The following is a 115343-nucleotide window of genomic DNA, read 5'->3' on the forward strand; positions in this document are numbered from 1 at the left end:
CATATGCCTGATTGCAATTACGTCGCCATGCTCGGTTTCCAGCACTGCAGGTTTCTTTTTTATGGCACCAACCGCCAAAATAGCTACCTGAGGTTGGTTAATAATTGGCGTACCCATTACATTTCCAAAACTACCTACATTGGTTAGCGTAAAGGTTCCACCTTGCGTTTCATCAGGCTTTAATTTAGAATTTCTCGCTCTCGTAGCTAAATCATTAACCGCTTTTGTTAATCCAACCAAATTTAATTGATCGGCATTTCTTATTACAGGAACAATTAGATTTCCACTTGGTAAAGCAGCAGCCATACCAATATTGATATCACGTTTCTTGATAATCTGTGTGCCATTAACTGAAACGTTGATCATCGGAAAATCTTTTATCGCTTTGGCAACTGCCTCTACAAATATTGGAGTAAACGTGATTTTTTCATTTTCACGTTTTTCGAAACTGTTTTTCACTTTATTGCGCCATAAAACCATATTGGTTACATCGGCTTCAACAAAAGAGGTTACATGCGGAGAGGTGGCTTTACTCATTACCATATGATCGGCAATCAACTTACGCATCCTATCCATTTCTATAATTTCATCCCCACCGCTAACAGATGTGGTAGATGGTTTACTGGCAACAGCAGGTTGTGCCGTATGCTGAACATTTGGTTTAGGCTCGCTTGCTTTTTCAACCGGAGGTGGCGGGGCCAAAATAACGGTTTGTGCTTTAATTACGCTTCCACCATTTCTGTTAGCAATATAATTCAATAAATCATCCTTATTTAACCGTCCATCAGCACCAGACCCTTTAATGGCATCTAATTCAGCCAGCGAAATATTTTCCTGAGCAGCAATACTTTTAACAAGAGGGGAATAAAAGCGATCAGACGAGCTGAAATCAGCTGCTGTAGCTTTATTTTCTGATGGAAGCTGCTCAATACCGGGAATAGCTTCAATTTTTTCTTCTATGGCAGGTATTTCAGCAACAGGCATTTCAACAGGAGGATGATCTCCACCTTCCGTTTCAATAATGGCAATTACATCGCCAACCTGGGCAACTTCATCTTCCGCAAACAACTGTTTTACCAATGTTCCGACAACCGGAGAAGGAACTTCAGAATCTACTTTATCAGTAGCGATTTCCAGAATGGTATCATCTAATTCAATAGAATCACCTGGTTGTTTTACCCATTTAATCACCGTTGCTTCCGCAACACTTTCACCCATTTTTGGTAACAATAGTTCGTATTGAGCCATATTAAATTACAGTATTTTATATTGGTAACGCTACAAAAATACAGTTTTTATTCTTTCTAAACTGTTTCTTTAAGGAGATTTAATAGCATGGCTAATGCCGACGCTGCAGAACGCTCAATGTTTTGAATACGTTTGTTACTGAAATTAAACACCTTAGCTACAGTTTTGTGTTTTGAAGAAATAGCAATCCATACTGTACCAACTGGTTTGTCTTCTGTTCCACCATCCGGCCCCGCAATGCCACTAACCGCAATAGCATAATCTGTTTTGAAATGTTTAATGGCGCCTTCGGCCATTTCCGTTACGGTTTGTTCGCTTACTGCCCCAAAAGTATTTAATGTACTTTCTTTTACACCAAGAATAGATTCTTTAAGTTCGTATGCGTATGCCACTGCCCCGCCCCAATAAACCGAAGAACAACCAGGGTGTTGCGTAATTAAATGTGCAATGTATCCACCAGTACAGCTTTCCGCTGTCGATAAAGTTAGTCCTTTACTTTTCATTAGGTCCAGAATCGCTTTTTCCAAGGGAATATCTTCATCAGTTACGACAAACTTATTCACTTTTGAAATGATCTGTTTGGCATAAACCTCAACTTCTTTCTTTAATTCTACTTCATTATTGCCTTTGGCCGACAAACGTAAACGTACTTGTCCTAATTTTGGCAGATAGGCCAATTTGATATGTGCCGGTAAGCTATCTTCGATTTCCTCAATCTCTTTGGCCAGAAATGATTCGCCTATATTTGCTGTGAGTATGGTTTTGTGAACAATAAAGGGCAATTTAAACCTGCTCGTAATTCTGAGAAGGATTTCGTCATCCATCAGGTACATCATCTCGTAAGGCACGCCCGGCATCGATACAAAAATGGTGTCATTTTTTTCAAACCACATGCACGGAGCAGTACCATTTTTGTTTACAATAACCTCACACCCATCAGGAACATCAGCTTGCTGAATATTGATATCTAATAGCGGACGCTTGTATTTTTCGAAAATCTGACGAACCATTTCCAATGCAGCTGCATCGTTACGGAAACCCATATTAAAATACTTTGCCAAAGTTTTCTTGGTAATATCATCTTTGGTTGGGCCCAGTCCACCCGTAATTAAAACAATATCTGCCCGTTTTTCGGCAAGTGCCAGGGCTTCAATAATATGTTGCTCATCATCAGAAACTGAGGTAATCTGCTTAACGGAAACGCCAATTAAATTTAATTGTTTAGCCATCCAGGCAGAATTGGTATCAATGATTTGGCCAATGAGAATTTCATCACCAATGGTAATAATTTCGGCTAGCATAAATTTATCGGTATGTGCTGTAAAAACCTTGTCTCTTGCTCAATTTTAAATCCTGCAATATCGATGCCTTAACTTTTATCGTAACAGAATAACTTTTGTATGCACCATACGGAACCCAGTTTACACTCATATCCCAGCAATGTAAATCGCGATAAATAGCTAAATTCATTGGAGTTAAGCCATTGTTCTTAAAATCGTAACCTGAGTTAAAAGTAACTTTCCACTTTGGTGTTAAGTTAACATCGCCATTAAAGTTTAGTGTATTCGAAATTGTACTGTTGTTTCCATCATTCGAAAATTGAAAACTGTAAGAGAACGAAAAATTCCATGGAATGTTAAAATCAACAAATGCATTCGGATCACGACTTATAGCCGCCAATTGTTCAGACTGTATATCAGTCAATCCTTTTTTGTTGGCCGCCTCTCCTAATTTATCGTTAGCCTCGTTCTTACGCTTTAATGCTTCCGGATTTAAACTATAATCGAATGAGAAACCAAAATTGGTTAAGCGTGGCAGGAATTTATTCTTCTGGAAAAATAAGCGGTCTTCTCTTATTTTAATGGTTTGACCATTAACCGTTGTGTCTTTTAAAGCGTATGGATCTAAGGTTCCATTATAGTTGATTCCCAGTTTATCGGTAAACTGCGATCGGCCACTAAAACCAATGGTAGATAATTTATAAGATGGGGCCAAGAAATTATATGAACCGCTAAAACTCAAACCCTGAATTATCGGGATCTTTTTTGAACCTGTTCCGGTTGTATCGTTTTTGTTCCTCACCTTTAATTCTACCGTATTATCTAATCCGAAACCAATGGATGCATTGGGGCCACCAAAAGAGCCTGGCTGTGCCATACCATCAAAAATGGAATATTTTAAAGGTTGCCCATTAGCATAAATTTGATTACCATGCTGATCTATTGCTGGTCTAAAAGGCCCTGCCCCTGCTTTGGTAAAATCCGGAGAATAAGAAAAGGAAACATTTGGCGTCATTACATGTCTTAACGCCTGAATTTTACCAGCTGGATTAAAATCTCTTCTTCCATAAATTTTAGTCGACATACTGGTTGACAAGCTATAACTACCTGCCCTTTTAAAACCGCTAATAGTGTCTTCTCTAAAGGAATAGGTGTTGTCTGCGAATTGTGTATATCTTCTGTTTACACTTTGAAAATTCCATACCTCGTTATAAGTACCACCCAAGCTAAAGTTAAGATATTTTAAAGCTGTGAAAGACATATTAACGGGTATACTGTGTGAAAAACCACTTCTTAAGCGTTTCAAACCATCATTTTGAAAAAGCAAACTATCGAAAGTATCAATTCGATTGGTTCCTTGTAAACTGTAACCTACTGTAATTTTTTGATACCATTTTTGCTCTCCCACAGCATTTTTGGGGCTAAATGGGTTAAATGTAGGCACGTTGAATGTCATTTCGGGTAATCTAAGCGATATGGCTCTTGTGCTTAAAGTCTGATCACTTGATGCAGCCAAAGAGAAATTCATACCGTTAGAATAAGCCTTAGCATAACTAATACTGCTACTTGTTGAGTTAGTGGCAATGGTGTTAATATCATAAGTAGTACCCGCTGCAGTATTTTTATAGTATCCTTTTCTTCCTGTTGATACCAATCTTACACTGGCACTGAATGTAGTACCTGGATTGGCATTGGCATTTTGGCTATGGCTCCAGTTAATGCTAAAGTTTTTGGTCGGGTTTTTAAAAGCTTCAGTACCCTCTAAACCATCTTTAAAACTAGAGTAGGCTAAGTTAATATTACCGTTATATTTATATCTTTTGGTATAATTACTCAGTACACTTGCTTCATAAGAGCCATTGGTATAAATAGAACCTAATAGTTTAGCATCCCAATAATCGTTTAATCCGAGATAATAACCACCATTTTGCAAGAAAAAACCCCTCGTTGCATCTTCACCTGGTGTAGGCAAAATTACGCCCGATGTTCGTTTATTTGGTTTAGGAAAAAATGCAAATGGTAATCCTAAGAAAGTAGGGATATCTTCAATAATCATGTAAACTGGCCCGGTAATAATCTGTTTCTCCGTTACCACCCCTTTAGAAATCATTAACCCAAAATGCGGATGTGGAAGATTACAGGTACTGTACATTACATTTTTAATGTGCAGCTCATCATCTATTTGCTTTTTACTCTGGCCGCCTGAAAAGAAACCTCCTTCTTGCTCAGAAAAAACGCCATATACTTTGGCCCGGGTTGTTTCTGAATTGTAAAAAATAGAATCTGCTATGGCAGTACCTTCGGCACCAGATTTAAAGATTGGTTTCCCTGTATATCTACCGGTTTTCGGGTCTTTAACACCGCGGGCAAAAATAGAATTTTGCTTTTTGTCGTATTTAATATAAGCCGCATCTAGCTCAAAATCACCATATACAACCCTAGCATTTCCGTATAAATAAACAATGCTTTTATCGGCACTCATTTTTACCGAATCCTCTGCTTTGTATTCTACTTTCTGGTCGATACTACTGTTATTTTTACCCGTCTTTTTAATTGTATCCTTTTTGGTTGTGTCTTGCTTGATGATTTGTTGCAATGAAAAACGAGAAAATGCGTTAGCTTTACCAACAACAAGTGTTAATAAAATGACAGATATTAGTAAAATAGAGCTCTTAAGAAGTTTCAAATTCGTATTTGAATGTTATTTTTGCACAAATGTTTAATCAAAAACGTTCAAAATTAGTGAAAAATATACCATTGATGTATCTTAAATCCATTTTAACAGTTATTATTTATTTAGTATTATCAAACACTATTGATAATCAAGCATTTGCACAAGAATATAAAATTAAAACAATTGTAATCGATGCTGGCCATGGTGGTAAAGATGGTGCAACCCACGGTGTATATTCTAAGGAAAAAGATGTAGCACTTAAAACGGCTTTAAACCTTGGCCGGGCGCTTCAAGATAGTCTGAAAGATATCAAAGTTATTTATACTCGGGAGTCGGATGTATTTATTCCATTATACGAGCGTATTAATATTGCAAATAATGCAAAGGCCGATTTATTTATTTCCATTCACTTAAACGATATGCCAGTTCGGGTATCAAGAGTAGTAGATTATTACAAAAAAGTAAGAGGCAGAAAAGTACCTGTTTACAGAACGGTTACATCTAAAAGTACTTCAACACGAGGAACAGAAACCTTTGTATCGGGAACAGGTCGTTTAGGTGAACAAGATGAGGTGATTAAAAGAGAGAATGCATCTATGTTCTTGGAAGAGAACTATCAGAAAAACTATGAAGGATTTATCGCGAATACGCCTGAGAGCGACATTATGTTATCGTTAATGAAACAAACCAACAGAGATAGGAGTTTAAAGTTTGCTTCAATGCTTCAACAAGAATATGTTAACGCTGGCCGTATTAACAGAGGTGTGCAAGAAAAAAGCCTTGCGGTACTGGCTCGTGCTGCTATGCCTGCCGTGTTAACTGAAATAGGTTTTGTGAGTAATCCAGAAGAAGAAGACTACATGAACTCTCCTGAAGGACAAAATGAGATTGTTAATGGAATTATTAAAGCAATTAAAAATTATAAACGCATAGCTGAAACATCATTTTAACATCCCTTATGTATGAAGGTTAAACTTCTGATCACAATACTTTTATTTTCATTGCTAGTTGCCGAAAAAGCACCTGCGCAAGGTTATAAGATCAAAACTATTGTTATAGATCCTGGTCACGGTGGCAGAAAACCCGGTGCCTCTGGTCTTTTTTCGAAAGAAAAAGACGTTTCGTTAAAAATTGCATTAAAGTTAGGCGCATTGTTAAAAGAGGAAATGCCCAATATTAAAATAATTTTTACCCGTAAAACGGATATTGATGTTGATTTATACAGGAGGGCAGAAATAGCGAACGAAGCCAATGCAGATCTTTTCATATCGGTACACTGCAATTCGATGCCGCCTGGTAATAAACACATTAAAGGGGTAGAGACATTAGTTGCAGGCTCACATCGGTTAAAAGAACAAGACGCTGCCATTCGTGAAAATGCCGATATTAAATTGGAAAAAAATTACAAAAGCAAGTACGATGGGTATGATCCAAGCGATCCAAGTAGTTTTATCCTTTTATCACTTTTAAAAAATACCTTTAGAGACAAAAGCATTAAATTTGCCAAATTAATACAGAACAGCTATATCAGCAGAGATGAGCGATTAAGCCGTGGTGTTAAAGAACAGGGTGTTTTGGTACTGCAGCGCTGCGGTATGCCCGCCGTTTTAACAGAAGTGGGCTTTATCTCGAATGCAGAGGAAGAAAAATATATTAATTCGCAAAATGGACAGAATGAGATCGCCAATTCTATTTTGGAAGCAATAAAAACATACAAAAAAAATATTGAGGTTAAATAAGTGGCATTATAAATGATAGTTATTTTAACTTTGAAAAAAATATAAAACAGATACCAAACAAATAGTGCAAACTTTGTGTATTTAAAGTTTAGCACAAAAAGTTAATTACGCTCAAACAAGTGAGGAAAGGATGCTTTAGCGCTTGTAGCCATTAAATAAAAACACTCATGAAGATTAAGAACGAAACCAAAGTAGGTATTTTAGCTGCATTTGCCATTGCTTTATTAATAATTGGATATAATTTTTTAAAAGGGAATTCCATTTTCTCTAATGAAACCACATTATATGCAAAATATACCAGGGTTGATGGTTTAACAGTATCGAAACCTATCCTAATTAATGGTTATCAGATTGGCAGGGTGGCCAAATTGGAGTTACAGACAGACGGCAGCATTATTGCGACCTTAAGCGTAAACAGCAAGTATGAAATTCCTGTAAACAGTATTGCCCGCTTAGAAGGCACTGATCTCTTGGGTAGCAAAGCCATTGTAATGTCGTTAGGTAACTCTAAAAAAATGGCTGAAGATGGTTACACCTTAAATGCTAATGTAGAAAAAGGCTTAATGGAACAGGTGCAGCCGGTTCAAAAGAAAGCTGAATTAATTATCGGTAAAATGGATTCTATTTTGAGTAGTGTGAATTCTATCCTGAATCCGAACTTTCAGAAAAACGTTGATAAGAGCTTTAACAGTATAGCCGGCACATTGGCCTCATTAGAAACAACCTCTAAAAAAGTTGATGGTTTAGTAGGTTCAGAAAGTGCTCGTATTGCAGCAATCTTCAAAAATGTTGAAGGCATTACTGCTAACTTAAATAACAACAATCAAAAAATTAGCGATATTTTAACCAATATCAATACGGTTACCGATAAGTTTGCTGCTGCCAACTTTAAACAGACTTTAGATAACGCAAACAACGCCATTGCTAATTTACAAAGCGTAATTTCGGGAATTAAAGATGGAAAAGGAAGTTTAGGATTATTATTAAACGACGATAAAATGTATCAGAATTTAAATAATGCTTCAAAAAACCTGGATGCGTTAATGATCGATTTAAAAGCTAATCCTAAACGTTATGTACACTTCTCTGTATTCGGCGGTGGCAATAAAAAAGACAAGTAATTTAATTTTTATAAATCTGAAAGCCTTGCAGTTTTAAATTGCAGGGCTTTTCTTTTATAATTCTATATGCTTTTTTTTATCGCAGAACTACGCAGCACCGAAAATTGATTAATTTAATTCCTTTGTCATCCTGAATTAAACTAGAAAAATCGAATAATCCGATAAGCGCAGGGCGATGAGTCGCACACACTATCTCCGTGTAAAGCTATGCCTTCCTCTGTGAGCTTGTGATTAAAAATATACCTTAAAATTACAGCAGGAAAGTTCTTCCTTCTACAGCCAATTCTGTATGCTCAAAAACAGATTGAGCTTCTTCCAAAAGCATTTGTAAGGTTTTATAACGTGAAGAAAAATGGCCAATGAGTAATTTCTTTGCTCCGGTAATTTTCGCTATCTCTCCTGCCTGTAAAGCAGTTGTGTGATGTGTTTCTTTAGCTCTATCCAATAAATCGTGCATAAAGGTAGATTCATGATATAAGGTATCACAATCTTTTATGGTAGCAAAGTAACTTTCATCGAACAAGGTATCAGAACAATAGGCATAAGAGCGTGGTGCATCTGCGGCTATGGTATAATCTTCACTGCGCAAAATCTCGCCATTGGGCAGCTCTACATCAATCCCTTTTTTTAGGGCTGTATAATAAGCCATAGGTACTTCATCAGCTTTTTCTTTTATCAGTTTGCGCTGACGTTTCTTTTGCTGGAAGATAAAGCCTGTAGTGGGAATACGGTGATTTAAAATAATTGTCTTAACTGTTAAATCACTGTTCTCGAATATCTGTGTAGACTGATCAGCTTCGATTGGAAAAAACTCAATTGGGTACCTCAACACAGTATCAGAATATTTGAACTGAATCTCTAAAATTTCTAATAAAGGTTTAGGGCCGAATATCTGTATGGGTTTTAACCTACCGTTTAAATGCAAACTGGATAGCAATCCGATTAAACCGAAGTAATGATCGCCATGTAAATGGCTGATAAAAATATAATCGATACGGGCTGCTTTAAGGTTGAACTTGGCTAATTGCTGTTGTGTACCCTCACCACAATCGATCAGGTAATATTTCTCATTACAATTTAAAAGCTGTGCCGAAGGATTCCTGTTAAATACAGGAGTTGCAGAACTGCTTCCTAAAATTGTAACTTCAAATTTCATCATGATAAAATATAAAAAGCCTCGTAGATTTTTAGAAACTACGAGGCTGGAATGTTATTTAAATATTTTGTTATTTAGCGCCTCTAAACTCTTTTTCCAACTCATCCATAAAGATAAAATCAGTAGCTTCTTCTATGGTATTAACAAACGTAACAGATTGAAATATGTTTGATAATTCGATAATGGATGCCAACTCATCATTAATTCCGGTTACAATAAATAACCCTCCTGCCGATTTGCAAAGCCTGTCGCCAACCAATAAGCAGCTTAAATCCTGCGCATCACTGCACTCAGTAACATGACTTAAATCAACAATTATATTTTGAAATCCCTCTGCATTGAGCAAATAAAACTCTGATTTCAAACCTGGAGCATTATCGTTTGTAAACTTATGTTCTTCTAACTTTAAGGTTACATATTTATCGTGTTTATCTACTGAAAATTTCATCTCTCTAATCTTTATTTTACTAATGTATAAATTTCTTTCGAATTTAAAGTGTTTCTAATGCCTTTAAAACATTAGTTTCAATGCGGCTAGAAATTGCATCAGCATCAGCTTTTATAAAGGCCTCTCCTACTATTTTTTCGTAAAGCTCGATGTAACGTTCTGAAATCGAATTTACAATTTCAGGTGTCATTTCTGGAACAACCTGTCCGTCTTTTCCCTGAAAACCATTTTCAATTAACCATTTCCTTACAAACTCTTTTGATAGTTGTTTTTGTGGCTCACCTGCATTTTGGCGTTCCTGATATCCATCAGCATAAAAATAACGTGAAGAATCTGGGGTATGAATTTCGTCGATTAAATAGATTACGCCATCGGCTGAGCCAAATTCGTATTTCGTATCCACCAGGATCAATCCGCTTTTTGCTGCAATCTCAGTTCCACGTTGGTATAGCGCGTAAGTGTATTCTTCTAATTTTTCATAATCGTTTATAGAAACAATACCTTTTGCTAAAATATCTTCTTTTGAAATGTCTTCATCATGCCCTACAGAGGCTTTGGTGGTTGGGGTAATAATAGGTTGAGGTAGTTTATCGTTTTCTTTCAGCCCATCAGGCAAAGAAACTCCGCAAACAGAACGCTTACCGCTGCTATACTCGCGCCAGGCATGGCCGGCTAAATAACCTCTGATAACCATTTCTACTTTAAATGGCTCACAGATACGGCCAATGGTAACCATTGGATCTGGAACGTCTAAAACCCAGTTAGGAACGATATCTTGAGTAGCTGCCAAAAATTTAGCCGCAATTTGGTTCAACACCTGTCCCTTAAAAGGAATAGCTTCAGGCAATACCACATCAAAAGCAGAAATACGGTCAGATACCACCATTACCATAAACTGGTTGGCTATAGTGTATACATCGCGGACTTTACCCTTGTAAAAATTACTTTGATTCGGGAAATTGAAATGAGTTTCTTTTAGTGCTTTCATGAGGGCATAAAAATAGGAAAAAAGTTGGGAAGTCAGAAAGTCTTTAGTCCATAGTCCATAGTCCATTTAGACTCAAGACTATAGACTACCGACTCAGGACTCAACTATTGAATATCGCCGTAAGCTTTCAAGATATCTTTCACCAATTTATGTCTTACAACGTCTTCACCGCTTAAGTAAATAATATCGATTCCTTTAATATCTTCTAAAATCCTTAATCCGTTAAATAATCCCGACATCTGTTTTTTAGGCAAATCAATCTGTGTAACATCTCCAGTAACGATAAATTTAGCCGTTGGCCCCATGCGGGTTAAAAACATCTTTAACTGCATATCTGTGGCATTTTGGGCTTCATCTAAAATCACGAAACAATTATCTAAGGTACGTCCGCGCATAAATGCCAAAGGTGCAATTTCTATTGTACGGTTTTCGATGTAGAATTTCAATTTCTCAGCAGGGATCATATCGTCCAATGCATCGTATAGCGGGCGTAAATATGGATCGATTTTTTCCTTTAAATCGCCTGGTAAGAAACCGAGGTTCTCCCCTGCTTCAACTGCCGGTCGGGTTAAAATAATCCGTTTAATTTCTTTGTTCTTTAATGCTCTAACTGCTAGCGCTACAGCGGTATAAGTTTTTCCGGTCCCGGCTGGACCAATGGCAAATAGAATGTCGTTTTTAGCAATACTGCTCACCATTTTGCGCTGATTGGCAGTTCTTGCCTTTACCAATAAACCGTTAGTCCCAAAAACAATTACCTCTCCACCGCCTCCGGTAGGTTGTTCCACATCTTTTTTTGCAACGCCAGTCGCCTTTGCTCCCAGTATAGATTCGACATCGTTATTGGTAAGTGAGCTATATTTTTCGAGGTGTGCAATAAGCTGGTTAAACTTATCCTCAAAAGTCTTAAGTTCCTGTTCATCACCGAGAACCTTAATGTCACTACCTCTCGCTACCAGTTTCAACTTCGCGAAAGCACCTTTAATCATTTCGTAATTCTCGTTATTCGGCCCCCAAAAGTGAGCAGGATTTACGGTATCCAGAGTTAATTTTAATTCGTTCAAACTGTAGTATTTTAAAAAGTTATCGGGGTATATTAATTAAAATTTGAATATTTGCAGACGCTTAGGCCTGTACACAAGAATAAGCAATAATAATGAATTTTTAATGGGGATAATTACTTTAACAACAGATTTAGGTTCAAAAGATTTTTACCAGAGTGCCCTTAAAGGTAGTCTATTGAGTCTTATGCCTAATGTTAATTTAGTTGATATTACCCACGAGGTTCCATCATTCAATATTTCGTACGCGGCCTTTGTTCTAAAAAACGCTTATCCTTACTTTCCAAAGAATACCGTGCATTTAATTGGTATCGATTCTGTTTATAGCGAAAACACCAAATACATTGCTATAAAGCATCGTGATCACTTTTTTGTTGGGGCTGATAACGGTATTTTCTCCCTTCTTTTTGATGATATCCCTGAAGATGTGGTAGAGCTGAATATTATGCAGGATTTAAAATACTTACACTTCCCCCTGGTTGATATTTTTGTTAAAGCAGCAACGCACCTGGCTAAAGGTGGCAAACTGAAAGATATTGGTTTACCCGTATCAGAAATTGAGCAGAAGATGCTTTTACACCCTGTAATCGAACGGGATGTGATTCGTGGAAGTGTGGTATATATTGATACTTTTTGCAATGTAATTACCAATATAACCAAAGACCTTTTTACCAAAATACAGAAAAACAGGGATTTTACTTTACACTTTAGAAAAAGTGAAACCATTACCCAACTGAGCTGGCACTATAACGAAGTGCAGGAAGGTGAAAAACTTTGCCTGTTCGGCATTAGTAACCATCTGGAAATTGCCATTAATAAAGGCAAAGCAAGTGGTTTATTAGGTTTGCACTTAGGTGATATTGTGCGGGTAGAGTTTCATCCTTAGAAAGGTAAAAGACTAAAGCGAAAAGATTTAAGGAGGAAAAACCATCATTTCCGCAGCATTCCAAAGGAACCCTTTCGGAGGAGAAATCTATTGCCGAGAACTTATTTTTAGATAGATCTCTCCGTTCCGCTTCGATTCGGCTGAAATGACGAATATTTTTGACACTTTGCATTACCCATGAACCAGTAAAACAACTTCCATCCTTTTCACGTTTATATCATCATGAAGAACTATTTTTACCTGCTCCCGATTATTTTGTTGGCCTTTCAAACTTATGCGCAGCAAGATAGCGCCGCCTATGCTGCGCAACGTGTTAAGATAAATTCATTGCTTGCAGAAAGAAGCACCAAATTTGGCCAGTATGATGAAAGTTTAAATCAGCGAACTGGGATATTTGGCTGGCAAACCAAACGTGACATTAAAAATTCCAATGAAATTCTTCGTCAGGTGGTTTTAACGGATAATAACATTTTCAAAGAACTGAAAGTATTAATGGATTATAAAGATTTGCAGAACCAGCAGAAAGTAGCCGTGGCAAACAATTCGCAACAACGTATTGAGGCTTATATGGGTACCATTAAAAAACTTCAGGACCAAAATGCGCAGCTTAAAGAAGATTTAGATAAAGAGAATAAAGGAAGTTTATCAACCTACATCATCATATTTCTGATTTTAATAATGGGGGGTGGATTTTATTTCTTTAATAAAAAACTACAGCAATATGAGAAAAGGCGTGTTTAAAATCCTAGCAAAGATAAACAAGGCCATTTTGCCTAGTTTGTACAAAAAAGATCCAAATAAGCTCACTACTTTTCAGAAGGCGATATTGGCTTACCGTTATTGGGTGTTAACAAATGCGTTAGATTAAAATGTAAAGACCAATCAATCGATTGGTCTTTACACTAAATTCGTCGTGCTTAATTTATTTCACAGATAGAAATAGTGCTTTCAATTGCCTTGTTGCTACTTCGCGGTCGGCATCTATCTAGAGTGGAAGCCCCTGAAACAAGTTCAGGGGTGACGACCTTATTTTATTTCTTAAAATGCTCGATAATCAGCGTTGCCAATTCTGTACCAATACGTTCTTGTGCTTCGTTGGTTGAAGCTCCAATATGTGGTGTTAGGGAGATTTTAGGATGTGTTAAAATTTCTGCCAATGGTGTTGGTTCGTTATCGAAAACGTCTAAGCCGGCGAAAGAAACTTTGCCAGAATTTAAAGCTTCAATTAAAGCTGGTTCATCAATTGTACCACCGCGAGAACAGTTTACAATACCTACCCCGTTTTTCATCTTAGCAAACTCTTCTGCACCTAAAATCGGTTTGTCGGCAAATGGAGTGTGTAAACTAAAGAAATCACTTCCTGTAATTACTTCGTCTAATGTAACCGTTTTAATTGGAATACTTACAGATTTTCCACCTTGGAATTCTAAAGTAATTTCAGATTCTGATGGATATAAATCGTAAGCCAAAACATTCATCCCCAAGCCTAAAGCTACTTTAGCGGTAGCACGACCAATGCGACCAAAACCAATAATACCAATGGTTTTACCACTTAATTCAGTTCCTTTAGCATACGCTTTTTTAAGGTTATTGAACTGGGTTGAACCTTCTACAGGCATTTTACGGTTAGCATCCTGTAAAAATCTGATACCTGTAAATAGGTGAGAAAATACCAATTCAGCAACTGATAATGAAGAGGCAGCTGGAGTATTTACAACTGCAATCCCTTGGCTACGTGCATACTCCACGTCGATATTATCCATACCTACGCCACCCCTACCAATTAATTTGATATTTGGAACGGCATCAATTAATTCTTTTCTAACTTTTGTTGCACTACGAACAGTAATGGCATCATAGTTTTTTAAGGCTTCGGCTAACTGATCTTGCGGAATGGTTTCTGTATCAACCTGGAAACCCGCTTTTTCTAATAATTCTTTTCCGATCGGGTCAATCCCATCGTTTGCTAATATTTTAATCATTGTATGTATGATTGCACAGATTTACTTGATTAAACAATCGCAGTATTCATCTGTGGTTAAAATTTAAATTAATTTACTTTTGCTTGTTGTTCTTCAAATGATTGCATTGCATCTATTAACGCATGAACACTTGTAATTGGCAGGGCATTATACATTGAAGCACGGAAACCGCCTACACTTCTATGACCTTTAATACCCACAATACCTTGTTCTTCTGCATACTTTAGAAATGGTTTTTCCAATTCTGCATTTTCCATTACGAAACAAACATTCATTCTAGAGCGGTCTTCAATTGCACAGGTTCCTTTAAACAACGAATTACGGTCTATTTCTCTGTAAAGTGCTTCAGCTTTTTGTTTATTTTCTTTTTCAATTTCAGCAACTCCACCTTTCGATTTTAACCAGCGAAGATTTAACAAAGCAACGTATATAGAGAAAACCGGAGGGGTATTGTACATCGAATCATTATCAATATGCGATTGATAGTTCAACATTGATGGAATTTTGCGGTCAATTTTGCCTAAAACTTCATTCTTAACAATAGCGATGGTTAAACCAGCAGGGCCAACATTTTTTTGCGCTCCGGCATAAATTAAATCAAATTTTGAAACATCGATTACGCGGCTCATAATATCAGAAGACATATCGCAAACAACTGGTACGTTTGTTTTAGGTACTTCGAAAAGCTCCGTTCCATAAATAGTATTGTTTGAAGTATAATGAAAATAAGCACTATCGGCTGGGATTTCAAAATCCTTTGGAATAAAAGTATAGTTTGCATCTTTTGAAGAAGCAACCACATTTACATTACCTATAAATTTAGCTTCTTTTAAAGCTTTGGTTGCCCATACGCCAGAATCTAAATAACTCGCTGTTTGTCCATCGCCCAATAAGTTCATCGGAACCATTGCAAACTGTAAACTTGCACCACCTTGTAAAAATAAAACGGAATAACCCGACGGCACATTTAATAATTCTTTTACCAATTTATCAGCTTCAGCAACAACTGCCTCAAATTCGGTTGTTCTGTGCGAAATTTCTAAAATTGATAATCCATCGTTAAAATCTAAAACAGCCTGAGCTGCTTGTTTAAACACTTCTTGAGGTAAAATACAAGGGCCTGCGCCAAAATTATGCTTCATCTTATTATATAATGTTTTATGGGCGTAAATGTAAAATTTTTAAAGCAGTTATGCCCATAAAATCGTTACTTAAAAAATTAAATTTTGTTAAAAATCTCGACAAAATTGAGCGTTTTGTTGCAGTTTTTGCAAAAGAATTCATTAATCAGAAAGACAAAAAGATAAAGACTGTTTTGCCAAACCTATCAGATTTTAAAAACCTGATAGGTTTAGTAGTTTAAGGCTTATTTTTCAACTTCACAATCAACTTCAGGTTAAACTGCCTGCCTGTTAAATAATTTGGAATGGCATACTGAACATTATCTACATCTTTTAGCCATAAATATGAAACCGTGTTGTCAATATTCAGCATATTAAAAACCTCAAAAAACAGAATAACCGAACTGAAATTCCTGTCCAGAAACTTAGGTTTACGTAGTGCGGCATCATCAAGAAAATCTTTAGAGAAACCAATATCTACACGTTTGTACGATGGAATAAAAAATTTATCCAAATACCTTGGTGTTTGTGATGGACCAATTGGCAAACGCGAACCATAAAGAGCATTAAGGTGTACTTTATAGGTAGGACTATTCAACAGCCTATCCTGAAAAAATATGGAAAAATTTAAGCGCTGATCTGTTGGCCGTTTTAAATAACCAGGATAAACTGTAGTTCCATTTTGAACATAACTATCATCAATAATATCTTCATTAGCATGCATTACCGACATTCTGAAATAAGAAACCAGATCTTTAACAAACTCGCCACCAATACTAAAATCAGCACCGTAAGCGTAACCACGCGATACTTCATTCGCCAGGTATTTAATCCTCAGATTATCAATTTTATAAGGAATTAATCGATCCGAATATTTAAAGTAAGCTTCCGAAGTAAATTTCAGTCTTGTTCCGAAGGCATCAAATGCATATTCATAGCCTAAGGAAGTATTGTAAGAACTTTGTGCTTTCTGATTGATATTTAACACACCCGAAAAATCGCGAATGGTTCTGTAGGAAGGAGGTTGTTTATAAACACCCGCAGAAAATCTTAAAATTTTATTGTTCGAATTGGGCCGGTAAGCAATTAAAATCCTTGGACTGATTAACAATTGCCTGCTTAGCGAACTGTAAGTAGCACGTGCCCCCAACTGCAACTCAGCGGAACCGGAAAGCGAGTAACTATCCTGGATGTAAGCACTATAATTTTTAATATCAAGGTTATTCTTAACGTTAATTACATTCTGTAAAGTGATATTTTTCGACTTGTTTGGCAAAATATATCCTGCCGAATCGGTATAGTTGTATTCATTCAACTGATCATTGTACTTAGACTGGTCGAATTTCAGTCCCCATGAAAAAACATGACTGTTAAAATTCTGATCGACCTTTATTTCTGAAGCAAAAACCTGGGTATTTAAACTATTCCGCCCATAATTATAGTAACTGCCAATGCCTCTGTTTTTATTGATTACACCAAAATTTTCACCCGAAAAAGCATTATCCACTTCAGCGAAAATATAACTTCCATTGATATCGAAACGTTCTCTTTCAATGGTATTGAAGTAGCTGTTGATCAACTTGATAACCAGATTAGGTTTAGGAGAGTAGGTAGCTGTAACGGCGCTTCCTAATGTTCGGTAATCATCTATCTCCTGACCGGTATAATCAACGTTAAGCCTTAAGGTAGTACTTAAAGTTCCAAATTGGGTTTCTCTGTTGGTTGGTACCAATTTAAACTGGCCAAGATTAAAACTACCGAGGAAACTCACATTGAATTTAGGTGAAAAATCATATTGGTAGAGCAATTGTGCATCAGCAAAATTCGGGCTGTAACTTCCTTTTTCGTCCTGCTTAATTAGTACATTCGAATTGTTTTTATACCGCAACCCGGTTAACAGAAAACTGTTTTTGAATATCTTTTTTGTACTTAATGACGTGTTTAAAAGACTGGTACTAAAAATAGTTTGATTACTATCCGGCTTATCATACCTGATATCTAAAATCGAAGAAAGTTTGTCACCATATTTTGCTTCAAAGCCACCTGCAGAGAATTTTGCTTTACTCACTAGATCTGAATTGATAAAGCTTAGCCCCTCCTGTTGTCCGTTGCGGATTAATACTGGCCGGTTAATTTCTACATCGTTTATATAAATCAGATTTTCATCAAAGTTACCTCCCCGAACACTATACTGGGCACTTAATTCATTATTTGTAGATACACCAGGAAGGGTTTTAAGCATGCTTTCAAAATTGCCAGAAACCAATGGCATTGATGAAACATCGGCAATATTAATAGTTGTGGTGTTACTTAGTTGATTCTGTTTATTGGTAATGTTAACCTGCTCTAATTCATTGATATTGGCTATTAAATTTACCTGTTTAATAATTCGAGCTCCCGAGCGTTCATTAAACTTTATAGTTTGAGGTTGATAGCCCAAAAGCAAATATTTAATACTAAATGTTTTCGATTTTGAATAAATGGTATATACGCCAAATTCATCAGTAACTGTTGATTGCGCTTGTCCGAGAACCGTAACGGTAACCTGAGATAATGGCAACTTTTCATCGCTATAAACTATTCCTGAAACCCTAACTAAAGGCTGAGCGATAGCAAAACCGCAGCCAGCAATTAAAAGGAAAAGGATTAACCGAAATTTGAGCATTTTTTAGTATCAAGACAAATGTATCAGGCATTAAGACTGTATCCGCCTTATCCTAAAAACAATTTAGCAATAAAACATTTAACAATTAAATATTTATAGTGCTAGCTGTCAGGCTTTTCATTTTGGAAATAGTTTCTGTTGGATTATCAGTCGCAAAAATTGCATTTCCAGCTACAAAAGCATTGGCACCTGCTGCTACTAATGTAGCAATATTTTGCAAACCGACACCACCATCAATCTCGACAATTAAGTTTTCGTTTACCCCTTGAATTAAGGTCTTTAGATCCTTTATTTTCTTGTAGGTATTGTGAATAAAAGTCTGCCCGCCGAAACCTGGATTAACGGACATAATAAGTACCAGATCAAGATCTTCTATTATATCCTGCAACAAGGTTACTGGCGTATGCGGATTTAAGGCTACACCCGCTTTACAACCAGATGCTTTAATTAACTGAATAGTTCTATGCAGGTGTGTACAGGCTTCGTAGTGTACGGTAATCCTATCCGCACCTGCCTTGGCAAAATCCTCGATATATTTATCCGGATCAACAATCATTAAATGAACATCTAAAGGTTTGGTTGCATATTTTTTAACTGCTGCCATAACCGGAAAACCAAAAGATATATTGGGTACAAAAACACCATCCATCACATCAACATGGAACCAGTCGGCCTCGCTCTGGTTAATCATTTCAATATCGCGCTGTAAATTGCCAAAATCGGCCGAAAGTATAGATGGGGCTATGATGTATTTCATTTAATTATCTTTTAGTCTTTTAATTTCAAATTCCGCTATTAATTTTTAAAATAACGGTTATCACCCTGAATTCATTTCAGGGGGCTTAATAGCAGGAAAGATGCTGAAATAAATTCAGCATGACGCTACGATGCAAGTTACAAAAGATGTATGAATCTTTTTAGTTAGAAACTATCGAGTTATTGAATATTTAAAAAAAATAATAAAAACTAAAAACAACAAAAGAAAGATACTTTTTTTCATATCTGAGGAGCGATTTAGAACTTGAATAAAGCTAAGAAAACGTTTCATATTAAACAAAAAACCCTTCCAGTAAACTGAAAGGGTTTTGCTATTGAGATGCTGAAACAAGTTCAACATAACGTTTATCTATTTAAGCTTTTGGTGCAGCTGGTTTTTCTGGTCTAGGTAATAAAACTTTACGAGAAAGTTTCATTTTACCTTGTTTATCGATGTCTAACAACTTAACTTCGATTTTATCACCTTCTTTCAATACGCCATCCATGGTTTCTAAACGCTCCCATGAAATTTCAGAGATGTGCAATAAACCATCTTTACCTGGCATTACCTCAACAAATGCACCGAATGGCATAATTGATTTTACTTTACCTTGGTAAATTTCACCAATTTCTGGTTTAGCAACGATATTACGGATACGGGTAACCGCTGCATCGATTGCTGCTTTGTTATCGGCGAACACTTCTACAATACCTTTACCATCAACTTCTTCTATAGAGATTGAAGCACCGGTTTCGCGTTGCATTTCCTGAATAATTTTACCTCCAGGGCCAATAATTGCACCAATAAATTCTTTATCAATAGTTAAAGAAACAATACGAGGAGCATGTGGTTTGTAATCTTCGTTAGGTGTGCTGATGGTTTTCTTCATCTCGTTTAAGATATGTAAACGACCATCTTTAGCCTGTAACAAAGCTTTGGTTAATACTTCGTAAGATAAACCATTAATTTTTAAATCCATCTGGCAAGCAACAATACCATTTTCTGTACCGGTTACTTTAAAGTCCATATCACCTAAATGATCTTCATCACCTAAAATATCAGAAAGGATAGCATATTTACCGGTTTTCTCATCGGTAATTAAACCCATTGCAATACCTGAAACCGGAGCTTTGATTTTAATACCGGCATCCATAAGTGCCAATGTACCCGCACAAACAGTTGCCATTGATGATGAACCATTTGATTCTAAAATATCAGAAACCACGCGGATAGTATAAGGATTTGCCTCGCCCTGTGGCAATACTTTTTTCAACGAACGCTGAGCTAAGTTACCATGACCAATTTCGCGACGGCCAGCGCCTCTGTTCGGTCTAACCTCACCAGTTGAAAAACCTGGGAAATTATAGTGCAATAAGAATTTCTGGTAACCATTAAAGAAAGCTCCATCAATCATTTGCTCATCATCTTTGCTACCTAAAGTAACTGAAGTTAATGATTGAGTTTCGCCACGTGTAAATACAGCCGAACCGTGAGCAGCCGGCAAATAACCAACTTCACTCCAGATAGGACGGATTTCTGTAGTTTGACGACCATCTAAACGGATACCTTCATCTAACAATAAATTTCTGATGGCATCGTACTGAACATCATGGTAGTAATGTTTAGCCATTGCCTTGGTTAAATCTGCAGTATCTTCTGGCATTGCTTCGAAGAATTCGTTAATGATTGCTGTAAAACCTTCTTTACGGACATCTTTATTACCACCGGCTTTAGCCACGGCATAAACTTTATCATAAGTATCAGCGTAAACCTTTGCTTTTAAATCAGCATCGTGATCTTCGTGGCTGTATTCGCGTTTTACAGTTTTACCTGTTGCTTCGGTTAATTCAACCTGAACAGCACATTGAACTTTAATTGCATCATGTGCAAATTTTAAAGCTTCAACCATTTCATCTTCCTGAATTTCATCACACTCACCTTCTACCATACAGATATCGTTAGCAGAACCGGCAACCATAAATTCAAGTGTAGCACGTTCTAAATCGCTGGCAAATGGGTTGATTACCAATTTACCGTCAATTTTAGCTACACGCACTTCAGAAATCGGACCGTTGAAAGGAATATCAGAAACTGATAATGCAGCCGATGCTGCTAAACCTGCCAAACAATCTGGCATGATATTTTTATCAGCAGAGATTAAAGAAATCATCACCTGTGTATCAGAGTGATAATCAGAAGGGAACTGCGGGCGTAAAGCTCTATCTACCAAACGTGAAATTAATACCTCGTAATCAGATAATCTTGCTTCACGACGTAAAAAGCCTCCTGGGATACGGCCTGTAGCCGCGTATTTCTCCTGATAATCAACCGATAAAGGTAAAAAATCAGTACCTGGTTTAGCCCCAACAGTAGATACAACTGTTGCTAACAACATGGTATCGCCCATTTTTACTACCACGGAACCATCAGCTTGTTTAGCCAGTTTACCAGTTTCAATTTCTACAATTCTGCCATCGCCCAAATCGAACGATTTTTTTATTACATTCATTTAATTAGAATTATGGTGTGTTTTCCTCTTTCTACACACCGTTGTTTATATATGTTTTTGTTTTTGCAAACGAAGATAGGATTAAAAAAGCCTATCATAACAAATCCCGTTAAAAAAATTAACAGGAAAGTAAAAAGCCACTCCCGTAAGAATGGCTTTCGCTGATAAAATTCGCTTATTTTTGTTTAATGATATCACGAAGCGATAAAGCTTTGATGATAGCACGATAGCGCTCAATATCTTTTTTGTACAGGTAAGCCAAAATACCGCGGCGTTTACCTACCAATTTTTGAAGTGACAACTGAGTAGAAAAATCCTTACGGTTTTTCTTTAAGTGTTCTGTTAAGTGCGCAATACGGTATGTAAATAACGCTACTTGACCTTCTGCAGAACCAGTGTTGGTTTCTACTTCGCCGTGTTGTTTAAAGATTTCGGCTTTCTTTTCTGGACTTAAATACATTTCTTGAATAATATTAAAGCAATAAAAATTAATTAATTGTGGCGCAAAGATAAGGTTTTTCTGATTATAAACAAACGATGATACAGATAATTTTCAGGCTTTAATATCTTGATTATTAACGTAAATATTAATAGTATTAAAAAATCAATCCTGAAGTTTTTCTACTTTTAGAACCTGGATATAATTAATTTAAGAAAATGCAGAAACCAAAGGTTAATAAAGAACCCCGATTATCATTAAACACTCTAGTTGGTGTGTGTGCCATTGTAACGAGTATTTGCGCAATTATTATAACATTGTACCAAACCAGATTGCAGCGAATCCAGCAATATGCATCAGTAAAACCGTTATTAATGAGCTATTCAAATAGTTTTTCTGAAAATAAAAATTCTAACAACCAAACTTATCATTACGAACTGGTAGTTACAAATCAAGGTTTGGGACCAGCAATTGTATCTGATTATGCATTTTATTATAAATCAAAATCTTATCAAAACATAGCCCAAATCCTTAAACAAATCAAAACCGAACACAAATTGGATTCAACTAAAACGGTAATACTTACCAATCTATGGAAAAATGAGGTCTTGCCAGTTGGTGAAAAATTAAGCTTGATAAAAATAGAGGATGAACGGCTTGGGCCTTTGGTCGAAAAGTATGGTATTAAAATAATGGTTCAATATAAATCGCTTTATGGAGAAGAATGGCGTTTTATCAGTAATGATAAAGCTGGGCCACGGAAAATTGATTAAATTTTAATTTATCATTTTTAAAAAGCAAATTCAGTCTTACATCGTTTGCTACCTCTCGTCTCCGCAGCAATCTTTTTGTCAATGTCAGTCTGAGCCTGTCGAAGACCTGGATCAAAAGTATTTCCGCTAAGTCCGGTTTAAGAACAACAACGTTGCAATTAACTTAATTTCTTTTATTAACGCGCTCTAATTCTAAAACATCCAATTGATCTTTAGGTCTGTTTGTTGCCCTCTTATTGTCTAAAAGGTGGTTATAATGAAGAAATCTAGCTTTAATTCCATTTATTTCATCAATTGTAGCCATTTCAAAATACTCATTAAATTTCTGTTTATCCAAGCCGGGGATATCGGTCATTAGATCGGCATACATGCCATCATCCATTAAGACTTCGCAATAGCCTGCCATAATTGGAACGTCTAACAACATATCGTACCGGCCGTACCCCATTTTATCTAAAGCGTAAATAAGGTTTTGCCTGTTCTCTTTTGTGTCTTTTAAATAGATGTCTAAATCGCCTGTAGTACGGTTGTAACCATATCGGTTAACGGCAAAGCCGCCAACAATTAGATAATTGACGTTAAAATGCTCAAATGTTTCTAATAACAAAAGCATTTCAGGATTTTCTTTATCAAAAGACATAAACCAATTAAATTGATGGCTTACGGATTACAAGCCCTTTGCCTTGCGGAGATTTTAGTGGCTTGCCGCCATTCATGGTAACCGAAATATTATTAAGCTGCAGAACACTAAAAAAACGCTGCTCAGGGGTGCGACTCAAATAAATAGCATCACGTTCCTCAACAATTGTTTCGCGTGGAGTATTTATATCATATATTTTAAGTTTTCCCATTTCATGTCAAAAATACGAAAAATAGACGATATATCTTTACATCAATACATCTTTATATAAAGATATCAAAAGCTTACTTTTGCACAAAACATTTACCCTTGGAAAAGAATCAATATAGCATTTTCGAAAGTGAGTTACGCGTCCGCCCGGATGATATAGACATGTTTAACCATGTACATAACAGCAAATACTTGGATTATGTACTGGCAGCACGTTATGAGCAGATGGAAAAATTCTACGGCATGCCTTGGGAGCATTTTACCAAACAAGGGCTTGGCTGGGTTGTAAGCCATGTTGACATTAACTTTAAACGCCCATTGTTGATGAATGACTTAATGCTGATTAGGACTGGTATTTTAACCATGAACGATAAAGGCTGTTCAGTTCAGTTCGAAATTATTAACCAGAAAACCAGAAAAGTTGCTTCAGATGGTGTTTTTGATTACGTATTGATTGATTTAACTACTGGCCGTGGAACAAAGGTTTCAGAAGAAATGATTAAAGCCTATAGTATATAGAAAGTGATTACACCAATTAAAGATGTTATAAATCCGAGGGTTCCGTGCCTCCGTAGCAGAAAAAATCACAAAAACTAATCACTTTCACAAAAAGAAGTCATCTAAATTTGACAGTTCAAAATTTTATCTATCTTTGGTTTATCAAAAAGAACAGAGCCATGATAGTATCTGCAATCCGTTTGAGGTTCTAAATAACCGAGGATTCCCTTCCCTTTCAATTTTTAGATATGTACGCTTAAAGGCGTATCATTGGTTTATATCCTTACACTTTATTTTATTATATGTCACAGTCAACAAAGACGCAGGGCAAACTGTCGTCTTTTTTCGATATCCTCGTCCAATCTTTAAAAGGTCATGAGGTTGATTTAACTTCAATTAGTATCAAACGCGCAATTATTTTATTGGCCATTCCAATGATGCTGGAAATGGCTATGGAATCGGTTTTCGCCTTAGTCGATCTGTATTTTGTAGGGCACTTGAAAAATAGTAGTCACGCCATACAGACCGTTGGTTTAACAGAATCTGTGTTAACCATTATTTACTCATTGGCCATCGGCTTGAGTATGGCCGCGACAGCGGTGGTTGCCCGCAGAATTGGAGAAAAAAACCCAGAAGCGGCATCAAAAGCCGGTATGCAGACGATTATAATTGCGATTTTCGTAAACGTTATCATCAGCATACTGGGCTTCATTTACGCCAAAGATATTCTATTACTAATGGGAGCTTCAACTGAAACTGCTGATCAAGGTGTGGCATTCGTTCGTATTATGATGGGCGGAAGCATCATTATTGTACTGTTATTCTTAATTAACGGAATTTTTAGGGGTGCAGGTAACGCAGCAATCGCCATGCGAAGTTTATGGATCGCCAATATTGCTAACATTATCCTCTGCCCTATTTTTATCAATGGTTTAGGTCCAATACCAGCTTTTGGTTTAACAGGTGCTGCAATTGCAACCACAATTGGTCGTGGTTTGGGTGTTTCGTATCAGGTTTATAATCTGTTCAGTGGTAAAAACATATTAAAAATACGCATTAGCCACTTTTTGCCTGATTTTGCCCAGATTAAAGCTATCGTTAAGATTGCCGCTCCAGCTATCTTTCAATTCGTAATTGCAAGTTGTAGCTGGGTATTTTTAGCAGAACTGGTGGCCACTACAGGTGGTGATACAGGATCGGCGGGTTACCAAACTGCACTACGGCTGATGATGTTTTTTATGTTACCCGCCTGGGGTTTAAGCAATGCGGCAGCTACACTGGTTGGCCAGAATTTGGGTGCAGGTCATATAGATCGTGCTGAAAAATCGGTTTTCCAGACCCTCAAGTATATCATTATTTTCATGGCAGTAGTAAGTGTGTTGTTCTTAACCTGTGGACATTTGTTCGCTGCTTTCTTTACTTCAGATGAAAAAGTAATTGCCATTGCAAGCCAAGCTTTGAAAATTTTAAGCATCGGTTTTGTTATTTATGGGGCCGCAATGGTATTCAGTAGTGCATTTAACGGTGCTGGTGATACCTGGACACCTACAAAAATTAATGTTTTTGCATTTTGGCTGTTTCAGATTCCACTGGCTTACTTTTTAGCAAAATATTTAGAAATGGGGCCAACAGGTGTTTTTATTGCCATCCCGACGGCAGAAGCCGGTATTGCAGTAGCGGCATTTATTCTGTTCAAAAAAGGAAAATGGAAGAAAACAATGGTTTAATTTTTTTACACAGATAAATAAGGACGGGTTCTTGTTTATCTGTGTAAATTTTAAGCATCAGGCTATAAAACCTTTCAAAAGCATTACTGCTGTTGGTTAAATAAACCTGATTGGAACGAACACGAAATGCAATGGAGTAAAGTGCAAAGCAGGACAGCGGTAACCGAAAAGCAACAGTTCTAGCTTTTCAAAACACTAAAAAATTGGCTCGATACGCTTTATACTTTCCCCTTACATTTTCCATTAAAAAGCATATCTTTGCGCAAAGATGAAGCATATACGTAATTTTTGCATTATTGCACATATTGACCATGGTAAAAGTACCCTGGCTGATAGGTTATTAGAATATACAGCGACGATTTCGCAGCGTGAAGCGCAGGCGCAATTGCTCGATAACATGGATTTAGAGCGTGAGAGAGGCATAACGATTAAAAGTCATGCCATACAAATGAACTATAAGGTTGGTGATATTGAATACAATTTCAACCTGATTGATACACCAGGGCACGTGGATTTCTCGTACGAGGTTTCTCGTTCTATTGCGGCCTGCGAAGGCGCATTACTCATTGTAGATGCTTCGCAAGGCATTCAGGCCCAAACCATTTCCAACTTATATTTGGCTTTGGAGCACGACCTTGAAATTATTCCGATTTTAAATAAAATGGATTTACCTGGGGCTATGCCTGAGGAAGTTAAAGACCAGATTATTGATTTAATAGGTTGTAAACGCGAAGATATTATTCCAGCTTCAGGTAAAACAGGAATGGGTATTCCTGATATTATCCAGGCTATAGTTGACCGTGTGCCAGCTCCTGTTGGTGATCCGGAAGCACCTTTGCAAGCATTGATTTTCGATTCTGTTTTTAACTCATTCAGAGGGATTATTGCTTATTACAAAGTGGTAAACGGCGAGATTAAAAAAGGTGATAAAGTAAAGTTTATTAACACAGGTAAAGAATATCTGGCCGATGAGGTTGGTATTCTGAAGCTAGATATGTCGCCACGTAATGTGGTTAAAACGGGCGATGTAGGTTATATTATTTCCGGTATTAAAGAGGCCAGAGAGGTAAAAGTTGGAGATACAATTACCACCGTGGCCAGGCCTTCGTTGGATGCCATTCAAGGTTTTGAAGAGGTTAAACCAATGGTTTTTGCAGGTATTTACCCCGTAGATACTGATGAATTTGAAGAATTACGTGAGGCGATGCACAAGTTGCAACTGAACGATGCTTCTATCGTTTTCGAACCAGAAAGTTCTGCGGCACTTGGCTTTGGTTTCCGTTGCGGTTTCTTAGGGATGTTGCATATGGAAATTATCCAGGAGCGTTTGGAGCGCGAATTCGATATGACCGTAATTACGACTGTTCCCAACGTATCGTATATTGCATACACCACCAAAGGCGACGAGATTACAGTAAACAATCCTTCAGATTTACCAGATCCCAGTAAATTGGATTCGGTTGAAGAACCTTATATCAAAGCGAATATTATTACCAAAGCTGAATTTGTTGGCCCGGTAATGTCGCTCTGTATCCAGAAACGTGGTATTATTGTAAACCAATCCTATCTAACTTCAGACCGTGTTGAACTGGTTTTCGAAATGCCAATGGGCGAAATTGTATTCGATTTTTATGATAAACTGAAAACAATTTCTAAAGGTTATGCCTCTTTCGATTATCACCAAACAGGTTACCGTAAATCGGATTTAGTGCGTTTAGATATGTTGCTGAATGATGAGCCTGTAGATGCTTTATCTTCATTGATCCATAGAAGCAATGCTTACGATTTCGGAAAGAAAATCTGCGAGAAATTAAGAGAACTGATCCCTCGTCAACAATTCGAGATTAAAATACAAGCCTCAATCGGTGCTAAAGTTATTGCCCGCGAAACACTTAGTGCTTTACGTAAAGATGTAACGGCTAAATGTTATGGTGGTGATATTTCCCGTAAACGTAAGTTATTGGAAAAACAGAAAAAAGGTAAAAAACGTATGCGTCAGGTGGGTAATGTAGAAATCCCGCAGACAGCCTTTATGGCGGTTTTGAAACTAGATTAAAATTAGAATCAAGATTTAAGTATCAAGTAGCAAGATAATTTGCAAATCTTGATACTAAATACTTGCTACTTGATACTTTGAAAAATGAAATTATTAGACGGTAAATACGTATCCGAAAAAGTTAAAATTCAGATTGCAGAAGAAGCTGCCGAATTTTTGAATAAAACAGGTCGCAAGCCACACCTAGTAGCCATTTTAGTTGGTAACGATGGCGGAAGCGAAACCTATGTGGCCAGTAAGATGAAAAACTGCGAAAAAGTTGGTTTTAAATCATCGCTACATAGATATGACAACTCTGTAACTGAAGCTGAGCTATTGGCAAAAATTGAAGAAATTAATCAGGATGGTGATGTGGATGGATTAATTGTTCAATTACCCCTGCCTAAACACATTGATCCGGAGAAAGTAACCGAAAAAATCGATTATCGTAAAGATGTAGATGGTTTCCACCCGGTAAATTTAGGCAGGATGATGCGTAACCTACCTTGCTTTATCCCTGCAACGCCCTATGGTATTTTATTAATGTTACAGGAGTACGGTATAGACACTACAGGAATGCACTGTGTTGTTGTTGGTCGTAGTAACATCGTGGGCAGCCCAATGAGTATTTTAATGGCCCGTAATGCAAATCCAGGTAATTGTACCGTTACACTTACCCATTCGCGTACCAAAGATTTAAAAGAACAGGTTCTCCAAGCTGATATTGTGATTGCAGCCATTGGTAAAAAGAATTTTGTTACGGCTGACATGGTAAAACCTGGGGCCATTATTATTGATGTAGGTATTAACCGCGAAACTTCTGCTGAAACCAAATCAGGCTTTAAGTTATATGGTGATGTAGATTTCGAAAAGGTAGCACCTAAGGCTTCTTATATTACGCCTGTTCCTGGTGGTGTGGGTTTAATGACTATTGTAGGTTTATTGAAAAATACATTGGCATCGGCTAGGAAAGAGATATATTCTTAAGCCTAAAGTTATAAGACTAAGCAGAAAAAGCGGTTCATTTTTGGATCGCTTTTTTTATTTAAAGGAAAGGCCGTTGGTGGCGAGCATATACCCCGCTTACAATGGGCAATTTGCTTTGCCAATGAACGAATGAATTAGTAAACCTAAACACATCAGTGTTTATCCTTTTTATCTTTGGTTAAAAATCAACTCCACAATTTACTCCACCAACTTTCTTCAAAACCAATGTACAGGCCATCTTCACGTAATTCAGTTGGGTAAATGTTGATGTAATCGCCCTGCCCTTCTGCGCCCCTTCCAGTAGTTAAACTGTATTCATATCGATGGATTGGGCAAACCAGATTCCCGTTTTTACACCAGCCACCACTAAAATGGCCACCAGCATGCGGACAATGCGATTGAGTTGCGGTAATTTTATTATCATTATTGATCAGACAGAGCTGTTTTCCTGCCACTTCAATCGTTTTAATCGTATCAGGGCGAGGGATTTGATTATTATTTAGTGCCTTAAACCACTTCATTCTGCTAAAATACAGCAAATAAATATCACTCTTATTTCATCTTTCTATTAAATTTCAAAAGAGGAACAGCATCACCATATTTTTTTAGGATATTTGCATCCTCAAAAATGAAACAAGAAATACCAGAAGACGGCACATTACTTCCTTTAATGGAAGAATTTTACACTATACAGGGCGAAGGATTTAATACTGGTAAAGCAGCATATTTCATCCGTTTAGGGGGCTGCGATGTAGGCTGCCATTGGTGCGATGTTAAAGAAAGTTGGGATGCAGAAATGCATCCACTTACCCCTTCTGATGTCATTGTAGAAAATGCCGATAAATTTCCAGGTAGGGCTGTTGTAATTACTGGTGGTGAACCCTTGATTTATAATCTGGATTATTTAACTAATAAGTTAAAAGAAAGAGGTATCCTTACCTTTATCGAAACCTCTGGTGCCTATCCACTTTCTGGAAATTGGGACTGGATCTGTCTGTCGCCAAAGAAATTTAAAGCACCCAGGCCAGATATTACGCCATTTGCACACGAATTAAAGGTTATAGTTTTTAACAAAAGTGATTTTAAATGGGCTGAAGAATATGCCGCAATGGTATCTCCAACCTGTAAACTATATCTTCAACCAGAATGGTCTAAGTCAAAAGAAATTACACCATTAATTATTGAGTATGTAATGGCTAACCCTAAATGGGAGATTTCTTTGCAAACACACAAATTTTTAAATATTCCTTAAATTAGTTTACATTAGCTTTGATAACCAAATGTTAATGTATGAGGTTTTTCCTATTCTTATTTTTTAGTTTATTCAGTTTTTATGTGTTTGCTCAGGGTTCGAACAATAAAAAAGCACAAAACTTTTTCGAAAAAGCAAATCCATTCATTCAAAAGCAAGACTATACCTCAGCAGAACAGGCTTTAAAAAGTGCTGTTGAAGCCGATCCATTATTTCAAAATGCTTATATACTGCTTGCTGGTGTCTACAAAGCGCAAAAGAAATATCAGGATGCCAGAACAGCTTACGAGAAAGCAATATTAATTAATAAAGTGCTAGCTCCTGAAGCAATTTATAGTCTCGGAGAAACAGAATTTGCTACACAGGATTATTTAAAAGCAAAACAGCATTTTAGTGATTTTTTGATACAAGATTCTTCATCTGATCAAGCAAGAAGAGCTAAAAAATACCTTTTAGATTGCGATTTTGCTGCCATTGCAATAAGTAAACCTGTAAAATATAGTCCAACAAATTTAGGCGAAGGCGTAAATACAACAGATGCTGAGTACTTTCCTGCAATAACTGCTGATGGAGAAACTTTGGTTTTTACCCGTCAAGTAAATGGCAATGAAGACTTTTGGTCGGCCCAGTTAAAAAACAATGTGTGGGGTCTTGCCACGCCGTTATCAAGCAAGATAAACACCGCCAGGTTTAATGAGGGTGCGCAAACCATTTCTCCTGACGGTAAGTACCTATTTTTTACTGGATGCAACCGCCCTGATGGTTTGGGCAGATGCGATATTTATGTTTCTCACCGGGAAGGAAAAGATTGGGGTGAGCCCTATAATATTGGAGAGCCCGTTAATTCAGAATTCTGGGAATCGCAACCCGCAATAAGCCCCGATGGACGGACATTATATTTTATCAGTAACAGACCTGGCGGATCAGGTGGTTACGATATATGGAAAAGCACCATTACTGATGATGCTAAATGGGGACCTGCCATTAATCTGGGGCCAGATATAAATACCGCTTTTGACGAGAATACGCCTTTTTTGCATGCAGATGGCAAAACACTGTATTTTTCTTCTAATGGTTGGCCAGGTTTTGGGAATAAAGATATTTATTACAGCAGACAGGGAAATGATGGCAAATGGCAAAAACCAATCAATATTGGCTATCCCATTAACTCTTTTGAAGACGAAAGCGGTTTAGTAGTAAGTGCTGATGGCAATTCAGGATTATTTTCATCAAATTTAAAAGGTGGTTATGGCATGCAGGATATTTACAGTTTTGGTATACCCGAATCAGCAAAACCATCAAAAGTTTCTTATGTAAAGGGCATCGTAAAGGATAAAGACACCAAAAGGACAATCGAAAGCAACGTACAGGTAATAGATTTGAAAACCAATAAAACTGTTTTTGATGATTATACCGATCCAGAAACCGGCCAGTTTTTAGCGGTAATGCCTGTTGGAAGTAATTATTTATTTAACGTAAATGCCGAAGGTTACCTGTTTTACTCTGAAAACTTCGAGCTCAAAGCGGGAGATATTAATAAACCTTACCAGATTGAAGTTTACATCGAAAAAATAAAGCAAGGTGGCAATGTAACCCTGAGAAATATTTTCTTCGATACCAATAAGTTTAATCTTTTACCTGCCTCTATCCGTGAACTGGATCTGCTAATCGATTTTTTGCATCAAAATGAAAATATACAGATTGAGATTCAGGGGCATACCGATAATGTTGGCGATGACAAATTGAATGAAAAGTTATCTTTCAATCGGGCCAATGCCGTTTATGAATATCTGGTTAAAAACAGTATAGATGCAAAAAGGCTTACTTTTAAAGGTTTTGGAGCTAGCAAACCTATTGCCGATAATAAAACTGAAATAGGAAGAAAAAATAACCGCAGAACGTCGTTTGTGATTACGAAGGTTTAATTTTTCTTGTGGTCCGCTCTATCCTGAACTTGTTTCAGAATCCTCAGCTATGTTATAAAAGAGGTAGTATCACGTGTCGTAATTCATATCGATTTTGTCATGTTGAGCATATGGAACGTCTTTTAGATATTTAAAAGAGCTCCATTCGACAAGCTCTCCGTTGGAGTCCTTTGGACAGAATGACAATTTTATTGCAGCAATTCGGAAATCAGATCTTTTCTATGGAGCAATGTTTTCGTGTAACTCCCTATAAACAAACCATTAACAAAATAATTTTCAAAATGCTCAACCAATTTATACTTTTATAACATGGATAACGCAAAACCACTACCCGATCTATCAGCAGAAGAACAACGTGTTTTAGGCGCATTAATAGAAAAAAGCCGCACTACGCCCGATTATTACCCAATGACTTTAAATAGTTTAACGGCTGCATGTAACCAAAAAAGTTCGAGAAATCCTGTAGTAAATTACAACGAGGAAACCATAACTTTAACGCTAAACCAACTTAAAATAAAAGGTTTAATTTCAACTGCTACAGGCGGATCAAGCCGCGCAACTAAATACAAACATAATCTGGCTATTGTTTATCCTTTATTGCCTTCAGAGTTAGCTATTATCTGTCTTTTACTTTTACGCGGACCGTTAACACCCGGCGAAATTAATAGTAACTCGGGAAGACTATATGAGTTTGAAAGTATAGAAGAGGTTTTGGAGCAGCTTCAAAAATTATCAGATGAAGAGCCTGCCTTTGTAAAACAGCTGGCAAAGAAAGCTGGTCAGAAGGAAGCTCGTTTTGTTCATCTTTTAGGCGAACAGGCCGAAACCACTTCAGAACCTGAAACCGAAACGATGAGTACACCCCAATTTGATCCTAGCGAACTGGAAAACAGAATAGAGAAGCTAGAACTGGAAATTGAAGAATTAAAAGAACTGGTTAATTTATTGATGGATAAATAGGTTTATTTGTTTCAACCCATCAGCATAATTCAAAGCAATTGTCAGTCTGAGCTTAGCCGAAGCTCTTTACAAATTAAATCTTCTGTGCTTCTGTGTCTCCGTGGCAAAAAAATATTAGGATCTTAGCGAGACGCCAAGACCAGTTATAGGGATCGTGGTTACTGGTGTAGCTTTTCAGGCGGTCGCCATTCTCAAGCAGGTGGGAATCTTAAAGCTTATTGCATTACGATTCTCAATCAATCAGATAACGCCCATCACAAGCATGCTAAAACAAAAAAAGTGCCTGGCGATTAACCAAGCACTATCCAATACGGCCGGTAAAACCTAATTAAGCCTCATACTTTTTAAAAATAGTACTCGCGGTATGCCCACCAAAACCAAACGTGTTGTTTAAAACATAATTGATCTCTTTTTTAATACTTTCTCCTAACACAAAATTTAATCCTTTTGGAATGTTTTCGTCCAGATTTTTAGTGTTAATGGTAGGTGGAATTATATTATCCCTGATTGATAAAATACTGATTAAACTCTCAACAGCACCAGCAGCACCCAATAAATGACCTGTCATAGATTTTGTTGCACCAATTATCACTGGCAAGCCTTTAAAAACAGTATTAATTGCCTGTAACTCACTTAAATCACCCAATCCAGTCGAAGTGGCGTGTGCGTTAATATAATCGATTTTATCCGCAGTAACCCCTGCATCTTTTAATGCTTTTGTCATCCCTAAAGCTGCACCAACCCCATCAGGAGGCGTTCCGGTTAGGTGATATGCGTCAGCTGCCATCCCACCGCCAATAATCTCGGCATAAATATGTGCACCGCGCGCTAAAGCATGCCCCAAATCTTCTAAAACCAATGCACCTGCACCCTCGCTCATCACAAAACCATCTCTGTCAGCATCAAAAGGCTTAGAAGCACCCTGAGGATCATCATTGTTTTTTGATAAAGCCTGAGCCGCATTAAAGCCGCCTACAGATGATTTGGTGAGCGCTGCTTCAGAACCACCAGCAATCATTATACTTGCTTTGCCTAAACGAATGGTATCAAAAGCATTAATAATGGCAGTATTAGACGATGCACAAGCTGATACAGTACAATAATTCGGGCCACGTAATTTATGGCGGATCGAAATGGCCCCTGCGGCGATATCAACAATCATTTTCGGGATAAAAAACGGACTAAACCTAGGTGTACCATCACCTGCATGAAATTCTTCCAGTTGCGCTTCGAAAGTACCGATACCACCGTTCCCTGTTGCCCAGATTACACCAACTTCAGCCAATTCATTATCGCTCATAGTGCTAAAATCCAAGCCCGAATCTTTTATCGCCTGATCGCTTGAACCAATGGCGTATTGGGTAAACAGATCAAACTTTTTAATTTCTTTTTTATCAAGATATGCTTCAGGATTAAAATCCTTTACTTCGCCTGCAAAATGAGTTTTAAATTTACTCGAATCAAATTTTGTAATGAGACCAATACCACTTTTTCCAGCTAATATCTGTTGCCAAAAATGCTCAACAGTATTACCCAGTGGTGTTATTGCACCTAAACCTGTTACTACTACTCTTTTCATTTTATTGTTTTTTAGTCAATCCCCCTGGATAAAAATCAACTGTTAATTATCCAAAAGGCATTTTAATATAGCAGGAACAGCTACAAAGGTCCTATCGTTTCATTAAGGTTGATGTAAACCCAGGATTTACACTTAACGCCGCGAAAGTAACAATTCCTATATTGAAAACCATCATCTAAATGGAAACAACAATTTCTTTTGCTTTCCTGTTATATCATTTTAATGCTCAACAGAATCAATCCAGGCCTTTCTATTTGCATTCATTGCATTTAAAGCATCAACCGGCGACTGTCTGAACAATTCGTAAATCTTTGCCGTATCGCCCACCCTGATTTCAAATTCATCATTAGTTAGAGCAGCTAAGAGCTCATCGGCCACAACCGAAGGTTTAATCCCGTTATGTCCACCAATTTCTTTCGAAAACTCAGTATCAACTAATGGCGGCATCAATTCAAAAACTTTAACCGTTGTTTCTTCTAAACTTAACCTTAACGAAGTGCTGTAAGAATGTAATGCTGCTTTACTGGCCGCATAAGTTGGTAAAGTAATCCCAGGTACATAAGCAACAATAGAGGAAACGTTTACGATAGCTGAGGCTTCCTGCTGTTTTAGTACAGGTAATAGCTTTTGGTTAATTCTGATGATAGACAGGTAATTGGTTAACATTTCATCCTCTGCGTAAGCAAAAGCATCCTGGTTTGGATCGGCCAAGTTGTAGAGTAATGCTCTCCCGGCGTTATTGATCACGATGTTCAATTGAGGAAATTCGGCTTTGATGCGACTGACCAATTGATCTACATCGTCAGCTTTGCTCACATCAGAAAGAATAGTGGTTACATTTTGTAATGATGCAGCAGCTGCATCCAGCCTTTCCTGGTTTCTGCCAGTAATAATTACATGGTTATCCAAAGCGGTTAATTGTTTTGCAATTTCTAAACCGATACCAGCTGTTCCGCCAATCAATAAAACGGTATTTTGTGAAGTTTTCATTTTATATTTTTTAAAATTTTAAGATTAAACAGGTGCTCACCGCGTGAGCATAAACGGTATTATTTTCATCAAGTAATTGTGCTTCCACTAAGGCTGTACGGCCTCCAAGATTGATCACTTTACCAATAGTTTTTAATTTCCCAGTTTGAATGGTAACGGCTTTCAGGAAATTTACCTTAAGCTCTAAAGTGGTATATCCTTTTCCCGCTTGTAATAGTGAGTGCACAGAACAGCCCATAGCTGAATCTAAAATAGCTGTGATTACTCCGCCATGTACGGTACCGATCGGATTGTAATGAAATTCCTGAGGGATGAATTCGAAAACTACATTACCCTTTTCGATTATACTTACACTAAAATCTAAAGTATGCAACAATGGTGGCAAAGGAAATTTATGATCGCTCATGGCCTTCAGATAATCGATACCATCCATTTGCATGGCTTCCTTTGCTCCTTTAATAGGGTCTTCCCAACTTATTGTTCTGGTTCTTTCCATAATAAAATACCAATCGGTATATTTTTGTTTAAAATTTTTTAGCCGAGACTATTGATATATTTTTTTAACGAATCCATAATCAAATTCCAGTGTGCAGGTTTTGCAGTAAGCCTCGAAATCATAATTGCACCCTCTATTATGGCAATAATAGTTAGTGCAACCTGTTCTGGATTGTGTTCTGTATTGATTTCTTTGGCAGAAATACCTGTTTCAACCAGTTTAGCAATTTTATTTTTCCAGCCTAAAACTGCTTTCAAAACTTTTTCCCGCAATTCCGGATGGGTGTCATCAGCATCAACTGCAGTATTTAAAACAGGGCAACCTCCTTCTGCTACCGTACCGTCGATAAATTTTTGGTAAATATTGATGTACACAAAAAGCTTATCCTTTACGCTGACTTGTTTGTTCATTTCAGCATCTATCCTCGATGAAACATTTTTCAGGTTATAATCAAAAGCCGCCAGTGCCACTTCATCTTTATTGGTGAAGTTGCCGTAAATACTCCCTTTGGTTAAACCCGTAGCAGCAGTAATATCATTTAAAGAGGTACCCGTATAACCTTTCATATTAAAAATGGGTGCGGTTTTCTCTACAATGAAATTTCTCGTTTTTTCTGCCTTGGTCATGTTCTTTTAAATTGACGATACAAATATATACCAATCGGTATATTTAATACAAATATTTTTATCATCGAAATCTCCTTTTAATTACAGTAATTTAATTTACGTTTGAATTTTGTAACTTTGATTCATGAACAAACCAGAAACAATTGAAGATTTTTACCAGAACAAATTCAAGTTCTTGCCAGATAACCTGCAGAATGGTGTAGGCCATTTTAACGTTTTTAAACTGGAAGATTGTTTAAGGGATGATCATAAACCAATGAGTTATAACCGCAGAGATTATTACAAAATCTGCCTTACCCGCGGCCATAACGTTTACCACTATGCAGACAAGAGCATTGAGATTAACGGTACAGCTTTAATCTTTTTCAATCCGCTTGTACCTTATACCTGGGAACTGGCTAGCGGCAAACAAAGTGAGGTGACGGGTTATTTCTGTATTTTTACAGAAGCTTTTTTTACCGGAAAGATCCGCGGAAACATTAGCGATTTGCCAATGTTTACCCATGGAGGAAAACCCGCATACATTTTGAATGAACAACAGGATAAGCAAATAGAAGCTATTTTTTCAAAAATGTTTGAGGAAATTAATACCGACTACATCTATAAATACGATCTGCTCCGCAATTACATTACAGAAATCACACATTTTGCACTAAAAACAGAGCCATCAGAAAATTTATTCAAACATACTGATGCCAATACCAGGATTACTTCTGTTTTTACAGAATTACTGGAGCGGCAGTTCCCAATCGAAACCACTACCCAAAGGTTTACCATGCGCTCAGCAAAAGATTATGCTGCGCAACTTTCGGTGCATGTAAACCACTTAAACCGTGCAATTAAAGAAACCACTGGCAAAACCACTACACATTATATTACTGAGCGTTTATTAAGCGAAGCTAAAGCTTTACTCAAGCATACCGACTGGAATATATCAGAAATAGGTTATTGCCTCGGTTTTGAAGAGCCTACTCATTTTAATAACTTTTTTAAAAAACTGACCAACCACACCCCTACTTCTTACCGAATTGTTTGAATTTCGTAATCATCAGTTTGATTAACGTAATAAATCGAATTCATCTGCGCTGTAATTTTGTCTTAACAAAAAGAAAAAAACTATGGGCAAGAAAAAAGTTTGGTTTATTACCGGAGCTTCAAAGGGCTTAGGATTAAGTTTAGTTCATCAGTTATTAAATGCTGGCCAATATGTTGCGGCCACATCAAGAAATATCAATGAACTTAAAAAAGCAGTAAATAATGATAGCGTAAAATTCCTTCCACTGGCCGTTAATCTGGCCGACGAACAAAGCGTCGAGGATGCGATAAAGACGACTATAACTAAATTCGAAAGAATCGATGTAGTCATCAATAATGCAGGTTACGGAATTGGAGGCAGTATCGAAGAACTTAGCGATGTAGAAACCCGCAACAGTTTTGATGTTAACGTTTTCGGAACATTGAATGTCATCAGAAAAGCTTCACCTTATTTAAGGGCACAACGAGCGGGGCATATCATCAACATTGCATCAATTGCAGGTATTGCAGGCGCAACTGGCTGGGCAGTATATGCAGCGGCAAAATCAGCTGTGATAGCATTATCTGAAGTATCGGCAGAAGACCTAAAAGAATTTGGCATAAAAGTAACTGTTGTGGCTCCTGGCGCATTCAGAACCAGTTTCTTAACCCCTGACTCATTGATTTTGGCAGCCAATCCAATTGCTGAATACGAAGAAGTACGGGCAATACACAGCAAATACCTAAAAATGGACGGTCAGCAGATAGGCGACCCCGAGAAAGCTGCTGCTGCTATGATCTCACTGGCAAGTATGCCCAATCCACCCCTTCATTTACTTTTAGGGAACGACGCTTTTCAAAGAGCAAACAACAAGTTAGAATCGCTACAGAAGGAATTTAGAGACTGGAAAGCCATTACGATTTCAACAGATTTCGACGAAAATTAATTCAATAGACAAAAACATCATGGAAAATCAAAAAGTATGGTTTGTAACAGGTGCATCAAAAGGCCTGGGACTAACATTAGTAAAAACATTATTAAACAACGGTGTTAACGTTGCTGCAACTTCAAGAAACCTAAACGATTTAATAAACGCAGTTGGCGAACACAAAAACTTTTTACCGCTAGCGGTTGATCTGATCGATGAAAGCAGCGTAGAAGCAGCAGTTAGTCAAACGATCAGCAAATTTGGTCAGTTAGATGTTGTGGTAAACAATGCTGGTTATGGCATGCTGGGTGCTTTAGAAGAATTAAGCGATAAAGAATCTCGTCAAAATTTCGATGTGAACGTTTTTGGTTCATTAAATGTAATCAGAAAGGTACTTCCTCAATTACGGAAACAACAATCAGGGCACATTTTCAATATTTCTTCAATCGGTGGCTTTTCAGGCAACTTCCCTGGTTTCGGAATTTATTGCGCTACTAAATTTGCGGTGGTTGGCTTTACCGAATCATTGGCGGCTGAAGTAAAATCGATGGGAATCAAAGCAACTGTTGTAGAACCAGGTTATTTTAGGACAGCATTTCTTACAGAAGGTTCATTGGCGGTACCGAGTAACCCAATTGATGCTTATAAAGAAGTACGCGACTCGCAAGCAGTGCACCAAAACGACATCAATAACCAACAGCCAGGCGATCCGGCCAAAGCAGTTGAGGTGATTATTGAAGCTTCGAAAAGTGAAAACCCACCGCTTCATTTATTCTTAGGCCCTGATGCTTATCAGGTGGCGGATGGAAAAATTGCGGATGTACAAAGGGATATGGCCAATTGGAAATATCTGGCAACTGCCACCAATTTTGATGAGGTAGGCGCATAGTATCCAAGATGGTCATCATTGCGAGAAGGCTTTTTCAGCCGACGAAGCAATCTTACAACGATCGCTACCAGCGTGTGCTTTAAGATTGCTTCGTGCCTCGCAATGACGACTTTTCTACTGATCTACACTTTAAAATATCTACTTCTAAACCATTGCGCCAGGTTAACCAGTGCAATTAATGCTGGCACTTCAACCAATGGACCGATTACACCAGCGAATGCCTGCCCTGAATGGATACCGAATACACCTATAGCCACAGCAATAGCCAATTCGAAGTTATTACCAGTTGCTGTAAACGCAATAGCGGTACTTTTACCATAATCTGCACCGAAATATCTGCCCGCAAAAAAACTGATCACAAACATGATCACGAAATAAATCACCAAGGGTAATGCAATTCGCAATACGTCCATCGGAATCTGTACCATTAATTCTCCTTTCAAACTGAACATTACTACAATGGTAAACAACAAAGCAATTAAGGTTATAGGAGAAATCATCGGTACAAAAGTGGAATGAAACCACTCTTCGCCTTTCCACTTGATCAGTACTTTTTGACTTAAAATACCGAGTACAAACGGAATTCCCAGATAAATCCCTACGCTTTTTGCAATTTCTGCAATGGAAATAGATACAGAAAGGCCTTTTAAACCAAAAACGGGTGGTAAAACCGTGATAAAAAAATAGGCGAATACACTGTAAAGCAATACCTGAAAAATACTGTTCAGGGCAATTAAACCAGCAGTATATTCTCGGTTTCCATTGGCAAGCTCATTCCATACCACCACCATGGCAATACACCTGGCGAGGCCGATCATAATTAAGCCGACCATATATTCAGGATAATCATGTAAAAATGCAATAGCCAGGAAAAACATCAGGATTGGACCGATGATCCAGTTTAAAACGAGCGAAGTACTTAATATTTTTACATTTTTAAATACTTCGCCTAAATTCTGGTATTTAACTTTTGCTAAAGGCGGATACATCATCAGGATCAATCCGATGGCCAGAGGAATGTTTGTACTCCCGCTCGAAAATGAATTGATTAATACCGCTGATGAAGGGAACAAAAAGCCCAATCCAATACCAAATAACATGGCCAAGAAAATCCACAGCGTTAAATAACGATCTAAAAAGCTTAGATGTTTTCTTTGAGCTGCCGGTGCACAAACATTTGCTGACATATTAACCTTTTAAGTTTTTGTTCACAAAATCTTCCATGTAAATCTTCACCAGATCTCTTGTATTTCTAAATTCGGCCATGATTTCCTCATCGGTACCCACAGCTTTTGCAGGATCTGGAAAGCTATGGTGCAGTTTTATAGCCTGCGTTGGAAAATATGGGCAACTTTCTTTCGCGTGGTCGCAAACGGTAATCACATAATCGAAAGGTACATCGAAATACTCCTCGATATGGTTAGAGGTTTGACCTGAAATATCGATTCCATCTTCTGCCATTACTTTTATCGCCCTTGGATTAACGCCATGAACTTCGATACCAGCACTGTAAATTTTGGCCTTGTTTTGGGCGAAATGTTTCAAATAACCTTCTGCCAGTTGACTTCTGCAACTATTTCCGGTGCATAACACCAATACATTTTTCATTTTTATAATTTTTAAATGATTAACAACAGCCACTTTCAGGGCTACAACTATTCTGTCCAACTGCCAGATTAACCAGTTTTACTTTTGTTTTTTCGGGCTGGGCAGGTGCACAACATTCTTCACCTGTTTCGGTAGTGCCACAGCTTCCGCCACGGTTAATCGCTTTACATTGGGTAGCATCGGGTGTTAGATCCAAAATCAGGTTCTCCCCGTCAATTTTAAATTCACCTGGAAACATCTGCCTCGTATCAAACACTGAATTACCGAATTCAATTTTCACAATTCCATTGGGATTTAAAGGGAGTTTGCTTTCTACCAGATTGATAATGGATAGTGCTTTTTTCACCTGCATGGCCCTACCCGCTTCTTGTTCGGTAGGTTCCCATAACTGCAGGATAATCTCTGTCCAGGCATTCATCACCCCTCCACAATCTACCGAAACAATCGGCGCCTGTTTAATTTCGGTAATGTGATAATTAGCGTTTACCCATTTGCCCGGAGCATATTGAAACTGTAACACCAATTCTGGATGTTGCTGAAGCTCAGCCTTAAAGCTGCTCCATACGGTTGAAGATGTATTAATCATAATATTGCAATTTAACGATTGATTTAAATAAAAAATTTTAACAGCAGTTTTGCTCGCCTTTATAAGAGGCAAAGAAATGGCCCAACTGTGTTTGTAATAATTTCCAGGTTTTAGGTTCTATACAATAGCAAATACTTACACCCTCTATAGTACCTTGTATAATACCCGCGTTTTTAAGTTCTTTTAAATGCTGAGAAATAGTTGCCTGAGCTAAGCCGAGCTCCTCAACCAAATCGCCACAGATACAGGTATTCGATTTAAGAATACGCTGAAGAATCGCAATCCGCGCAGGATGAGCCATCGCTTTTAATAATGCAGCCATCTGGTTCTGTTCTTCAGTGAAGATTTCTGTTTTGGTGAGTCCCATAATTTTATATCGCAATATTACGATATATAAGCTGGTAATCAAAATTTATTTTAATTATCGTGTTCCATCCAACTACAGAATTGAATATTTTATTTACTATGAGTATGTTTATAAATAAAGATTAAGCAAAATAGATTATGTGGAAATTTTACGCAATACTCTCTGCCCTGTTTGCCGCTGCAACGGCTATTTTAGCCAAAGTTGGACTAAAAGGCGTTAATGGAAATATAGCAACTGCTATACGAACAGTTGTTATTCTATTTATTGTCTGGGGCATTGTTTTGGCGAGCGGAGAAATTTCTCAAATTAAAACATTGAGCAAAAACAACCTTATTTTTTTAGGTTTATCGGGTTTGGCAACCGGTTTATCATGGATTTTCTATTTTAAAGCACTCGAAACGGGAAATGTTTCTAAAGTTGCTCCGATTGATAAATTAAGTGTGGCCATTGCTATGGGCTTGGCCTTTTTGATCTTAAAGGAACCGATAGATGCTAAAACATTAATTGGTGGTGGGTTAATTGTTGCAGGAAGTTTGGTGATTTTGCTTTGAAGATTTGGTGTGTATTTTTAGCCACTGAGGCATGAAAACAGCCCCTTAAAGATTTTCCAATAGAATGATCATCATCTCCTGGAACGCAGTGGAATGGAGAGATCTATCTCGAGATAGATTTTGCTTCGCAGCGCCTTCGGGTTTTCGACTACGTTGCACTTCGCTCGAAATGACGACATTCGAAAGGTAAACAAAAAAACCGTCGACTAAAAATAGCCGACGGCTTAATTTGTACAGGATGAGAAAAATTACTTCTTAGGTTTTGCGCTCATGTAAAAGGTTAGCTTTCCACCATTTGTGATATCAGCATGCTTGATTTTATGATCGGTAATTTCTTTACCGTTCAATAAAACTTTCTCTACATAAACATTTTTATCGCTTTGTTTAATGGCCTCAACGGTAAAGGTTTTACCATTTTCTAAGTTAATTACAGCATTATTAACCAACGGACTACCTAACGAATATACATCAGAACCCGGTGCTACCGGGTAAAAACCTAATGAAGAAAACATGTACCAGGCACTCATCTGTCCGCAGTCATCATTTCCACCCAAGCCATCGGCAGTTGGTTTATATTGCATGTTTAAGATGTGGCGAATCTGTGCCTGTGTTTTCCATGGCTGATCTGTCCAATTGTAAAGATAAGCAATATGATGTGCCGGCTCGTTTCCGTGTACATAACCACCAATAATACCTTCGCGGGTAATATCTTCAGTGTGTGCAAAAAACTCGTCAGGTAAATGCATGGTAAACAAAGTATCTAAGCGGGTTGCAAATTTCTTTTTGCCACCCATCATTTCAATCAGCGAAGTCGGGTCCTGCGGCACAAAGAAACTGTAATTCCAGCTGTTACCTTCAATAAAACCTTGCCCTTCGGTATCTTTTGGATCGAATTGTTTTTTAAAGGTTCCATCAGCCAATTTCGGACGCATAAAACCCGTAGCGCTGTCGTAGTTATTTTTCCAGTTGTTAGAACGTTTGATAAATTCATCGTAAACATCCATACGGTTTAATTTCTTCGCCAATTGAGCAATCGACCAGTCATCGTAAGAATATTCTAAATTGTTGGAAACCGAAATTCCAGATTTTTCTGCCGGGATATAACCTTTATCTATATAATAACCAATTCCCTCATAATCGCGGTGTTTTGCTGTTGCAATACAGGCATCTAATGCTTTATTGGCATCGCCATTGTAAGTACCTTTTATAATCGCATCAGAAATTACAGAAACACTATGATAACCACTCATGCACCAGTTATCATTAGCATAGTGCGACCAGATCGGCAACATGTGCAAGCTACTTTGATCATAATGCGCCAACATCGATTTTACCATATCGTTACTACGGCTTGGCTGCGTAATATTAAAGAATGGATGTAAGGCCCGGTAAGTATCCCAGAGTGAGAAAGTGGTGTAATTGGTAAAGTCATTCGCTTTATGTATACCCTGATCTAAGCCTTTATACTCTCCGTTAATATCGGTATAGATGGTTGGATTGATAAAAGCGTGATATAAAGCGGTGTAAAAATTGATTTTATTATCATTAGAAGTAGTTACCTGTATTTTATTCAATTCTTTATTCCAGGTAGCCTGTGCCTGAGCCTTCACTTTTTCGAAATCCCAACCTGAAATTTCTGCCCGCATATTTTGCAAGGCATTTTCCTGGCTAACAGGAGATAAAGCAAATTTAATCTTGATTTTCTCTCCTTCCTGGGTATCGAAATCGAAAAACATTTTCAATTTTTTGCCAGCAATTTCAGGGAAGTTCTGTTCCTGGTTAAACTTACCCCAGAAACCTCGGTAAGCCTGTTTAGCATCATAGCTTTTACGTCCGTAGCTTTTAAAAGGTTTAGAGAAACTCATCGCAAAATAAACGGTCCTGGTTCTCGCCCAGCCATTTGTTTGGCGATAACCTGTAATCAACGTATCATTCACCACACGCACGTAGGTCCAAACGGTTTTTTCCTCGTAATTGTAAATACCGGCCATTAAATCGAGAATAATGTGCGATTGATCTGATTTAGGAAAAGTATATTGATGCATCCCTACCCTGGTGGTTGAAGTGAGTTCTGCCGTAATGTTATCGTCGTCCAGTTTTACCTTGTAGTACCCTGCCTCTGCAACCTCATTTGCATGTGAATAGGCCGAACGGTAACCACCTTTAGGGTTTGACGCTATACCCGGGTTTAACTGTAACTTACCTTGCGTAGGCATAATAAGAAAATCACCCAGATCGGAGTGGCCGGTACCGCTGAAATGGGTATGACTAAAGCCGGTAATGGTTTTATCCTCATATTTATAACCTGCACAATATTTATATACATCGCCATTGTATTTTCCGTTTACTTCGTAAGATAAGGTATCCGTTTCGGGACTTAACTGCACCGAACCAAATGGAACTGTTGCACCAGGATAGGTATGCCCCATTTTAGATGTACCAATGATGGGCTTAACATACTGCACTAGGTTCTGCTGTGCCGAGGTAACCAGGGCCGATAGCAAAAGACAAGGCAGGATAACTTTTTTAATCATATGAGTTTAAAATTTAGCTTGTTCTGTTGAAAATTCTAAGGTATTAATTTATCTTCAAATATGCATAAAACATATAACTAAAACGTTTAAGTAAAATAAAAAATACAATTAATAAGCTTGAAGATACAATTTATTACGGTTTCCCTTCAAGTTTCGAAAACCTGAGCGATTAATGCGTGATTTTTGTAGTTGCCAAACACCACAGACTTTATGATGTAAACCTGATAGAACGGAAAGCCCGGAGGTGAGGTACGAGCCGAGGACTTGAAGGGATAGCAGGGCTGCTGGCAGCCACTAACACCGAACCATTCATTTCAAAATAATATTGAACATCTCAGCCATATTAGCGCATCTATTAGATAGCCAAGCAATTTAGTAACCGCTTTTTACAAGTAACTGACTTGCTTTAAATAATTTCAGCTAAATAAACCTTATTTTTGCATCCAATATTTTTAAGATGAGTAAACACGGTAGAATTCTGGTTGCCATGAGTGGCGGGGTTGATAGTTCGGTAGCGGCTGTAATGTTGCATGAGCAGGGTTATGAGGTTATTGGATTAACCATGAAGACCTGGGATTATGCTACTTCTGGTGGAAGCAGTAAGGAAACTGGCTGTTGCTCATTAGATAGTATCAACGATGCCCGTACACTTGCCGTAAACTATGGTTTTCCGCATTATATCCTTGATATCAGGGATGAATTTGGCGATTACGTAATCGATAATTTTGTTGACGAATACCTTGCCGGAAGAACGCCAAATCCATGTGTTTTATGCAATACACATATTAAATGGGAAGCACTTTTAAAACGCGCCAATAAACTCGATTGCGAGTTTATTGCAACCGGGCATTACGCCAATATCCGTCAGCAAGACAGCGGCCGCTACGTAATTTCGAAAGGAAAAGACGAAAATAAAGATCAATCTTATGTACTGTGGGGTGTTTCGCAAGAGAACCTTTCGCGTACTAAATTCCCATTAGGCAGTTTTGCAAAATCTGAAATCAGACAGATGGCTTTGGATATGGGGCAGGAAGAACTGGCAAAAAAATCCGAGAGTTATGAAATCTGTTTCGTACCGGATAATGATTACAGGGCTTTTTTAAAACATAAAGTAGAAGATTTAGAAGAAAGAGTGGCCGGCGGAAATTTCATTTTAAGCAATGGAATGGTGGTTGGACAACATAAAGGTTACCCCTTTTATACCATCGGTCAGCGTAAAGGTTTAGGCGTAGCCTTTGGCGAGCCTATGTTTGTAACGCAAATACTGCCTGAAAGTAATACGGTAGTTTTGGGTAAAGCCGACGAGCTTGAGCGCCGTGAAGCCATGGTACGCAACATTAACCTGATAAAATACGCAAGCATTGAAGAACCAATGAATGATGTAATTACCAAAATCCGTTATAAAGATGCAGGTATGTTAAGTACAATTGTTCAGGAAAAAGATAAAATGCGTGTAGTGTTCGATCATAATGTTTCGGCAATTGCTCCTGGCCAATCGGCTGTATTTTATGAAGGAAATGATTTATTAGGCGGAGGGTTTTTAGTTTAATAAACGCCTACCTATTATATATTACAGGAATGATCGTCATGCTGAATTTATTTCAGCATCTTCGATAACTATCGGATCAGGGTAATGATAACAAAAAACGAGATGTTAAACAGCATCTCGTTTTTTGTTTTATTGATTATCAGAACGATCCGTCATGCTGAATTTAGTTCAGCATCTTACTGGCTAGATAGATCCTGAAATAAATTCAGGATGACGAAAACTTTGAGTACAATTACTCATTTCCCTTAAAAACATTTAATGATGCCGTTTTCCAGTGGATGTAACCTAAATTACCACAAGTTTGTGCTACAAAGTTTTCCACTTCTTCTGGCACATCGTTAACTACACGCCATCTTATTTTATATTTAGGGTTATAACTGATATACACCACTAAATCATCACTACGTTGCCCAATGGCATGTAAATGCTGTAAATGAATATCCTGCAAATCTGCAGCAGCAATCCTCAATCTTTCATTCATAATTTTACCTAATGAAAGATCTGGTCTAAAATCTGTTTCGAATATGGCTAAAACGGTAACGGTCATAGAAAAAATAAATATATCAGCAAACAAACCAAGCTAGAAGCTTTTTGTTTAAAATCTTCAATTAAATACATGGAATTATCTCTACAATATTTCCTGTATCCTGTCTCTCCAAAAGCAAATCTATACTAAAAAAATTAGTATCAAAATTTATTTTTATATTTTTTTTAGCCAGCGCAAAAATTATAGAAACGCATGACATGTGCCACTAGAAAGTTAATAACGCTAATATTGTGTATAACTATCTTAAACATCTGATAGCTAGGTTAGTTATCTATATAACAAATTTGAGCTTATGAAAAAGTGCATCTATGTAGTAGAAGACAATCCGTGGATTAGAGAAATCATAGAATTTTTATTAATCGAAGAGCTTTACGAAGTAAAGACCTGTCCAAATACAAACGATTTTTGGTTTCAGATGAGCAAACACCTGCCTGATATGGTAATTCTCGATATTATGTTGCCTGATGGAAATGGCCTTGATATCTGTAATACACTAAAGCGAAACATTAAAACACATGATATTCCGGTAATGATGATGTCGGCCAATAACCACTTGAATGCAGTTAAGGCTAAATGTGATGCGGAGGATTTTATCAATAAACCTTTCGATCTGAACGATTTTATGAATAGAGTAGATAAATATTTACTTAACTAAAGGAAATCGTCATTGCGAAGCCAATTTTTCATTGAATGAAGCAATCTTTATAGCAGGACTATGTGAAAGATTGCTTCATCGTTCTTCTTTTCGCAATGACGAAATCAGGCACTAAAAAAGATGCTATAGTATTATACTTTCAACAGCATTATTTAATGCCACATCTTTCAGGTTGGGTATACTTAAACCTTCTACCCTATAGGCGGTTACATCTATCATCCCTAAAAAGCCCAATACCGATCTCAGATAAGATTCGGTAAAATCGTAGGCTTTCATTGGTCCGTCAGAATATACACCGCCTGATGAAATGGCCAGATAAACTTTTTTACCTTTTATCAATCCCACTGGGCCATTTTCTGAATAGCTAAATGTTTGGCCAGCACGTGCTATGTGATCAATCCACGCTTTTAAAGCAGAAGGAAGCCCAAAGTTGTACATAGGCACCCCAATTACAATGGCATCGGCATTTTTTAGCTCAGTAATGGCTTGGTTCGAATGTTTTACTGCTTCGGCCAGTTCGGGCGTATGGTTTTCGAGCGGGGTAAAGAAAGAATTGATGTGTACCTCTTCTAAGTGTGGAAATGGTGTATTGGTAAGGTTATTAGTAGTTACCGTACTCTCCGGATTAGCCGCCTGTAATTTTTCTACAATTGCATTTCCCAATTTAACGCTGAAAGATGCTTCGCCCCTCGGGCTTGATATTAAATGTAATATTTTCATTTTTTGCTTTTTTTGTCTCACAAAACTATAGATATGAAGTATCAAAAAGCTATTACTATACCAAAGGATAGTGCTATCCTCCAGGATAGTTACCTGGTTATCGCAACAAAAAAGAACAAGACCATAGCTTCAATCTACCCTCGCCAGGTCTTTCGAAATGTTTAATATTTTTAGTATAAGAATTACAACGTTATTTAAACTTAATCACGCTCAAGCTGTTTTATATTAAAACGCACGCCATGGAAAATCAAGAGAACAATCAACCACAAAAAGAGATCCAGAACATTGAGCAGTTTCAGATTAACCGCTCACAAGGAAATGCCCGTGGAGGAGCTGCAGAACAAAAAGATAATGAGGGATATACCGAGGATGAAGTGCATTTTGAAGATGGCACGGGTACTCAATTAAATAAGGAAATTGAAGGCCCTGATGATGAAGAAAACGAAGAGGAAGAAGAAACGGAAACCGAAAATTATAACGAATCTGACATAGGAGAGCTGGATAAAGATCCGAATGCATATGACAAAGACGATAGCGAAATGTTATAAAGCGTCAATTTCATTATTTAAATAAAGATGAACCACAATACTTACAAAATTAAATGGATCTGACGCCGTAGAAATGGTTTAAATATGATTAAAGGCAAAGAAAATTAACCGTTTACCACTTCCCCACCATTTACATGGATTACCTGCCCTGTTATAAATGATGCATCATCTGAAGCCAGGAACACATAAGATGGCCCAAGTTCTGAGGGCTGGCCTGCCCTTTCCATGGCCGTTTCAGATCCAAATGATTTAATCTTTTTTTCATCAAAAGTAGATACAATGAGTGGTGTCCACACTGGTCCGGGTGCCACGGCATTAACCCGGATACCTGTTTTGGCTAAATTTGTAGCGAGCGAACGCGTAAAAGAAGTTATTGCCCCTTTTGTTGAAGAGTAATCGATCAGATTTGGCGAAGAACGATAAGCTGTTACCGAGGTGGTATTGATAATGGTATCGCCTGCATGAAAATACTCCAATACCTCATGTGCAAAGTAAAAATAGCCAAATATATTTGTACGGAAGGTATCTTCCAGCTGTTTATCGTCGATCTTTTTTGGATCTTTCTGCGGTACCTGCATGCCGGCATTATTTACCAAAATATTGATCTTTCCAAACTTTTTAACCGTTGTTTCTACTGCTTTTCTGCAAAATGAAGACTTTTTAACATCCCCTTTAATCAATAAACATTGTTTCCCTTCAGTTTCAACCATTTTCTGGGTTTCTTTTGCATCAATATCCTCATCCAGATAAACAATAGCTACATTGGCACCCTCCCTTGCAAAATGAACCGCTACCGAACGACCAATACCACTATCTCCACCGGTAATCAGTGCAACCTTATCATTTAGTTTCCCCGCTCCCTTATAGTCTGCTTTAATTACTTCAGGTCTTGGATTCATCTTCACCTCTATCCCTGGTTGTTTGTTTTGCTTGGCAGGTGTTTTTTGAGTTTTCATCGTTTCTTTTATCAAATTAAATTTCACAACACTGCCAATTAAACAAGAATACCATCTTCAAAGTTTTAAGAACCTCAACCTCATCTATTAAAACACAAACCAATTTGGCTTAATATTTTGCTCATATCCGATCATTTTAAAAGCCTGCACCTCCCTAAATTAGCCTTTTAATCACTAACCAAAAGAAACCACACAATGAAAAAAACAATTTTATCAGCTTTATTGATGTTAAGCCTGATTTTACCTGGCTATGCTCAAAAACGCTTGGGTAATGAAACTGCCGCCCAAAAAACCAAAAGAATGGAATGGTGGACGGATGCCCGCTTTGGTATGTTTATCCACTGGGGCCTATATGCATTGCCAGCCCGCCACGAGTGGGTAAGAAATTACGAACACATTACCAACGAAAACTATCAAAAATACTTTGATCAGTTTAATCCGGATTTATTTAACCCTAAAAAATGGGCCAGAGAAGCTAAAGAAGCAGGCATGAAATATGCGGTGTTAACGACCAAACACCATGAAGGTTTTACTTTATTTGACAGCAAATACACCGACTATAAAGCAACAAATACACAGGCCAAAAGAGATTTGGTTAAAGAATTCGTTGAGGCTTTCCGTGCCGAAGGTATAAAAGTAGGCTTCTACTATTCGCTGATTGATTGGCACCACCCCGATTTTCCCGTTGATAGGTACCATCCTTTAAGACCTGATAAAGACGATGAGGATCAGTATGCGGCATTGAACAAAAACAGAGATATAGCCAAATACCGTAAATACCTATACGATCAGGTAACCGAGCTACTTACCAAATACGGCAAAATCGACATTCTTTGGGCCGATTTTTCATATCCTGGCAAACATGGTAAAGGCCGCGATGATTGGGGTTCGGTAGAATTGCTTAAACAGATTAGAAAACTGCAGCCACAAATTATTGTAGATAACCGCCTAGATCTTAATGATTATGAAGATGGTACAGATTTCGAAACACCAGAACAGGTTAGTCCGAAGGAATTAGAAAAATACCGCGGTAAAGTCTGGGAAACCTGCCAAACATTTTCAGGCTCATGGGGATATCACCGTGATGAAAATACCTGGAAAAGCAACAGGAAGTTATTAGATTTGTTGATTACTTCGGTAGCCAATGGAGGCAATTTATTATTAAATGTTGGGCCTACAGCGCGTGGTGAGTTTGATAACAGGGCAAACATTGCTTTAGATAGCCTAGGCCTTTGGATGCACGCCAATTCGAAATCTATTTACCATTGCACTTTCGCGCCAACCGAATTTAAAGCGCCTGAAGGAGTAAAACTCACTTACAATAACGACACCAAAAAACTATATGTGCATTTGTTCGAATATCCAAATACGGGCTACATTACGCTGGATGGGTATAAAGATAAGGCGAAATATGCGCAGTTTTTGCACGATAACTCCGAAATACAGATTGATACCCAAAAATCAACTGGAAACACTCTGGTATTAAAATTACCAAAGAAAAAACCCGACTTCGAAATCCCGGTAATCGAATTGACCTTAAATTAATCTACCCATATTAAATTGGCCTGCAAGTTAAACCTTGCGGGCTTTTTTATTTTAAGTGGAAGTTAAATCCTCCATTATTTAACCACTAAGGCACAAAAAACATAAAGGTTGTTTTTTTAAAATAATCAATCTTATATTCCAGACTTCTGGTTACCTCCCTATTCACTATGCTGATAAAAGTTCTCCTTGATTTAAGTTCGCATAAGCTTTAGCCTGCACCACATTCCCTATAATAATAATAGCCGGATATGTTAATTCCGCTTGTTCTGCAGATTCCTGTAAACTTTTCACCGAACATACCACTTGTTTTTGGTTGGGTAAGGTAGCATGTTGAATAATTGCCGCAGGCATATCACCTAAGCCCGCATCGCAATAAGCTTTAGAGATTTCGCCAACTTTTTTCATACCCATATATATAACAACTGTAGCCGAACTTTTCATGGCGCATTTTAGATCGTTAGTTAAACTTCCATCTTTCTTGGTTCCGGTAAGTATCCAAACACTATCACTAATTCCACGGTGCGTTAAAGGCACATCTATAAAACCTGCACCCTGCATACTGCTGATACCCGGAATGTAATGGCATTTAATCCCTCTGGCCTCCGCATAAATCAATTCTTCGAATCCTCTACCAAAAATAAAAGGATCTCCTCCCTTTAAACGTACAACAACCTGATAATTTTGGGCATTTTCGACAATTAATTCATTTATTTTCTCTTGTGGCGTGTATTTTCCGTAGGGTTGCTTACCAACATAGATCATTTTACATGTTTTAGGAGCAATTTCTAGTAATTTTTCATTACTTAAGTTATCATAAAGAACAACATCAGCTCTTTTTAACACATTAAAAGCCTTCATAGTGATCAATTCCGGATCTCCAGGACCTCCACCCATTATAAAAAGTCCAAAATCAGCAGTTTTTTGATTCATAATTTTAATGATTTAACTATTTAAGTATAAAAGTGATGAAAATTTATTAAAAAATTAAATATTTTATGATAAAAATCACACAAAATAAACTTTTAATATAATTAAACCATATATTTGAATATCAAAAATCATATAATTATTAAATTATTAATTTTTAAAACGATTATTTAATAAAAAATACACCAAAACAAATAATCCAAAATAAAAAACAACCAAAAGAAACTAAAATCACTAAACACCTTTAAGATTTATGAAAGAACCACAAATAATCGTAATAGGAAATGGAATGGTGGGATATAAATTCTGCGAAAAGCTTAGATCAAAAACTTCTTCTTTTAATCTTATTGTTTTTGGAGAAGAACCCCGAAGAGCTTACGATCGTGTGCATTTAAGTGAATATTTTAATGGCAAAACAGCCGAAGACCTCTCTCTTTCTACAGAAAACTGGTATCAGGAACAAAATATTACCCTATTTCTCAATAACCCGGTTACCAAAATAGATCGCGAACAGCAAAAAGTTTATACAGCTAATGGTTTAGATTATAGCTACGATATTCTTGTTTTTGCTACGGGTTCTGGTGCTTTTGTGCCCAATATCCCTGGAACTGAGAAAGAAGGTGTTTTTGTTTACCGTACAATAGAAGATCTTGACCTGATTAGTAGCTATGCAAAAAAGGCCCGAACAGCTTCAGTTATTGGAGGTGGTTTATTAGGGCTCGAAGCGGCTAAGGCATTAATTGATCTGGGCATCGAAAAAACGAGTATCATTGAATTTGCACCTCGCTTAATGCCTAGGCAAATTGATGCCGCTGGTAGCGATATGCTTAAATCGAAGCTCACAGATTTAGGTTTGCAGATCCACTTAAATAAAAACACGACAAGCATTGAAGGCGATGGCTCTATTACGGCATTAAAGTTTAGTGACGATACTGTTTTAGATGTTGATATGCTGGTCATCTCTGCTGGTATAAAACCACGTGATGAACTGGCAAAGGCCTGTGGCATTGAGGTTGGTCCACGCGGTGGTATTGTTGTTGATCAAAAAATGCAGACCAATGATCCAGCTGTTTTTGCCATCGGCGAATGCGCTTTATACGATGGAATGATTTATGGTTTAATTGCACCAGGTTACGAAATGGCCGAAGTATTAGCCGCAAACCTTTGCGAAGGTGATAAAGCTTTCACAGGATTTGATATGAGCACCAAACTCAAACTAATTGGCATCGATGTGGCCAGTTTTGGTGATAATTTTATTACCGAACCCGATTGCCGTACAATTATCTTCGAAAACAAACACAAAGGGGTTTATAAAAGAATAAATGTTAGTAATGACGGGCAATACCTTTTAGGAGGTATATTAATTGGAGATGCAACAGCATATAACCTGCTGTTGCAGACCTCTAATAACCGGATTGTATTGCCAGAAAACCCTGAAGAACTGATACTGGGCGCACGTGGTGGAAGCGAACCAGCAAGCGGGGCTGGAATTACAGGTTTACCAGACAGTGCACTGATCTGTAGCTGTGAAGGCGTTAGCAAGGGCGATATCTGCTCGGCAGTCGCCGATGGCCCTTGCGAAAACATCGATGACCTGAAAAAATGCACCAAAGCAGGCACAGGTTGTGGTGGCTGCTTGCCAATGGTAAAAGATTTAATGACCTATACCTTAAAATCGCAAGGCAAATATATCAAAAATGTAATTTGCGAGCATTTTAACTACAGCAGGCAGGAACTTTTCGACCTTATTCATATCCACGAATTAAAAAGTTATGATGAAGTACTGGATGCGCTAGGTAAAAACGATGGTTGTGAGGTATGTAAACCATTAGTATCATCACTCCTAGCCAGCCTTTGGAATGAAATGATCCTTAAAAAAGGAAATGATGTAGCCCAAGATAGTAACGACCGTTTTCTGGCCAACATTCAAAAAGGTGGCTCATATTCTGTAGTACCGAGGGTTCCGGGCGGCGAAATTACACCTGATAAATTGATTGTAATTGGCGAAGTAGCTAAAAAATACAACCTGTACACTAAAATTACGGGAGGTCAGCGTATAGATATGTTCGGTGCACACCTTAACGACCTTCCTATTATCTGGGAAGAATTAATTGCGGCTGGTTTTGAAAGCGGACACGCTTACGGCAAGGGCTTAAGAACCGTTAAAAGCTGCGTTGGTAGTACCTGGTGCAGATTCGGCTTACATGACAGCGTAAGTTTCGCCATCCAAATTGAAGAAAGGTACAGAGGCATCCGTGCACCACACAAATTCAAATCAGCTGTAAGCGGCTGTATCAGAGAATGTGCAGAAGCCCAAAGTAAAGATTTTGGCATTATTGCCACCGAAAAAGGCTGGAATTTATATGTATGCGGAAATGGTGGAAGCAAACCGCAACACGCCCTTTTACTGGCAACAGACTTAGATAACGAAACCTGCATTAAATACATCGATAGATTTTTGATGTTTTACATCCGCACTGCCGATCCACTTACCAGAACTGCAACCTGGCTCAACAAAATGGAAGGCGGAATAGATTACCTGCGGAATGTAATTATCAACGATAGTTTAGGAATGGCAACCCAATGGGAAAATGAAATTGAGAAGTTAATCGCCTCATATAAATGCGAGTGGAAAGAGGCAGTTGAAAACCCTGCAATCAGAAAACGCTTCTCTCATTTTGTAAATGCACCGGAAGACAAAGATCCAACCATAGAATTTGTTGAAATGCGTGGACAAAAAAGAACCGCCGAATGGAAAACAGTTTAATCAATAATCTTTACAAACCTTATAAAACCTCAAATTATGAATGAACAATCAAATTGGCTAGCAGCCTGCCGAGTCGAGGATGCCATTGAGAACGGTGGCGTATGCGTAAAACATGGTGAAGATCAGATTGCACTTTTCTATTTCACCAGAAGAAATGAGTGGTATGCCACTCAAAATGAATGCCCGCATAAAAAGCAGATGGCATTAAGCCGCGGAATGATTGGCTCTACTACCGATGAACCTAAGGTAGCCTGCCCTTTCCACAAAAAAACATTCTCATTGAGCACTGGCGAATGTTTAAGCGGCGATGAGTGCGCAATAAAAACCTATCCTGTAAAGATAGAAAACGGAACTGTTTATATTGGTACAACGCCAAAATCTTAACCTGACCCTTAAGATTTAAACTTTTCCGGATAAAAATTTAACCCAAACCAAACCGACATGAAAATTTCTAATTCTGTAGCCATAACAGGCTGCCTTGCACTTACCTTGTTCTTTTTTTCTGCTAAATCGCAAACTAAAGCCGTTTTATTCGATGGTACTATCGTTGCCGGATATGTTGATCATGGTGCTTTTATAAACTGTACAGGGCCCAGTATCAAATTCAGCAAAAAACCTTACACCGTTTTATTGGGATTGTTACCCAGTTTAAGAATCAAAGAAGATAAAGTGGCTGCCGGAGCGCCAAAAAATGCAGCCCTCACTCCTAACCTTGGTTTTGGCTTAACAACGGCATTTCGCCATGTGGCCTTACAGGTACCGCTATACTACAACCCTAAAACCGCAGTCAAAAATGGCGAATGGAACGTCGGCGTAGGTTTAGGCTATAAATTTTAAAAGAAACCATTTATTTACGCTTAAACAGACCGTTATGACACTAAACTCTATTACCAAACCGCTAGATAAATTAAATATATTTTCGCTCAAAGGTGTTCAAATGAAAACCTTTCACATCACCTGGCTAACTTTCTTCTTTTGCTTTTTTGCCTGGTTTGGCATGGCACCTTTAATGAAGATAGCCAGAGAGCAACTTCACCTCACTAAAGATCAGGTAGGAAATATCCAAATTGCTTCAGTATCAGCTACTATTATTGCCCGTTTACTCATCGGAAGATTGATTGATAAATTTGGCCCCAAACTCATTTACACCTGGCTTTTGGTGCTTTGCGCCATTCCGGTCCTCTTAATCGGAACCAGCCATTCTTATACTTCATTTTTGCTTTTCCGCTTAGCTATTGGCGTAATCGGCGCATCATTTGTAATTACCCAATTTCACACTTCCATTATGTTTGCTGCAAACATTAAAGGAACAGCAAATGCAACAGCAGGTGGTTTTGGCAATGCAGGCGGTGGTGCCGCCAATCTATTCATGCCTTTAATTGCATCGGGCTTTACTGCTTTAGGCTTTTGTAGTACCGAAGACAGCTGGCGTTATGCTATGATTTTTCCTGGTATAATGCTTTTGATCTGTGCTTTTTTATATCACCGCTATACTTTAGACACCCCACAGGGAGATTTTAAGGATTTAAAAGATGAAAACATAAAAAGCACCAAAAATACCTTCTTAATTGCAGCGAAAGATTATCGTACCTGGATTTTAACCATTGCTTACGCGGCCTGTTTTGGTGTAGAAATTACCGTAGATAACTTTGCACCAATATTTTTTACTGATTCGTTCGGCGCAACAATTGCCATAGCCGGAATGGTTGCAGGTATTTTTGGCTGGATCAATGTTTTTGCCAGACCATTAGGTGGCATTGTTGCCGATAAAATTGGCAAAACATGGGGATTTGACGGCAAAACACTTTTGCTTGCCTTACTGCTATTGATAGAGGGAATCGGTTTAATCTGGTTCGCAAAATCGGGCAATATCGGGATGGCCATTTTTATGATGTTTGTATTCGGTTTAAGTTTAAAAATGGCCAATGGAGCAACATACAGCTTAGTTCCTTTCATCAATCCGCTTGCAGTTGGCAGTGTAGCAGGCATTGTAGGTGCGGGCGGAAATATTGGCGCTATGCTTATTGCCTTTATGTTTAAAGCTAAAGCTGGTCACTTTACTAAAAATATAATCGAAAACGGACATAATGTTCAAAAAGACCTGATCGATTACACCAGCGCATTTACTTTTCTCGGTTTTATCATTCTAGGAATTGGCATTGCAGTATTCATTTTCAGAACCATTATGGCACAAAAAGCAGCCGAAATAGAAGACCTGGTGCTTACCCCCAGCAAATAAACAACGTCAACAAAACCTACCTTACGAACCGATCATTTGAAAGAAGAAAAAAACATATCGCAAAATAAAACAACTACCTGCTGCTATTGCGGTGTAGGCTGTGGCATTGTGGTACACAAAGATATCCATGAGCGGATAACGGTTGAAGGAGACAAAAACCACCCTGTAAACAAAGGCATGTTGTGCAGTAAAGGCATGAATCTTCATTACACAGCGAATGACAAAAGCGACAGGCTGCTTTATCCCGAAATGCGCTATAACAAAAATATGCCCCTCCAAAGAGTAAGTTGGGATACCGCACTAGAAAGAACAGCAGCTGTTTTCAAAGCGCTTATTAAAAAATATGGCCCTGATAGCGTGGCTTTTTATGCCAGCGGACAGTGTTTAACAGAAGAATATTACGTAGTAAATAAATTGATTAAAGGATTTATCGGTAGCAATAATATCGATACCAACAGCCGCTTATGTATGAGCAGTGCGGTTGTTGGTTATAAAATGAGCTTAGGTGAAGATACCGTGCCTATTAGTTACGATGATATTGAAATTGCCGATTGTATTTTTGTTGCAGGCGCAAACCCAGCATGGTGCCATCCTATCCTGTGGCGCCGGGTTGAAGCCGCAAAGCAAAAAAATCCTGACCTAAAGATCATTGTAAGCGATCCGCGAAAAACACAAACTTGCTCGCTCGCCAATGTCCATCTGCAGCTCAATCCAGGCACCGATATTACCCTTCACCACGCCATTGGCAGATGTTTAATTGAAGATGGAAAAATCGATGCTGATTTTATCATCAACAGCACCAATGGTTATGAAAAATACCGTTCTACTGTTTTCTCAACCTCTTTAGCAGAAGCGGCAGCAACTTGCGGTGTAACAGAATATGATATTCGTTTAGCGGCATCTTACATTGGGAATGCAAAAGGTTTTATCAGCATGTGGACTATGGGGCTTAACCAAAGTGTAGTAGGCACCAATAAAAACCTTTCGTTAATCAACTTAAACCTCATTACCGGCCATATCGGTAAACCTGGAAGCGGACCATTTTCACTTACCGGACAGCCAAATGCCATGGGCGGACGAGAAGTTGGCGGCTTAAGCAATTTATTGCCTGCACACCGTGTTTTAGCTAACGAAAATCACCGGAATGAGGTTGAAAAATTTTGGCAGATCCCATTGGGAACCATTCAATCTAAACCGGGCTTAACCGCAACAGAAATGTTCGATGAGCTGAATACCGGAAAACTCAAAGCAGTATGGATTTTATGCACCAATCCTTTAATCAGTCTTCCTGATGTTCGTACAGCCGAAGAAGGATTAAAAAAAGCAAAATTTGTGGTTGTTCAGGATATTAGCAATACCGTAGAAACCTTAAAATATGCTGATGTGGTATTACCTGCAGCCGCCTGGGTAGAAAAAGAAGGCACCATGACCAATGCAGGCCGTTATATTTCTTACCTCAGCAAAGTAACGGATGCGCCTGGAGAAGCCTTACCAGATTCAGAAATTATCTGCCGGTTTGCAAAAAAAATGGGTTATCACGGCTTCGATTTTAAAAATGCAGGCGAAATATACAATGAGCATGCGGCCCTAACCGAAGGAACCAACATTGATATCAGTGGACTTAATTATGAGATTTTAAGAGAAAAAAGAGCCGTTCAATGGCCATATCCAAAAGCGGAAAAAGCGCTTGGAACAGCTAGATTATTTACCGATCATCAATTTTACACGCCAGATAAAAAAGCGAATATTTTATCATTTGATGATCGGAACCAATCGGAAGCTTTAACACCAGAACATCCGCTGATTTTAACCACAGGAAGAATCAGGGATCAATGGCATACCCGAAGCAAAACAGGCAAGGTAAATAAACTGAACCAACACATTAGCGAATCTTTTTTAGAAATCAACCCGGTTGATGCGGAAGCTCGGAGCATTAAGAATAATGATATCGTCGAAATTTCCAGTTTACGTGGAAATGTTCGTGTAAAAGCAAAATTTTCGGAAGATATTAAACCCGGAGTGGTTTTTATGCCCATGCACTGGGGAAAAATCTTAAAAAGTGATCTAAACCGGGTGAACAACCTCACCAATAACCTGGTCGACCCACAAAGCAAGGAACCCGATTTTAAATTTAGTGCCGTAGAAGTAAAATTACATCAAAAAGCCCGGCAAAAGATTATTGTTGTTGGTGCGGGGGCTGGTGCATGTGGTTTTGTTAAAAGTTACAGAACCTTAAACACAGAAGATGATATTGAGATCTTTAGTAAAGAGAATTTTCCTTTTTACAACAGGGTACTTCTCCCCGATTATATTATTGGCTCTTTACCCTGGCATAACCTCATTAAAATGAGCGATAGCGAGGAAACCGATTATAGAATTAAACTGCACCGTGGACTAGGTATCGAAAAGATCAACAAAGAGAGTAAAACCGTTATCGATAGTAATGGAGAAACCCATCATTACGACATCCTGCTCCTGGCCACCGGAAGCAGGGCTTTTGTGCTTAAAGACATCCCGAAACTAAACGGCATTTTTACCATGCGAAGCCGTAATGATGCCGACAGTTTTATAAAACACGTGGATACCACAAATGGAAAAGTAGTAATTGTTGGTGGCGGTTTATTGGGGATCGAATTGGCTACATCTTTGGCCGAAACAGGATCAAAAGTGACGATTATCCAGCGGATATCGAGATTAATGGGCCGCCAGTTGGATGCATTAGGCAGTCAATTACTCCATGAAGAACTGCTCAGCAAAGGCATTGAGATTTTTTACAATGATGAAGTAGACCGGATTATTGGAGAAAAAAGCATTTCAGGTATCCGTTTAAAAAGTGGTCTATTGATCGATTGCGAATCTTTGGTGATCGCAATAGGCACCGTTCCGAATACAGAACTGATTAAAGAAGCAGGCATAGAATGTAAAAGAGGTGTTGTAGTTGATGAATACCTGAGAACAAGCGAAAGAGACATTTATGCCATTGGTGAAATTGCTGAATTTAAAGGCCATATGTACGGTATCACAGCAGCAGCAGAACAACAGGCCGAAATAGTAGCGCGGTTTCTTAGCGGAGACATTGCTAAATTTTACCAAGGTAGCTTGCTCATGAATATCCTTAAAATGCACAGTTTAGAACTTTGCTCTTTGGGTGTGACCGAAATACCGAACAACGACCCCACTTACGAAGAAATTGTTTTCATCGACAAAACAAAACGTTATTATAAAAAATGTATCGTATATAATGATAAATTGGTTGGAGCAATATTAATCGGTGATAAAAGTGAGTTTTTAGAGTTCCGCAACCTGATCGAAAATAAAATGGAGTTGAGTGAAAAACGGCTTCAATTGCTAAGGAGTGGCAAAACAACCGAACCCATTATTGGCAAAACAGTATGTAGCTGCAACAATGTTGGCGAAGGCAACCTGATCAACAAAATTAAAGATGGCTGTAAAGATCATTTGCAGCTCTGCCAGTTAAGTGGTGCCGGAATGGGTTGTGGTAGTTGTAGGCCAGAAGTAAAAGCAATTTTGGATTCGTTTGTAAACGTTTTAAAAACGGAGCCTAAGCAGGTTTTAGTAGAGAAATGATAGATTTTCGTGATTCTTCATAAGCGTGTATCATAATACGAATTGTCATCCTGAGCTTGTCGAAGGGCCTTTATTAAATACACTTTGATGTGTTTCGACAAGCTCAACATGACAGAATAAGAAGAGTAAGTTCTCTTTAATGTAAGGTTCAGAGAATAACATTTAAAATTAAACAAAGTGATAAAAGTAAAACTTGGTCCTTCAGAATTTAAAAACCTAAAAGGAATTGAATATTTTAAGTTCGAAGAAGATTTTATTGAAGAAAATGTGCGTTGTATCCCAATGATCGTCCGTTTTAAAATGGATGCCGCAGGAATAAAACTAAAATTGGCAGAATGGAGCAAATTTCATCCAACAGAAAGAATCCAACTGGCTCTACTTCCTGTCTCAACTCAAGAACAAACAGACAAGTATCATCAATTTCTGATTAACCTGATTACCAAATATACTGGAAACCAGGCTACCACACTGGCTATTGATCCACTACCAGATTGGGGAAACCTACACCAAATCCCTACTATGCTAAAAGAAAAGGCCACAGAATTACAATTACAACTATCCATAAACCAGTGGCGTAAACTCACTAATATCCAAAGATTTGCGCTTTTAAAATTATGCCGGCCAGGACACGAAAACAAAAACTTCCCAAAGGCAATAGTAGAATTTGGACTTTTAAATAGCTAAACCATGTATCAAACCATCATCATTAACTTTCCAGGTGGAATCATATCACCGGGCAACCTGTATAACATCCTGGTTGCAGCAACAAAAGCGCGGATCCAATATGTTCGTTTTGGCCTCCGCCAGCAGTTATTGATTGATACTACAAGCTACAATATTGACATTTTTACGGGCGAAATGGATAAACTCGGGATGGATTACGAAGTAGACACCAATAATTTTCCGAATATTATCAGTTCTTATCCTGCTGAAGATATTTTTATCCGTAAAACCTGGCTTACTGAAGGTGTATATAAAGATATTTTAGATGATATCGATTTTAAACCTTCTGTTAAAGTCAATATCTGCGATAGCGACCAAAGTTTTACCCCAATGCTAACGGGCAATATCAACTGGATCGCCTCTTCACAATCCGAACATTATTGGCATTTAATTATTCGCTTTCCAAAAACAAATGTAACCTACGAATGGAACCAGCTTTGTTACACCAACCATATCGCACAGGTTACCAAAGCACTGGAGGGTATTATCAAAAACAATCAGTCACAGTTTATAGATAATCCACAAGCCAACGGTGAAGAGCTCTTTGCACTTTTAGATCAGGAAAACTTTATCCTTAAACCTGCTGAAAACACCGTATCCCTATCATCATTTAACCTACCTTATTACGAAGGTTTAAACCGCTACAACAACAAATATTGGTTGGGCATTTACAGGCGCGATGAGCTGTTCAGCATTGCATTTTTAAAGAAACTCTGTCAGCTTTGTTTAGATACCAAACTTGGTCAGTTGTGCTGTACATCCTGGAAAACCATCATTATAAAAGGGATTGACGAAAAAGATAAAAACCTTTGGAACAGTTTGCTCGAAGAATTTGAGATTAATATGCGGCATGCCGCCAACGAACTTAACTTTCAGGTAGAAGATAACTGTAACGAAGGTCTAATGTTAAAAAATTTCCTTGTTAAACATTTAAGCATTGATGATACCAGGACGTTTGGAATCTGCTTTGGTATTAAAACACGCAAAAAAAGTGAAGTTTTCAGTAGTATCCTCATCCAAAAACGCCACTTGATTAATGTATTAGGATTAAAATTACTCCCCGTTTACGATATCCTTTGTGCTAAAGATTTTAACCCCAACGAACGTACAGGTGAAATTTTTAGCAGAAGCAATCCCAGTTTTTTATTACCAGAACAAGTGAGGCGTTCGATATTTAAGTTTTACAAATACCGTTTAAATGCCATTAAAACAGGTAACCAAAAACAAAGCTTTCAAACTGAAGAAGCAATAAAAAAAGATAGTGAGTTTTTATATCAGTGTAACAGTTGTTTAACGGTGTATAACGAGCGCATTGGCGAAATTGAAAACAACATTAACCCAGGTACGGCATTTAAAGATTTACCAGAAGATTATTGTTGTGTGCTTTGTGAAGGAGAAAAAGAGAATTTCACTAAGATTGATCAATCAGTATTACAGCTTTTGTAAATCAATAGGGATCAGGGTGACGTTACGTTATTTATCTCCTCTTGCGAGTTAAAATTACTGAAACAACGGTAATCCTGGTCCTCAATACCCATTTCGCAAACGCGCAAATTGCCTAAAACATATTTCATGCTGTGTTTGGCCAAACCATTGGTTTGAAGCAGGTGTACAATTTTTTTCAAACCTTCAGCCTTATAAATCCCGCATAAGGGTTCTTGCTGGCCATCTTGGGTGAAAATATAAGCATCGAAAGTGTCGTCAGCCTTAAACGAGTGGATTAGTTTTTCCAGCAATTTGATTTCCATCAATAACATATCGCAGGCCAATAAAAACAAATCTTCTTCTGGATTTGATAAATGAGCAGAAAGTACGCCCAGTAGAGGACCTCTAATATCAAGCGAAGGATCGTCAACAATCAACTGCTCAGCCCCGAAATAACCTGCATAGGTTTCTTGTTGCGATGAATTAACTGAAAATTTTACCGGGAGATCAAGCACACTTAATTTATCAGCCTGCACCTGCGCCCAAAGTTTATCCTGATGGATGAGCAAACCTTTATCGGTACCCATCCGTAAACTCTGCCCGCCACATAAAACGATTCCCAACATACAAATTTTAATTTATTTGTTACTCAAATCTACTAATCCAGCCTCGTTTAAAATACCAATTTGCTTTCCTTTCACTACTATTAATTTTTCAGCCAGCAGTTCATTCATCGTCCTAAAAACGGTTTCGTAAGTGGCACCGGTAAATGCAGCCAGATCCTGACGGCTTAACGCCAGATTTAAAAAGCCTTCTGCATCTAAGCCAAATTGATCTCTCAATCCCAAAATAGCTACGGCAAGCCTTCCTTTAACCGACATTAAAGCTAAATTCCGCATTTTCTTTTCTGAGGCATGCAGTTCATCAGCATAAAACATCAACAAACCATAAGCAAATTCCTGGTTAACTTTTATGGTACTTTTAAAAAAATCGATATCTACAAAACAAAGTTTAGTGGTTTCTAAAGCAGTTGCAGATATTGGATAAGTAGAAATGCTGCTGCTGATTCCCCTATGCCCGATTATGGCACCATCATTCGCAAAGCGTAAAATCAGTTCTTTATCGCCCCATTGTTTATGGACTTTAACATTGCCGGAAGTAACAAAATAAACACCGCTCACCGGATCGCCCTCCTTGATAATTACCTCCCCTTTTTTAACGATAAAATTCCGTTTATGGCACTCAATGGCAGGATGCCATTCTGTTAATGTGAGTTGGCACATAAAGCAGGTTTTAAGATCGCAGTTATTATTTTTCTTCATATTTTATTAGGGATGTTGGGTAAAAATAGCAAATCATTGCACAATTATTTGGTATCGTAAGCAAATTCGGTGATTCTTCACTATTGTTGAAAATTTTACAAGAATAAAACTCATTGAAAGAGAACACTTAGCATTTTTTACAGGCATCCTTATCGCAAAGAAGTTTAAAGATATGCCATCAAATCATAATTTTGTGTTATGGCAAATACAAACGTTAGAAAATCAATCCAGAATAAGATCGAATCATTAGGTAAGGAAATCGAAACCTTACAGGCAGAATTAAAAAGATGGGAAAAAATTGCATCCGATTATGAAACCAACTCGGAAAGCATTGATTTGATTTTATCGATACAATTACCTGAAAAACCAGAACCAAAAGCTAAAAGGGTAAAATTGTAAAACATTAAAATAAGAAAATCCGGACAATGTCCGGATTTTCTTATTCATCATATCCTGTTCTAATTTATATCTCGGCATTAAGACTGTACATCGTTGTATTTTAATTTCAGATGCATGTCTAATTTATTTTAACTTAAATTTCTGGCGGCGTATGCCAATCAATAAAGGCTTTCCTACTTAACATTTTCAGGTATGGATAATTTCCATTTAATTGTTTACGCTGTTTTAGCTCATATAAAAAATGCCCGCCTAAGTCTAAAATAATTTTTGCAGTAGCCAAATACCATACACTATGAGGCTGTTTCCAACAAAAAGAATATAGGTTCGAGGTGAGTTTAATACCCTGAAGTTCGGGATGATAAAAATTAAGTATTTTTGGACTGGGAAGTCCCTGCATTACCTCTGATTTCCTTACCATTGAAAGGTGATCGGAATGACAAAACTCATAATCCTTTAGTTTTGGATCATCCACATCAGGCAAATGTTTCAATATCCTAAATCCCTTAAATTTCTTGCCATTCAATACCCATATTAAATTTGGATAAAATGCCTCTCTGCTATTAAGCTCGGCCAATGTTATTGGCGAATTTTGAAACTCAATGGTATAACCTGATGGTGTAAATACATCAGCACGATGAATATCGGCATTGGCTGCATCATAAAAAGCAACTTCTCTAAATGATGGCGGGAAAGCCAATTTCCAATCTCGGTGCCATGCGGTCTCCTTTCGGTAGTATTCTTTTTTAAGTGACGAAATATCCTGAATCATATCAGAACGAGGGATATCTTTTTTCATTTCACTATTGTTCATTCTCTTTCAACGTGATTAGAACACTATAACAATTAATTAGGGAAAACAAATTTAAACTAAAATTTTTAGCAATAAAATCAGATCTTGCAAAAAAGGAATATATTTAGGATAATTATCAAAAACGTTCCCACTCGTGCAACTTTTTCCAAAATTCTACATCTTTTATGTAAACATATATAAATGAAAAATATCAGCTGTTTCCTTTTTATAATCTTTTCATTATGTGCTACTTATACCTCTGCACAAACTTCGAAAAACATCTTCAGTGATGATTTAAAATTCTATAAAGACAGCCTTCCTGTTAAACACAAAAATCTTTTTGCAAAACTTTCTAAACCAGAATTTAATGCAATGATAACGCATCTTGAAGCGCAGACAGCTGGCATTTCTGCTGAAAAATTTTATGTAGAAATCATGAAAATACAGGCGGCTATTGGTGATGAGCACAGCACAATAATTCCTCCGTATACCACTAAATACCCAGTAAAATTTGAGCGGTTTGATGATGGACTGGTCATCACTTCAACTGATGAAGCAAATAAGCAGCTCCTACTTTCAAAGGTGATCCGAATAGGTGATAAAACTTTACCAGAAGCAGAAAAAGCTGTTTCGTCTGTAATTATCTCTGGCAATATCCCTTATTTTAATGTTGCTGAAGCAAGTTATCTGGCAAGTCCCGGTCTGCTTTATGCGTTAAACTTAAGCCCCAGTCCAAATGAGCTAAAACTTGAACTTTTAAGTCCTACCGGAGAAACATTAAAAGTAAAATTAGATGCCATACCAAAAACTAAGCAGGTAGATATGGTATATGCACCTGTTTATGGCAGTTTACTTGCAAATACCCATAAAGAAAACTACTGGTATTTAATAGAAAAAGGCAGTTTGTACTTCAATTACAACAAATGTGAGGATGACCCAAAGAAACCCTTTGAAGCCTTTAATGATAACTTATTTAAAGAGATTGAAAAACAAAAACCAAACCGCATTATTATTGATTTAAGGATGAATGGCGGCGGGAACAGTGCAGTATTAGAACCCTTTATCGAAAAGATTAAAAATCACGTTTTAAATAAAAAGGGAAAGATTTTCGTTTTGATTGGTCGGGCCACCTTTTCTTCTGCCATTATGAATGCAATTAAACTTAAAAAAGAAACCAAAGCCATTTTAGTTGGAGAAACTACCGCGGGCACCATTAACCATTATGGCGAAGTACGCGCATTTAATTTACCAAACACCAAATTACAGGTAAATTACTCTACCCAATATTGGGAAAATTGGAAAGGGCACGACGGACCCCTTGTACCCGATGTTAAAATCGAGAAGAATTTATCAGATTTATTAAAAGGAAATGATAAGACATTGAACTATGTAATGGGAAACTAATCTGTCATCTTTGGCATTTATAACAGCCGCTAAAATTTATTTATATTGAACATGAGAGAGATACTCGTTCAGGATTAATTTTGTTTAGTCCAACTCGTTACATAATGATAACTTTGCAGTATGACCATCCAAGAAATACAGCAGTTAGAAGATTTTTTTGCCCAAGCCGGAAAACAGCAGGTTCCAATTTATCTTAATCAGGCTACCGTAATTACTGATTATGCTCATTTCCTTGAAAGCCACTTTATGCCGTTAAGACTCAACCCCGATGCAAAAGTGAACCTACCAATTATACACAGGCTGAAAATGTTAAAATTATTGATCGAATCAAACGGATAAAAAACGGGGCAAAAACAATTCGATTAAATCTTTTTGAAATCTTGGTCCCATTTCAAATTGCTTTCTTTAAAGTCATTTTAATAAGTATTTCCATATTGCTCTTAAAACTTAACCTGCTTTAGTTTTTAAAATAAATATTTCCAGCTATATTGGGCATAATTGGTTTATTCCTATACACTGCTCCTTATTATGACTAAAAATATATTTATTGCTTCGGCCGAACCCTATACCGGAAAATCAGTAATTGCTTTTGGGATGATCAATATGTTATTGGCAAAAACCCAAAAAGTAGGTTATTTTAAACCCATTATTGCACAAGACGATCAGAATAAAAAAGATGAGCATGTAGAAGCCATGTTAGATTATTTTTCGCTCCCTGTTAACTATGAGGATGCTTTTGCTTTTACCCGGCAAGAAATGCTCCACCAATCAGAAGATAGCGGGGCAATTATCAATACCATCATCAGTAAGTATAAAAAGCTCGAAGATAACTACGATTTCACCGTAATTGAAGGAAGCGATTTTTTAGGCGAAGGTATGGCATTTGAGTTCGAATCGAACGCTTTAATGGCTAAGAACTTAGGTGCACCTGTTTTAATTGTAGTATCAGGAAAGAATAAAACAGCTAGTCAGCTTTTTAAATCAGCCATCAATATCTACCGTAACTTCCTGTTGCGCGATGTACAGGTATTGGGTGTAGTGGCCAATATGGTAAATCCGGAGGAGGCAGAGCGTATTAAACAAGCTTTAACCAATCAATTGCCGGCCGAATTACTTATTGCTGTGATTCCAACCGAAACAGGCTTACAAAGTCCAACAATGAAAGAAATTACATTGGCGCTTGGTGGCGAGGTACTCTTCGGTGCCGAACTGATGGATAATCAGGTTGATAATTTTGTAACTGGGGCCATGATGTTGCCTAATTTTTTAAGACACATTAAAGATAACCTGCTTATTGTTACTCCAGGCGATCGAGGCGATATTATCATTGGTGCACTTCAGGCTAATTTATCGGCCAATTACCCAAAAATTGCAGGTATTGTTTTAACCGCAGGTAGTTTACCCGATGAACCGATTATTAAATTGATTGAAGGTTTACAAACCATTATCCCCATAATCGCCGTACAAAAAGGAACTTTCGAAACCACTACAACTATTGGCGGTATCCATTCAAAAATCACCATTGAGAACAAGAAAAAAATTGCGATAGCCATAGAACTTTTCGAAAAGTATGTAGATATAAAAGCGCTTGATGATAAAATCATCACCTTCAGCTACCAAGGCATCACACCGCATATGTTCCAATACCAGCTGGTTAAATGGGCCAAACGTGATAAAAAACATATTGTACTACCTGAAGGAAATGATGAACGCATTCTGAAAGCAGTTGAAAAACTTATTGCACAAGATATTGTAGACATTACACTTTTGGGAGACCCAGTCGAAATTACTGGCAGTGTAAAAAGACTTGGACTAAATTTAGATCTTAATGTTATAAAAATACATGATCCTAAAAAATCGACACAATATAACGATTATGTAGAAACCTTGTACGAGTTGCGTAAAGCTAAAAACGTGAATATGGAAATGGCCAGGGATATGATGACAGATGTTTCTTATTTCGGTACCATGATGGTTTATAAAGGCGATGCAGATGGAATGGTTTCGGGTGCCGTACATACCACGCAACATACCATCAGACCAGCTTTGCAGTTTGTTAAAACCAAACCTGGAGTATCTGTAGTTTCTTCTATTTTCTTCATGTGCTTGCCAGAGCGTGTAGCCATATTTGGCGATTGTGCGGTTAACCCCAATCCTACTGCCCAGCAACTAGCTGAAATAGCTATTTCCTCAGCTGAAAGCAGTGCTAAATTCGGTATTGAGCCGCGTATTGCCATGTTATCTTATTCTTCAGGCACATCAGGCGAAGGTGAAGATGTTGAACGTGTAAGAGAAGCAACTGCCATAGTTAAAGCACGGCATCCGGAATTAAAAATTGAAGGCCCCATACAATACGATGCCGCCGTAGATCCCCTCGTGGGTAAACAAAAACTACCTGGATCTGAGGTGGCAGGTAGAGCAAGTGTGCTGATCTTCCCCGATTTAAATACCGGCAACAATACCTACAAAGCAGTACAACGCGAAACCGGGGCATTGGCCATTGGCCCGATGTTGCAGGGATTGAACAAACCGATAAACGATTTGAGCCGCGGTTGTACAGTAGATGATATTTTTAACACCGTTGTTATTACAGCGATCCAATGTCAAGACATTTAAACATGAACATTTTAGTAATCAACTCGGGAAGCAGTTCCTTAAAATACCAACTTTTTAAAATGCCAAAAAAATCACCCGTTTGCAGTGGACTTGTTGAACGGATTGGCATTGAGGGCTCGTTTATAAAACACACGGTTTATACCAATAACAAAAAACACAGCATAGAAGAAACAGGTTTTATTTCTAACCACGGTGAAGCATTAAAACAGGTTTTAGCATTATTAACCGAGGGAGAATATGCAGTAATCGCGAGTCCTGATGATATTGCTGCTGTTGGTCATCGTGTAGTGCACGGCGGTGAACATTTTTCTGGTCCGACAATTATTACTGACGATGTGAAACATCAGATCAAAAAACTATTTTCACTTGCTCCATTGCATAACCCCGTTAATTATAAGTGTATTGAAGTGGCTGAGCAGACTTTTGTAAATGCCAGGCAAATTGCAGTATTCGATACGGCATTTCATCAAACCATACCAGAACAGGCTTATCGTTATGCCATTCCAGAATGGTATTATAAAGAGCACGGCATTAGGGTATATGGATTTCATGGCACCAGCCATAAATATGTAAGCGAACAGGCGATTAATTGGTTAAACAAAAAAGACACTAAAATAATCAGCATTCACTTAGGAAATGGCTGCAGTATAACGGCTATTAAAAATGGCAAATCGATAGATACCAGTATGGGTTTTGGACCATTAAGTGGATTAATGATGGGTACGCGTTCTGGCGATATCGATCCATCGGTTATTTTTCATTTAATGGAGCATTCTGGATATACGCTGGAACAACTGAGTGCCTTACTTAACAAACAATCTGGACTTTTGGGTGTGGGTGGCTCGAGTGATATGCGCGACATCAGAAAAATGGTAAGCGAAGGAAATGCAGCTGCAGCTTTAGCCATTAATCTATATGCCTACAGGATTAAGAAATTTATTGGCGCCTATGCTGCTGTTTTAAATGGCATTGATGCCATTATATTTACCGCAGGTGTTGGTGAAAACGATAGCAACATGCGCGAGGCAGTATGTTCAGAGTTAGACTATCTGGGTATTGAATTAGACCCGAATCAAAATACAGCCTATAAGGGCGAACTAAAAGAGATTAACACAACAGATTCAAAAGTTAAGATATTGGTTATTCCAACTAATGAGGAATACGAAATTGCACATCAATGTTTTGGGCTTTTAACTTAACATCTGAATTATTTTTTTAACACAGAATTCCTTTAAACTTGAACATGAACCTATCTTTCCCGATCCTCAAAGAATATACTTACCTCAACACTGCCAATTCTGGTATTTTATCGACCAATCTGGCTGAATGGCGAACGCAACATGACGAAGCATTTACTGCAGGTGGAAGCATTTTCAGAATGGAAAACCTGCCCATCATTACCGATCTCAGGAACAATATAACGACACTTTTTGGCTCAAAGCCAGAAAACACGTATCTCGTTCAGAATTTTTCGGTGGGCTTTAATATTTTATTGAGTGGACTGGATAAAAGTCATCGTTTTTTGCTTTTAGAAGAAGAATACCCATCGGTAAGTTACCCGGTAATCAGTACGGGGTTCGATTATCATAGCATCACAATCGATGAAAAACTGGAGGAGAATATCATTAATGCCATTGAGAAATTTAAACCTACCGTGCTGGCATTTAGCATGGTGCAGTACATTAGTGGCTTCAGAATGGACGATGATTTTATTCAGAAGCTAAAAACAACCTACCCTAATCTGTTATTGATTGGTGATGGTACTCAGTTTTTGGGCACTACAACCTTTAATTTTGAAAAATCGGGTTTAGATGCATTAATTGGTAGTGGATACAAATGGCTTTTGGCCGGATATGGAAACGGCTACGCCTTTCTTTCTGATCAGATGAAAGATGCGATATACGCAAAAAACAAATTGGCGGAGCTGCCTACAGCGCCTTTTTTAAAAGGAAAAGATCATTTATCGATGTGTTTCGAACCTGGACATCTGGATACCTTAAACTTCGGCACATTAAATGAAAGTTTAAATTATCTTGCTTCGTTCGGCTTCGATCGGATTGAAAAAATCACGCAAAAGCTCAGTAATCAAGCAAGATTGGAGTTAAATACAAGAGGGTTAGTACCCGATTGGATACTTGACAGAAAATATCAATCAACGATTATGAGTATGCCCTTGGACCAAAATACAGTAGATAAACTTGCCGCCGCCAAAATACTTTGTTCACCACGGGGAACTGGCACAAGGATTTCTTTTCATTATTACAATACAGAAGAAGACTTAAATTATTTATTACAGGTTTTGGATAACCACAGGTAATCTATTTTGGAGGTGATGCAAGCATGAAGGGATTGATTTAACTCAACAATTAAAAAAGTTACAAACTATATCTAAAAAGCAACGTTAGATAGTTATAGCCATTTAATTGACAAGCATAAATCAGCCCAATATAGTATGTATACCCAAGCCACAGAAAACACAAACCTAACGGTTTATATCCAGGATGATATTTCGATAGAAGATAAAAGAGAAATTTTATTGAATGGTTTATTAGATGACCTGAATAACGAAACCGAATCTTTTAATTAGAAGGCCAATTAATAAAGCATCTAATTTTTGCTTCTTTACCATATAGGAGGCATTTAAAGGGGCATAAGTATAGATTTCGTCTTTCTTCCTGAATTCATTTCAGAGTCTTTATAAGCTGCTGACCACGGAATAGCCAGCAGCTAAATATTTCAAGCGTTTTGTAAGTTAATCTCTATACCGCTTCTATACCTTAATACCGCCACGGTTATAGACCACAATAATCCTAAGGTAAGGTGTTCTTTACCTTTTGTTTAGCTCATGTTAACCTGCCCATCAAAAGCGATGCAAATCTTTGACAGCGCTGACCTTCAACAAGTCTTTAGCTCAACTGAAGTAAATCTGAAACTGTAGGCAAGTAGGTACACAGCAGGGTGCAGCCAAGCCTGGGCGGAAGCTGGCCTAAACGTGGGGTAAATGTGGGGTACAAGTGGGATTTGGAGTTTTTTTTTTGGGGGGGGATTTTTAGTCAGATTGACTAAATTGGATGATCATCCTTTTGTTTAACTAATGTACTAAAATTATGGCTGTCCAGAGTGAAATAATCAAAATTAACGGGAACCGGGCGATCTTTTCTCACACATTCTACCTGTAAAAAACGTATTCATTACCAAAAAAACGTCCTCAACCAAATTTTTGCACACTAAATAATCCAACTCAGGTTAGTAAAACAAGTTCAGCATGACGATTACGATTTAATCGCAAAAGAAAAGGGCAAACAAATTAATGCTTACCCTTTTCAAATCTAAATTAACGCTCTCGCGACAAAAGTATAAATTCTTCCTAAACCTGTATGTAACAAATTCATTTATTTTAAAGTTTAATGTACAATAATCTGTGCCCGGCGAAGATTATCGGTAGTCTGCAAAATTTTATCTTTTAACTTAGGATTGTAAGCAGGATGTGATTTTAAGAAATCCTGTACAACTGCATTTGCTTCTTTGTTGTTATAACCCGAAAATATAGCGGATAACCACGATTGTGGGAAAAATATATCTCCTGTTTTCTGTATTTCTATCAATAAATCTAAGCTTTCTTTCAAGTAACGAATAGATGTTTTTTGCCTAATAGGGTGATGTAAATAAGATAAAGCCGTAGTTACCCAAGCTTCTTTTTGGCGGTTATTACGTTCTTTTAAGCCATTAAAGAAATGATCCCTTTCCTTAACATCTAAAGATAATGCAGGCATTAAATAAATCAACCGGTTTTTACGATCTTCATTTTTGGTGCGATCTAACTGATCTTTTAAGATTGTGTTTGTAGTGTCTGTTTTAAGTGCCAGCGTTAGGGCAAGCGCACTATAATCATCTTCTAACAATTTAATTCCATTTGGTGCAGTTTGCTTGAGCCAGATATCATACATACGTTTCCCGGCACCAGCACTCAGATACACATTTTGATAAGCATTGAACAAAATCTTCTTGTTATTTTGCGTTTGCTGTTGCTCCATTGCATTCCATATTGTTTTCTCAATACGTTCATTCATGGCATTCCGTACTTCTGCGGTAAGAAAAGTCCAGTAAATATTAGTTAGGTAGCCCGTAATCAGCCTAAGGTTCATCTCGTTTTTCTCAACAACTAATCCCTGTAAAAATATGTCTAAAAGTTCTTTAGGCTTATTGCTTTTACCCGAAAGCATATTTTCATAAGCATTGATATAAGCCGATGCCCGTTCTAACGGATCAGTAATATGATAAAGATTTGCCATCGCCTCTTTATCAATCGGGAAAAGGCCATATCCGGCTCCGTTTGCATTAAATAGAATGTATTGTGGTTTTGGAAAACCTTTTGCCGCTATTAAATCGGTTTTAGCGGTCTTAGCATTTACCACCAAAATCTTACTATAGTTAGGGTAAACAAGCTTAACCGTAAAAGATTGCGGCCAAACCCGTGTTTCCCCCATCTCACTATTTTGGTTTAGGCTTAAATCGCTTATTTTATCACCATTGTATTTAACATGGTAACTAAAAACTGGCCTTCCTGGCTCATTTACCCAAACTTTATTCCAATTCTGGAGATCACTTTTACTGTATTTACTTAAAATGACGATCAGATCATTCCATGTTGCATTGCTATAACTGTATTTTTTCAGATACTCCCTTATTCCTTGTTGAAAATTCTGTTTGCCCATCAATAATTCCAGTTGGCGCATCATAATTGGCGCTTTATGGTAAATTATATTTCCATACATCGATCCGGCTTCCTGTAAGTTGTCCAATTGCTGACGAATGGGATTAGCGCCCAATGTTCTGTCTACTCCATAGGCGGCCGGATAATGATCTTGTAAAAACTTAAGATCAAAAGTGTTTTTACCCATTAATTTTTCGGTTACCTTATCAGCCATAAAATTGGCAAAAACCTCTTTCATCCAAACATCATTAAACCACTTCATGGTTACCAGATCGCCAAACCACATATGCGCTGTTTCGTGCGAAATTAAATTTGAACGCGAAATGAATTGATCTTTAGTTGCACCCTGATCTAAAAACAATGCTGATGCTTTATATTGCACCTCACCAGGGTGTTCCATACCGCCAAACTGAAAATCTGGAATACTGACAAAGCCTATTTTCTGAAAAGGATATTTTATCCCTGTCCACTCTTCCAAAAAATCGATGGCATCGCGATGTGCTATAAAAACAGAATCTACACTGAGCTTAATTTTAGCCGAATCGGTTTCCCGGTGCAGAAATTCCATTTTGTTATTTTTCATTTCCCGATTGATCAGGGTGTATTTTCCTGCGGTAAAAGAGAATAAATAGGTGGGTAATTTATCCGAACGATTAAAATGATAGGTGATGGAATTACCTTGTGCCAGGGAATCTTTTTTAACCGCATTAGCCATTACCTTCCAATGAGTTGGAACAGTTAATGAAAGTAAAAAGTTAGCCTTTAAATCGGGCTGATCAAAGCAGGGAAATACCGTTCTGGCATGATCAGGAACAAAAAGGGCATATAAAAAATCTTTATTTCTGTTTAGCGATTCGTTACCGGCGATAAATTCGATTTCGATACGATTATTTCCCACCTTTAAATAATCTTGCTTTACTAAGATATGTTCCGCTTTAAAATCGATAGGTATAACTTTTCCATTAACCGATATCCGTTTTAAATGATCGGCATTTTGCTTAAAGTCTACCTGCAGGTAAATTAAATTATTGAGCTTAAAATCAATACTTTCAGTTGATTGAATTAATGCTGTCTGCTCTGCTAGAATGGTAAAATGGAGCTGATATTGAATATTACTTATGGCTGCACTTCTGGAACTTGCCAGCTCAAGAGAAACTCCAGGCTCAATGGCTACTGGATTTTTACCCTGCTGCGCAAAACAGGTTGTACTCAGTAGTTGCAACAAGCAAAAGTATTTGGTAATTGTATTCATTTTATAAAAATTTAATCCCCGTTTATCATTTGTATAATAGTACCATAACTCATCCAAACCATGGTTAATACTACAGCTAAGCCTGTTAAGGTTAACCAAAACGGTTGTTTATAATTTGCGATAATTTTGGTTTTATAGGCAGCAATAAGCATAATACCTAGTGCAATAGGTAAAATAAAACCATTTATGGCGCCTACGGTAAGCAGTATTTTAACAGGTTTACCGATAAGGATAAAAATAATACAGGAAATAGCTATAAAAGCAATAGTAATCTCTCTGTTAAACTTTAATATGAGTGGATGAAAGCTTTTGATAAAAGAGATGGAAGTATATGCCGAGCCCACAACCGAAGAAATCCCTGCAGCCCATATCACTACACCGAAAATCTTATACCCTATTTCGCCGCTGGCCAATTTAAAAACCGAAGCTGCCGGATTGGATGGATCTAAAGTAAAACCTTTACTTACTACCCCCAAAGCAGCAATAAACAACAATAAGCGCATAATAGATGCAAGTCCGATGGCGCTTAATGCACCTTTATTTACGGCGCCCAAATTCTGGATTCCGGTTTGCCTGGCATCCAATAAGCGATGAGCGCCTGAAAAAGTAATATAACCACCAACTGTTCCACCAACTATGGTTAATACTGCCGTAAAACTAAACTGCGTGGGGTTTACAGCCCTTATTGCGGCTTCTGCCAATGGCGGCGAGCTGGTGTAAGCTATAATTAAGGCGAGTACAATTTTAATCAGCCCCATGGTTTTAGCAAAAACATCCATTGCTTTGCCAGCTTCTTTGTAAATAAAGATCCCTATTGCCATAATAGCGCTTATTACAGCACCCTGCCCTACACTAATGCCGAATAATACATTAAGTCCTAAGCCAGCGCCAGCAATATTACCAATATTAAAAGCCAAGCCACCTAAAAAAACCAGAAAAGAAATAAAATAGCCCAGCCCAGGAAATACCTTATTGGCTATATCTTGAGCAGGTTGATCAGCAACTGCAATAATCCGCCAGATGTTTAACTGGGCAATGGCATCTAATATGATGGATAGTAATATTACAAACGCAAAACTTGCACCCAACTGTTGGGTAAAAACAGCAGTTTGTGTTAAAAATCCAGGACCAATGGCCGATGAAGCCATTAAAAAAGCTGCACCTAAGAGTATACTCCAATTGTATTTTGGCTTCATATTGCTGGAGCTTTAATTATGATACCTTCTTTTTGTAAGCGTTCAGCTATTAATTTAGCAAAGGCAGCAGCGTGTTCACCATCACCATGCAAGCAAACCGTTTCGGCTTTAACCCTAATGCGATTTCCGTTGATGCTATTTACTTCCTGGTTTAAAGCAAATCCCAATACCTGATTGATAGCATCTTCCTCATTGGTAATTAATGCATTGTCTGCCGATCGTGGAGTAAGCAAACCATCATCCTGATAACTACGATCGGCAAAAACTTCAGATGCGGTTGCAATCCCCTGTTTTACAGCTTCATCAATCATTTTACTTCCTGCTAAAGCATATAAGATTAAACCCGGATCGAAATCGGAAACGGCCTGCACAATGGCTTTTGCCAAAGTGGTATCTTTTGCAGCCATATTATATAATGCACCGTGTGCTTTAACATGATGCAATTTACCACCCGCGGCTTTTACAAAACCGCTTAATGCACCAATTTGGTATAAAGTAAGCTGATAGGCCTCACTTGGACTAATTTTCATTTCTCTACGGCCAAAACCTTGCAAATCGGGCAAACCAGGGTGCGCCCCTATGGCGACTCCTTTTTTTAATGCTAAGTTTACGGTTTGTTGCATTACTGCCGGATCGCCGGCATGGAAACCACAGGCAATATTTGCCGATGAAATATAATCCATCAGTTTTTCATCATTGGGCATGGCATAGTTTCCAAATGCTTCTCCCATATCACAATTAAGATCGATCATCTTCATGTATTAATATATTTAAGGCTTATTGCCATAGTAATCAATGATAAATCGTGTTCACGTTCGAGATAAAGTTCTTCTGCCTCATCTCTCGAAATTTCAGAAAAATGAATTGCATCGCCGGGTTTAAGCTGGGCACATAAAGGCAAATCGACTGCTGCAACGTGAGCAATACGTGGGTACCCCCCTGTTGTTTGACAGTCGGCCATGAGTATAACCAAATCCCCACTCCCAGTTACCTGGATAATCCCAGGTGTTACTGCGGTGCTGAGCAATTCCTTTTTAACTTTCCTTACCAGTGGCTTTCCGGATAAATGATAGCCCATACGATTACTCCTTCTATCTATAATGTAGGTACTGGTTAAAAACGAAATAATGGATGTTGCATCGAACCAACTGATTTCATTAGCAAGTACAATTCTAATGCTCTGTCTTTTTTCTGGCAGTAAACTTTCTCTCGAAATGCGCCAATTTGGATAGGTTAACGATCGTTCGATCAATTGAGCCAATATTCTATTTGATACTTCGCTAAGTAAGGTACCGCCAACCAAAACATCTGCTTTTTGTAATGCTCTCCCTTTAAAGCCACCAAAAGCAGCGGTAAGATAAGTGCTTTTACTTTCCATTATGTCAGGCACATCCCACCCACCGGCAATAGCCAAATAGGTACGCACTCCAATAGGATTATTAATCAACTTTATAACGGAACCTGCCCGAAAAAACAGTGGCTTTTCTGCAGGCATTAATTCATTATTGTAAACTAAAAATGCACCATCGCCAGAATAAGAAATTAAAATGGGTGTTTCAGCTTTAAATGAAGCATCTGCATAGGTAAACTCAATGGTAGCATTGTTATCATCGTTACCAACTGCCTTATTGGCTAACCGGTGAGCCAATTCATCCATGGCGCCCGAAACAGGTACAGCCTGCGAAAGATATCGGTATCGCCCCATATCTTGGACGGTACTTAACAAGCCTGGCTTAATGATGCTGATTTTCATACTCATATTTCGGCATAAGCATTAAACCCGTTTATATCGATGGCTTTAAAAGTAACCGTATCACCTCCCTTTAAAAGTGATGGCTGTAAACGGTTTACGTCAAACATTTTTAATGGTGTTCTGCCAATAATCTGCCATCCGCCAGGTGTTTCCATAGGGTAAATACCAGTTTGGTTGCCTGCAATGCCTACAGATCCTGCAGGTATTTTAGCATCAGGAACCTCTTTTCTAGGAGTCGATAATCTGGCATCCATTCCGCCCATATAGGCGAAACCTGGCACAAATCCGATCATGAAGACAATATATTCCCCGGCCGTATGAATATCGATTACCTCTGCTTCGGTAAGGTTATTAGTGCGGGCTACTGTTAAAAGATCCCGACCAAAATCGCCCCCATAACACACTGGAATAACCAGTTTATTAGCTATTAGCTTCGATTTTTCTCTTTTTGTTTGTGCAATTTTATTTAAATGTGCAGATACTTTTTCCAAACAAACTTCACCTGGTAGATCGGATAGCATTACACTTAAGGGATCAAAAAAAACAGTTAATGTAGTATAAGCCGGAACTGTGGTAATTAAACCAGGAAAAGGATTTTGCAGCAGCAATCGATTAAAATCGGTAATCAGTGCCAACAAATCGTTATCGATTGCCGTTCCAAATGTTATTGTAACCGATTTTTCGCTTAACCCGTAAATTTTTATGGAAATATTTGTTCCAAAATATCCTACCTGCTCAGTCATACAAAAACAGTAAGATTTAATAAAAAATGATCTTCATAAAACGGGCTTAACAACTAAACTGCAGCTATAAAAATGGCTATATATTATCACAATCGCAAAGATTTCGATAACAGGTCATATAATGCTGTTTTTATCAGCAACAAATTACTAAATTACTGATTAATATCAATCTAATTTTTTGTCGTTTCCAGGCCTTTTATCAATTGCAATAACTCATCCTGCTCGTCGGCTTCAAGTTCGATTATGCTATTGAACATTTCAACAATTTCATCAAGCAGATTAGCACGCATTAAAAGATCGACCAGACGTACAAAGGTTTTCTTCTGATCGGTGTTTAAACTGCTAAACAATTTAGGTTCTACTTCATATAATGCCTTAATTAAATCAACCAACGCTGGTTTCCTTAATTCTTTTTCTCTTTCGCTGGCATAAACCGGAAATATCTCATCCTGTTCATAAGTTTCAATTAGGCGGTTGGCATATTCTTTTAAAAAAGGCTTACGTTTACTTTTAAGATATTCTGTTAACGCTTTAATTAGAAAACGGTACTCTGCCGAAGATTTAGCGGCACCAAATATGGCCACCTGTCCCTCATTTTCGAAACTCTTAAAATCGAAGTCACGGAAAAAATCACTATCGATATAAACGCTATGGAAATAATCGTCGCTCTTTTTATTTAAGGTGGTGTAATCTTTATAAATTTCTTCTCCACCAGCCAAAAAGTAGTATTTAGATAGTTCTTTGTGCAGGTTTTCTTTCCAATGAACATATTTAATCTTAAATGTAACAGCAGTATCAGGATAAAAAAGACTAAATTCTTCTATGGTTTTAACATTGCTGCTAAAATCTAAAGCTTCTCCATTTACAGTAATCGAGTATTTTTTGTGTTTATTCAATTCAATAAACCAACAGAATTCGTTTATCAAAAAAGGAAGTACTGTTTCTTCTATGTCTTGTTGACTTATTCTTAAATTAGTAAAAGAAACAGTTGTTCCAGTCTCACCAGTATTGTTCGGAGCAGTGGAAAAATCGTAGCTGTAACTGTTTAAACCACCTGTGTTAATGTGTATTTCGCCATAACGAAACCCTTTTTCTGATTGATAAGTAGTACGCCAAACAGCATCATGCGCAAAGGTAAAAAAGGTAAGTCGCCCAACCCCATTACGACCATGCATTTTGGAGGTATGTTTTGGCGCTACAATCTGAATGGATTTTTCAGATTCGAAAAAAGGATCGAATTTTTGTTGTAAGCGGTCGAAATTAATTCCATAACCATTATCAGCAATCGTTAACTGTGCTAAAAGACCAAGTGGATTAGCTACATAATCTACATGGATTGTATTCGCATTGGCATCAAAACCGTTCCAAATATACTCAGCAATAGCCTGCTTTTCATTATAGTTTTTAAGTACCTTTTGTATTCCCTTCGAAGTGATATTAACCTTTACCGACATACTTACTAAATTAATTAGCAAATATATCATAATATTTAATCATTTCGGATGTTACTAATAGTGAGTTATACACAAAATAAATTAGCCAGTTTTAGTGTACTAAAAGAGTATTTATATATCTCTATGACTAAAATGCCTGCGAAGTTTTTCTTCCTCAAGATCGAGCAGTTCTAGCTGTTCTCTGATCAGTTCATCATTAATCTGCTCTTTTTTATTTAACCCTTTCAGCAAAATACGCTGTTCGGCCATAATATCTTCAAGTGCAACGCGATAGTCGTGATAAAAGCCTTCAGACCTTGAAATGTTCTCTTCTTTTTCCCAATCTCTCAACAATTCCATTTCTGCCTCAATACGGATTTTTATCGACCTGATCATATCGTTGTGCAATAAGGCTTCGTGGTATTTTTCATCCAGGATTTTAAGTGATAACATGGATAATTTCTTTCTTACCATTTGTTTTTGCTGTTCGAAAGAAACAGTATAATCCGGATCGGGCATGTCTACCCATTTTATTAAAGCGGGTAATGTTAAGCCTTGTAAAACCAAGGTAACCAATATCACACTGAAAGTGATAAATAAGATTAAGTTGCGCTGAGGAAAAGCTTCACCTGATTTTAAAGCTATCGGAATAGAAAGCGCCGCCGCTAAAGAAACCACTCCTCTCATTCCCGCCCAGCCAAAAAGTAAAGGCGCTTTCAAGTTTGGATTGGGGTCGGCAGTGGTAATATAGCGGCTAATGAAACGTGTAAAATACAAAGCACCATAGGTACTCGCGAACCTCGTAACGATTAAAACCAGGCAAATAATAGCACTGTAACGGATAGCTGGCAAAAGACCATCGCTACCCAAACCATGAATAATTACTGGAAATTCTAAGCCAATTAACAAAAAAACAAAGCCATTCAGTACAAAAGCTACGGCTTCCCAAACATTTATGCCCTGCAAGCGGCTCCGATGGGTAAGAATTTGGTCTCTGCGGGCTGAAAGAAACAAACCACCACTTACTACAGCCAAAACACCAGAAAACTCAAACTCCTCTGCGGTTATGTACATGACGTATGGCGTTAAAAAAGTAAGAATAATATCAATATTTGTAGTGGTGGGCAGCCATCGGTGCAAAGCATAAAAAACTAAAGCCACCGCAATCCCTATTAAAATACCCATTACAATAACCAGCACAAAATTGCCAGCAGCCTTACTAAACACGAAACTACCAGTCATTACTGCAGCTAATGCAAAGCGGAATACCACTAAACTGGATGCATCGTTTAGTAAACTTTCGCCTTCTATAATTGTGGTAAGCCTTTTGGGCACTTTAACACTTTTAAGTATGGCTGATGCCGATACCGCATCTGGTGGAGAAATAATACCCCCCAACAAAAAACCCAGCGCCCATGTAAAACCTGGAATTAAACTTTGAGAAATTAAAGCAACAATACTAGAAGTAAGAATAACAATGGGAAAAGCAAAACTGCTGATCACTCTGCGCCACTTCCAGAAGTCTTTCCAGGAAGTATTCCATGCAGCTTCATATAACAATGGCGGCAAAAAGATTACAAAAATAAGCTCTGGTTCAATCTCAATATTGCGAAGTATGGGCAAAAAACTCAATGCTAAGCCTGCAATTACCAGCAAAATAGGATATGCTACACGGATTTTTTGTGCCAACATTACCACAAATAGAATAATTGCAAGCAGGAAAGCATATTGTATAATCAGTTGGTGCATATAATTTTGGGCTCGGTCTAAAATACAAATTTGATGCGAATGCCAAGCCATTAAGATTGTATTCTTTTTTCAGATAAAATTTGGATTTTCTATTATAAAACTATAATTTTTCCCTTGTAATAAGTCATCCCAGCTTTTTTACATTGGTTTAATTAATGAAGACCATTTTTATTCTTATCGCTTTCTTAATAGAAGGCAGCTTTTGCATGGCGCAACCGTTAATCCAGGTAGAAAAACAAACTTTTGTTAACGTTGGTAAAGCAGGATACTTTTGGCAGGACGCTCTCAAAACAACATCTTTTGAAAAGGTAGAACAATTTAAGGCAGAACGTTTTTCGAAAGGTGAATCAGCAATTTTTAATGGCGGAACCAGTGGAAAAGTATGGTGGATGAAATTCCGTTTTACAAAAAACAACCAAACCATCCCCTATCTGTATATCGAATATGCCAATATCGATACTATCGATGTATTTTATCGTGATGAACAAGGGAAGATAAACCAGATTAACTCCGGTATGTTTAACCTGAAGCGAAATGATAACATTCTGGGTACTGGTTATGTATTTCCCTTACAACAAGTAAAAGCCCCTATTGGTGAAGTATATGTGAGGATGAGGGCAATGAACACTTTACTTGTACCTGTTAAACTGGTTACGGAGTCAGTATTAAACCATGCCTTATTTAATGAGCATAGTTTACAGCCTATTTACATGGGTATTGCGCTGATGATTCTCATTTTCCATGTTTTTATGTTTGTTGTTACACGGAGTAAACTCTTTGCCCTTTATATAGCCCGGATTATTTTGCTTTATTTCATTGTGATGGTCTGTTACCTTCAAGGCTATGGCTTACTACTGGGCCAACCAATAGCCAGGTTTATTTTAGTCCATGCACACTTTTTTATCGCCCTCGGCTACATTTCTACCATTCTGTTTAACAGTTATTTTTTAAAACTCAAAAGGCAGCTCCCGCAGCTTCATAAATTCTTTAAGGCATTAATGTTTGGATGGGGTTTAATCCTAATCTGCTCGTTATGGGATGCCAGAAGCATGACCAATATGCTTACACAAATTTTATTTTTATTAACTTCCTTACTTTTTCTCTTCAGTAGTGTTAAAGTTATTATCATTCGCGGGTATGCCAAAAACAATCCATTCATCTGGTGTTACGTATTTGGATGGATTCCAGTGGCGCTTACTTCTATCTACCTTGTTTTTTGCTTAACGAAACTCATTCCCTTTCAATCTTATAGTTTTAATTTACTCACTTTAGCTGGTATAATTGAAGGAATACTTATTAGTCTTGGTCTTTACGGCCAACGGTTAAGGTTATTAACAAGACATAATGCGCATTTTAGGAGGCAACGTATCCTGCTTCAAGAACAGGTAGAAGGTTACCGTAAACAACTCGATGCAAAACCAGAAAAACCTGTTGAACATTTTTCTTTAAAAGCATTAATCGAACTTGCCCATACCAGAGACCCATCATTTATGAAGCGGTTTAGCGAGGCCGAATCTATCTTTATCGAGCGGCTTCTTCAGGTTTCGCCTCAACTACTACCGGCAGAATTGACACTTTGTGCTTATATCAGGTTAAATTTCGACACTAAAGAGATTGCCAGAACCTGTAAACTAAGTGTGCGTGCTGTAGAAAGCCGAAAATATAGAATCAGGAAAAAACTGGGAATAGATGGCGAAACAAATATGCACACTTGGATGTTAGGCCTTACCAATCGTCCTAAATAATATACAAAAACAAATAGCTTTTTCTTTGCTATTATCTTAATAAAAAATATCAAAAATAAACTAACACACTTTATTACAATAACTTACATACTTATGCGTAGAAATGAGTATTCCCCAAAACAACCTACCGCACCCTCTTTGCATATAGCTATGTAGAGTGCATGCGGTGCGATACCGTTTTTTAACCGAACAGGCTTAATGCTTTTGTCTGGGTTGTACTTATATTTTAGCCATGTCGACAGAAACGGTCTTTTCCGGGATGATTTGTTACACGCCTGAAGGCATGGCTTATTTAAAACGCTAATTCATCAAAAACTATATATAATGAACCAAATACCAATCACATTCCATCTTTCTTACTGAAAGCCAAACACTTAAAATTGATGCGTATAACTGCGTAGATAAAAATTTTGATAAGCCTTAAACGCTATATTTCTTTGTCCCTATCCCTTAACGAAAATTTTTAAAAATAAAATGCTGTGCCGCAGGAGGTCTAGACAGGGGACGGTTTAGCCTTCTGCACAACAGCATTTCCGAAACCAACCATGAAACCGAATAACACCCCTGCTAAAATTATTGGCAGCATCCAAGAATTTTACAACGGCAGAGATCCCGAGGAAATTTATACCGCCCTAGAAATTGATAAAGATTGTTTCGACAGCTGGATTAGAGATTTTGGCAGCATAGCCAACGAGCTTTTAGAACTAAGGGATGAAAACGAAACACTCAGAACCATGTTTACCAATTTAAGCCTGGTAAACCAGAGTTTGCGCAACTCTCTTGATAGCCTTACCAGAACGGACTCGAAAATATTTGAGCTATTGTTAAAAAAACGAGGCGCAGGTAACCTTAGCTTTCCTTAATTACTAATACAAAAAAATGTTATCGCTATCTCAACCAAAAATATTAATTATCGAAGATCACCCTGCAACGCTTGATGCCATAAAGATGATCTTCGAATTTGAAGGTTATATTACAATGAATCTTTCCAATGTGGTAGATTTACATGCCAAAATTGCTGCCTTCCAACCCGATATTATTTTAATGGATACTTTGCTTGGTATGACTGATGGAAGGGCGGTATGTACAGAATTAAAGCTATCTGTTCATAGTTCCGTTCCTATTCTACTCATGTCGGCACGCCATGGTATTCATAAAACCACTTATTACAAAACGCATTGGGATGATTATATAGAAAAACCCTTTGAAATGGATGCCATTACTCAAAGGGTTCGGATGCTTTTATCAAAAAAGGCCCAACAAGATTAATAATTTTTGCTTAACCAAAAAGATCGCTGCTTAGGTAGCGATCTCCCCGATCGCAAGCGATAAAAACAATGGTTCCTTTATCTAGCTCGCCAGCAAGCTTCAAAGCAGCGGCGCAGGCACCTCCTGAGCTCATGCCTGCAAATAAACCTTCTTCCTTAGCCATTCTTCTCGACATTAGGGTTGCTTCTTCCTGTGCAATATCCATTACGCGATCTACCCTTAGCGGATCGAATATTTTTGGTAAATATTCTTCGGGCCAACGCCTGATACCGGGAATAGAAGCCCCTTCGGTAGGTTGGCAGCCCACAATCTGAATATCATTATTTTTTTCCTTAAAAAATCTCGAACACCCCATAATAGTCCCTGTTGTTCCCATGGCACTTACAAAATGTGTAACCTGACCTTCGGTATCTCTCCATATTTCAGGTCCGGTTGTTTTATAATGTGCCATATAATTATCAGGGTTTGCAAATTGATTTAATAAAAAATACCCTTTTGAAACGCCTTTTTCTTCTGCATAATCTCTACATTCTTCTATACTTTCTAACAACGTTACTTTTGCGCCAAAAGCTTCCATAGTTACTTTACGTTCGCGCGTAGAATTGGCTGGCATAACCAGTTCAATTTCTAAGTTATATAAACTTGCAATCATGGCCAATGCGATTCCGGTATTACCACTTGTAGCCTCCACCAATTTAGTTCCGGGAGCTACATCGCCACGCTCTATTGCACTTCTGATCATATTGAGCGACGCCCTGTCTTTAACACTACCACCCGGATTATTTCCTTCTAATTTGGCAAATACCCGTACAGCGGGGTTAATATTCAGCTTTTGAAGTTCAGCCATTGGTGTATTTCCGATCAGATCGATTATTCCTGCCATATTTTGATATATTTATTTGGTTTCTTTATGGTTTCTAATGGTAATTATTGGAGAATGATAAGCTGTAGAAAAAGCAGGGATACTTTCAGTAAGCCATACGTTTCCCCCGATGATGCTATCATGCCCGATGATGGTTTCGCCACCCAGTATGGTTGCCCCTGAATAGATTACAACCCTATCTTCTACTGTTGGGTGACGTTTGCTGCCTGCTAATGTTTTTTTAACACTTAACGCACCAAGTGTTACCCCTTGATAAAGTTTCACATAACGGCCTATTATACTGGTTTCGCCAATAACAATCCCAGTTCCATGATCGATATGGAAATATTCGCCAATACTGGCTGCCGGATGGATATCAATACCAGTTTTGGAATGGGCATATTCGGTAAGAATTCTCGGAACCAATGGTATACCGAAATTATAAAGCATATGGGCAATTCTGTAGAAACAAATGGCATAAAAACCAGGATAAGTTCTAATGACCTCAAACCTACTCTGTGCAGCCGGATCGCCTTCATAAATCGCTACAATATCGGTATTCAATACACGGTAAAGCGCTGGCAGTTCTTCAAAAAACTGACCTGCTGCATTTTTACATTCGCTATTTTTAAGCTTACAGCTGGCCGAAATGATATCATAAAGTTCAAGCTCCAAAACAGCTACATATTCCTTTACATCTATAATTGTTGAAAATACTTTAGGAGAATTTTCTGGAAAAAGTACTTGAATTAGCTTTTCTGCCCAAAGGGATATTACTTCATTGGGTGGAATATTTGGTTGTTCAAGAGGGTTCTTAATAATTTGTTCAAAAAAATGGTCTTCCATAACTGGTGGTCATACCTGCCCGATCTGCTCATCGACTAGGTATATAGATTTAATCGCTAAATGTAAGTTTTGTTTTTTTAAACCAAAACAACTGGCGCATTTTTATGACAAAAATTGCTCGACAATAACAATAAAATATTTATTAGTGTACTTTTAAAGAGAATTATCAGAAAATTAAGCCCTATAACTTAGTGGCGAAGTATGTCAGCTGCCAACCTTATTTATTTTTACGCCAGCTGGCTATTGGTTTAGCAGAAAAGTTTTTTTGTGGTGGATTCTCGGCATCTAGAAAAACGGATATAGCTTGTTCACTATCAGCTTTGAGTCTTACTTCGAATCCTACAATAGAAGTTCCCGGATTTTTAGCATCATAATCTGTAACTGGGCCTGTTGACCAGGTTTTCATTTTAACTTTGCTTTCGGCATCCACGGTGAGATAACATTTTTTGTTTTTATAACTCAATTCGATGGTATGTCCGTTAATAATTTGCACTGTTGCAGGCGTAACCATCGACCACCGAAGTGTAACATCCGTATTTCCTACCGTTATTTCATCACGAATCAGCACCGTTTTTTTATCAACCAAGGCTACGCCTCTTATCGATTTTTTTAGTTTATCAGCATATAAGGTACTCAGATCGGCAACTGCGTTCATAAACTGGTTATTATCAGAATACCTGATAAAAGCAGCATCTCCCTTAACATTCTGCAAAGTACTATCAATTGAAAGGGTATTGTGTGCAAAATTATTATAACGGAATATTTTCCATCGCTGCGCATTTTGTTTACTGTCCCAAAGGTTAATACCTTTTGATTCGAGAGATTCGTATTCCTGCATCCCAAAATCCATTGCCCAGCGTACACCTTGCGATTCCATGATGAAAGACCCAACATCCATATGGCCATGACTAACAGATGGCGAACCACCTTTAAAGCCCACAAAAGTAGCCAGTGGATCTGTCCACGAACTTCGCATTAAAGCAACAGGAGTTGGACCATTTCCGATCCAAAATTTAGCACTTTTAGGCTGAATATTACTAAGTGATAGTTTTGCACCCCAAATCATTGCAGATGGCAATAACCTATTCTTTAATGGCATTTGCTCATCAAGTTGTTTTTGGGTTATCCAGAGTAAACGAGGATCGTTCAATTTTGATGCAAACCAAAAAAGTGCAGGGTTAAATTCAGCATTGGCCCCGCAGTCAGAATAGTTAAAGGGCTTGCCCGATGGCGCCATCATATTATCCAGATAATCAGCCGTTTTAAGGAAACCAGGCTGAGCGCTTAAGTCAAAATCCTGATGAAAAATACCTTCTAATGCACTAATAAACATCACATTAAAAGTGGTACCATATTCCCAATACCCATAGCCCTCGGGATAAGCACCATCGGGAGCGTATTGTTTCATGGGTAAGGTTACACTTTTTATTGCCCGGTTAATAAGCTTAGCCGATAAGGCCGGATGTTCTTCAAAAGTAGCGATTGCGCCAAATGAAATGCCCGCATTGCATACCTGATTCCAGTTATTGGTAATATTTAACCAGTTATTATATTTATTGTCTGTTGAAGGCTTTATTCCTTTTTCGAGAATGGCAAGGGCAACAATATTTCTGGTTGATTGTGGTAAATCTTGATATAACCAATCGTAGCCTATTGACAAAGCCATTGTCATTTCACCCACATCAAGAAAATGACTGGGGTTCCAATCTTTAAAGCCAGATACAACAAGCAGTTCTTTTTCTGCTCTGGTTACATACTTTTTATCGTGGCTAAGCCTAAAAGCATAAGAGAGATAATAAATCCGTTTAAGTGCTTCTCTTGATACATTAAGCAAACGTTTACCGATCATTACCCGCTCCAATACCGGTTTGTTTAAAACATGATCTGCTTCGGATAGTATGGCTTGGTGGATCTGTTTAAACTTTGTATCGCGCTTTACATTTTCTAAGATCTGTTTTTCAAGGTCATGACTTATCAATAACCTTGGATGCAAAGGCATTTTAAAAGCGGAATCAATTTCCTTGTTTTGCCCTACTGCAAGCGTTGAGCAAAACAAGGTTATAATGGTAAATATAATTGTGACAAGCTGATTTTTTTTAATAGGCTGTACCATACTTATCAAATTTAACTACTTGAAACTATTTCTTCTGCTCGGATAAGAAAGAAACTAACGAAGCCAGTTCTTCGTACGATAATGAATTAGCTAAGCCTTCAGGCATCATCGAAGTTTCCATTTCTTTTCTTGATAAGATATCGCTTGCTTTAATAGTAAAAACTTCACCTGCAATATTACGAACCACCACTTTGGCTGCTGTTTCTTCTGTTATAAAGCCCATATAGGTACGATCGCCTTTGGCTGTAATCATTACAGTGGCAAAGCCCTGAGAGATAGAAGCACTAGGTTTTAAAATCGATTCTGCAATCTGTTCGCGGTTCATGATCGAACCGATCTGCCCCATAAACGGTCCTTTCATTTTTTCGGTTTTGCTTAAGCTGTGGCAGGCAATACATCCCTGGTTATTAAAGATGTTTCTTCCTTTTAAGGGATCGCCCTGTAATTTGTTGATGGCCAACAATACATCTTCAATAGATGATTTACCAACCTGACCTTTTTTGTTTTTAATTTTCTCCAGATCGATTTTTGGTTCTTCGGCTGCAGCTACTTTTTCTTCTTCGGCAAATTCTGGGATATCCATCCTTTGGCGTGCATTCAAATCAACATAAAACTGTTTCCCCTTCGCTCCGGCTTTTGTTGCTTCTTCTTTCAGGAATTTCTCAATAATAGGAGAACCTTCCCACGAAACAGCCTTAAAATATGGACCATGTGAATCGGGGCGTGTACCCCACCACCAGGTAGCATCATAGGCAATTTCTTTTTTATATAGACGGCCCAGGGTAACCAGTATCTGCTGTTTCAATTTCTCATCTGTTGATTCTTTGTAGTTGGCAATTAAACCATTGACCACTTTTTCATCATGCATGTAACGCAATGCCCAAAGTGCAAGGGTTGAGTTTTCAGTTTTAAGGGCCGAGAGTAGTGCATCAACAGCGTTAAGCTCAACTAAAGCACGTACAGCAAGGTGCGGCAATATAATGGCTGAATTTGGTGTGGCATGAGGTCCTTCAATACCTTTTGCAGGTGCTGTAAACGAAGCAGGCACCTTGGTTTGTAAAAGCACATTGGCAACTTCTACCCTGCCCAAACGGTTTAAGCCAATTATTGAAGCCGCCTGAACACGAGGAGAAGGATCTTTTAAACCTTCTAAAAATGGCTCAACCGGCACTTTATCTATATTCGCTTTACGATCAGCAAGTGCTTTTAAAGCAAATTCCTTTATTGCTTTATCCTTGGTAAATTCAACTAAAGTTGCAATGCCGTTTTCTTTTGTCAACTGTGCATAGGTATACAGGCCAGCTATACGGACATCGAGTGCTAAGCTTTGGTCTGAAGCAACTTTTAAAGCCGCTGAAATGGCCTGTTTATCATTGCGTGAAACCAATTCTTGCGAAGCAGTTAAACGGCCTACTGCACTATTCGATTTAAGTAGTTCAGTTAGTTTTTTAATTGAAGCTTTTTTAACATCAGGAAAAGCTTTGTAGGTCCAATTGTTTGGTACTGCACGAACAACGTAACCTTTATTCGGGCTACCCGAATAACCTGCGCCATCCCAAGCCGACAGATATAATCTTCCTGAGCCATCTACATCAAGGTCTGTAATTTGCGGTAGTTTAATAAATTCTTCGTCTTTCTGGGTAAAAGTTGGACCATCTGTAGTTACTCTATGAATATAAAGCATGCTTCTGCCCCAATCGGCCATCATTGGTACATGGTTATATTGTTCAGGCCAGTTTGGTTCATCCATAAATAATGCTCCAGTACCCGAGCCTCCACCCAAATCGGCAAGTGCCGGAATAATTTCATCGGTAAAATTCTGAAATAAAACCGGATAACCATATTCGCCGGATTGTATGTGATGAGAGAAACGAACATTCCATCCGCCACCGTCATTGGTGTTTTCTCTTGTAAAAACATTCATGTAAGGATCGATAGCTACATCATAAACATTACGTGTACCGTGTGTATATACTTCCATTTCAGTTCCATCAGGACGAACACGCATAATCCCGCCCCCTAACATGGTTAGTTTTTTACCTGAACGATCTACCGCATCATGGAATCCAAAATCTCCCACAGAAATATAAATCCATCCATCAATTCCCATTCTTATACCATTGGTGGCATGATCGGTACCACGTTCGCGAATATATTTGGCGTTACTGATATGCTCAATAAGCGGTTTTTCGGGTCCATCGGCTTTTCCATCGCCATCTTTATCTTCGAAAACAACCAAATTCATGCCTGTAGCCTGTTTTGTTTCTTTAGAAAAAGTGGTATGTAATACATAAACCTGATTGCCTTGAACAATAATACCACGTGGATTATCCACTTCGGCAAAATCTACATGCTCGTCCATTTTACCATCGTTATCCTTATCTATCAATTTAAGGATATGTCCTTTACCAGGATCTTTACCTAAAGAGCCGATCATATCAACACCAACATATACTTCTCCCGTTGGCGCTACAGCCAAGCAGGCTGGGCTGGGTGTAACATCTGGTCCAGCAAAATTGGTTATCGTTAATTCGGGAGGTGATACGCGTTGTATCTTCGGTTCGCTAAAAAAGTTTTTTAATCCAAAAAAAACTAGTGTAAAAGAAATTAAGCTTAAAGAAAATTTAATCATTTGTGTGTGTTCTTGTTTCTTGGTTGGTTGTGTCGGGTAAACTTACAAAAAAATATAAATCCCCCAATGCCACAATTTTATGATGTTCTACCTACTTATTATCCCATTTTTCACCAAATCCAAACAAACTACCTGTTTTTAATCTATCAACAGCATTATAATCCTCAATTTTAAATTAATTTTTCGCTTGATTTTAAAGTAAAACAGCTTCACAAACGTCTTCTAACTTGAAGCCTGATTTAAATTCAGCTCAAAACTGAAATTCAAACATTTTGACGCTAGAATCTTCAGTTATTAAGATCATAACTAATTAAAAAACAGATAAATGAACATAAAATATCAAATAAAAGAGATAATTAAGCTATTTTATCATATTCTGGTAATTTATTTCTGCAAACAATTGATACTAAGGAGATATTTTATTATATTTACTCAATCCAACATTCATTAAATCAGTACGTTATGAAAAATATTCTTTATTTCTTCCTGGCTGCCCTGATCTCCTCCATTGCGTTATTAACTACAAGGGATTCATTTGAGCCCGAATTGGTTTATAGCACAGTGGTGTTAATATGGATTCTGTACATTTGGTACCATATTTATGCTGCTAATAAGAGGAACTACAGCGAGTAGTCTGTGTTTTGATTGATTTTCATTTCCAAACTATTATAGTTAGGCCAAGTTTGCATGCCTTCACCTTTTTGGCCGTAAGCCTCGAAATGTTTTTAATTTAACATGGTTATCGGCTGCATCAACAGTTAATTTATTATCTTCGTCGAAAACTAAAACGAATTATTTTACGTTTATAATTAAGCTAGGCTAATTAGTCGGGCTATACATAAAGCTTAATGAACTTGGAGTTATCGACCTCGTACATGGGGTAGATTAGCGCACAAGATCATGAAATCAAAAGCAAAATTCCCTTGTTTGCCGGGAAATACATTTTACGCGGAGGTTCGCCGCAGAGTAAACAACGACTTTAAAGAAAACAATATCAGTATCAATGCCAATCTTCTGATGTGGGCTAAAGCTTGCCTTTTCCTCATCTTATTTTTGGCACTTTATTTAACCATATTACTTTCTTCTTTTCATACCGCCATTCTGTTAAGTTTAACTATTCTGCTTGGTGCAGTATGTGCTTTCATTGGTTTCAATATCTGCCATGATGCCATTCACGGTTCGTTTTCGAGTTCTAAACGCATCAACTCGTTTTTCAGTTTTCTTTTTAATATGGTTGGGGCCAATCCGTATGTGTGGAACATTACCCACAATGTGGTACACCACACTTATACCAATATTCCTGGCCATGACGAAGATATTGAAGTAGCACCAGGCCTGATACGAATTTGTACAGAGGATAAATTAAAACCACATCAGCGTTTCCAGCAATGGTATGCTTTCCCTTTATATAGCCTGGCTTCGCTTTCCTGGGTGTTTCGTAAAGATTATAAAAAGTTTTTCCAGAAAAGTGTGGGTGCATGCAAGAACAAGCACCCGAAGGTTGAATACTTTAACCTCTTTTTTTATAAGTTTCTGTACTATTTTATTTTTATTGGTTTACCGATACTGATTATGCCGCTTGCCTGGTGGCAGGTTGCAATCGGTTTTGTGGTGTTACACATGGCTCAAGGCTTAACCATGGGACTGGTTTTTCAACTGGCTCATGTAGTAGAAGGAACAACTTTTCCAATAACCAATGCGGAAGGTAATATGGAAGAAGCCTGGGCCGAACACCAAATGCGTACTACAGCTAATTTTGCAACCCAATCGCCAATCTCAGCATTCTTTCTTGGCGGGTTAAACCGACAGATAGAACATCACCTTTTCCCTAAAATTTGCCATATACATTATGGGCGAATTTCAACTATTGTAAAACAAACCGCGCTGGAATTTGGATTGCCTTATCATGAAAACAGCACTTTCTTATCGGCACTTCGCTCCCATTACCGCATTCTTAAAAAAATGGGGCAACCTGAAACAATTTAGTGATTATATGTTAAGGGCGATAATTCAAACTTAATGTGGTTATTGCCTTAACGGTGTAAAACCTCAACCTTGCTTTCTTTGATCATTAAGAAGTTTAGGGCATTAATTTTTAGTTCCTGTAAAATTGAGCAATACCTAATAACATAAACTTAACATAGAATACATTTCTTCAAGAGGCAGATATTTTTATCTTTAGCGGTATGTACTGGTACGAAGAAGAAGTTAAACAATTGGAAAGGGCGCATCGCTTAGACCGCGAGCATCCTGGCGTTATTTTCTATGGCAGCTCATCTATCCGGTTGTGGAATAGTCTCGAAGATGATTTTGATTACATGAAAGTAACCAATTTAGGCTTTGGTGGCTCTACACTAGCAGCATGTGTATGGTTTTTTGAGCGGATTATGATGGACTATAGGCCAAAGGCACTTGTGGTATATGCAGGCGATAACGACCTTGGCGATGGCAGAAACCCAGAGGAGATATTTATTTTTTTTCAGCAGCTGATGGTTAAGGTTAACCAACGGTTTGGCATACTGCCTTGTTATTTTATTTCCTTAAAACCCAGTCTTACGCGTTGGCAAATGGCCGATCAATTCAGATATACCAATAACCTCATTGAAAGCGAAATCATTAAACTCAATAATCATTGGAAATTTATTGATGTTTTTAAGAAAATGCTGAACAAAGAAGGCAACCCAAACCCTGCGCTTTACGATAACGACGGACTTCACCTCAGTGAAGAAGGTTATCGTTTATGGGCAAGTACTGTTAAAGAGAAATTAGGTTAATCATTACGCTTAATTAATATCCCGATAACATTGATGCCTTAATTTTCCGCAAAAGAATTGAAGCTAATGAACAGAGAATATCATAAATGGTTCAGCCATAATCTTCAACGGGATATGGAACTATTGGTTTTCGGCCATGCCGGAAGAGCAGTTATCTTTTTCCCCACCCGTATGGCCAGGTTTTACGATTACGAAAACTGGGGAATTATAGCTTCTTTAAGTACGCAGATTGAAAATGGTGAACTTCAAATTTTCTGTGTGGATAGTATAGATGGAGAAAGTTTTTATAATGATGAGGTATTTCCATCGGCACGGATAGACCGGCATTTACAATATGAAAAATATCTCCTCGAAGAAGTATTATCGCTTATTTATCAGAAAAATGACGGCGATTATATAGAAACCGCTGGCTGCAGCATGGGGGCTTATCATGCCATAAATCTGGCTATGAAGTATCCTTGGTTATTTAAAAAAACGGTTGGTATTAGTGGAAGATATGACCTTACTGATAACATAGGCGATTTTAGGGATCTGTTAAACGGATTTCACAACGATGAGGTTTACTTTAATATGCCAGCCCAATATATAGCCAACCTAAATGATGATCGGTTATTATCGGCAGTTAGAAACATGGAAATTATTTTAGCGGTAGGCGAAACCGATCCATTTTTGACCGGAAACCAGCATCTTAGCAGCTTATTATGGGAAAAAGGTGTACCCAATCAGTTCCACACCTGGGAAAGTAATGCGCACCGCCCCCATTATTGGCGAAAAATGGCACCTATGTACATTTAGCATTTATCCTAAATCACTTCTCAGTTTCGCATAACGTTAATGTCCACTTATGACATTCGGTAATGCCTAGAAACAACATCCCTTTAACCGTGGTAATAACGATCTACAATTCTTCCACTTGTAATCCCTCTATACAAAAAAAGCTAGCAGATATCGCTATAGAACAACAATTAATTTCTAAAACTGACGGCCAGTAGACTTAATTTTAACATTGATTGAACAAGAAAATATTAAGTTTGTACATAAACAGATTAAATCTACAAAATATATGAAACAAGGATTATTAATAGATATGGATGGGGTGATTTATAGTGGGGAAGAATTGATATTTGGTGCTGATAAATTCATTAAAAACTTAATTGATGAAGATATTCCTTTTGCATTTATGACCAACAACAGTCAGAGAACGGCTTTAGAGGTAGTTCGGAAACTAAAAGGACTTGGTATAAAAGTAGAAGAAAGCCACGTATACACCAGTGCAATGGCTACTGGAAAATTCCTTTCCGATCAAAGCCCAAATGGTACCGCTTATGTATTGGGAGAAGGTGGTTTATTAAGCAGTTTGCACGATTATGGTATTACTTTGGTGAACACCGATCCGGAATTTGTAGTATTGGGAGAAGGTAGAAACTTTACACTCGAAATGGTGCAGCGCGCTGTTGATATGATTCTTGCGGGAGCTAAATTTATCACCACAAACAGAGATCCATCGCCAAAAAAACCAGGATGGAATAACCTGGGTATAGCAGCAACCACCGCAATGATAGAGGAAGCAACCGGCAGAAAAGCATTTGTTACAGGCAAACCAAGTCCGGTGATGATGCGTTCGGCACGCAAATTTCTAGGATTGGAAACCAGTGAAACTACTGTTATTGGCGATACTATGGAAACTGATATACAAGGAGGCGTTCAGATGGGATATAAAACCATTTTGGTACTTTCGGGCATATCAAGCAAAGATCGCTTAGGTCACTATGCTTTTAAACCCGATATGGTTGCTAGCTCTGTTGATGAAATAAAGTTTCCTTTAGCCTGGTGGGAAGGTAAGTAGTTTGGAGTTTCGAGCTTAAACGTGCTGCCAGATGTTACCATCTGGCAGTGAGAACCATTCTAGAAACTGGAATAAAGGATTAAACAAAGTGTCAGATAGAAATATCTGACACCACAGGAGCTGAGTACCTAATCAATGCCTAATAAATTATGACCAAGTGAACTAATCAAGACGCCTTTTAATAACAATCTTCTATTCTTATTTTATTAAAGTTTCATTAAAGGCTGGGCTACTTTATTTTATTAATTGTAAATAAGGGGGCTGAGTGGAGATATATAGGCTTAAAAAAACTCTGCCGATAATCAGTTGCAAATACAACAGGTGCACCCTCAAACCTAGCAGCCGTACCAAAATGACTAAACAATTTAAATGAAGCTGAATCATTTACAATGTGTTCATGCACTGGGGTTTCAGATCTTTTTTCGTCAGTAAATTTATTTGCTTTGGTTAAAAGTCCCACTGCTGGTATAACCATTAATAACGCTATGCAAGAAATCAGTCTCATATCATTGTGCTTAAATTATCCTATAATTTGGTTAGGGTCTTTTAACAAAGATGAACCGATGTTATTAGTAAGATAGTTAGCTAGCGTTATGAAATTGTTAAAGTTACAGTGCAGTTTAAATTCAATATTAAATGCATCTGACCAAAGTCAAACTAATTTGCTTTTGCACTGGTGATTTATGCAAATAACTCAAGCTTAAGACTTGCTTGTTTGATAAATTGTGGCATTAATATATTCCGATTAGGTTAAATTTAAGATTGCGTAGAAACATCCATCGCTACGCAATCATTAACTAACCAAATAAATGTATTTACCAGGCGCAAAATCAGATAACCAGTCTAAAGTACGCTTAGTATAGACGGTAAAATTCGGGTACTAATCAACCTATTCATTACCTTGTCGTTTACATTTATATCTTCCTATCAAAACCTGGTTTATCCCCTTTCGGTCATTGCTTCAATTTATTGCAAAGCCTGGTTTGATAGTTTACTACCGAACGGTTTATTTAAATCATACTTAATTAAAAATTTAAGGAAATAACCGTTCATTCAGGCTACATTTTAGCATCCATTAACTTTGCGGCCTTTGCTTTTGGCGCTACCAGTTTCATTTTAATTACAAATGCTTTGTTTGACTGAAAATCTTTTGGCAGTATTACGTCGTAATAGGTATTTTTATCCAGATCCAATCCGATGTCTGATTGTTTTAATTCCAGATTTTTGCTATTGATCAAAAGAGCAGCCGTACCCGGAACTTGTTTCGCATTTTTTGGTACTGCAATGCGTACAATGTTATTTACTGGCCTATTAAATATAGTTAAGTATAAATTATCAGCTTTCTGTGTGAAATAGCCCAATTTTGAAGGTGTTAATGCTGCATGACGTACTCCATAAACAGCTTCTGCATTCTGTTTCATCCATTCACCAATTTCCTTTGCAATTTTATCCTCTTCGGGATGCATATTGCCATTTCCATCAGGGCCAAAGTTTAACACAAAATTGCCGTTCATTGATACCGAATGCATCAACATATCCAATAAATCATCGGTAGTTTTGGTATAAATTCCTGACCAATCTTTCATATAACCCCAACCGTTTGGTGGGATAGTCATTACTGCATCCCAATCGTTACCGTTCAACCATTCAAATTCTGCTGGTAGTTTGCGTTCCCAGCCTTGTTCGTAATCGCCTAAAATATTGCCATTCGAATCGAAGTGCCGCGAGCCATGTTCATCGTTACGGAAACGTGATCCGATAATTAATCCAGGATGTTTTTCGCGCAGTTCTTTTTCTAGATTATAGGTAAACTCGTAGGCACTTTTCCATGAGGCATCCCAGGTACCATCAAACCAGAAACCCTTAATTTTCGGATAGTTATCCAGCTGCTCTAAAAGCTGGTTTCGGGTATAAGTTAAAAATTTACCAAATTTTTCTTTTTCTTCGTCTGTTTTTGGCGCTTTACCCATATAATTTGGGTTGTTCCATTCTAAAATAGAGAAATAGAGATACACATCAATGCCTTCGGCGGTATAGGCATCAACAATCTGTTTTACGATATCTTTTTTATATGGCGATGCAGAAACATTATAATCAGAATATTTGGTTGGCCAAAGTGCAAAGCCATCATGGTGTTTGGTGGTAAAAATTACATATTTTGCGCCCATATCCTTAGCTTGTTTAGCCCAGCGTTTGGCATCGAAATTTTTCGGGTTAAACTGCTTGTACAGGTTATCGTAAGTTTTAGTCCAATCTTTTGGCGCTGTAGGCCCATTCCATGAGCGTATCCATTCTGATGCTGCTGCACCGCCCCTTGCGCTTACCCCATTCCATTCGTTACCCGCAATAGAATAAATTCCCCAGTGGATAAACTGTCCTAAACCATAACTGCGAAAGGCTTCCATATCGGCATCGGTACGGTGTGGTGGTGTTAAGGTTCCATATTTAACTTCAACTTCTTTTGTAGGCTTGCTTTTCGGTCCTGTCCATTGTGCATTTGCATGGCTTACCACAGCTGTTGCTGCAACTGCAAGCCATATATATCTTAATCTATTTTTCATATTCAAATTTTGTACGTATTAGTCTTTATAGTTCAATGGTTTCTTTCTTTTTACCGGAATTTCGGGATGTAACAATGTTTTTGAAGGATCGTAATAATACAATCCTGTTTTGTTGTACAATGCCAGATGCCGGGTTAAATTGGCACTGAAAGTTTTAAAATCTTTCTTTTTATGAGGTACCCAGGCTGCTTCGGACAAGGCTGCAATCCTCGGAAAAAGCAGATAATCCAACCGGGCATTGTTATCTACAGTTTCCGTCCAAAGGTTGGCCTGAATACCTAAAATGAGTGACTTTTCTTTGTCATTTTCGGCGTAAGCACCTGCGTCAAAAGCGTAAACCTGCTCAATGGGATTGTATAATCTATTCCATTTCCGGCCATATTGATGCGTACTATCCTGAACAAAATCGAAATACAAAGGCAACCGTGGGCATAAAACCGTAGGATAACCCTTGCTTAATGCCGTACGGAGCTGTTCGGGTTTTTCTTGTCGCCACCAGAACATAACAGTTTTATGTTTTGGAAGATCAACATCAGCCATTTCGTCCCAAAAAATGGCTTTTACATTGAGCTGATACAACGAGTCGGCCATGCGTTTCATAAAATAATGTTCTACCGCAGCATTATCCTTAAGCTTTTCGCGCTCGCGGAGTTTTAATATTTCTGGATTGGTATTCCACTTTTCATTTCCATAACTCACTTCATCTCCCCCTAAATGGATTAATCCGGCTGGGAAAAGTACATTGGTTTCTTTTAGAATATCGGTCAGGTACGTGTACGTTTTCTCTAAGCCTGGGTTAAAAGTAAATTCGGGATGACCTGCCGATCCTCCTCCCGAATATTCTGGATAGGCTTTATTGGCTGCAGTTGCGTGTCCTGGCATATCAATTTCCGGAACAACCTGGATATAACGTTCTGCAGCATAAGCAATAATTTCTTTAATATCTGCCTGGGTATAAAACTGTGCAGGTAAATCAGGATTCAGATAATCGCCGATGCCTCCAACAAGCGCTAAATTAGGGTATTTCTTAATTTCCAAGCGCCAGGCAGGTTCATCGGTCAAATGCCAGTGAAAAATATTGAGTTTATAAAAGGCCATCCAGTTTAAAATGGATTTCACTTTTTCTTTACCAAAAAAATGACGCGATTCATCTAACATGAAACCCCGCCAACCATAAGCTGGCGTATCAGTTATTTCGACCACCGGAAGCTGGTTATTTTTATTGGTTAGCGCCAGTTGCAACAGCGAAACCACCCCATAAAAAATACCATTGGGATGCGTACCCGAAACGATAATCTGGTCGGGTTTGATACTGATCTGATAAGCACATGAATCTGCATGTTTCCTTCCCGCTTTTAGCAACAGTACAATATTTGCCGTTTTAGCTTTCTGCTGAACGGTAATTCCTTTTTGACTTAATAATTCATTCTGAAAATAATAGGCAATTGTTTTTAACTGTTCGTTATTGTAACCAATGCTACTGTAATTATTAAGGGTAAAGTAGCCACTGCCTTTTACAAATTGCACTGGCATTGGAATAATAGCTACCTGCTGTTGTGCCTGCGCAACATTATAAACAAATATTATAATTGATATATATAAAAACCTCATTAATTGGTTGTTATTTTTAACACATAAACAGGAATTTGATTTCCTTTTTTAAAATCTTCAGGTAAATTCAATTTCAGCTCCTGATCAGTTACCGACCATCGAACTTTGTTTTTATTACCCATTAATTCAATATTTTTAATGCTCAATTTATTTTTATCGATCTGCTTGAGCGTTACATCTGTTGATTGCCAGCTCCTTAGAAAAGCATATACAACTTTATTTTTGCTGGTATAATATACATCAGGGACGATGTTTTTGGGTGTACCATCAAAAACAGCATCTTTAATGGCGTTTTTACTTTCTTCGATACTGACATTATCTATTGTTTTATTGGCATTTTCCTTTACGGCTAGCCAAGGATGACTATTGTAAATGGCTTCGTTGTTTATATCCATCCATTTGCCAAGGGCTTTTAACCTGGCAGTAGCCCAATCCGGAAATGTACCATCACCTTTAGGGCCAACATTTAACAAGAGGTTACCCCCATTGGCTACTACTTCTACAAGGTGACGGGCCAATACTTCGGGCGATTTCCAAACGCTATCGTGTTTGTTGTAACCCCAGTTCTGGCCAATGGTTAAACAAGACTCCCATGCTTGTTTTGATGATGGCGCTAATGATTGTTCAGAAATTGAAAAATCGCCATAACCATTTCCAATTCTATTGTTTACCAAACAGTTTGGCTGCAATTTATGAACTAAAGCTTTAAGTTCGGCACTTTCTTTTTTACTGATCAGTTCGGGTGTATCGAACCACAGTACCCCAATTGGCCCGTAGTTGGTTAAAAGTTCTGTAATCTGAGGTTTAACTTTTCTTTCGAAATAGCGGTTAAAAACCTTTGCATCTTCATTGGGGTAATCCCAAGTATTACTCCTTCCCGCTTTTACTGGCCAATTTGTTGGCACATCAGGGTCTTGCCAATCTCTGCCCAAAGAGTAATAAAGGCAAAGGTCAATTTGATATTTTTTGCAGGCCTTAGCAAGTTCTGCTATCGGATCGCGTTTAAAGGGACTTCTTTTTACAATATTATAATCGCTACTGGCCGAATTGTACATGGCAAATCCATCGTGATGTTTAGCCGTAAAAACGATATACTTCATCCCTGTTTCTTTTGCCTGCTTTACCCAGGCATCTGCATCGAATTTTACTGGATTAAATTGATGGGCAATAGTTCCGTACTCCTGTACGGGAATACGTTCGTAAAGCATAAAATGCTCGCCACCTTTTACTTTATGGTTTTTCCAGTCGCCCGCAGTTTGGGCATACAAGCCCCAATGTAAAAACATGCCGAATTTTTCTGTCTTAAACCGTTCCAATGCATTATTTTGCACTGTTTGCCCAATCAATAGTTGGGCAAACAGTACAAATAACAGACTTAAAAAAAGTGGCTTTCTCATTTTCGATTATGATTTGAAACGTTTATCATCAAGTCTGTTTTAAATATAATGATTAAAGGGCAATCACTTTTATAGAGGATGCCTTATCGTTAAAAGTAGAAACATAAGTACTCGAAGAGGTTAATTCAATGCTGCTTCCTGTAAAGTTATCTCCATCATACAGAATTACTTTTACTCCCAAACCTACATTAACGGACGAAACATCGTTATTGCTGATGCCACGGCTGATCAGATCGGCGGTGGTGTACTGGCCAACCGGTAATGATATGCCATAACCTCCATAACTGGCATTCTGGTAAAATTTAGCTGAACCGTTTGCACCAATCTGTGGTACGCCATTTAAAAATGAGAAAGTATAAGTTTGAGTAATTACGTTTCCGTTTTTTAGCAAAAGTTTGGCCTTTAACTCATAAGGCTCATTATTTTTATAATAAAGTTCGCTTAGTGGAATGCTTCCGGCAATGGTATTTCCGGTTCCAGGTGTAAACCTCCAGGTAACGGCATTATAATCTTTGTTCACCCCTGTTCCTTCGTTGTTCACATTGGGATCCATATAAACTAAAATATCGGTCACCTCTTTATTGCTCGTAAAACTACCCGACAAATTAAAGGCTTGAGTAGTGCTATTGAAAGTTGCATTGGCATTAATCGTGGTTGTAGCACTTTCGTATGGTATTTCTATTGGTAGAGGGTTTTGAAAAATCTCGTTACGGTTCAAAATGGCGGCATCCACCTCGGTTAAAAAGGTAGGCTGACCTTTGCTGAAACTTACGTTTCCGGCCCCCATTAGAGAAGTACCTAATGTTGGCTCTTCTGAAGCATATTTGGCATGATCGTGCGGAAGATTTAAGCCATGGCCAAGTTCGTGCAACATTCCACCCAAATAATTAGAGTTAGGATTAGGTATTTTATCAACGGCCATATTTGCATTATCCAGTGCAAAGCAATTTTTACCCAACCCATAAAATGGCTGACCTCCACCATCGGTTCTTTGCGGTAATAAAATAAGCATGTGAGAAGAATTAGAAAATTCAGACGCATGTGTAGCTTTGTATGCGTTTATTTCATTCAGGATTTTACTTCCTGATATGCTTGAATCATAGGGATAATCTGCCTGTGGTCCTGCGGCAGGTATTTCAATAAATTTAATAAGGTTGGTAGAATCAACCCTGGCTAAGCCTAAATATTTGTCATAGCCATACCTTAACATTTCGGTATGGAACCAGTTTTGAAAATGCGTAAATAACGTTGTTAATCTGGTTTTGTAATCAGGAAGCGCCGGGTTATCGGTAGGCACAAACATGACAATGTTGAGGTTTTTGGTATTAGTTACAAAGCTAGGCGTGGTGGTTGAGCTTAGCACAGATTTAGTGAATTTTGCCTGGTTGGTTTCTGGTTCTGAAACCGGTGCTTTTTTACAGCCATTCATTAAAATGCCGCTCGACATTGTTAGAAGTAAGGCAAAGCAAAGTTGTTTTTTGTTTTTCATTGTTAATGGTTTAAAAGTTTATGGTTAATTGGTTATTAGTTTAATGGTTCATTTGTTCATGGTTGATAGCATATTGTTTACAGTGATTGATTAAACCTTAATTTTTATTAACTTATTAATAGTCAGTATATTAAAATCGGTTAACTGATTCCAAGCGCCCAACTAAATACCCTTCAACTCCGCTGGGGGTTTACGGCTTAAACATAACCTTCAATACGCGCCCCATATCCCCTCTACTTTTTGGTAATCCCTCGGGTACCGAAATTCTCAATCCTTTATGATCCTGTTTCCATTCAAGTTTTTCATTTGTTTCTTCTAATAGTACCTCTTTCACTAAAACCTGATCATCAGAAAGTGAGATAATAATCAGTTCGCCAAATTCGGTTTCGTTTAAAAAGAACTGTAGTTCATCATCTTTTCCCGAATAAAACATAATGGGTTCAAGTGTCCTGATATCAATTGAGGTTTTCGGTTGGCTTTCTTGTTGATCGGTATTCATAATAGATGTTTAATATGATCGTGTTGATTTTGGCTGTATAAATACCTAAGACACTTGCCCAACCATGTGGTTGCCTACCTTTATTGGGGTGGGCAACCTGTTGGTACTAACTCAAGTAAAAAATATTTTGACAATTAAAAATATTCGCCTATGGTGTAAGCTCCCCGCTCGGGGTCAGTTCCATCAAATCCTGTTTGGGCCGTTAAGGCAACACTGTAACGCTTGTAGCTTTGCGATGGAATGTCGAATATGATGAACGAACCATAAACTTCGTAAGCAGATAAGGAACAACCTCCATAAGTACTATCTATAGTTACATAAGCATTATTGAACGTATTGGTCGGATCTTCAATCAACACCGATTGTGCACCTGTTGTCGGGTTTAAAGTTACCGTTACATAATACTGCGATTGATCGTAAGCAGTGGTTAAAATTTGCGCGGGTGGCTGTACACATTGTGCTTTTACCCCACTATGAATAGCGAAGAAACTTAAAAACAATGCGAAAATCAAAATAGTTTTTTTCATATTACATTCAATAGTTAAAATTTGGGATAAAAATGTTATCAATTAACTGAAGTGATAATGGGTTGATAACCATATTCTGGTTCAAACGCGCCTGCCCAATCTATTTGATAACCTGCAAAATAGGCTGAGAATTCTGTTACATGAGCAACAGTTGCGCCATACCCACCTGCATAAACCTTCCAGGTAATATGTGCTGTCCAAGAATTGAATTCAGGATCCATGATGTAAACATGATCAATACCATTGTTTTCAGTCAGATACAGCCAAATTTTAAAGGTGCCCAAATCATTTGTTATTTCATGGTAATACTCTTGGGTTGGCACCTGCGCTTTTGCTGAAATAGGTTTAATTACAGCAAAAGCCAACATCATTGCAAATAGAATTAATGTTTTTTTCATAGTTTTTGAGTTTTATTTTTAGTTGATTAATTTATCACCATCCTGGATTCTGCACCAATAAACTTTTACCTTTTAGTATTTCGGTTAAAGGAATTGGAGCAAAATAATTGGCTTTTAAAAACGCACTATTAATTACTGTTATTGGTGCATAAGTAAATGTTCCATTTAATTCTTTAGTTACGATAGTTCCAGTTACCTGCTGTGCTTCTGTAACCTCTGCTGTCTTCCACCTTCTGGTATCATAATACCAATGGCCTTCAGAGAAAAATTCAACCCGATATTCATTTTGAATGAGCGTACGCAAATCAACCTGTGAAATACCTACCGGAATACCATAGCGGTTATCTGCTCCAGCTAAAATGCCTGCACGTTTTCTAATTTTAATCACATTGCTCACCGCGTTTTCAGTTTGTCCGAGCTCATTTAAAGCTTCTGCATAACCCAATACCATTTCGGCAAAACGGATTATTGGATAAGCCCTGTCCACATTTAGGCTGTTAAAGGGTGAAGAATCATTACACATTTTACGATTGTAGTAGCCTGTTCTGGTATGTAGGTTGGCATAACCATCAACAGATGGTGCATTAGTGGCCTTATTGAAGAAAATATCAACTTTATCCAAGGCAGTTGTTGCCTTATTGCAAACCACAGCCTGGTTATAAATAATAGAATAATCGAACCTGGGATCTCTGTTTACATATGGATTGGTTGCATTATATGGGAAAGCTGCCGAAGATGCCGTAATCGGTTTACCATCTTTCATTCCAAATGCCCTTACGATGTTTTCACTTGGATTGCTATAGGTTAGAATGGTTTGAGTAGTTCTACTCCATGGAAACCACATCAGTTCGAGTGTTTTACCTTTGGTTACATTATAAGCAAATATGTATTCTGAATTTTTTCTCGAAGTGATAAACATGTTCTGAAAGCCCAATCCAGGCTTTACTGTATTATCTTCAACCAAGGCATATTCTGGCAAATCCAGTACCGCTTTACAGGCATCAGCTGCTTTCTGCCATAAATTTTGATCTAATGTGCTAGAATATGAAACCAGTGGTCCAATAGTGGCATCGGTGGCAACCGGATTTCCATTATACAACGGGCTGGCTGCGGTAACTAAAACACGCGCTTTTAATGCTTTACATGCACCAGAGGTTGCTCTTCCGTAATCCGCAGCCTCTAATGTTAATGAAGTTGGTAAATTTTTGGCCGCCTCATCCAGTTCGGCAGCAATATAATCAATGCATTTTTTGTAGCTATCGCGTTTGTATTCGTAGCTGGGAAGATCATCGTTTACCTCATCGCCCATTAACTGTACTCCGCCATAAAGTCTAACGAGGGCAAAATAATACCATGCCCTTAAAAATCTAGCTTCGGCAATCACCCGCAGTTTTTTAGGTGCAGAAAGTGTTGACGACGGGATATTCTTCATAAAAATATTTGCCGATCTGATTCGCTTATAATATGCTGGGTAATAAGTATTAAAGGCATGATTACTTGAAGTTAAAGCAGAGGTTAACAATGGGATCTGCGGACCTGACGAATAACCAGCCGCCACATTGGTGGTCATTGTCTCGAAGTTATCGATAATGGTACCCAATCCCGATCCACCATTTATATCGGGAATAATATCCATTCCGGTATAAGCATAGATATCTGTTAAGAAACTCATCGTTAGTGTGCTATCTGCAAAAACCTTTGCTTCGGTTAACGGCTCAACCTTAGGATCTAAAAAGCCTCCTTTTTTACACGATTGTAGCGCAATAAGACAACAAGATGCAATCAGTATATAATAATATTTTTTCATGTTACGATCTATTTAAAGGGTATAACTATAAACCAACCTGGATACCAAAGTTGACTATACGCTGTTGAGGGTATTCTCCTGCCGATGCACTCACTGCCGATTCGGGATCGATAAATACAGGCAACGCGGTATAAACCAAGCCCATATTATAACCATTTGCATAAAGTCTTAAATTATTCAGGTGTAACTTTTTAACAAAATGAGATGAGAAGCGGTAACCGATCTCGAAATTCTTCCAGCGTACATAATCGCCTTTTGAGTACCAATAAGATGAAACCAAAGAGTTGTTCGCACTTCCACTTATTTCAGGAAAAGTTGCATCAGTTGCCGTTATTGGTGTCCATCTGCCTAAATTGAAGGGGATAGATTGTCTATCAGGTCTTTGATAAGCTAAAACTCCCCTGTCGTATCTGATGATGTAATCGAAAGCACCTTGAAATAGTGTGCTCACATCAAAATTTTTGTAGGTAAAGCCAAAGCTTAAACCAACCGTATATTTTGGCTGATTTGTTCCTAAATAACCCGCATCATTTTGATCAATTATACCATCGTTATTCAAATCTTTAAACTTTAAAGATCCAAGCTGTGTGTTCGATAATGGGATATTTGTGACTAATTTAGGGGCATTGTATAGTTCTGCCAAGGTTTGATAAAAGCCATCAGAAGTATAGCCGAACTGGGCACCTACTGGTTTGCCTGTTGTACTTAACCAAGGATAAAGTGTGGCCGGTTCATCTCTAAAAACAATTTCATTATTGGCATAAGTGATGTTGGAGTTGGCGAAAAAAGTAATGTTGTTATTTACTCTGTCTCTATAGGTTACATCAAGCTCGTAACCTGTATTTTTTACGATACCCAAATTGTATTTCGGTACGCTGCCACCAAAACTCCCAGGTAATGTACCAGGGTCTGAAAGGATATTTTTACGTTTTTTGTAAAAATAATCGGCAGTTAAACTCAGTTTACCTTTAAACATTTTTAAATCTACACCCACATCGGCATCTTGCTGTACTTCCCAGGTAATGTCGTAATTAGATAAAGTAGGTTCAATCAAACCCGCAGAAGTGGTAGGCGTTTCGCCGAATACATAACCTCTACCAGAGCCTGTAGAATAGGTTTTGGCATATGAATACACAGACGAACCAATGGCATCGTTACCAGTTAAACCATAAGATCCCCTGATTTTAAATGCATCTACAAACTTGATGTTATTTTTGAAAAATGGCTCTTCACTAATATTCCATCCAATACTCGCGGCTGGGAACAACTGGTACCTTTTGCTCGATTCGAACTTATCTGAGCCGTTATAACCGGCACTAAAATCAAAAAGATATTTCTGTTTGTAGTTGTAACCTACTTTTCCGGTTATACCACGGATGTTATAGGGCTCTGCAGCTAACGCTGCGCTAATATCGGTCGAGTTGGTGGTTTGGTTAAGCAGAGCCAAAGCCGAAATGTTGTGGTTTCCAAAACTTCTGTTGTAGTTTAAATTGGCCTGAAGATTTAACAATCTGTTGGTTGCCAAACTTGCTCCTTCCCTAACCAAAGTACCCATACGGTACATATCTGTTTTCCACGGATCGTAGGTTTTGGTATTGGCATTATATATGTAAGCCAGAATTTCGAGATTGGTACCACTCCCGCTTCTGCGTAAGGTCCGTGTAAAACCATAATCGCTGGCAAAAGATACCAAAGCATTTGCGGCTAAACCCGGGGTAATAAAATCTAATTTTTGATTAGCCTGTGCTACAAAATTCAAGTTATTACCATAAGTTCTGGTATAACCCGAATACATTAAATTAGCTACAGGGTTTGGTTTTACGGCACTTGGATTGGCACTGGAGGCTATTAAACCATTTGGCCAGTATACCGGATAACTGAAAGATGAAAGTTCACCATTCCACAAATACTGAAAAGTTGTTCCGCCATTGTTCCAAGCTTTATCGTAAGGCTCGTTTGTGATGCCGAAACGTCCGGATAAATCTAAACGGATATGCAAGTCTTTGGTTGGATCAATATCCACATTCGACCTGAAGTTATACCTGTTGTAGAAATAATTTGTAGTAAAACCCTGATCTTTAGAGAAATCTTTATAAATACCGCCCTGCGACAGGTAACCTAATGAAACAAAATATTTTGCAATTTTAGATCCCCCGCTGATATCGAGGTTAACCCTATTCTGTAAACTCACCTTTTTCAGTACTTCATCCCACCAGTTTACACTTGGGTAGTTATAAGGATCGTCGTTAGTGCGATAGTGATCTAAAGTATTGCCGGAAAAATATTGTGGATAAGCAACTGCCGGATCTAAATATTGACTTGTAACGCGTTCGCGTAATAAACTTAATGTGGTATAACCATCGTTTACTTTTGGTCGTTGTGTAGGCATTTGCAAACCAGTTTCGTTACGGAAGGTAAGTTGAGGTTTACCTGATTCGCCCCGGCGGGTCTTGATAATTAATACGCCGTTTGCACCACGAACACCATAAACTGCAGTCGTAGAGGCATCTTTTAAAATGGTAATACTTTCTACCTCATTCGGATCAAGTTGGTTTACCTGATCTAAAGTAAATTCGATATCATCGACAATAATCAATGGACTTGTCGCCCCACTTCCAGCATATGTACTAATACCCCTGATTTGGAATGCTGCACCATCTTTACCTGGCTGTCCGCTTCGTTGCTGAGAGAAAAATCCTGGCAAACGACCAGCTAAAGAGTTCTGCAAACTGGCTGAAGGGCTCTGTCTGATTTCAGCGCCCGAAATAGAACTGATGGCTCCTGTATTGGTTATTTTTTTAGTTTTCTGTCCGAAACCTAAAACGACTACATCTTCTAAACCCTTCACATCATCTTCAATGGTGATTTTTAAAGAAGTTTTTCCTTTTGCATCAATTTCGCGGGTAATGTAACCCACATTTTTAATAATCAGGATTTTGGCGGTTCCCTTTAACTTCAAGGTAAACCTACCCTGCTCATCGGTAGTTGTTCCATTTGTACCAAATTCCTTTTCATAAACAGAAACACCAGGTACACCGCCAGATTTATCGGATACTGTCCCTGATATGGTATTTTGTGCTTGCGCATTAGCCTGATAAAAAGCTGCGATCAGTAGCAAAAGCACAAAGTGATTTATAATTTTTTTCATGTTCTGATTCTCCTTAAATAATTACCAATTTGGATTTTGAGACATAAGCGGGTTGGAAATCATCTCTTTGTATGGAATTGGAAATACATACATTTTCGAGGCATCGAATTTCGTTGCAGCTACATCTACCGTTTTATAAGTAGTTGTGGTTCCGTTAAAAGTACCTTGTACACCGTGCAACGTTCCATTTAATACGTTTTCAGCAATTTTCCAACGGCGGATATCCCAGAAACGTTGTTCTTCGAAAGCCATTTCTACCCGGCGTTCATGCCTGATCCTGGCGCGCATATCAACCTGGTTTAATCCTGCTGGCAGATTTGGCATCCCTACACGGTTTCTTATCGCGTTAATAGCATTATAAACTGTAGCATCTGGTCCGACGGCTTCATTTTGCGCTTCGGCATAATTCAATAAAATCTCTGCATATCTAAAAATTGGAAAAACATGGTTTGCAGCTGTATAAGCTGTTCCACTGGCATTACTGGTTAAAAATTTGCGCATGTAATAACCGGTACGGGTTTCGCCACTGTTGGTTTTTCCAAAACCAAATGGCCGGTCTAAACCTCCGTCATAAGTTTGCACTTTACGGGTAAGCCAGTACAAACCATCGAACATTACAGTTGCTGGCAAACGTGGATCGCGGTCGTAATATGGTGTTGCACTTACATAATCTGTTCCGGTTTCGGTAATGGTTTTACCACTGCTCATTTCATAATCATTAACCAACTCTTGCGTAGGGTTGGTTTTGCCCGATCCTGCCCTTGGGTAACCTACCGGATCGTTGGCCGATTCTACCGAGGTATTGGTTCCGGCCATGTAAGGAAGAATAATTTCGTTGTTGCTTGCTGTAGAGAAAATACTCAAAAATTTATTTACTGAAGTTACATAAGCGTTAATTTTGGCCGCCGAAGTAATACCAGCCATATTGGTAGTGGTATAATGTGCTGTTGTGGCTGCATCATTCAATTTATAGGTAAACTTAGCAAGCGTAACACTATCCATAATATCTTTTGCCGCTTTGGCTGCCAGTTGCCATTTACTTGTCGCGTTGCTTGGATTATTTAAAGGACTTGCTGCATAAAGTAATAACCTCGATTTAACGGCCATTGCCGCTCCACGGCTAAAACGACCGTAAAAATTAGAGGCAAATGTTCCTGTGGCATTAGGCGACAGTAGATCAGGCATCGCCAGATCCATTTCGCTGGTGATATAGTTAACACATTCATCGTAGCTATTCCTAGCAATCCTGATTTCTTGCTGTGGATCGAAAATCTGATCGCCAATAAGTGGAACGCCACCCCATCTTTTTACCAATTCGAAGTAAAACATGGCCCTAAGTGCTCTGGCTTCTGCTTTCCAACGTTCTTTATATCCTTTTAAAGAAGCTTTTAAAGTTACACGGTCTATTTTACTCAAAAAAATATTTACTTTTCTAATGCCCGCATAATTGGCATCCCAGGTATTATCTGGCAAAACAGATGAGTTTATCGCACCTGTAGTATAATACTGAACATTATCTAAAGTTGAGTTTGGTAAGGCATCATCTGTGCCCGCATCTAAAATATTATTGTTTATCCTGTTAAAACCTTTAGGCAAACTCGAATAAATATTATTTAAAAACTGCTCGGTAAATAGGCCAACTGAATCTTTACTGTCGAATACATTGTCTTCGTCAGTAAATTCGAGAGGTCCATCCTCTGTAATTTTTTTGCAGCCAACTGCACCAAAAAACAGAATGGCCGAAAATATAATTAGGGTTAAAGAATACTTTTTCATTATCTATCGATTTATGATTATAACTTCAGTGAGATTCCGCCATTAATAATGCGCTCGTTAGAAAAGCCCGATAAGCCCGATTCCGGATCAACATAATCTAATTCCGAAACTGTAAACAGGTTATAGGCATTTACAAATAAGCGTAAGCGGTTAATTTTGGCCTTGTTTAATAATTTTGAAGGAAAACTATAACCAAGCTCAAGATTTTTCAGCCTCAGATAATTGGCATCTCTTAACCAAAAAGTAGAAGCTTGTTGGTTATTGCTATTAGCGCCTAAGGTTAGGCGGGGCAAGGTGGCATTTACATTATTCTGTGGCGTCCATCTGTTTTCGGTAGTGTAATCTAAAACATAACCGTAGCCGTTTGAAAAAGCCGACATACTATTGGCATTCAACTGTAATTGCCTGTTTACAATTCCCTGAAACAATCCACTAAAATCGAAATTCTTGTAATTAAGCGCAAAATTCAACCCGAAGAAAATGCGTGGTTTATTGCTGCTAATCTGTTTCTGATCTAAGAAGTTGATAATTCCGTCGCCATTTAAATCTTTGTATTTTAAATCACCTGGTTGTGGATTATAACCCAAAATACCTGGTATTTTACTTACATCTTCCCCAACCTGATAAAAACCAATAGCTTCGTAGCCACGCTGTTGTGTTACCGGTGCACCAGCCAGGTACAACCACTGGTACGGATAGTTAGGCTCATCTTTATCAACTACCTTGCTTTGCTCTACTGAAACATTAACACCTATCTGATAACCAAATGCAGAATTGGCCTTACTGTTGAATGAAAGAGTAGTTTCTAAACCATTAAATGTATTTTTACCTAAATTCTGCTGTGGATACGTTTGACCTAAAATACCGCTTGCATCGCCATTGTTTTTTTGTTGCAATAAATCGTAATAACGGTTATTATAATAGGTTAATGCTGCATTTAAACGGTTATCGAAAAAGGCTGCTTCTATACCTGCATCATATTTCCATGCTTTCTCCCAAGTTAAATCGGTGCTGGCCAATGGATTTTCGAACGAACCCGACACACCTGTTAAACCCGTACCAAAATTATAACCTGTACTGTTTAAGGTATAACGTTGTGCATAACCGTAGTAATTTGCTGGATTTGCATAAGCTGTTTGACCAACAGAAGCCCTTAATTTTAAGAAACTTATTGCATCTGAATTAAACCAGTCTTCTTTGTTCAAAATCCAGCCTAAACCCAAGGTTGGTAAAAAGCCCCAGCGTTTGCCTGGTTCATAACGGTTAAAACTGCTATAATTACCTGCAAATTCTGCCAGATAGATTTCTTTATAATTGTATCTGGCCGTTAACCCAGCCGTTTGGTAAATCTGATTAAGCTGTGTGTACGAGTTTAAAGTATTGTCGTTATTATAAGTAGCCAATATATTAAGGTGATGGTTATTAAAATCGCGGTCATAACCGATGAGTAAATTGGTATAGGTCTGTTTAAACTGTCCAGCGATAGAACTAGCTGCTTTCCCTGCTTCCAAAACTCCATCGCTACCTACCTTGGTATAAGTGATAGCTCCATTTACAGTTGTTGGGTTATAAGTGGCAAAGGTTTTTGAACGGTCTATATTCTGTTGATAGTAGTTGTTAATCGATAATGTTCCCTTAGCCCATAGGCCTTTGGTTAAATCATCTAGTTTATATGAAAGTGTTGCATCGGCATTTAATGTACGCTGGTTGGCAGCCAGATAACCACTACTAACAGTACTCGCCAAAATATTTGTTCCGTAGGTAACATTACTGATTACCGTTGTGTTTTGAGGGTTGCCGCTGTAAGAACCATTGGCATTGGTAGCTGGATAAGCAAGTGGAGAGGTGCTATAAATCCTGTTCATGATATTATTTGCCCCAACCCCCGGCTCATTAAGGTTTTCTATCGATCCAAAAATATTCAACGTTAATTGGATATCATCTGTAAAATCCATCTGTGCATTGGTGCGGATGTTATACCTCTTATAAAAATTATTGGTATTGTAGGCATTATTATCGTCCGTGATAAAATTTCCATCCGATTTAAAGTGTTCTATACTGGCAAAGTAACGATACGATTTTCCGTTCCCTGCAACATCGATGTTATAACGCTGTTGTGCACTGTTCTTTTTATATACCAGATCGTACCAATTGGTATTTGGTTGTAAAAAAGGATTATTGCTTCCGTTTTGATAGGCTGCAATGGTAGCATCGTTGTATAAAGGCACAGAACCCGGGTTAGTATTTAACTGCGCTTCGTTATATAATCGGGCATAATTTGCACCTGTTACAAAATTTGGTGTTTTAAGATGTTGTAATGCCCCATATTGTGCAGTAAAATTCAGTTCGAAAGGACGTGTTTCTGACCGGTCTTTGGTGGTGATATAAATAATTCCATTTGATGAACGCATACCAAACATAGCTGTAGAAACCGCATCTTTCATTACAGTAATGCTTTTGATATCGTTCGGATTGAAACTGGTAAAATTGCGAATCACACCATCAATTACAATTAAAGGTGTTTGACCGCGTAAGCCGAATATAGAGTTATCAAAACCTGTTCTTCCTGAAGATTGAATGGTATACAAACCTGCTAAACGGCCAGCAAGCACATTTGAAATATCTGATACAGGCGTAGTATTTATATCTTCGGCATAAATGGTTGATGTACCTGCAACATTTAGGCTGCGCGGAATTATGCTGTTCCAAACATTAACCCCCCTTTGGATATATGGCAGCCTGGCGTCCATCTTATCAATGGATAAACTATCTGTTGTTTTCACAACAGGCTGCTGAGCAAAGGCAAAAACCGGAGCAAAAGTCAACAGACTTAAACAGAGTCTTTTCCTGGTGCCTTTGCACTTAAATGAAGTAATATTTTTGATCATGTTTTGTAGTTTGGTAATAAGAAATATGGTTAGCGCTGTTTTTAATTATTAACCTGCCCTCTCACAAGGCCCGCAGCCTGCTGTTGCGAAACAACAACCAGGTAGTTACTCTGGTTAGTCAAAGCATTAGCCGTTTGTGCATCAATGATTAAACTCCCTTTCGACTCTCTATTGGTATCAAAAGCAGGATTTTTCAGATCGATTAATACAGCTCCATTTGCGCCAGCCGCACCTAAATTAATTTTAACAGCACCAGGCACATCTCCATTCTGCAGCGGCTGATCGAAATACACATCATAATGGAGTTCATTATTGTCCATTAGATACAAAACCGCAACAGCATGA

Annotated in this window: 99 protein-coding genes (2 of these 99 only partly in view); 43 read left to right on the plus strand and 56 right to left on the minus strand. The window is 38.0% G+C overall.

Features of this window, described 5'->3' with window-relative positions; genetic code table 11:
* The 3 genes in view from FHT21_RS09870 to FHT21_RS09880 are tightly spaced (at most 56 nt apart) and all read right to left on the minus strand, a layout consistent with a single transcriptional unit that may run on beyond the window.
* Nucleotides 1–1248, minus strand: the 5' portion of a protein-coding gene (locus FHT21_RS09870) for a dihydrolipoamide acetyltransferase family protein (protein WP_167294506.1). It extends 114 nt beyond the left edge of the window; the window shows 1248 of its 1362 coding nt (coding positions 1–1248); the start codon lies at nucleotides 1246–1248; its stop codon lies beyond the left edge, outside the window.
* Nucleotides 1249–1304: 56 nt separating this feature from the next.
* A complete protein-coding gene (locus tag FHT21_RS09875) occupies nucleotides 1305–2549 on the minus strand; it encodes a competence/damage-inducible protein A (RefSeq protein ID WP_167294507.1) in 1245 nt (414 codons plus the stop codon).
* A gap of 4 nt (nucleotides 2550–2553) precedes the next feature.
* Complete coding sequence (locus FHT21_RS09880; protein ID WP_243853947.1) at nucleotides 2554–5124, minus strand: putative LPS assembly protein LptD; 2571 nt, start codon at nucleotides 5122–5124, stop codon at nucleotides 2554–2556.
* A gap of 119 nt (nucleotides 5125–5243) precedes the next feature.
* On the opposite strand from FHT21_RS09880, the gene FHT21_RS09885 reads away from it, so the two are divergent.
* From FHT21_RS09885 to FHT21_RS09895, 3 genes are all read left to right on the plus strand, one after another.
* A complete protein-coding gene (locus FHT21_RS09885; RefSeq protein ID WP_243853949.1) occupies nucleotides 5244–6152 on the plus strand; it encodes an N-acetylmuramoyl-L-alanine amidase in 909 nt (302 codons plus the stop codon).
* A 12-nt stretch (nucleotides 6153–6164) separates the two neighbouring features.
* Nucleotides 6165–6941 (plus strand): N-acetylmuramoyl-L-alanine amidase, encoded by a 777-nt coding sequence (locus tag FHT21_RS09890; protein ID WP_167294509.1) that lies wholly within the window; start codon nucleotides 6165–6167, stop codon nucleotides 6939–6941.
* 167 nt (nucleotides 6942–7108) lie between these two features.
* Nucleotides 7109–8062, plus strand: coding sequence for an MlaD family protein (locus FHT21_RS09895; protein ID WP_167294510.1), 954 nt, complete (start codon nucleotides 7109–7111; stop codon nucleotides 8060–8062).
* A gap of 250 nt (nucleotides 8063–8312) precedes the next feature.
* Here the strand turns inward: FHT21_RS09895 and FHT21_RS09900 are convergent, their stop codons facing one another.
* The 4 genes from FHT21_RS09900 to FHT21_RS09915 all read right to left on the minus strand — a co-directional run bounded on the left by FHT21_RS09900 (nucleotide 8313) and on the right by FHT21_RS09915 (nucleotide 11718).
* Complete coding sequence (locus tag FHT21_RS09900) at nucleotides 8313–9218, minus strand: ribonuclease Z (protein ID WP_167295545.1); 906 nt, start codon at nucleotides 9216–9218, stop codon at nucleotides 8313–8315.
* Nucleotides 9219–9288: 70 nt separating this feature from the next.
* Nucleotides 9289–9666: an STAS domain-containing protein gene (locus FHT21_RS09905; RefSeq protein ID WP_167294511.1), complete on the minus strand. Its 378-nt coding sequence runs from the start codon at nucleotides 9664–9666 to the stop codon at nucleotides 9289–9291.
* Between the two features lie 43 nt (nucleotides 9667–9709).
* A complete protein-coding gene (locus FHT21_RS09910) occupies nucleotides 9710–10654 on the minus strand; it encodes a phosphoribosylaminoimidazolesuccinocarboxamide synthase (RefSeq protein WP_167294512.1) in 945 nt (314 codons plus the stop codon).
* Between the two features lie 104 nt (nucleotides 10655–10758).
* Nucleotides 10759–11718 (minus strand): PhoH family protein, encoded by a 960-nt coding sequence (locus FHT21_RS09915; RefSeq protein WP_167294513.1) that lies wholly within the window; start codon nucleotides 11716–11718, stop codon nucleotides 10759–10761.
* A 103-nt stretch (nucleotides 11719–11821) separates the two neighbouring features.
* Between FHT21_RS09915 and FHT21_RS09920 the strand changes: the two genes are divergently transcribed.
* Together FHT21_RS09920 and FHT21_RS09925 are read left to right on the plus strand one after the other, a co-directional pair.
* On the plus strand, nucleotides 11822–12601 hold the full coding sequence (locus tag FHT21_RS09920; protein WP_167295546.1) for an SAM-dependent chlorinase/fluorinase: 780 nt from the start codon (nucleotides 11822–11824) through the stop codon (nucleotides 12599–12601).
* Between the two features lie 222 nt (nucleotides 12602–12823).
* Nucleotides 12824–13342, plus strand: coding sequence for a hypothetical protein (locus tag FHT21_RS09925; protein ID WP_167294514.1), 519 nt, complete (start codon nucleotides 12824–12826; stop codon nucleotides 13340–13342).
* Nucleotides 13343–13632: 290 nt separating this feature from the next.
* Here FHT21_RS09925 and FHT21_RS09930 read toward each other — a convergent pair whose 3' ends face one another.
* The 6 genes from FHT21_RS09930 to rpsO form a co-directional block, all read right to left on the minus strand.
* The gene (locus tag FHT21_RS09930; protein WP_190328740.1) at nucleotides 13633–14583 is read right to left on the minus strand and encodes a D-2-hydroxyacid dehydrogenase; all 951 of its coding nucleotides are present in this window, start codon (nucleotides 14581–14583) and stop codon (nucleotides 13633–13635) included.
* A gap of 68 nt (nucleotides 14584–14651) precedes the next feature.
* A complete protein-coding gene (gene serC, locus FHT21_RS09935) occupies nucleotides 14652–15725 on the minus strand; it encodes a 3-phosphoserine/phosphohydroxythreonine transaminase (RefSeq protein WP_167294515.1) in 1074 nt (357 codons plus the stop codon).
* A gap of 217 nt (nucleotides 15726–15942) precedes the next feature.
* Complete coding sequence (locus FHT21_RS09940) at nucleotides 15943–18369, minus strand: TonB-dependent receptor (protein ID WP_167294516.1); 2427 nt, start codon at nucleotides 18367–18369, stop codon at nucleotides 15943–15945.
* A gap of 85 nt (nucleotides 18370–18454) precedes the next feature.
* The gene (rpe, locus tag FHT21_RS09945) at nucleotides 18455–19126 is read right to left on the minus strand and encodes a ribulose-phosphate 3-epimerase (protein WP_167294517.1); all 672 of its coding nucleotides are present in this window, start codon (nucleotides 19124–19126) and stop codon (nucleotides 18455–18457) included.
* Nucleotides 19127–19499: 373 nt separating this feature from the next.
* Nucleotides 19500–21635: a polyribonucleotide nucleotidyltransferase gene (gene pnp / locus FHT21_RS09950; protein WP_167294518.1), complete on the minus strand. Its 2136-nt coding sequence runs from the start codon at nucleotides 21633–21635 to the stop codon at nucleotides 19500–19502.
* Nucleotides 21636–21810: 175 nt separating this feature from the next.
* Nucleotides 21811–22095 carry a 30S ribosomal protein S15 gene (gene rpsO / locus FHT21_RS09955; protein WP_025146265.1) on the minus strand — a complete coding sequence of 95 codons (285 nt, stop codon included), beginning with the start codon at nucleotides 22093–22095 and terminating at the stop codon, nucleotides 21811–21813.
* A gap of 197 nt (nucleotides 22096–22292) precedes the next feature.
* Here rpsO and FHT21_RS09960 point away from each other — a divergent pair, with 197 nt between their 5' ends.
* Nucleotides 22293–22847: a hypothetical protein gene (locus FHT21_RS09960; RefSeq protein WP_167294519.1), complete on the plus strand. Its 555-nt coding sequence runs from the start codon at nucleotides 22293–22295 to the stop codon at nucleotides 22845–22847.
* A gap of 163 nt (nucleotides 22848–23010) precedes the next feature.
* On the opposite strand, the gene FHT21_RS09965 is transcribed toward FHT21_RS09960, so the two are convergent.
* Both FHT21_RS09965 and FHT21_RS09970 read right to left on the minus strand, forming a co-directional pair.
* Entirely contained in the window at nucleotides 23011–23487 is a 477-nt protein-coding gene (locus tag FHT21_RS09965) for a hypothetical protein (RefSeq protein WP_167294520.1), read from the minus strand.
* Nucleotides 23488–23494: 7 nt separating this feature from the next.
* Nucleotides 23495–23698: a hypothetical protein gene (locus tag FHT21_RS09970; protein ID WP_167294521.1), complete on the minus strand. Its 204-nt coding sequence runs from the start codon at nucleotides 23696–23698 to the stop codon at nucleotides 23495–23497.
* 98 nt (nucleotides 23699–23796) lie between these two features.
* Between FHT21_RS09970 and FHT21_RS09975 the strand changes: the two genes are divergently transcribed.
* From FHT21_RS09975 to FHT21_RS09990, 4 genes are all read left to right on the plus strand, one after another.
* Nucleotides 23797–24216, plus strand: coding sequence for an acyl-CoA thioesterase (locus FHT21_RS09975; RefSeq protein WP_167294522.1), 420 nt, complete (start codon nucleotides 23797–23799; stop codon nucleotides 24214–24216).
* Nucleotides 24217–24497: 281 nt separating this feature from the next.
* Complete coding sequence (locus FHT21_RS09980) at nucleotides 24498–25922, plus strand: MATE family efflux transporter (protein WP_167294523.1); 1425 nt, start codon at nucleotides 24498–24500, stop codon at nucleotides 25920–25922.
* 268 nt (nucleotides 25923–26190) lie between these two features.
* Nucleotides 26191–27978, plus strand: a complete 1788-nt coding sequence (gene lepA, locus FHT21_RS09985) for a translation elongation factor 4 (protein WP_167294524.1) — start codon at nucleotides 26191–26193, stop codon at nucleotides 27976–27978.
* Nucleotides 27979–28062: 84 nt separating this feature from the next.
* The gene (locus FHT21_RS09990) at nucleotides 28063–28944 is read left to right on the plus strand and encodes a tetrahydrofolate dehydrogenase/cyclohydrolase catalytic domain-containing protein (RefSeq protein ID WP_167294525.1); all 882 of its coding nucleotides are present in this window, start codon (nucleotides 28063–28065) and stop codon (nucleotides 28942–28944) included.
* 185 nt (nucleotides 28945–29129) lie between these two features.
* On the opposite strand, the gene FHT21_RS09995 is transcribed toward FHT21_RS09990, so the two are convergent.
* Complete coding sequence (locus FHT21_RS09995; RefSeq protein WP_167294526.1) at nucleotides 29130–29465, minus strand: Rieske 2Fe-2S domain-containing protein; 336 nt, start codon at nucleotides 29463–29465, stop codon at nucleotides 29130–29132.
* Between the two features lie 107 nt (nucleotides 29466–29572).
* Here FHT21_RS09995 and FHT21_RS10000 point away from each other — a divergent pair, with 107 nt between their 5' ends.
* From FHT21_RS10000 to FHT21_RS10010, 3 genes are all read left to right on the plus strand, one after another.
* Nucleotides 29573–30196, plus strand: coding sequence for a 7-carboxy-7-deazaguanine synthase QueE (locus FHT21_RS10000; RefSeq protein ID WP_167294527.1), 624 nt, complete (start codon nucleotides 29573–29575; stop codon nucleotides 30194–30196).
* Between the two features lie 38 nt (nucleotides 30197–30234).
* On the plus strand, nucleotides 30235–32121 hold the full coding sequence (locus FHT21_RS10005; RefSeq protein WP_167294528.1) for an OmpA family protein: 1887 nt from the start codon (nucleotides 30235–30237) through the stop codon (nucleotides 32119–32121).
* A gap of 309 nt (nucleotides 32122–32430) precedes the next feature.
* Nucleotides 32431–33081, plus strand: a complete 651-nt coding sequence (locus FHT21_RS10010) for a YceH family protein (protein WP_167294529.1) — start codon at nucleotides 32431–32433, stop codon at nucleotides 33079–33081.
* A 328-nt stretch (nucleotides 33082–33409) separates the two neighbouring features.
* On the opposite strand, the gene fabF is transcribed toward FHT21_RS10010, so the two are convergent.
* The 4 genes from fabF to FHT21_RS10030 form a co-directional block, all read right to left on the minus strand.
* Entirely contained in the window at nucleotides 33410–34660 is a 1251-nt protein-coding gene (fabF, locus tag FHT21_RS10015; protein WP_167294530.1) for a beta-ketoacyl-ACP synthase II, read from the minus strand.
* Nucleotides 34661–34879: 219 nt separating this feature from the next.
* The gene (locus tag FHT21_RS10020; protein WP_167294531.1) at nucleotides 34880–35650 is read right to left on the minus strand and encodes an SDR family NAD(P)-dependent oxidoreductase; all 771 of its coding nucleotides are present in this window, start codon (nucleotides 35648–35650) and stop codon (nucleotides 34880–34882) included.
* 10 nt (nucleotides 35651–35660) lie between these two features.
* Nucleotides 35661–36146 (minus strand): PaaI family thioesterase, encoded by a 486-nt coding sequence (locus tag FHT21_RS10025; RefSeq protein WP_167294532.1) that lies wholly within the window; start codon nucleotides 36144–36146, stop codon nucleotides 35661–35663.
* A 38-nt stretch (nucleotides 36147–36184) separates the two neighbouring features.
* Nucleotides 36185–36772: a TetR/AcrR family transcriptional regulator gene (locus FHT21_RS10030; RefSeq protein WP_167294533.1), complete on the minus strand. Its 588-nt coding sequence runs from the start codon at nucleotides 36770–36772 to the stop codon at nucleotides 36185–36187.
* A gap of 124 nt (nucleotides 36773–36896) precedes the next feature.
* Here FHT21_RS10030 and FHT21_RS10035 point away from each other — a divergent pair, with 124 nt between their 5' ends.
* From FHT21_RS10035 to FHT21_RS10045, 3 genes are all read left to right on the plus strand, one after another.
* Nucleotides 36897–37808, plus strand: a complete 912-nt coding sequence (locus FHT21_RS10035; RefSeq protein WP_167294534.1) for a response regulator transcription factor — start codon at nucleotides 36897–36899, stop codon at nucleotides 37806–37808.
* 82 nt (nucleotides 37809–37890) lie between these two features.
* The gene (locus FHT21_RS10040; RefSeq protein WP_167294535.1) at nucleotides 37891–38733 is read left to right on the plus strand and encodes an SDR family NAD(P)-dependent oxidoreductase; all 843 of its coding nucleotides are present in this window, start codon (nucleotides 37891–37893) and stop codon (nucleotides 38731–38733) included.
* A 19-nt stretch (nucleotides 38734–38752) separates the two neighbouring features.
* Nucleotides 38753–39604, plus strand: coding sequence for an SDR family oxidoreductase (locus FHT21_RS10045; RefSeq protein ID WP_167294536.1), 852 nt, complete (start codon nucleotides 38753–38755; stop codon nucleotides 39602–39604).
* A gap of 122 nt (nucleotides 39605–39726) precedes the next feature.
* Here FHT21_RS10045 and arsB read toward each other — a convergent pair whose 3' ends face one another.
* The 4 genes from arsB to FHT21_RS10065 are packed head-to-tail and all read right to left on the minus strand — an operon-like array spanning nucleotide 39727 to nucleotide 42165.
* Nucleotides 39727–40791 (minus strand): ACR3 family arsenite efflux transporter, encoded by a 1065-nt coding sequence (gene arsB / locus FHT21_RS10050; RefSeq protein ID WP_167294537.1) that lies wholly within the window; start codon nucleotides 40789–40791, stop codon nucleotides 39727–39729.
* 1 nt (nucleotide 40792) lies between these two features.
* Nucleotides 40793–41212 (minus strand): arsenate reductase ArsC, encoded by a 420-nt coding sequence (locus tag FHT21_RS10055; RefSeq protein ID WP_167294538.1) that lies wholly within the window; start codon nucleotides 41210–41212, stop codon nucleotides 40793–40795.
* Between the two features lie 19 nt (nucleotides 41213–41231).
* Nucleotides 41232–41798: a DUF6428 family protein gene (locus tag FHT21_RS10060; RefSeq protein WP_167294539.1), complete on the minus strand. Its 567-nt coding sequence runs from the start codon at nucleotides 41796–41798 to the stop codon at nucleotides 41232–41234.
* A 37-nt stretch (nucleotides 41799–41835) separates the two neighbouring features.
* A complete protein-coding gene (locus tag FHT21_RS10065) occupies nucleotides 41836–42165 on the minus strand; it encodes a metalloregulator ArsR/SmtB family transcription factor (RefSeq protein WP_167294540.1) in 330 nt (109 codons plus the stop codon).
* A gap of 137 nt (nucleotides 42166–42302) precedes the next feature.
* On the opposite strand from FHT21_RS10065, the gene FHT21_RS10070 reads away from it, so the two are divergent.
* Nucleotides 42303–42716, plus strand: a complete 414-nt coding sequence (locus FHT21_RS10070) for an EamA family transporter (RefSeq protein ID WP_167294541.1) — start codon at nucleotides 42303–42305, stop codon at nucleotides 42714–42716.
* A gap of 248 nt (nucleotides 42717–42964) precedes the next feature.
* Here FHT21_RS10070 and FHT21_RS10075 read toward each other — a convergent pair whose 3' ends face one another.
* Complete coding sequence (locus tag FHT21_RS10075; protein WP_167294542.1) at nucleotides 42965–45250, minus strand: GH92 family glycosyl hydrolase; 2286 nt, start codon at nucleotides 45248–45250, stop codon at nucleotides 42965–42967.
* A 457-nt stretch (nucleotides 45251–45707) separates the two neighbouring features.
* Between FHT21_RS10075 and mnmA the strand changes: the two genes are divergently transcribed.
* Nucleotides 45708–46799 carry a tRNA 2-thiouridine(34) synthase MnmA gene (gene mnmA, locus FHT21_RS10080; RefSeq protein WP_167294543.1) on the plus strand — a complete coding sequence of 364 codons (1092 nt, stop codon included), beginning with the start codon at nucleotides 45708–45710 and terminating at the stop codon, nucleotides 46797–46799.
* 232 nt (nucleotides 46800–47031) lie between these two features.
* On the opposite strand, the gene FHT21_RS10085 is transcribed toward mnmA, so the two are convergent.
* The gene (locus FHT21_RS10085; RefSeq protein WP_167294544.1) at nucleotides 47032–47346 is read right to left on the minus strand and encodes a hypothetical protein; all 315 of its coding nucleotides are present in this window, start codon (nucleotides 47344–47346) and stop codon (nucleotides 47032–47034) included.
* Between the two features lie 292 nt (nucleotides 47347–47638).
* Between FHT21_RS10085 and FHT21_RS10090 the strand changes: the two genes are divergently transcribed.
* Nucleotides 47639–48001, plus strand: a complete 363-nt coding sequence (locus FHT21_RS10090) for a response regulator (protein WP_167294545.1) — start codon at nucleotides 47639–47641, stop codon at nucleotides 47999–48001.
* Between the two features lie 123 nt (nucleotides 48002–48124).
* On the opposite strand, the gene FHT21_RS10095 is transcribed toward FHT21_RS10090, so the two are convergent.
* Nucleotides 48125–48721 carry an NAD(P)H-dependent oxidoreductase gene (locus FHT21_RS10095; RefSeq protein ID WP_167294546.1) on the minus strand — a complete coding sequence of 199 codons (597 nt, stop codon included), beginning with the start codon at nucleotides 48719–48721 and terminating at the stop codon, nucleotides 48125–48127.
* A gap of 239 nt (nucleotides 48722–48960) precedes the next feature.
* On the opposite strand from FHT21_RS10095, the gene FHT21_RS10100 reads away from it, so the two are divergent.
* On the plus strand, nucleotides 48961–49269 hold the full coding sequence (locus tag FHT21_RS10100) for a hypothetical protein (protein ID WP_167294547.1): 309 nt from the start codon (nucleotides 48961–48963) through the stop codon (nucleotides 49267–49269).
* A 104-nt stretch (nucleotides 49270–49373) separates the two neighbouring features.
* Here the strand turns inward: FHT21_RS10100 and FHT21_RS10105 are convergent, their stop codons facing one another.
* On the minus strand, nucleotides 49374–50225 hold the full coding sequence (locus tag FHT21_RS10105) for an SDR family oxidoreductase (protein WP_167294548.1): 852 nt from the start codon (nucleotides 50223–50225) through the stop codon (nucleotides 49374–49376).
* Nucleotides 50226–50420: 195 nt separating this feature from the next.
* On the opposite strand from FHT21_RS10105, the gene FHT21_RS10110 reads away from it, so the two are divergent.
* Entirely contained in the window at nucleotides 50421–51770 is a 1350-nt protein-coding gene (locus tag FHT21_RS10110; protein ID WP_167294549.1) for an alpha-L-fucosidase, read from the plus strand.
* Between the two features lie 165 nt (nucleotides 51771–51935).
* Here the strand turns inward: FHT21_RS10110 and cobA are convergent, their stop codons facing one another.
* The gene (gene cobA / locus FHT21_RS10115) at nucleotides 51936–52700 is read right to left on the minus strand and encodes a uroporphyrinogen-III C-methyltransferase (RefSeq protein ID WP_167294550.1); all 765 of its coding nucleotides are present in this window, start codon (nucleotides 52698–52700) and stop codon (nucleotides 51936–51938) included.
* A gap of 250 nt (nucleotides 52701–52950) precedes the next feature.
* Here cobA and nirB point away from each other — a divergent pair, with 250 nt between their 5' ends.
* From nirB to FHT21_RS10150, 7 genes are all read left to right on the plus strand, one after another.
* Nucleotides 52951–55464 (plus strand): nitrite reductase large subunit NirB, encoded by a 2514-nt coding sequence (gene nirB / locus FHT21_RS10120; RefSeq protein WP_167294551.1) that lies wholly within the window; start codon nucleotides 52951–52953, stop codon nucleotides 55462–55464.
* A gap of 36 nt (nucleotides 55465–55500) precedes the next feature.
* On the plus strand, nucleotides 55501–55848 hold the full coding sequence (gene nirD, locus FHT21_RS10125) for a nitrite reductase small subunit NirD (RefSeq protein ID WP_029276048.1): 348 nt from the start codon (nucleotides 55501–55503) through the stop codon (nucleotides 55846–55848).
* A gap of 57 nt (nucleotides 55849–55905) precedes the next feature.
* Complete coding sequence (locus FHT21_RS10130; RefSeq protein ID WP_223833694.1) at nucleotides 55906–56301, plus strand: hypothetical protein; 396 nt, start codon at nucleotides 55906–55908, stop codon at nucleotides 56299–56301.
* Between the two features lie 34 nt (nucleotides 56302–56335).
* Nucleotides 56336–57703, plus strand: a complete 1368-nt coding sequence (locus tag FHT21_RS10135) for an MFS transporter (protein ID WP_167294552.1) — start codon at nucleotides 56336–56338, stop codon at nucleotides 57701–57703.
* 36 nt (nucleotides 57704–57739) lie between these two features.
* Nucleotides 57740–61291 carry a nitrate reductase gene (locus FHT21_RS10140; RefSeq protein ID WP_208398900.1) on the plus strand — a complete coding sequence of 1184 codons (3552 nt, stop codon included), beginning with the start codon at nucleotides 57740–57742 and terminating at the stop codon, nucleotides 61289–61291.
* A 177-nt stretch (nucleotides 61292–61468) separates the two neighbouring features.
* Entirely contained in the window at nucleotides 61469–61975 is a 507-nt protein-coding gene (locus FHT21_RS10145) for a nitrate reductase associated protein (RefSeq protein WP_208398901.1), read from the plus strand.
* Nucleotides 61976–61978: 3 nt separating this feature from the next.
* On the plus strand, nucleotides 61979–63460 hold the full coding sequence (locus FHT21_RS10150) for a rubredoxin (protein ID WP_167294553.1): 1482 nt from the start codon (nucleotides 61979–61981) through the stop codon (nucleotides 63458–63460).
* Between the two features lie 11 nt (nucleotides 63461–63471).
* Here the strand turns inward: FHT21_RS10150 and FHT21_RS10155 are convergent, their stop codons facing one another.
* Together FHT21_RS10155 and FHT21_RS10160 are read right to left on the minus strand one after the other, a co-directional pair.
* The gene (locus FHT21_RS10155) at nucleotides 63472–64065 is read right to left on the minus strand and encodes a molybdenum cofactor guanylyltransferase (RefSeq protein ID WP_167294554.1); all 594 of its coding nucleotides are present in this window, start codon (nucleotides 64063–64065) and stop codon (nucleotides 63472–63474) included.
* A 12-nt stretch (nucleotides 64066–64077) separates the two neighbouring features.
* Nucleotides 64078–64722: a Crp/Fnr family transcriptional regulator gene (locus FHT21_RS10160; protein ID WP_243853951.1), complete on the minus strand. Its 645-nt coding sequence runs from the start codon at nucleotides 64720–64722 to the stop codon at nucleotides 64078–64080.
* A gap of 237 nt (nucleotides 64723–64959) precedes the next feature.
* On the opposite strand from FHT21_RS10160, the gene FHT21_RS10165 reads away from it, so the two are divergent.
* Complete coding sequence (locus FHT21_RS10165; protein ID WP_167294556.1) at nucleotides 64960–65160, plus strand: hypothetical protein; 201 nt, start codon at nucleotides 64960–64962, stop codon at nucleotides 65158–65160.
* Between the two features lie 133 nt (nucleotides 65161–65293).
* Here the strand turns inward: FHT21_RS10165 and FHT21_RS10170 are convergent, their stop codons facing one another.
* A complete protein-coding gene (locus FHT21_RS10170) occupies nucleotides 65294–65971 on the minus strand; it encodes a competence protein (RefSeq protein ID WP_243853952.1) in 678 nt (225 codons plus the stop codon).
* A 180-nt stretch (nucleotides 65972–66151) separates the two neighbouring features.
* On the opposite strand from FHT21_RS10170, the gene FHT21_RS10175 reads away from it, so the two are divergent.
* The 6 genes from FHT21_RS10175 to FHT21_RS25040 all read left to right on the plus strand — a co-directional run bounded on the left by FHT21_RS10175 (nucleotide 66152) and on the right by FHT21_RS25040 (nucleotide 72557).
* Nucleotides 66152–67354, plus strand: coding sequence for a S41 family peptidase (locus tag FHT21_RS10175; protein ID WP_167294557.1), 1203 nt, complete (start codon nucleotides 66152–66154; stop codon nucleotides 67352–67354).
* Between the two features lie 120 nt (nucleotides 67355–67474).
* Nucleotides 67475–67693, plus strand: coding sequence for a hypothetical protein (locus FHT21_RS10180; protein WP_167294558.1), 219 nt, complete (start codon nucleotides 67475–67477; stop codon nucleotides 67691–67693).
* Between the two features lie 189 nt (nucleotides 67694–67882).
* Nucleotides 67883–69970, plus strand: coding sequence for a phosphate acetyltransferase (gene pta, locus FHT21_RS10185; protein ID WP_167294559.1), 2088 nt, complete (start codon nucleotides 67883–67885; stop codon nucleotides 69968–69970).
* 2 nt (nucleotides 69971–69972) lie between these two features.
* Nucleotides 69973–71169: an acetate kinase gene (locus FHT21_RS10190; RefSeq protein WP_167294560.1), complete on the plus strand. Its 1197-nt coding sequence runs from the start codon at nucleotides 69973–69975 to the stop codon at nucleotides 71167–71169.
* A gap of 44 nt (nucleotides 71170–71213) precedes the next feature.
* Nucleotides 71214–72287 (plus strand): aminotransferase class V-fold PLP-dependent enzyme, encoded by a 1074-nt coding sequence (locus FHT21_RS10195; protein WP_167294561.1) that lies wholly within the window; start codon nucleotides 71214–71216, stop codon nucleotides 72285–72287.
* A 135-nt stretch (nucleotides 72288–72422) separates the two neighbouring features.
* Nucleotides 72423–72557: a hypothetical protein gene (locus FHT21_RS25040; RefSeq protein ID WP_255524619.1), complete on the plus strand. Its 135-nt coding sequence runs from the start codon at nucleotides 72423–72425 to the stop codon at nucleotides 72555–72557.
* Between the two features lie 817 nt (nucleotides 72558–73374).
* Here FHT21_RS25040 and FHT21_RS10200 read toward each other — a convergent pair.
* From FHT21_RS10200 to FHT21_RS10230, 7 genes are all read right to left on the minus strand, one after another.
* The gene (locus FHT21_RS10200) at nucleotides 73375–75936 is read right to left on the minus strand and encodes a M1 family aminopeptidase (RefSeq protein WP_167294562.1); all 2562 of its coding nucleotides are present in this window, start codon (nucleotides 75934–75936) and stop codon (nucleotides 73375–73377) included.
* Nucleotides 75937–75947: 11 nt separating this feature from the next.
* Nucleotides 75948–77132 (minus strand): NRAMP family divalent metal transporter, encoded by a 1185-nt coding sequence (locus FHT21_RS10205; RefSeq protein ID WP_167294563.1) that lies wholly within the window; start codon nucleotides 77130–77132, stop codon nucleotides 75948–75950.
* Nucleotides 77129–77884, minus strand: a complete 756-nt coding sequence (locus FHT21_RS10210; RefSeq protein ID WP_279590021.1) for a LamB/YcsF family protein — start codon at nucleotides 77882–77884, stop codon at nucleotides 77129–77131. The genes FHT21_RS10205 and FHT21_RS10210 overlap by 4 nt, the downstream gene beginning before the upstream one ends.
* 2 nt (nucleotides 77885–77886) lie before the next feature.
* Nucleotides 77887–78891, minus strand: coding sequence for a biotin-dependent carboxyltransferase family protein (locus FHT21_RS10215; protein WP_243853954.1), 1005 nt, complete (start codon nucleotides 78889–78891; stop codon nucleotides 77887–77889).
* A complete protein-coding gene (gene pxpB, locus FHT21_RS10220) occupies nucleotides 78888–79628 on the minus strand; it encodes a 5-oxoprolinase subunit PxpB (RefSeq protein WP_167294565.1) in 741 nt (246 codons plus the stop codon). The genes FHT21_RS10215 and pxpB overlap by 4 nt, the downstream gene beginning before the upstream one ends.
* A 170-nt stretch (nucleotides 79629–79798) precedes the next feature.
* A complete protein-coding gene (locus tag FHT21_RS10225; RefSeq protein ID WP_167294566.1) occupies nucleotides 79799–81112 on the minus strand; it encodes an ATP-binding protein in 1314 nt (437 codons plus the stop codon).
* A gap of 81 nt (nucleotides 81113–81193) precedes the next feature.
* A complete protein-coding gene (locus FHT21_RS10230; protein ID WP_167294567.1) occupies nucleotides 81194–82810 on the minus strand; it encodes a Na+/H+ antiporter in 1617 nt (538 codons plus the stop codon).
* Between the two features lie 155 nt (nucleotides 82811–82965).
* Between FHT21_RS10230 and FHT21_RS10235 the strand changes: the two genes are divergently transcribed.
* The 3 genes from FHT21_RS10235 to FHT21_RS10245 all read left to right on the plus strand — a co-directional run bounded on the left by FHT21_RS10235 (nucleotide 82966) and on the right by FHT21_RS10245 (nucleotide 85824).
* Nucleotides 82966–84555 carry a 7TM-DISM domain-containing protein gene (locus FHT21_RS10235; protein WP_167294568.1) on the plus strand — a complete coding sequence of 530 codons (1590 nt, stop codon included), beginning with the start codon at nucleotides 82966–82968 and terminating at the stop codon, nucleotides 84553–84555.
* Between the two features lie 545 nt (nucleotides 84556–85100).
* Nucleotides 85101–85418 carry a hypothetical protein gene (locus FHT21_RS10240; protein ID WP_167294569.1) on the plus strand — a complete coding sequence of 106 codons (318 nt, stop codon included), beginning with the start codon at nucleotides 85101–85103 and terminating at the stop codon, nucleotides 85416–85418.
* Between the two features lie 16 nt (nucleotides 85419–85434).
* A complete protein-coding gene (locus FHT21_RS10245) occupies nucleotides 85435–85824 on the plus strand; it encodes a response regulator (protein WP_167294570.1) in 390 nt (129 codons plus the stop codon).
* 10 nt (nucleotides 85825–85834) lie between these two features.
* Here the strand turns inward: FHT21_RS10245 and cysM are convergent, their stop codons facing one another.
* The 4 genes from cysM to FHT21_RS10265 all read right to left on the minus strand — a co-directional run bounded on the left by cysM (nucleotide 85835) and on the right by FHT21_RS10265 (nucleotide 92277).
* Entirely contained in the window at nucleotides 85835–86707 is an 873-nt protein-coding gene (gene cysM, locus FHT21_RS10250; protein ID WP_167294571.1) for a cysteine synthase CysM, read from the minus strand.
* Between the two features lie 12 nt (nucleotides 86708–86719).
* The gene (locus FHT21_RS10255) at nucleotides 86720–87532 is read right to left on the minus strand and encodes a serine acetyltransferase (protein WP_167294572.1); all 813 of its coding nucleotides are present in this window, start codon (nucleotides 87530–87532) and stop codon (nucleotides 86720–86722) included.
* A gap of 217 nt (nucleotides 87533–87749) precedes the next feature.
* On the minus strand, nucleotides 87750–89531 hold the full coding sequence (locus FHT21_RS10260) for a heparinase II/III family protein (RefSeq protein WP_208398902.1): 1782 nt from the start codon (nucleotides 89529–89531) through the stop codon (nucleotides 87750–87752).
* Between the two features lie 139 nt (nucleotides 89532–89670).
* Complete coding sequence (locus FHT21_RS10265; protein ID WP_167294574.1) at nucleotides 89671–92277, minus strand: PQQ-dependent sugar dehydrogenase; 2607 nt, start codon at nucleotides 92275–92277, stop codon at nucleotides 89671–89673.
* A gap of 462 nt (nucleotides 92278–92739) precedes the next feature.
* Between FHT21_RS10265 and FHT21_RS10270 the strand changes: the two genes are divergently transcribed.
* The 5 genes from FHT21_RS10270 to FHT21_RS10290 all read left to right on the plus strand — a co-directional run bounded on the left by FHT21_RS10270 (nucleotide 92740) and on the right by FHT21_RS10290 (nucleotide 96897).
* The gene (locus FHT21_RS10270; protein ID WP_167294575.1) at nucleotides 92740–92910 is read left to right on the plus strand and encodes a hypothetical protein; all 171 of its coding nucleotides are present in this window, start codon (nucleotides 92740–92742) and stop codon (nucleotides 92908–92910) included.
* A 267-nt stretch (nucleotides 92911–93177) separates the two neighbouring features.
* On the plus strand, nucleotides 93178–94263 hold the full coding sequence (locus FHT21_RS10275) for an acyl-CoA desaturase (RefSeq protein WP_167294576.1): 1086 nt from the start codon (nucleotides 93178–93180) through the stop codon (nucleotides 94261–94263).
* Between the two features lie 200 nt (nucleotides 94264–94463).
* On the plus strand, nucleotides 94464–95051 hold the full coding sequence (locus FHT21_RS10280) for a GDSL-type esterase/lipase family protein (RefSeq protein WP_167294577.1): 588 nt from the start codon (nucleotides 94464–94466) through the stop codon (nucleotides 95049–95051).
* 66 nt (nucleotides 95052–95117) lie between these two features.
* A complete protein-coding gene (locus FHT21_RS10285; RefSeq protein ID WP_167294578.1) occupies nucleotides 95118–95846 on the plus strand; it encodes an alpha/beta hydrolase-fold protein in 729 nt (242 codons plus the stop codon).
* A 268-nt stretch (nucleotides 95847–96114) separates the two neighbouring features.
* On the plus strand, nucleotides 96115–96897 hold the full coding sequence (locus FHT21_RS10290; RefSeq protein ID WP_167294579.1) for an HAD-IIA family hydrolase: 783 nt from the start codon (nucleotides 96115–96117) through the stop codon (nucleotides 96895–96897).
* Nucleotides 96898–97126: 229 nt separating this feature from the next.
* Here FHT21_RS10290 and FHT21_RS10295 read toward each other — a convergent pair whose 3' ends face one another.
* The 13 genes from FHT21_RS10295 to FHT21_RS10355 form a co-directional block, all read right to left on the minus strand.
* Nucleotides 97127–97402, minus strand: coding sequence for a hypothetical protein (locus FHT21_RS10295; protein ID WP_167294580.1), 276 nt, complete (start codon nucleotides 97400–97402; stop codon nucleotides 97127–97129).
* 553 nt (nucleotides 97403–97955) lie between these two features.
* Nucleotides 97956–99458: an alpha-L-fucosidase gene (locus FHT21_RS10300; RefSeq protein WP_167294581.1), complete on the minus strand. Its 1503-nt coding sequence runs from the start codon at nucleotides 99456–99458 to the stop codon at nucleotides 97956–97958.
* 18 nt (nucleotides 99459–99476) lie between these two features.
* Complete coding sequence (locus tag FHT21_RS10305) at nucleotides 99477–101069, minus strand: beta-N-acetylhexosaminidase (protein ID WP_167294582.1); 1593 nt, start codon at nucleotides 101067–101069, stop codon at nucleotides 99477–99479.
* A complete protein-coding gene (locus FHT21_RS10310; protein WP_167294583.1) occupies nucleotides 101069–102466 on the minus strand; it encodes an alpha-L-fucosidase in 1398 nt (465 codons plus the stop codon). Before FHT21_RS10310 ends, FHT21_RS10305 begins: the two co-directional genes overlap by 1 nt.
* A 52-nt stretch (nucleotides 102467–102518) precedes the next feature.
* Nucleotides 102519–103955 (minus strand): hypothetical protein, encoded by a 1437-nt coding sequence (locus tag FHT21_RS10315; protein ID WP_167294584.1) that lies wholly within the window; start codon nucleotides 103953–103955, stop codon nucleotides 102519–102521.
* A gap of 190 nt (nucleotides 103956–104145) precedes the next feature.
* Entirely contained in the window at nucleotides 104146–104454 is a 309-nt protein-coding gene (locus FHT21_RS10320) for a hypothetical protein (protein WP_167294585.1), read from the minus strand.
* 134 nt (nucleotides 104455–104588) lie between these two features.
* Nucleotides 104589–104981 carry a hypothetical protein gene (locus FHT21_RS10325; RefSeq protein ID WP_167294586.1) on the minus strand — a complete coding sequence of 131 codons (393 nt, stop codon included), beginning with the start codon at nucleotides 104979–104981 and terminating at the stop codon, nucleotides 104589–104591.
* A gap of 38 nt (nucleotides 104982–105019) precedes the next feature.
* Nucleotides 105020–105379 carry a hypothetical protein gene (locus tag FHT21_RS10330; RefSeq protein ID WP_167294587.1) on the minus strand — a complete coding sequence of 120 codons (360 nt, stop codon included), beginning with the start codon at nucleotides 105377–105379 and terminating at the stop codon, nucleotides 105020–105022.
* A gap of 34 nt (nucleotides 105380–105413) precedes the next feature.
* Nucleotides 105414–107186 (minus strand): RagB/SusD family nutrient uptake outer membrane protein, encoded by a 1773-nt coding sequence (locus FHT21_RS10335; protein ID WP_167294588.1) that lies wholly within the window; start codon nucleotides 107184–107186, stop codon nucleotides 105414–105416.
* Between the two features lie 25 nt (nucleotides 107187–107211).
* Nucleotides 107212–110334, minus strand: a complete 3123-nt coding sequence (locus FHT21_RS10340; RefSeq protein ID WP_167294589.1) for a TonB-dependent receptor — start codon at nucleotides 110332–110334, stop codon at nucleotides 107212–107214.
* 21 nt (nucleotides 110335–110355) lie between these two features.
* A complete protein-coding gene (locus FHT21_RS10345) occupies nucleotides 110356–112110 on the minus strand; it encodes a RagB/SusD family nutrient uptake outer membrane protein (protein WP_167294590.1) in 1755 nt (584 codons plus the stop codon).
* Nucleotides 112111–112127: 17 nt separating this feature from the next.
* On the minus strand, nucleotides 112128–114998 hold the full coding sequence (locus tag FHT21_RS10350) for a SusC/RagA family TonB-linked outer membrane protein (RefSeq protein ID WP_167294591.1): 2871 nt from the start codon (nucleotides 114996–114998) through the stop codon (nucleotides 112128–112130).
* A gap of 41 nt (nucleotides 114999–115039) precedes the next feature.
* Nucleotides 115040–115343, minus strand: partial view of a CHRD domain-containing protein gene (locus FHT21_RS10355; RefSeq protein WP_167294592.1) — the 3' portion only. The gene runs 134 nt beyond the window's last position; 304 of the gene's 438 nt are visible here — the last part of the coding sequence; its start codon lies beyond the right edge, outside the window; it ends in the stop codon at nucleotides 115040–115042.

This window comes from Pedobacter sp. SG908 (assembly GCF_011759615.1).
In the GTDB taxonomy this organism is placed as follows: Bacteria; Bacteroidota; Bacteroidia; order Sphingobacteriales; family Sphingobacteriaceae; genus Pedobacter; species Pedobacter riviphilus.

What these genes read in the sequence shown, in the direction of transcription:
- FHT21_RS10235 (WP_167294568.1), top strand. Translation starts at nt 82,966, where the DNA reads ATGAAGACCATTTTTATTCTTATCGCTTTCTTAATAGAAGGCAGCTTT.
- FHT21_RS10300 (WP_167294581.1), bottom strand. Translation starts at nt 99,458, where the DNA reads ATGAAAAATAGATTAAGATATATATGGCTTGCAGTTGCAGCAACAGCT.
- FHT21_RS10265 (WP_167294574.1), bottom strand. Translation starts at nt 92,277, where the DNA reads ATGATTAAATTTTCTTTAAGCTTAATTTCTTTTACACTAGTTTTTTTT.
- FHT21_RS10040 (WP_167294535.1), top strand. Translation starts at nt 37,891, where the DNA reads ATGGGCAAGAAAAAAGTTTGGTTTATTACCGGAGCTTCAAAGGGCTTA.
- FHT21_RS09910 (WP_167294512.1), bottom strand. Translation starts at nt 10,654, where the DNA reads ATGAAAGCACTAAAAGAAACTCATTTCAATTTCCCGAATCAAAGTAAT.
- FHT21_RS10285 (WP_167294578.1), top strand. Translation starts at nt 95,118, where the DNA reads ATGAACAGAGAATATCATAAATGGTTCAGCCATAATCTTCAACGGGAT.
- FHT21_RS09980 (WP_167294523.1), top strand. Translation starts at nt 24,498, where the DNA reads ATGTCACAGTCAACAAAGACGCAGGGCAAACTGTCGTCTTTTTTCGAT.
- FHT21_RS09925 (WP_167294514.1), top strand. Translation starts at nt 12,824, where the DNA reads ATGAAGAACTATTTTTACCTGCTCCCGATTATTTTGTTGGCCTTTCAA.
- FHT21_RS09905 (WP_167294511.1), bottom strand. Translation starts at nt 9,666, where the DNA reads ATGAAATTTTCAGTAGATAAACACGATAAATATGTAACCTTAAAGTTA.
- FHT21_RS10075 (WP_167294542.1), bottom strand. Translation starts at nt 45,250, where the DNA reads ATGATTAAAAAAGTTATCCTGCCTTGTCTTTTGCTATCGGCCCTGGTT.
- rpe (WP_167294517.1), bottom strand. Translation starts at nt 19,126, where the DNA reads ATGAAATACATCATAGCCCCATCTATACTTTCGGCCGATTTTGGCAAT.
- FHT21_RS10095 (WP_167294546.1), bottom strand. Translation starts at nt 48,721, where the DNA reads ATGAAAATATTACATTTAATATCAAGCCCGAGGGGCGAAGCATCTTTC.
- FHT21_RS10335 (WP_167294588.1), bottom strand. Translation starts at nt 107,186, where the DNA reads ATGAAAAAATATTATTATATACTGATTGCATCTTGTTGTCTTATTGCG.
- FHT21_RS09990 (WP_167294525.1), top strand. Translation starts at nt 28,063, where the DNA reads ATGAAATTATTAGACGGTAAATACGTATCCGAAAAAGTTAAAATTCAG.
- FHT21_RS09885 (WP_243853949.1), top strand. Translation starts at nt 5,244, where the DNA reads ATGTTTAATCAAAAACGTTCAAAATTAGTGAAAAATATACCATTGATG.
- FHT21_RS09895 (WP_167294510.1), top strand. Translation starts at nt 7,109, where the DNA reads ATGAAGATTAAGAACGAAACCAAAGTAGGTATTTTAGCTGCATTTGCC.
- FHT21_RS10240 (WP_167294569.1), top strand. Translation starts at nt 85,101, where the DNA reads ATGAAACCGAATAACACCCCTGCTAAAATTATTGGCAGCATCCAAGAA.
- mnmA (WP_167294543.1), top strand. Translation starts at nt 45,708, where the DNA reads ATGAGTAAACACGGTAGAATTCTGGTTGCCATGAGTGGCGGGGTTGAT.
- FHT21_RS09970 (WP_167294521.1), bottom strand. Translation starts at nt 23,698, where the DNA reads ATGGGAAAACTTAAAATATATGATATAAATACTCCACGCGAAACAATT.
- FHT21_RS10055 (WP_167294538.1), bottom strand. Translation starts at nt 41,212, where the DNA reads ATGAAAAATGTATTGGTGTTATGCACCGGAAATAGTTGCAGAAGTCAA.
- FHT21_RS10200 (WP_167294562.1), bottom strand. Translation starts at nt 75,936, where the DNA reads ATGAATACAATTACCAAATACTTTTGCTTGTTGCAACTACTGAGTACA.
- FHT21_RS10325 (WP_167294586.1), bottom strand. Translation starts at nt 104,981, where the DNA reads ATGAAAAAAACTATTTTGATTTTCGCATTGTTTTTAAGTTTCTTCGCT.
- FHT21_RS10255 (WP_167294572.1), bottom strand. Translation starts at nt 87,532, where the DNA reads ATGGAAGACCATTTTTTTGAACAAATTATTAAGAACCCTCTTGAACAA.
- FHT21_RS09875 (WP_167294507.1), bottom strand. Translation starts at nt 2,549, where the DNA reads ATGCTAGCCGAAATTATTACCATTGGTGATGAAATTCTCATTGGCCAA.
- FHT21_RS10070 (WP_167294541.1), top strand. Translation starts at nt 42,303, where the DNA reads ATGTGGAAATTTTACGCAATACTCTCTGCCCTGTTTGCCGCTGCAACG.
- FHT21_RS10035 (WP_167294534.1), top strand. Translation starts at nt 36,897, where the DNA reads ATGAACAAACCAGAAACAATTGAAGATTTTTACCAGAACAAATTCAAG.
- FHT21_RS10025 (WP_167294532.1), bottom strand. Translation starts at nt 36,146, where the DNA reads ATGGAAAGAACCAGAACAATAAGTTGGGAAGACCCTATTAAAGGAGCA.
- arsB (WP_167294537.1), bottom strand. Translation starts at nt 40,791, where the DNA reads ATGTCAGCAAATGTTTGTGCACCGGCAGCTCAAAGAAAACATCTAAGC.
- FHT21_RS10345 (WP_167294590.1), bottom strand. Translation starts at nt 112,110, where the DNA reads ATGAAAAAGTATTCTTTAACCCTAATTATATTTTCGGCCATTCTGTTT.
- FHT21_RS10340 (WP_167294589.1), bottom strand. Translation starts at nt 110,334, where the DNA reads ATGAAAAAAATTATAAATCACTTTGTGCTTTTGCTACTGATCGCAGCT.
- FHT21_RS10030 (WP_167294533.1), bottom strand. Translation starts at nt 36,772, where the DNA reads ATGACCAAGGCAGAAAAAACGAGAAATTTCATTGTAGAGAAAACCGCA.
- FHT21_RS09930 (WP_190328740.1), bottom strand. Translation starts at nt 14,583, where the DNA reads ATGATTAAAATATTAGCAAACGATGGGATTGACCCGATCGGAAAAGAA.
- FHT21_RS10260 (WP_208398902.1), bottom strand. Translation starts at nt 89,531, where the DNA reads ATGCCTTTGCATCCAAGGTTATTGATAAGTCATGACCTTGAAAAACAG.
- FHT21_RS10290 (WP_167294579.1), top strand. Translation starts at nt 96,115, where the DNA reads ATGAAACAAGGATTATTAATAGATATGGATGGGGTGATTTATAGTGGG.
- FHT21_RS10315 (WP_167294584.1), bottom strand. Translation starts at nt 103,955, where the DNA reads ATGAAAAACAAAAAACAACTTTGCTTTGCCTTACTTCTAACAATGTCG.
- FHT21_RS10130 (WP_223833694.1), top strand. Translation starts at nt 55,906, where the DNA reads ATGAAAATTTCTAATTCTGTAGCCATAACAGGCTGCCTTGCACTTACC.
- FHT21_RS10005 (WP_167294528.1), top strand. Translation starts at nt 30,235, where the DNA reads ATGAGGTTTTTCCTATTCTTATTTTTTAGTTTATTCAGTTTTTATGTG.
- FHT21_RS10310 (WP_167294583.1), bottom strand. Translation starts at nt 102,466, where the DNA reads ATGAGAAAGCCACTTTTTTTAAGTCTGTTATTTGTACTGTTTGCCCAA.
- FHT21_RS10100 (WP_167294547.1), top strand. Translation starts at nt 48,961, where the DNA reads ATGGAAAATCAAGAGAACAATCAACCACAAAAAGAGATCCAGAACATT.
- FHT21_RS10090 (WP_167294545.1), top strand. Translation starts at nt 47,639, where the DNA reads ATGAAAAAGTGCATCTATGTAGTAGAAGACAATCCGTGGATTAGAGAA.
- FHT21_RS10085 (WP_167294544.1), bottom strand. Translation starts at nt 47,346, where the DNA reads ATGACCGTTACCGTTTTAGCCATATTCGAAACAGATTTTAGACCAGAT.
- FHT21_RS10225 (WP_167294566.1), bottom strand. Translation starts at nt 81,112, where the DNA reads ATGATATATTTGCTAATTAATTTAGTAAGTATGTCGGTAAAGGTTAAT.
- FHT21_RS10230 (WP_167294567.1), bottom strand. Translation starts at nt 82,810, where the DNA reads ATGCACCAACTGATTATACAATATGCTTTCCTGCTTGCAATTATTCTA.
- FHT21_RS10060 (WP_167294539.1), bottom strand. Translation starts at nt 41,798, where the DNA reads ATGATTAATACATCTTCAACCGTATGGAGCAGCTTTAAGGCTGAGCTT.
- FHT21_RS10155 (WP_167294554.1), bottom strand. Translation starts at nt 64,065, where the DNA reads ATGTTGGGAATCGTTTTATGTGGCGGGCAGAGTTTACGGATGGGTACC.
- FHT21_RS10180 (WP_167294558.1), top strand. Translation starts at nt 67,475, where the DNA reads ATGACCATCCAAGAAATACAGCAGTTAGAAGATTTTTTTGCCCAAGCC.
- FHT21_RS10065 (WP_167294540.1), bottom strand. Translation starts at nt 42,165, where the DNA reads ATGGGACTCACCAAAACAGAAATCTTCACTGAAGAACAGAACCAGATG.
- nirD (WP_029276048.1), top strand. Translation starts at nt 55,501, where the DNA reads ATGAATGAACAATCAAATTGGCTAGCAGCCTGCCGAGTCGAGGATGCC.
- FHT21_RS10280 (WP_167294577.1), top strand. Translation starts at nt 94,464, where the DNA reads ATGTACTGGTACGAAGAAGAAGTTAAACAATTGGAAAGGGCGCATCGC.
- FHT21_RS10305 (WP_167294582.1), bottom strand. Translation starts at nt 101,069, where the DNA reads ATGAGGTTTTTATATATATCAATTATAATATTTGTTTATAATGTTGCG.
- pnp (WP_167294518.1), bottom strand. Translation starts at nt 21,635, where the DNA reads ATGAATGTAATAAAAAAATCGTTCGATTTGGGCGATGGCAGAATTGTA.
- FHT21_RS10045 (WP_167294536.1), top strand. Translation starts at nt 38,753, where the DNA reads ATGGAAAATCAAAAAGTATGGTTTGTAACAGGTGCATCAAAAGGCCTG.
- FHT21_RS09890 (WP_167294509.1), top strand. Translation starts at nt 6,165, where the DNA reads ATGAAGGTTAAACTTCTGATCACAATACTTTTATTTTCATTGCTAGTT.
- FHT21_RS10275 (WP_167294576.1), top strand. Translation starts at nt 93,178, where the DNA reads ATGAAATCAAAAGCAAAATTCCCTTGTTTGCCGGGAAATACATTTTAC.
- FHT21_RS09965 (WP_167294520.1), bottom strand. Translation starts at nt 23,487, where the DNA reads ATGTCTTTTGATAAAGAAAATCCTGAAATGCTTTTGTTATTAGAAACA.
- FHT21_RS10020 (WP_167294531.1), bottom strand. Translation starts at nt 35,650, where the DNA reads ATGAAAACTTCACAAAATACCGTTTTATTGATTGGCGGAACAGCTGGT.
- FHT21_RS10175 (WP_167294557.1), top strand. Translation starts at nt 66,152, where the DNA reads ATGAAAAATATCAGCTGTTTCCTTTTTATAATCTTTTCATTATGTGCT.
- FHT21_RS10160 (WP_243853951.1), bottom strand. Translation starts at nt 64,722, where the DNA reads ATGTGCCAACTCACATTAACAGAATGGCATCCTGCCATTGAGTGCCAT.
- FHT21_RS10270 (WP_167294575.1), top strand. Translation starts at nt 92,740, where the DNA reads ATGAAAAATATTCTTTATTTCTTCCTGGCTGCCCTGATCTCCTCCATT.
- FHT21_RS09900 (WP_167295545.1), bottom strand. Translation starts at nt 9,218, where the DNA reads ATGAAATTTGAAGTTACAATTTTAGGAAGCAGTTCTGCAACTCCTGTA.
- rpsO (WP_025146265.1), bottom strand. Translation starts at nt 22,095, where the DNA reads ATGTATTTAAGTCCAGAAAAGAAAGCCGAAATCTTTAAACAACACGGC.
- FHT21_RS10165 (WP_167294556.1), top strand. Translation starts at nt 64,960, where the DNA reads ATGGCAAATACAAACGTTAGAAAATCAATCCAGAATAAGATCGAATCA.
- FHT21_RS10105 (WP_167294548.1), bottom strand. Translation starts at nt 50,225, where the DNA reads ATGAAAACTCAAAAAACACCTGCCAAGCAAAACAAACAACCAGGGATA.
- FHT21_RS10205 (WP_167294563.1), bottom strand. Translation starts at nt 77,132, where the DNA reads ATGAAGCCAAAATACAATTGGAGTATACTCTTAGGTGCAGCTTTTTTA.
- lepA (WP_167294524.1), top strand. Translation starts at nt 26,191, where the DNA reads ATGAAGCATATACGTAATTTTTGCATTATTGCACATATTGACCATGGT.
- FHT21_RS10135 (WP_167294552.1), top strand. Translation starts at nt 56,336, where the DNA reads ATGACACTAAACTCTATTACCAAACCGCTAGATAAATTAAATATATTT.
- FHT21_RS25040 (WP_255524619.1), top strand. Translation starts at nt 72,423, where the DNA reads ATGTATACCCAAGCCACAGAAAACACAAACCTAACGGTTTATATCCAG.
- pxpB (WP_167294565.1), bottom strand. Translation starts at nt 79,628, where the DNA reads ATGACTGAGCAGGTAGGATATTTTGGAACAAATATTTCCATAAAAATT.
- FHT21_RS10195 (WP_167294561.1), top strand. Translation starts at nt 71,214, where the DNA reads ATGAACCTATCTTTCCCGATCCTCAAAGAATATACTTACCTCAACACT.
- FHT21_RS10210 (WP_279590021.1), bottom strand. Translation starts at nt 77,884, where the DNA reads ATGATCGATCTTAATTGTGATATGGGAGAAGCATTTGGAAACTATGCC.
- pta (WP_167294559.1), top strand. Translation starts at nt 67,883, where the DNA reads ATGACTAAAAATATATTTATTGCTTCGGCCGAACCCTATACCGGAAAA.
- FHT21_RS10350 (WP_167294591.1), bottom strand. Translation starts at nt 114,998, where the DNA reads ATGATCAAAAATATTACTTCATTTAAGTGCAAAGGCACCAGGAAAAGA.
- FHT21_RS09995 (WP_167294526.1), bottom strand. Translation starts at nt 29,465, where the DNA reads ATGAAGTGGTTTAAGGCACTAAATAATAATCAAATCCCTCGCCCTGAT.
- FHT21_RS10000 (WP_167294527.1), top strand. Translation starts at nt 29,573, where the DNA reads ATGAAACAAGAAATACCAGAAGACGGCACATTACTTCCTTTAATGGAA.
- nirB (WP_167294551.1), top strand. Translation starts at nt 52,951, where the DNA reads ATGAAAGAACCACAAATAATCGTAATAGGAAATGGAATGGTGGGATAT.
- FHT21_RS09920 (WP_167295546.1), top strand. Translation starts at nt 11,822, where the DNA reads ATGGGGATAATTACTTTAACAACAGATTTAGGTTCAAAAGATTTTTAC.
- FHT21_RS10295 (WP_167294580.1), bottom strand. Translation starts at nt 97,402, where the DNA reads ATGAGACTGATTTCTTGCATAGCGTTATTAATGGTTATACCAGCAGTG.
- FHT21_RS10330 (WP_167294587.1), bottom strand. Translation starts at nt 105,379, where the DNA reads ATGAAAAAAACATTAATTCTATTTGCAATGATGTTGGCTTTTGCTGTA.
- FHT21_RS10190 (WP_167294560.1), top strand. Translation starts at nt 69,973, where the DNA reads ATGAACATTTTAGTAATCAACTCGGGAAGCAGTTCCTTAAAATACCAA.
- serC (WP_167294515.1), bottom strand. Translation starts at nt 15,725, where the DNA reads ATGAAGCATAATTTTGGCGCAGGCCCTTGTATTTTACCTCAAGAAGTG.
- fabF (WP_167294530.1), bottom strand. Translation starts at nt 34,660, where the DNA reads ATGAAAAGAGTAGTAGTAACAGGTTTAGGTGCAATAACACCACTGGGT.
- FHT21_RS10110 (WP_167294549.1), top strand. Translation starts at nt 50,421, where the DNA reads ATGAAAAAAACAATTTTATCAGCTTTATTGATGTTAAGCCTGATTTTA.
- FHT21_RS10150 (WP_167294553.1), top strand. Translation starts at nt 61,979, where the DNA reads ATGTATCAAACCATCATCATTAACTTTCCAGGTGGAATCATATCACCG.
- cobA (WP_167294550.1), bottom strand. Translation starts at nt 52,700, where the DNA reads ATGAATCAAAAAACTGCTGATTTTGGACTTTTTATAATGGGTGGAGGT.
- FHT21_RS10245 (WP_167294570.1), top strand. Translation starts at nt 85,435, where the DNA reads ATGTTATCGCTATCTCAACCAAAAATATTAATTATCGAAGATCACCCT.
- FHT21_RS09960 (WP_167294519.1), top strand. Translation starts at nt 22,293, where the DNA reads ATGCAGAAACCAAAGGTTAATAAAGAACCCCGATTATCATTAAACACT.
- cysM (WP_167294571.1), bottom strand. Translation starts at nt 86,707, where the DNA reads ATGGCAGGAATAATCGATCTGATCGGAAATACACCAATGGCTGAACTT.
- FHT21_RS10010 (WP_167294529.1), top strand. Translation starts at nt 32,431, where the DNA reads ATGGATAACGCAAAACCACTACCCGATCTATCAGCAGAAGAACAACGT.
- FHT21_RS10215 (WP_243853954.1), bottom strand. Translation starts at nt 78,891, where the DNA reads ATGAGTATGAAAATCAGCATCATTAAGCCAGGCTTGTTAAGTACCGTC.
- FHT21_RS10320 (WP_167294585.1), bottom strand. Translation starts at nt 104,454, where the DNA reads ATGAATACCGATCAACAAGAAAGCCAACCGAAAACCTCAATTGATATC.
- FHT21_RS09940 (WP_167294516.1), bottom strand. Translation starts at nt 18,369, where the DNA reads ATGCTCAAATTTCGGTTAATCCTTTTCCTTTTAATTGCTGGCTGCGGT.
- FHT21_RS10170 (WP_243853952.1), bottom strand. Translation starts at nt 65,971, where the DNA reads ATGAACAATAGTGAAATGAAAAAAGATATCCCTCGTTCTGATATGATT.